Source organism: Labrys sp. F242, assembly GCF_057813875.1.
The window spans coordinates 2,258,167-2,371,083 of the sequence record NZ_JBVASG010000001.1 but is presented as its reverse complement, the minus strand read 5'-3'; the positions used below and the strand labels follow the sequence as shown (position 1 = coordinate 2,371,083).

The window sequence follows — 112,917 nt, the reverse complement described above, 5'->3', positions numbered from 1 at the left end:
ATGGAACGCTCTATACGGCGCTCTATCGGCCGCAGGATGCCTCGGTCGAACTGGTCTGGCCCGGCGTGATCTGGCACCAATCCTGCGCGGAGTTCCGGGAGGAGGCGCGCTTCATCCGGTTCAACGACGGCGATTCCGGTGGGTTTGCACCGACCTTCAAGCAGGGGACGGTAAGCTGACCGGCCCGCGTCGCTACAGATAAGAAGAAAGACGAACCTGGCGCGATAATAGATTGATAATACGGAATAAAGCTCCGTTGGGAGGGCGCGATGAGGGTTGTCGTTCTGGGAGGGGGTGTCGTGGGCACCGCTGCGGCCTGGTATCTGGCCAGGGATGGCCATGAGGTCACGCTGATCGAGCGGCATGACGACGTCGCCTGCGGTACCAGCCAGAGCAATGCCGGGCTGGTCTCGCCCGGCGATTCCACCGCCTGGGCGTCGCCGGCGGCGCTGGCGACCTTCATCAAGTCCCTCTACAAGCCCGACATGGGCATCAAGGTTCGCTTCAGCCTCGATCCGAATTTCCTGGCCTGGACCTGGCGCTTCCTGCTGCAATGCACGCAGGCTCGCGCCAATGCCAATACCGAGGTGAAGCTCAGGCTGGCCTTCTATGCGCGCGAATGCATCAATGCGCTGCAGGAAGAGACGGGCCTCAGCTACGACGACAAGCGCAAGGGCATCCTCTATTTCTACCGCTCCCAGCAGAGCCTGGAGGCCGGCGCCAAGCATATGGGCTATATCGCCGAGCGTGGACTGAAGATCGAGGTGGTCGACCGCGAGCGCCTGGTCGCGCTGGAGCCGGGGCTCGCCGCCGTCAAGCATCAGATCGCCGGCGGTGTCTATTCGCCGATGGACCAGACAGGCGATTCCTGCCTGTTCACCCGCCGCCTTGCCGAGCTCGCCCGCGAGCGCCACGGCGCGCAATTCCGCTTCAAGACCACTGTGACTGGCCTCGATGTCGAAGGCGACAGGGTGAAGGCCGTGCTGACCGATCAGGGACCGGTCGCCTGCGATGCCGTGGTGGTGTCGCTCGGGCCCGAGAGCTCGCTGCTCGCCCGCAAGATCGGCATCGACGTGCCCGTCTATCCGGTGAAGGGCTATACCGCCACCATCCCGGTCGACGACGACAAGGGCCCGACCATGGGTGGGGTCGACGAGGACAGGCTGATCGCCTATTCGCGCCTCGGCAGCCGGCTGCGCATCGCCTCCACGGCCGAATTCGCCGGCTATGACCGCACCTATAAGCCGGCTGATTTCGCCACCATGTTCAGGACGGCGCATGACCTCTTCCCCGGCGCGGTCGACGAGAGCAAGGCCGTACTCTGGGCCGGGCTGCGTCCGATGATGCCGGGCTCGGTGCCGGTGCATGGCCGGGCACGCTACGCCAATCTCTATCTCGACACCGGCCATGGCCATGTCGGCTGGACCATGGCCTGCGGCTCGGGAAAACTCACCGCCGACCTCGTCGCCGGGCGCCGCCCGGAGATCGACACGACAGGCCTGCTTTACCGGAACTGACACCATGCCGGATCCTCAGATTTCGATCGATCTCGCCCGGATCGAACATAATGCCCGTACCATCGTGGAGACTTGCGCCGGATCGGGCATCACGCCTTTCGGCGTGACCAAGGGCACCTGCGGCATGCCCCAGGTGGCGCGGGCGATGCTGCGTGGCGGCGTTGCCGGTATCGCCGAGTCGCGTTTCGAGAACATCCGCCGGCTGCGCGATGCCGGCATCGATTGCCCGATCATGCTGCTGCGCAGCCCGCCATCCTCGCGGGTCGAGGAACTGGTGCGGACGGTCGACATCAGCCTGCAGTCCGAGCTTCAGTTGATGCGCGAGATTTCGCGCGTGGCCGAGCGGCTGGGGCGCGTGCATGACGTCATCCTGATGGTGGACCTCGGCGATCTCCGGGAAGGGATCTGGCCGAGCGACCTGATTCCGACCGTGGAGGCGGTGATGGAACTGCCCGGCGTGCGGATTGCCGGCGTCGGCACCAATCTCACCTGTTTCGGCGCCATCATTCCCACCAAGGAGAATCTCGATCAACTGGTTGCCCATGCCTACAAGGTGGAAAGCGTCACCGGCCGCCATCTCGACTGGGTCTCGGGCGGCAATTCCTCCTCGCTGCCTTTGCTGCTGGCGGGCGGCATGCCGGCGGGCGTCAACAATCTCAGGATCGGCGAGGCCATTCTGCAAGGTGGCCGTGACACCTTCCTGGAGCAGCCTTGGGAGGCACTGGACCGCGACGCCTTCCAACTCACCGGCGAACTGCTCGAGGTGAAGGTGAAGCCCTCCATGCCGATCGGCAAATCCGGCATCGACGCCTTCGGCAATGTGCCTATCTTCATCGACGAGGGCGACCGCCTCCGGGGTATCGCCAATATCGGGCGGGAGGATGTCATCGCCGAGGGCCTGATGCCGACCCGTCCGGGCGTGCGCGTGCTGGGTGCTTCCAGCGACCATCTGGTGCTCGACCTCACCGACGCCGATCCACCGCTTGCGGTAGGGGAGGATGTCAGTTTCCGGCTGAACTATGGGGCGCTGCTGACGGTGATGACGTCGGAATATGTGGAGAAGGTTCCGATGCGGGACGTGATGGAAAAGGGCCTGAGCCGGAGCTATGCGATCGAGACGGATGAGGTCGGGCGTGCGCTGCTGGCCAGCCATCATGTCGCAGAACGCATCGAACGTCTGGGCTTCGAGCCGGCGGGGGCGGAGGCGTCGGTTGTGCTGTCTACCGGCGCCCGGCGCGCCGATATCATGTCCTTCATCGAGACGGCGGGGCGACGCCACGATGCGCTGGGACTGATCTGGATCGACTCCGAAGCAGCGATGATGCCCGATGACGGCGAGGGAGCACCCGCGGAGAATGCCGTGCTCGGCTGCCTGCTCGCTCGCCTGCCACCCCATATCGCAGCGGAGAATGTTGTTCTGCTCGGCTTGCGCGATGCCGATCCAGTTGAGGTCGAAGCCCTGAAGGCCTCGCGCATGCGTGTTTATACCATGGCCGAGATCGACGCGGTGGGACTGCGCCATGCCATGCGCGAGGCAATCGCCATCGCCTGCGCCGGCACGCGCGGCTTCCATCTTTGCTATTCGCCGACCGCCACCGACATGTCGGATTGGAGCGGCGGCATCGGCGGCATCACCGTGCGCGAGACCCATTCGGCCATGGAGATGGCGGCGCTGAGCGGCAGGCTGCGCTCCCTCAGCGTTGCCGGCATCGATGCGCAATTGCCGGCCACTATCGGCACCGAATGCGCCAATTTCATCCTCTCCGCCTTCGGCAAGACCATCTTGTGAGATCGGCGGAGGAGATTCGCACCTATCCTTCATCCCAACAGGAGTGTTCCATGATCAAGCGTCTGCATCCCGGCAAGCGGTTCTGCGAAGCCGTCATCGTCAATGGCATCATCACCACTGCCGGCATCACCGGCCGCGACGAGGCGGCCGATACCGTCGGACAGACCCGCGACATCCTCGCCCAGATCGACGCGTTGCTGGCCGAGGCCGGCACCTCCAAGTCCAAGCTGATCAGCGCCAGCATCTGGCTGCGTGACATCGCCCATTTCGACCAGATGAACGAGGTCTGGGACCAGTGGGTCGACAAGGACAATCTGCCGGTGCGCGCCACGGTGGAGGCGCGCCTGGCCGCTCCGGAACTGCTGGTCGAGATCCAGGTCAGCGCTGTGGTTTGAGACGAATTCGATGCTTGGGTGAGGGAGGCTTTCTCCCCTCACCATAGCGGCCTTGTCGGTATGCGATCGGTCACAGCCCGACCGGCAGGGAACGGAACGCCTTGATTTCCTTGAGCACGAAGGTCGTCTGCATTTCCTTGATGCGGGGCAGGCGGCGCACGGTGGCCATGGCGAATTGGGCATAGGCGTCGAGGTCCGCTGCTACGACCTGCAGCAGGAAGTCGGCATCGCCGGCGATCGAATAGCAGGCTACGACCTCCTCAAGCCGCAGGACCTCGTCGGAGAACGCTTCGGCTTCCGCCTCGCTGTGACTGTCGATCTTCACGCGGATGAAGGCGAGCACGCCGAGCCCTAGCCTGCGGCGGTCCAGTACGGCCTTGTAGCCCTGGATGATGCCATCCTCCTCCAGTTTTCGCACGCGCCGCCAGCAGGGCGAGGTCGAAAGCCCGACCTTGTCGGCCAGGTCCTGATTGGTGAGACGCCCGTCCTCCTGCAAGGCGGTCAGGATTCGCGTATCGGCGGGTTCGAAGCCAGGACGAGGCATGTTCTACCTTCTGAAGTGATAAATTGGGTATGACCTACCAAATTTATCGCAAATAGAGAATAAAAAGGCAAAATTGACCGGTGAGACTGCGCTATCCCTGCCTCTTCGACATCAGCGAGGAGACATCCGTGAGCGACGACATCCGCCTGGCCATCATCGTCAACCCCGCTCTGCCGATTGGCTTGGTTGCCAATACGGTCGGCGCCGTCTGCGTCGGGCTCGGTGCCCGGATGCCGGCGCTGGGGGCGACCCAGCTTGCCGATCGACAGGCACGGCGCATCGACGTCAGCGCCAACCGGCCCGTTCCGGTGCTGCAGGCAGACGGCGAAACCATCCGTGCGATCATGCTCAAGGCTCTGCCGGCGATCGAAGAACGGGCGGTGGTACCGTTTCCGGCCTTTGCCCGCAGCCTCCATGTTTTTGCCGATTATGGTACGTCCATGCCGGAGCGCGATCTCGCCGAGGAGGAGGTCGACGGCCTCGGGCTTGCCGGCCCTTCGAAATGGATCCGCTCGCTTACCGGATCGTTGAAACTCCTGCGCTGAACCGGAATATCGTCCTATGCCGTCCGATCGATGGCGGGAACCGGGGGTGACTCCGCGCGTTTTCCCTGTAACCTGCCTGCCTGCGACACCACATCTGGGATGTGAGCATTCGAATCCTTGACTCTTTGCGTCATAGTTTGAAAAGAAAGAGGCGTAAATAGACTAGGCGCCATGTCGTTGGGCAGGAGGCGCCGTTCGGATGCCTCGAAAATCGGCATTCGGCTCGGGAGGCGGGCGCCGGACCGAAACCGGCCATCATCCACAAAAGCGTTTTGCGATTTGGCTGAAGTGCCAAGGCGTCGAAACAAAGGGCGAGAGCAAGGCGGCGTTTCCGCTTAGACGTACTTTGCTCCAGGGGTCATGATTGCCTTTCGGCTGAACCGGATGGCGCCATGATCGGCAAGGTGAAAGGGCTTTTCCGATGGAATGGGCTGGGAGAGAAAGCAACACGGCTGCGGAGCCGTCATACGCGCGCACCTATTATCGCTGGGCTCGGTTCTACGATCTGTTTTTTGATTGGCCGTTCCATCCCGGGCGGCTGGCCGCGGCGCGGGCAGTCGCCCAAGCTGCAGGCAACAATGGTGAGGTGCTGGTAGCGGGGGTCGGAACCGGGCTCGAGCTTGTCCTGATGCCAAGCAATCTACGTATCGTGGGCATCGATCTCGCCCGGCCGATGCTCGACATTGCCCGCGAACGGGTCAAGCGCAAGAGCCTCGACCAGGTCAAGGCTCTGCGGGTGATGGATGCGCAAGCCCTGGAATTCCAGGAAGGGCGCTTCGACGTGGTGCTGGCCCCCTATCTTCTCAGCGTCGCTCCTTCACCTCACGCGGTACTTGACGAGATGTGGCGCGTGACCAGGCCGGGTGGCGAAATGATCATCCTCAACCATTTCTCCGCCGAGGATGGCTGGCGTGTGCGGGGAGAGAAGGCGCTTATCGGTGCAGGCGGCTGGCTCGGCTGGCGGCCCTATTTTCCCTATGCCGTGATGGCGGAGTGGCTGGCGGGAAAACCCCAGGCCGAACTGATCGAGCGGCGTGAGGTGGCGCCTGCGCGCTTGTTCACGGTGCTGCGCATCCGCAAGCCGGGCTGAGTAAAGTCGGGCTGGCCAAGCCAGCCTGATATTGCGATCGTGGCGGCCGGGCGCGTAGACTGGCCGTCCTGCTGCGGAGTGTTGCCATGACCGTCGCCGTTTCGATCCAGAACACGCAATTGGAGCGCCCCTGCGAACCGATCCTGCTGCGTGAAGACAAAGCGGGGGTGACGACGCTCACTCTCAACCGGCCGCAGCAATTCAACGCCCTCTCCGATGGCATGCTGGAGGCGTTGCAGCAGGCTCTCGACGCGATTGCCGGGGACAGGACAGTGCGCTGCGTGGTGCTGGCGGCGAATGGCAAGGCCTTCTGTGCCGGACACGATCTGCGTCAGATGCACGCCAATCGCCGGCTCGATTATTATCAGGCGTTGTTCGCCCAATGCAGCCGGGTGATGCAGGCGATCCAGGCGCTGCCCGTGCCGGTGATCGCGCGGGTGCATGGCATCGCCACAGCGGCAGGGTGTCAATTGGTGGCGAGTTGCGACCTCGCTATCGCCTCGCAGGCAGCGCGATTTGCAGTTTCGGGCATCAATGTAGGGCTGTTCTGTTCCACGCCGGCGGTGGCATTGTCGCGCAACATCTCGACCAAGCGCGCCTTCGACATGCTGGTCACAGGTCGCTTCATCGATGCCGAGACGGCAGCGGATTGGGGCCTGATTAACCAGGCGGTGCCGGACGCCGAGCTCGATGCCGCTGTAGCAGCCAAGACGGTCGAGATCCTGGCCAAGAGCCCGGTGGCGGTGCGCTACGGCAAGCAGATGTTCTACCGCCAGCGTCAGATGGCGCTCGGTGAGGCCTACGCCTTTGCTGGCGAGGTGATGGCACAAAACATGATGGAAGAGGATGCCGGCGAGGGTGTCGAGGCCTTCCTGGAGAAGCGCCCTGCGCGTTGGGGTGTCTAAGCTGGCTGGGTCGGCTCAGTGGCTGACCGACTTCGACATCAGGTTGATGATCAACACGCCGGCGAGGATCAGGCCGATGCCGACGATGGCCGGCAGGTCGAGCGATTGGTGGAAGACGACGAGGCCGACAAGCGAGATCAGGACGATGCCGATTCCGCTCCACAGCGCATACGCGATGCCGACCGGCATGGTGCGCAGCGTGTAGGAGAGAAAATAGAAGGCCGCCATGTAGCACAGCCCCATCATCACCGTCGGCCACAGCCGGGTGAACTGCTCCGAGGCCTTGAGGAACGAGGTGGCGATGATCTCGAAGACCACGGCGATCACCAGGGCAGCATAGGTCGTGACGGCTGGGCTCAACGGAAGGTCCTCGGAAAGGCGCTTTGCCGCCGCTGCGTTGGAGAGCGCTGGGCAGGCGCGCGAACCTGCGATAGCCAAGACCTCATCTTGTGTAAAGGATATGCCTCGTCGGCGAGGCGCACTGCGACCATGCGCCCGAGGGCGATGCGCGTCTTCCGTTCCAACGCGCCCGATCCTCAGGCAGCGGAGCAGGAAACCTTTAAAACAGCAACGGCGCGCGAATTGCTTCGCGCGCCGGCCGGTTCTTGGCGGATGCCGGGAGCACCGAAGCGCTCACCTCTCATCCGGGGATGATCCAGGCTTTAGCAGCCGGAACGTCAAGCGGCGGACGCCGCCTTGGCTGAACCAGTGCAAATTCCCAGGACCTTCGTAAAGTTAGACACTGGATCACCTCCTTTCGTTGGTTGCGAACATCTCCAAGATGGCGGTAGAGGGTGCGGTTGTAAAGTCCTTGGGAGCAAAGTCAGCAAAATCGGCCTGAAATGCCCCTAATCGGGCTCAAAACGCAAAATATCGCCCGGTTGGCAGTCGAGATACTCGCAAATCCTCTCCAGCGTATCGAATCGGATGCCCTTGACCTTGCCCTGTTTGAGCAAGGAGAGATTCGCTTCCGTGATACCGACATGTTCGGCGAGATCCTTCGATTTCACGTTGCGCTCTGCCAGCATGACGTTGAGACGGACGCGGATGGGCATGGGTGGGTACTCAGACGAACTGGGCGTTTTCATCCGCAATCGCGGCCGCCTCCGACAAGATCCAGGCGATCACCATCACCAGCGCAGCGAAGACGATCTCGATCAGCATGCTCGAATCGAGGCTGATCGCCAGAGTGCGTGCGCCCGGCAAACCGTTCCAGCTCAAGATGACCGACAAGGCCGCACCACAAAAGGGTCTTGCAGCCGCAGAAACCAGGAGTGCGAGCGCCAGGCCGCGCAGGCCCTGGATCGCATCGGCTTCGAAGAGGGAGCCGGTCGAAAAGGACCTGAAGGTGCGGCGCGCCTGCATCAGGCCCCAGACCAGTGCGCCGAGCGGCGCCATCGAAACCATGCAGGCGAGGATACGCGTAGCAAGGCTGAGATCGCCGTATCCCGGCGCGGCGAGGCGCGCATCGGCGAGCAGCCGTTCCGAGGGCATGACCGCCCAATAGAGCAGCATGAGGCCGACGAGGACGATCGCAAGGATCGCGCAGAATGGAGCCATGTAGCGGCCGATCACCCGAATGCGCCTGGTTCGCTCCATCCTTGAAATGGCATGGGTGGTAGACATCTTGATCTCCTAAAACATACTGCATAATAGAAATAAATTATCGTTTTACAATAATATTTTTTTATGAAATGAAATCCCTGACTTCACTGTTCATGGGAAATCGGATCATGTCCACCATTCGAATTCGCGGCGTCGGCCTGACTATCGCTTGCCTCTGCTCGCATCTGTCCTCGCCTGCCCAGGCGGCTCCCTCGACCACGCGAGGGCAAATTTCGGTCGCGCAGGTGGTGCAGATGCTCGAGGAGGCTCCGCGCAATGCCATCGCCCATCAAGTGCTGACCGCCTATCTTGCCGGCGTGGGCGAGAGCGCCGGCGTCCTTGTCGGTCTTGCGGCTGGGAAGGCGGCCTGCAAGACAGGCCTGAAGCTTGATGACCGAACTGTCAGGCAGGCGCTTGCCCCGGTTGCGGCCGATGCTGCAAATGCGGCGCAGATACCCGCGACGCCGGTGATCTTGCGCGACATGCTGACCCGGGCGGGTTGCCGGCTGGAATGATCCCGTCACGCCTGAAGTGACCACATCAGGAAAATCGCCGGTTTTGGGTGACCTGGCCTTAAAAGGGCTCACACTTCCAAGCGTGTTCGATAGATGAATTACTACTTGCAGAATCCTGAAATTGCGTCGTTTTTTGAAAGATAGTGGAGATATTCCGGTGCCGCCTGATGCCAAGTTCGAAGAAGGATGGGGCGGGTTGGATCGCTAGCCTTGGCCGCGTGTTACGGAGGAGAGAAGGGGTGACCGGGACATTTGTTGTCTATGGAGCGGCAGGCTCAGGATCGGTTCCGATCGAGGCGGCCCTTAGCCTTCTTGAATTGCCTTATCGCGTGGAGGAATGCGCTCCATGGGAGGGGGGACAGGAAGCGAGCAAGCTCGTTGGCATCAATCCCATGTTGCAGGTTCCGGCATTGGCACTGCCTACGGGTGACGTGATCAGCGAGAGCGCTGCGATCCTGATCTGGTTGGCCGATACCTATCCTCACGGACGGCTCGTGCCGGCGTTGACCGAGGCTGCGCGCCCGGCATTCCTGCGCTGGATGACCTATGTATCTTCGGCCATTTACGCCCTTTATTGGATTACCGATAATCCTTCTCGTATCATCGAAGGAGCGGAGCATCACGCGGCCGTCAAAACCCGCTTGTTCGATCGCATCGCTCACTGCTGGGAATTGATGGAGATGCAATTGCGGCCGGGGCGCTATCTCCTCGGCGAGGATTTGTCGGTTCTCGATCTCTATGTGGCCACGGCCTCGCGATGGTCGCCCGGGCGACGGCGCTTCTATGAGGTTGCGCCCGGTCTGGCGGAGACGATACGCCGGGTGGATGCCGATCCTCGGCTGACGGCCATCTGGGCCGAACGCTTCCCATTTACGCAAGGCTGGGAGCGTTAGGGCGCAAAGCGAGTTCAAGATGACCAGATCGGCTTTGCCAGTTTCGCGATTGCGACTGCCTATAGCTCGTCCTATGGCAAAACGCGGGCATCAAGGACGATCTTCTCGATGAAGGGCCATTTGCCGTCACGGGCTTCGAGCCGATCGTTCAGTTCAGGGGGCCTGCCGGAATGTAACTTCACTCCCTATATCTGAAGCGCGCCGGCACGGTTTCCCGCTGCGGGGCGCATCTGGGAATTCAGCAGGCAGACATTTCGCATGAAGAAGATCGGTTTTCTTTCGTTCGGGCACTGGACACCATCAACTCAATCGCAAACGCGATCTGCCGGCGATACGCTGCTGCAGTCGATCGATCTGGCCGTTGCGGCGGAGGAGCTGGGTGCGGATGGCGCCTATTTTCGCGTCCATCACTTCGCGCGTCAGCTTGCCTCGCCTTTTCCCTTGCTGGCGGCCGTGGGAGCCAGGACCAGTCGCATCGAGATCGGCACCGCCGTGATCGATATGCGGTACGAGAATCCGCTCTACATGGTCGAGGATGCGGGGTCCGCCGATCTCATCTCGAAGGGCCGCCTGCAGCTCGGCATCAGCCGTGGCTCGCCCGAGCAGGTGATCGATGGCTGGCGCCACTTCGGCTATCAGCCGGCGGAAGGCAAGAGCGATGCCGATATGGGGCGCCAGCACGCGGAGGTTTTCCTGAACCTGCTGCGCGGCGAAGGGTTCGCCCAGCCCAATCCGCGGCCGATGTTTCCCAATCCGCCGGGCTTGCTGCGCCTCGAGCCGCATGCCGAGGGCTTGCGAGAACGGATCTGGTGGGGGGCCTCATCGGATGCAACCGCGATCTGGGCCGCCAGGCTCGGCATGAACCTGCAAAGTTCGACCCTGAAGAACGACGAGACCGGCGAGGCCTTCCATATTCAGCAGGCCAAGCAGATCCGCGCCTATCGTGCGGCGTGGAAGGATGCCGGCCATGCGCGTGAGCCCCGGGTCTCCGTCAGCCGCAGCATCTTCGCGCTGATGAATGATGAGGACCGCATGTATTTCGGGCGGGGAGGCGATGGGGAGGACCAGATCGGCTTCATCGACGAGCGCACGCGCGCGATCTTCGGACGCAGCTATGCCGCCGAGCCCGAAGCGCTCATCGAGCAGCTCAGGCAGGATGAGGCGATCTCCGAGGCCGATACCTTGCTCCTCACCGTCCCCAACCAGCTCGGCGTCGCCTACAACGCCCACGTCATCGAGACGATCTTGACCGAGATCGCGCCCGCGCTCGGTTGGCGGTGAGCAAGGCAATCTGCAGCTACAGGCACCGCAATCGGGGCGATGGCCTCAAAAAAAGATGCGCCCGCCAAACATGTTTGGCGGGCGCATCATTCGAATTTTCCAAGGCTTTGAAATCACGCCATTTTCGTCAACGGCGATGGATGTTCAATGGCATCCATCGCACCTTGGAGTACTCTCCATCCACCTTCAGCTGCAGCCGGTGGTGCCGCCGCAGGTGTCGCATTTCAGGCACGTGCCGTTGCGCACCAGCGTGAAGTTGGCGCATTCGGGGCAAGCTTCGCCTTCATAGCCGCGCAGCCTGGCTTCCTTGCGGCGCTCGGAGGCCGGCTTGACCGCGGGAGCGGCCGGGGCTTCCCAGGCGAGAGCGTCGAGGGCGGGCTCCTCCTTCAGCGCCGTGGCGCCGACGGTGTGCGCACCAAGACCGTGCGCACCCGGGCCGGCGACCACGCCGCGGCTGAGGCCGGTATTCACGGCACTGGACAGGGCCGTGATGGCGCCGCGAGCATCGTTTGATACCGGGGCGAGCGTGTTCGACGCCGCGGTGGCACCGCCGGGCATCACCACGAAGCGCTCGGTCTTGGAGCGCACCAGGCCGCGCGAAACAGGCACGGTCACTGGCTGGGCCGGCGCCTTGCTCTCTCCGTCACCACGGCCAAGCGTGGCATGGCCATCCTCATCAGGCACGACATGGGCGAGGTCGTAGCGGCCGACATAGGAGATGGCGAGCTCGCGGAACACATAGTCCAGGATGGAAGTGGCGTTCTTGATCGAGTCGTTGCCCTGCACAAAGCCAGAGGGCTCGAAACGCGTGAAGGTGAAGGCCTCGACATATTCCTCCAGCGGCACGCCATATTGCAGGCCGAGCGAGATCGCGATGGCGAAATTGTTCATCATCGCTCGGAAGGAAGCGCCTTCCTTGTGCATGTCGATGAAGATCTCGCCGAGGCGGCCATCGTCATACTCGCCGGTGCGCAGATAGATCTTGTGGCCGCCCACCACCGCCTTCTGGGTGTAGCCCTTGCGGCGGTCGGGCATCTTCTCGCGCTCGCGCGCCACTTCCACCCGCTCGATAATACGCTCGACGATCTTCTCGGCGACTTGGGCCGCACGGGCGGGCACCGAGCGCTCGAGATGCTCTTCCACCGCGTCGGCTTCGTCCTCGTCGGCCAGAAGCTGCGAGTTGAGCGGCTGGGAGAGCTTGGAGCCGTCGCGATAGAGGGCGTTTGCCTTCAGCGCCAGGCGCCAGGACAGCATGTAGGAAGCCTTGCAGTCCTCCACCGTGGCGTCGTTGGGCATGTTGATGGTCTTGGAGATTGCGCCCGAGATGAAGGGCTGCGCCGCCGCCATCATGCGGATGTGGCTTTCCACCGAGAGGAAGCGCTTGCCCAAGCGTCCGCAGGGATTGGCGCAATCGAATACCGGCAGATGCTCGGCCTTCAGATGCGGCGCGCCTTCGAGGGTCATGGCGCCGCAGACATGGATGTTGGCCTTCTCGATATCAGCCTTGGCGAAGCCAAGGTGAGCGAGGAGGTCGAAGGAAGGCTCGTTGAGCTTTTCGGCCGGCACGCCGAGCGTACCGGTGATGAAGTCCTCGCCGAGTGTCCACTTGTTGAAGACGAACTTGATGTCGAAGGCCGAAGCTAGGGACTTCTCGAGCAGAGCGAGCTTCTCCTCGGTGAAGCCCTTGGAGGCCAGCGAGGTGTGGTTGATCGCGGGCGCCTGGCGCAGCGAGGCATGGCCGACGGCATGGGCCTCGATCTCGGCGATGTCGGCTTCCGAATAACCCAGCGTCCGCAGGGCCTCGGGCACGGCGCGGTTGATGATCTTGAAGTAGCCGCCGCCGGCGAGCTTCTTGAACTTCACCAGGGCGAAATCAGGCTCGATGCCAGTGGTGTCGCAATCCATCACCAGGCCGATCGTGCCGGTGGGCGCGATCACGGTCGCCTGGGCGTTGCGGTAGCCATGGGCCTCGCCCAGCGCCAGGGCGTTGTTCCAGGCGGCCTTCGCATGCTCGACGATGGCCTTGCCGTTGTCGCCGAGGGCTGCGAGAGAAGCGAGATCGAGCGCGACCGGTGCGGTGGCCAGCGCCTCATAGCCCGTTGCCTCGCCATGGGCGGCACGGCGATGGTTGCGAATGACGCGCAGCATGGATTCGCGGTTCGGCTCGAAGCCCGGGAAGGGGCCGAGCTCCCTGGCCATCTCGGCCGAGGTCGCATAGGCGACGCCGGTCATGATTGCCGAAAAGGCGCCGCCGAGCGCGCGGCCGGCATCGGAGTCGTAGGGGATGCCCGAGGTCATCAAGAGGCCGCCGATATTGGCATAGCCCAGGCCCAGCGTGCGGTAGCGATAGGACAGCTCCGCGATCGCCTTGGAGGGGAACTGCGCCATCATCACGGAGATTTCGAGCACGATCGTCCACAGACGGACGGCATGCTCGTAGGAGGCCAGGTTGAAGCTGCCGTCTTTCTCACGGAACTGCAGCAGGTTCAGCGAGGCGAGGTTGCAGGCCGTGTCGTCGAGGAACATGTATTCCGAGCACGGATTGGATGCGCGGATCGGCCCCGAGACCGGGCAGGTGTGCCAGTCATTGATGGTGGTGTGGAACTGGATGCCCGGATCGGCGGAAGCCCAGGCGGCGTGGCCGATCTTCTCCCAGAGGTCACGGGCCTTCAGTGTCTTCATGGTCTTGCCGGTGATGCGGGCCTTCAGCTCCCAATCGCTGTCCTTTTCGACCGCGTTGAGGAAGGCGTCGTCCACACGCACGGAATTGTTCGAATTCTGGCCGGCGACGGTGAGATAAGCCTCCGAGTCCCAATCGGTGTCATAGGTGTCGAAGGAGATATCCTTGTAGCCCTGCTTGGCGAACTGGATGACGCGCTTGACCAGATTGTCGGCGACGAGGTTGCGGCGGGCCGCCTTGATTTCGCGCTTGAGGGCCGGGTTGCGCTCCGGATCGAAGCAATCCTCGCCCGGGCCTTCGCATTGCACGCAGGCGCGCATCACAGCCTTGAGGTGGCGCTGCACGATCTTGGAGCCGGTGACGAGGGCGGCAACCTTCTGCTCTTCCTTCACCTTCCAGTCGATATAGGTCTCGATATCGGGATGATCGGCATCGACAACCACCATCTTGGCGGCTCTGCGGGTGGTACCGCCCGACTTGATGGCGCCGGCGGCGCGGTCGCCGATCTTGAGGAAGGACATCAGGCCGGAGGAACGGCCGCCGCCCGAAAGCCTTTCGCCCTCGCTGCGCAGGGCCGAGAAGTTGGAGCCGGTGCCCGAGCCATATTTGAACAGGCGCGCCTCGCGCACCCACAGATCCATGATGCCGCCCTCGTTGACGAGGTCGTCGGCAACCGACTGGATGAAGCAGGCATGCGGCTGGGGATGCTCGTAAGCCGAGGACGAGGAGGTCAGCTTGCCGGTCTTGTAGTCGACATAGAAATGGCCCTGGCCGGGGCCATCGATGCCATAGGCCCAGTGCAGGCCGGTGTTGAACCATTGCGGCGAATTGGGCGCGACCATCTGCATGGCGAGCATGTAGCGGTGCTCGTCGAAGAAGGCTTGCGCATCGTCTTCGCTGTCGAAATAGCCGCCCTTCCAGCCCCAATAGGTCCAGGTGCCGGCCAGGCGATCGAAGACCTGGCGCGAATCAGTCTCACCGACAAAACGCTCGGCCTCGGGGAGGGCGGCCAGAGCCTTCTTGTCGGGAATGGTGCGCCAGAGCCAGGACGGAACGGCGTTCTCTTCCACCTTCTTTGTACGGGCGGGCACCCCCGCCTTGCGGAAATATTTCTGCGCCAGGATGTCGGCGGCGACCTGGCTCCAGGCCTCCGGAACGGCGATGCCTTCCAGCCGGAAGACGATCGAGCCATCCGGATTCCGGATCTCGCTCGTCGCGGTCCGGAACGCGATGGACGCGTAGGGGGACTGCCCCTTCTTGGTGTAAAGCCGATCAATCCGCATTGCGTTCTGCCCCGAAAATTAGACGCAAAAATTCGCGCCGTGCCAGCGTTACGGCTCGGTTCGAAATCTGCCTGACATCCTGTTTACTTGTCGGTGAGTGCATGGCCCTGCCAACGTTCGAATGCCGGGCTCGTGCCCCGCAATCCCGCAAGGTTACCCCCGCCGCCGACGTTTCCGACTATGACTCAATAGGTATGACTCGACGGGGGTGGCGTCAAGATTTAGTGCCGGCAAAATGAGTGACTATCTACATATGGTAGAGGCTGTGGAAAACGGGGACAAGCTTGAGCCGGCAGCCTCAAGGCTCCGGAATCTCTGGCGAAATCGCCGCCTTCACCCTGTCTTTGAATTGCCATGTTCCGGTCATGTTTCATTTACCATCCCGGTGGATGACCCAAAATGGCACACAAGCCTTTGTGGAGAGATCGCCGAAGTCCTGCCGTAAGGGCAAGCGCGGGAGGTCGTTGGCGGACGAATCGAGGCCGGGGTGATTCCCTCACCCCTTTTCGAGCGACGAATCGTCCCCGTCCCCGCCCTGGGTGATCAGGCGGGCGCCGCGTTGATTGCGGGTGTGGATCCATAACCAGCTCAGGGCGACGCTGAGGCGAGAGCGTACGCTGATCAGGAAATAGATGTGGGCGATGCCCCAGATCCACCAGGCGAGCGAGCCGCGCAGCTTGATCCAGCCGAAATCGATCACCGCGCGCTTCTTGCCAATCTGCGCCAGGCTGCCCTGATGCTTATAGCGGAAAGGAGGCGGGGCAGGATCGCCCGCCAGCCGGGCCCGAATCACCTGGGCGACATAAACGCCGGCTTGCTTGGCGGCCGGCGCAATGCCGGGTACGGGCTTGCCGTCCGGGCCGGTGAGGCTGACGGTATCCCCAATGGCGAAGATCTCGGGATGACCCGGCACAGTCAGGTCCGGCTCGACGATGATTCGACCGTTCCGGTCCGCCGGGACAGCGAGCCATTCGGCAGCCGGGGATGCGCGCACGCCCGCGGCCCAGACGATGGTGCGTGCTGGCAGGAGCTTGCCGCCATAGACGACGCCCTCGGCGGTGCATGCGGTGACCGCGGCGCCGAGAACCACCTCGACACCAAGGCTTTCGAGCGACTGCTTGGTGTAATCGGAGAGGTCGTCGGGGTAGCCTGCGAGCACGCGGGGCCCAGCCTCCACGAGCACCACTCGTGCCTTGTGCGTGTCGATACGGCGAAAATCCGGAGCCAGGGTGTCGCGCGCCAGTTCGGCGATGGTGCCGGCGAGCTCTACGCCGGTTGGTCCAGCGCCAACGATCACGAAAGTGAGCAAAGCGTCCTGCACCTTGGGATCGGTCTCGCGTTCCGCCTTTTCGAAGGCAATGAGAATGCGCCGGCGAATGGTGGTGGCGTCCTCGATCGCTTTCAGGCCGGGGGCGTGAGGCTCCCATTCGTCATGACCGAAATAGGCGTGGCGCGCGCCCGTCGCCAGAATCAGCGTGTCATAGGCAAGCATCGCGTCGTCCTTCAGGCACACTTGCCGCGCCGGCGCGTCGATGCCGCCGACTTCACCGAGCAGCGTGGTCACCTCCGGCCGGCCGCGCATGAGATGGCGAATCGGCCAGGCAATCTCGGAGGTGGCCAGCGAGGCGGTGGCAACCTGATAGAGCAGGGGCTGGAAGATATGGTGATTGCGCCGATCCACCAGCGTGATCTCGACGGGTGCCCTCTTGAGGTGATGGATAGCTTCCAGGCCCCCGAAACCTGCCCCGACGACCACGATACGGTGGGGTTCGCCCGCCATGTCCCATTCTCCTGCCTACAGTCCGGCGTCGCGGCCCGTATGCGCGCCCGACAATTTCCGCCGTTCAGCCAGGGAACCTTGTAGCATTCCCGCACCGCAAGCAGAGTCGGAAAGAACGGAAGATGAGCCTCATCGCCAAAGCCCATCAGCTTCATGACGAGGAGCTGGCACTCCTGCACCGGTTGCGCCAGTCGCGACGCGTCCGACGAGGAGGAGATCAGGCGGCGATGTCCTTCGGCGCCCGCGTTGCCGATGCGGTCGCCGCCACCATGGGAAGCTGGCCTTTCATCATCGTGCAATCGGCCGTGCTGGCGGCCTGGGTGGTGCTCAACGTCATCGCCTTCGTCCAGCATTGGGATCCCTATCCCTTCATCCTGCTCAATCTGGCGCTGTCGTTCCAGGCGGCTTATGCCGCCCCCTTCATCATGATGAGCCAGAACCGGCAGGCCACCATCGACCGTGCTGCCGCCACCCATGACTATGACGTCAACACCAAGGCGGAACTGGAGATCGAGCTGTTGCATGAGAAGATAGACTTCCTGCGTGAGACTCAAGTCGTGGAGTTGATGCAACTGGTCAAAAGGCTGGAGGAGAAACTCGACGCCGCCGACCGCGCGCCACCGGCCTGAAGCAGCCGAGGAAGAGGAGTCTTCGGCGCCTTGCGCGCCGATCCGCGCCGGTCCATGGTCCGGCCTTCTTCAATGCTCCCGAGTCTGTCATGCCCCGTTCCATCATCATCGACACCGATCCCGGCCAGGACGATGCCCTGGCGCTGTTGCTGGCGCTGGGAAGTCCCGAGATCGAGGTGCTGGGCATCACCACCGTGGCCGGCAATGTGCCGTTGGCCTTGACGAGCCGAAATGCGCGCGTGGTCTGCGAGCTGGCGGGGCGGTCCGACATCACCGTGTGCGCCGGCGCGGACCGGCCGCTGCTGCGACCGCTCGTCACCGCCGAGCATGTGCATGGCAAGACCGGCCTCGACGGCGCGGATCTGCCGGAGCCGGCCATGCCGCTCAGCCCGCGCCATGGCGTCGATTTCATCGTCGAGACCCTGATGACGCGCCCCTCCGGCACCATCACGCTTTGCCCGCTTGGCCCCCTCACCAACATCGCCCTGGCGTTGATGCGCGAGCCGCGCATCGCCCCGCGCATCAAGGAGATCGTGCTGATGGGCGGGGGCTGCTTCGAGGGCGGCAACATGACGCCGGCGGCCGAGTTCAACATCTTCGTTGATCCCCATGCGGCCAAAGCGGTTTTCGCCGCCGGTGTTCCGATCACCATGGCCCCGCTCGACGTGACCCACAAGGCGCTCACCACCCGCCCGCGCGTCGACAGGATCCGGGCGATCGGGTCCAAAGTTTCGGATGCGGCGGTGGGTTGGCTCGATTTCTTCGAGCGCTTCGACGTGCAGAAATACGGTTCGGAGGGCGGGCCTCTGCACGATCCCTGCGTGATCGCCTGGCTGATCAAGCCTGAGCTCTTCACCGGCCGTTCCTGCAATGTCGAGATCGAGACGGAATCCGACCTTACCCAGGGCATGACGGTGATCGACTGGTGGGGCGTGACCGACCGTCCGAAAAACGCCTTTGTCCTCGGCGGCATCGATGCCGACGGCTATTTCGAGCTGATTGCGCAGGCGATCGCGCGGCTCTGATACTTCGCCGGTGGCCTTCGGGTCAGACGGATGCGGAGTTAGGATGGTAGATTCGAGCAGAACAAGGTTCTGCTGCCACGCGTCTTGCTCTAGAAATCGCCCGTAAGGTGGAGCGGAATGGTGGACATCCCCTTCATGCTTGGCCATAAGACTTGCAACGGAATACGAAACGGCAGCCCTCGATGAAAACGCTCCTGCAGATCTTCACGTGGTGGAACGGCTCCACGATCGGAACCCGCTTCTGGACCTCGCGTAAGGGCGAGCGCGTGGGCGAGGACGAGTTCGGCAACGTCTACTACCGCACCAAGGGCGGTGCCGTGGATCCGACCATTGGCGTGCAGCGCCGCTGGGTGCAGTATAATGGCTATGCCGAGGCCACGGCGATTCCGCCGGGCTGGTGGGGCTGGATGCACCATCAGATCGATACCCCTCCGAGCGAGACCGAATACAAGCCGCGCGATTGGCAAAAGCCACATCGCCCCAACCAGACCGGTACGGTGAACGCCTATCACCCCAAGGGCTCGATGCTCTCTCACGGCCATCGCCAGGCGGCGACCGGCGATTACCAGGCCTGGTCGCCGGGGGACTGACGCATCGGTATAGCCGGCTGCGGCGGTGCCCGTGGCCGTCTTTTCGCCCCGAAGGGGCGCTATCGCTTTTCGACTCGTCCAGACACGGATCCCCTTTGCCTTTGCGTCCGCCTGCCTTCCTTTCTCTGACCGACCGGTCCCGGCGCCTTGCTGTTGCAAGTGCGGCTTGCCTCGGCGTGATTTTGGGCACCGGCGAAGCCCGGGCTGAACGCATCACCAACCCCACCGCGGTCTTCACCGGCCTCGACAAGATTTCCGGTGAAATCAGTACCTTCGAGGCGCCAGTTGGACAGACGGTGAAGTTCGGGGCGCTCAGCGTGACCCCACGCGTATGCTACAGCCGTTCGGCCAGCGAGGATCCGCAAACCACCAGCTTCGTTGAGATCGACGAGCTCACGCTCAGCAAGAAGGTCGATCGCCTGTTCAATGGCTGGATGTTCGCTGCCAGCCCGGGCCTCAATGGCGTCGAGCATCCCGTCTATGACGTCTGGCTCAAGGACTGCAAGGGCGGCAAGACCAGCGATCCACCGCCGCCGCCCGTGGTGACGGCTCAGCCGGGCAGCAAGCCCGCGAAGGGCAAGAAGGGGCAGGCCGCATCGCCCGAGACGGTGGTACCGGACGCCGCTCCGCCGCCTGAGGCCGGCGACGGCAATACCGATTTCTTCGACCAGCCGGTGGATCCCAACGCGCCGCAGGATTGAGCGGGCGGCTTTTCACGGTCCATGCACAGCTTTGTTGATCGGCGTGATTGTCTGCCGTACGGGGATCGTGGATAGGGCGATGCCATGTCCTGATATCCCTGGAAATCCTGACATCACCGGAAATCCTGGCATCGCTGGAAGCGCGTCGATGTCCCGCAAGGTCGATCAACTGGTTCTCCTCGCCGATCTCGGCGGCACCTTCGTATTCGCGCTCGAAGGGGCGTTGGCCGGCGTGGTGGCCGGGTTCGATCCGGTCGGGGTGCTGGTGCTGGCCTTCCTGACGGCGCTCGGCGGTGGAGTGATGCGCGACGTCTTGATCGGAGCCCGCCCGGTGGCTGCGGTGGCCGACTGGCGCTATACGGTGGCCGTGCTCAGTGCCGCTTTCGTCACCTGGGTGTTCCACGCTTGGGTCAAAGCCATCCCGATCCACGTGTTGATCGCGTTCGATGCCTGTGGCCTGGCTCTGTTTGTGGTGGCCGGTACCTTCAAGGCGCTGGATTTCAAGATTCATCCTCTGGTGGCGATTTTCCTCGGCACGGTCAGCGGCGTCGGGGGCGGTGTGATGCGCGACGTGCTGCTGAACAGGGTGCCGCATATTCTGCAGACCGACATCTATGCGACAGCCGGCATGGCCGGCGCTATCGTGATAACACTCAGCCGCGGGCGAAATTGGCGCCGGCGCTATGTCGCTGTGGCGGCGGCTATCCTCTGCGTCAGCCTGCGCATGATCGCGGTCGCCTATAATTGGCAGCTCCCGACAAGCCCCTTTTGACCGGCAGGCTCAATCGGCCAGTACGGCCAGAATTTCAGCGCCGCTCCTGGCCTCTTCCTTTGGCCAGGCGAGAAAATCACCGTCCTCGGCGAGAGCGTCATCCAACAGTTGATGATAGAGGGAGCGCGGCAGTTCGATGGCGCCGAGGCTGGTCAGGTGGTCGGTGACGAACTGGGTGTCGAGCAGCTGGTAGCCGCCATGGCGCAATCTTGCCACCAGATGAGCCAAGGCGACTTTCGAGGCGTCGCTCTCGCGATGGAACATGCTTTCGCCGAAAAAGGCGCCCCCAAGGTCGACACCGTAGAGGCCACCAACCAGCTGGCCGCCGCGATAGGCCTCGACCGTGTGGCAATGCCCCAGCCGGAACAATTCGCCATAGAGCCGACGGATCGAGGCGTTGATCCAAGTGGTGCGACGCCCCGGCGCGGATTGCGCGCAGCCATCGATCACCGCCTCGAAATCGCGATCCACCACGATCTCGAAACGGTCGGAACGGATGGTGCGGGCGAGGCGATGGGAGATGATCAGGCCATCGAGCGGAACGACGCCGCGAAACTCCGGCTCGACCCAATAGAGGCCTGGATCATCGACGCTCTCGGCCATCGGGAAGATGCCGCAGGCATAGGCCTTGAGCAGGACCTGCGGCGTGATCTCCAGATTGATCTCAGCGCCCGACATGGCGGAAAAGCCTAGACGCTGTCGCTCATGCCGCCGGCCTCGAGGAACTTCTCGAGCCAGTGAATGTCGTAGAGGCCGTTCTGGATGTCCGCGTTGCGCACCAGGGTGCGGAACAGGGGCAGGGTGGTCTCCACGCCATCGACCACGAATTCGTCGATAGCCCGGCGCAGACGCATCAGGCACTCGGTGCGCGTGCGGCCGTGCACGATGAGCTTGCCGATCAGCGAATCATAATAGGGCGGGATCTTGTAGCCTTGATAGACCGCCGAATCGACGCGTACGCCGAGCCCGCCCGGCGGATGGAAATAGCTGATCGTGCCAGGGGAAGGCCGGAAGGTCGCGGCATTCTCGGCATTGATGCGGCACTCGATGGCATGGCCTTCGATCTGCACGTCCGACTGCTTGATCGACAGCGGCGAACCGGCGGCGATCTTGATCTGCTCGTTGACGAGATCGATGCCGGTAATCATCTCGGTCACCGGATGTTCCACCTGGATGCGCGTGTTCATTTCGATGAAATAGAACTCGCCATTCTCATAGAGGAACTCGATGGTGCCGGCGCCGACATAGCCGAGTTCGATCATCGCCTTGGCGACGATATCGCCGATCTTGCTGCGCTGGGCGGCATTGAGAGCTGGGGAGGGGCCTTCCTCCCATACCTTTTGGTGTCGGCGCTGCAGCGAACAGTCGCGCTCGCCCAGATGAATGGCATGGCCCTGGCCATCGCCGAGCACCTGCAATTCGATGTGGCGGGGCTTTTGCAGGTATTTCTCGAGATAGACCGCGTCGTCGCCAAACGCTGCCAGAGCTTCGGCGCGGGCGGTGGCGAGAGCGTCGGACAAATCCTCGGCCGTCAACGCGACCTTCATGCCGCGGCCACCGCCACCGGCGGCTGCCTTGACCAGCACGGGATAGCCGATCTCGGCGGCGATGCGGGCCGCGTCGACGTCATTGGTGACGCCACCATCCGAGCCGGGAACGCAGGGGATGCCGAGGCGTTTGGCGGTGCGCTTGGCCTCGATCTTGTCGCCCATCATGCGGATATGCTCGGCCTTGGGGCCGATGAAGGCGATGTTGTGCTGATCGAGTATATCGGCGAAGCGGGCGTTTTCCGACAGGAAGCCGTAGCCCGGATGCACTGCTTCAGCGCCGGTAATCTCACAGGCGGCAATCAGAGCGGGGATGTTGAGATAGCTCTCGCGTGCCGGCGGGGGTCCAATGCAGACGCTTTCGTCCGCCAGCTTGACATGCATGGCATCGGCGTCGGCGGTGGAATGGACGGCCACCGTCTTGATGCCGAGTTCCTTGCAGGCGCGCAGCACGCGCAGGGCGATCTCGCCGCGGTTCGCGATCAGGATCTTGTCAAACATTCCCGTCACTCGATGATCATCAGCGGCTGGCCGTATTCGACCGGCTGCTTGTCTTCGATGAACAAGGTGGTCACCGTTCCAGAACGCGGCGCGATGATGTCGTTGAAGGTCTTCATGGCTTCCACGATCAGTACGCGATCGCCCTGGTTGACCTTGCTGCCGATCTCCACGAAGGCCTTGGCGCCCGGTGCGGCGCCGAGAAAGGCGGTACCCACCATCGGCGATTTCAGCACGCCGGGATGATTGGCCGGGTCGGCGGCGGCCGGCACTGCGGCGACGACGGCGGCCGGTGCGGCAACGCTCACCGCTGGCGCGCCCACCGGCACGGTGGCCGTGACGTTGATCTGCCGCGCCACCCGGATACGCAGGTCAGCCTGCTGCACCTCGATTTCGGTAAGATCCGTCTCCGTGAGGAGATTGGCGAGTTCCCGGATAATCTCGGGATCAATCCCCGATTTGGTTCGCGACATCGTCATGCCTTGCGTTTCCGCGGGGCCGAGGCCCCGTCATTCATTGAGCCGATACGCTCGAAGCCAGTGCTTCGAGGGCAAGTTCATAGCCCTTGGGGCCAAATCCGCAGATCACGCCCTTGGCGGCCGGCGAGACCCAGGAGTGGTGCCGGAAGCTTTCGCGCGCGAACACGTTGGATAGATGCAGTTCGATTACCGGCAGGCTAACAGCCTTGATCGCATCGTGCAGAGCGATCGAGGTGTGGGTGAGCGCGCCGGGATTGATGATCAATCCGACTGCTCCCTTGTGATAAGCCTCGTGCACCCAGTCGAGCAGCACGCCCTCGTGGTTGGTCTGCCGGAATTCGACGGTCAGGCCCAATTGTTCCGCGCGCGCCCGGGCCAACGTCTCGATACCGCCGAGGTCGAGCGTGCCGTAGACGGACGTTTCACGCACACCCAGCATATTGAGATTGGGGCCATTCAGAATGTAGACGAGCGCCATGCTTGCCAATCGGACCATAAATTGAAAGCCCGAAGCGTGCTGCAACGGGCCTTTTGCTGCGAACGCTCCTTATAGGGCGCTCGATCCAGGAAGGCAAAGCCGGCGGTGAAAAACCGCCTGCTTTGCACGCAGAAGGTTCTGTCCGGCTCAGCCGCAGGCGGTCTGGCCGCATTTGCGCAGCGAATCGATCTTGGATTTCAAGGCGTCGTAGCCGACTGCGCCGGGCGTGATCTCGCTGCCGAGCACATAGGAGGGCGTGCCGTTGATGCCCAGTGCTTCGCCGAGGCGCATGGTGCTGGCGAGCCCCTGCAGCAAGGCCGGATCCTTCATGTCGGCCTGCAGCTTGGTCATGTCGACACCGGAGTCCTCCGCCACCTGCAGCGCCCGATCCTTGCCGACGGCGCCGCGGGTGGTCAGCAGGGTCTGATGAAACTGCATGAACTTGTCACCCTGCAACTGCTTCTTGACGGCGAGGGCAACCACGGCGGCTTCCTTGGAGCCTTCGCTCAGGATCGGGTAATCGCGCAGCACCACCTTGAGCTTCTTGTCGGTATCGAGCAGCTTGACCATGTCGGCGAGGCCGCGCTTGCAGTAGCCGCAATTGTAGTCGAAGAATTCGACCAGCGTGACATCGCCCTGAGGGTTGCCCAGTACGGCGTTCTGCGACCCGTTGAGGATGGTATCCATGCTGTCGGAGAGCAGCTTCTTCTGGCGCTCGGACGCCGCCGCTTCCTGTTTGGCCTGCATGGCGTTGATGGCGTCGACGATGACCTCGGGATGCTCCATCAGGTAATTCTTGACGATCGCCTCGACCGCCGGCTTGTCCAGCGGTTCGGCAGCGAAGACGGGCTGGCCGGATGCCAGCAAGCCAACGCCGAGTGCAACCCCGGCCATCAGACGCTTCAACGACATTTACTTCTCCAAAAGGCAGAAATTCATACGGTGTGGATAGGTCCAGGCCCGTAACGGATCAATGAATCGCGGCTCCAGGACGTGCGATCTCACACAATCGTGTTCGATCAAAGGCGTTTGCTACGGCTTTTGCCCGTTGCCGGGCACGGCAGGTTTCGCAAAGACGCATCGAAACAAGGAGCCGGAGCAAAGCGCATTTTAACAAAAACGTCCTTTGCTCTTAAGAATCCTTGTCCTTCAACTTGTTGAGCGCGGCGAAGGGAGAGAGGCCCGCTTCGTCTTCGTCGCCCTCGAAGGCCGCACCCGGCTTGCGCGGATAGGGATCGAGCGCCAAGGCAAGGAACTCGCAGACGATGGCACCCAGATCGATGGTGTCGCCGGACAGCAGGTCCGGCGGATCCTCGGCATCCGGGTTGTGCAATTCGGCCAGATCGAATTCGGCATTGGGATCCTGCCCATCCGGTGAGAAGCGGACATCGACGGGAGCCTCGACCTCACTCTCGAACGGCTCGGCCGTGACGACACAGATCTGTGTCAGGCGGGCACGAATGGTGCCATCGACCGCCAGCCCATCCTTGCGGAAGGGTGTGACATGAAGCTTGGCCGTGAGGGCGGCGACATCAGGAACACCGAGCTGCCGCGCGATGGCCCGGCGCTCGTCCTCGTTCGTCTCGATGACGAAGTGGCGGCCGGTGGGCGGAACCTCGCGCAGGTGGACCGGACGCGAGAAGTGGGGCGTTTCATTGGTCATGCGCTCTCACCTAGGGCTGGGGTGGGGAAGGGCAGGGAATTGCTGGCAAGATTCGCCAGCGATGCATCGGCAAGGGCATTGGAGGCGCGCCGGACATAGCCGGCGAGAGCCCGCGCCTGAGGCAGTCTCGCCTCGTCGCGTGCATAGACGTTGCGCAGAAGGACCTGGGTGAGTTCTTCGTCATCGGGCTTGTGCAAGGCATTGCCATAGGAAGACGAGCATCCCGTATAGATGTCGGCGATCTTGCGCATCTTCTTGGGCACGGTGAGATCGCCCACGCCCATTTCCCGCATGGCGCGGTCGAGCTCGGCGAAAAAGCGGTCGCATACGCCCTGGGCGATCTCACGGATATCACCTTGCTCGTCATTGAGCCGGTGCATGAGCAGGAACAGATGCAGCAGCATCATGTCCATGCGCCCTTCCACCGTGTCGGGGACGCGTCCTTCGAGGAACAGTGCGGGATCGCGGCTCTGCGCCAGGATCTGGTCGTAGAGGCGGGCAATCTGCGCCTCGCGCGCTCTATTGCGAAACAGGCCGAACATGAGCTCCTTCACCAGCAGGGATATTCGACAGGGGTTCCGGGGGCGGGACCATGCCCGCGGCCCGGCGACGATCCGGTCGAAGACCGCACTCTATAGCGGACGCTCCATATAAGTGGATGCTCCCTGAGCGCCAAGGTTGAATTTCGTGCGCGAGCGGGTTACGCCAGAGCCCACGCGACGATGTGGCGAACGAGCCTGTGTGCCCGATGGAGGCCAAAGTGAGTATAGTTGTGTTGCCCCCCCGTTTCCGGTCTCCCGTGCTGGCGGCCGCTGTCGTCATCTCGCTGGCTGGGCTGCTGCAAAGCTGCGGCTCGATCGGCGAGACCAATGTGCACGGTATCGTGGTGACCGAGAGCACCTTGTCGGCGATCAAGCCCGGCACGACCCAGGCCCAGGTGCTGGAAGCGCTCGGCACGCCCTCCACCCAGTCCACCCTCGACGGCCAGGCCTGGTACTATGTGTCTCAGACCACCTCGCGGCCGGTGGCCTTCCTGTCGCCGCACCTGGTCGACCGCAATGTGCTGGCCGTCTACTTCGCCAATGGCCGGGTGTCGCGCGTCGCCAATTACGGTCTGAAGGACGGCGTGGTGTTCGATTCGATCACCCGTACGACGCCGACGGCCGGTGGCGATCTCAACTTCGTCACGCAGCTCGCGCGCGGCATGACCGCAGGCATCCCGGGCTTCGGCCGATAGGCTCAGCGCCAGAGCGAAGAAGCGTCTCCGTGTGAGGCGCTTTTTTTGCGATCGGGGATGATTCGATCAGATCGCGAGAGAAACTCTTATGCCGGCCTATCTGGAGTCCTCGGCTTCGGCGCGAAGACGACCTTGAGATAGCTCCAGAAATTGAGGCTCATCGACAGCGCGATAGCAACCGCCACGGCGAGCACCGGCCATCGTGCAAAGGGCCCGCCGAGGGTGACCAGCGCCATGAAAGCGCCGAGATTGACCAGGGCCGCCAGCACGCTGGCGGATAAATAGCGCAGGAACTCGGACACGATGTCGGAGCCGGCCCGGTCGCCGAAGGCAAGCGAGCGGTTGATCAGCCAGGTCACCACCATGGCGCAGGCAAAGGAGACCAGGCGCGCCAGACGGGCATCGAAGCCGAGATTGACCAGGGCGGTCAGAATGCCGGCATCGAAGGCGAAACCGACGAAGCCGGCCAAGGCAAAGCAGCATAGCCGCCAGCGCAAGGACCTCTCGGAAGAGGGGCTAGCGGACGGGGGCATAGCGTAAATAATGCAGGCGCTTGAGTTCCCTGCGTCCGCGCGTGACCGTGTCGAGGATCATGCCGGAAAAGAAAGCGATGATGGCCGACAGCATCAGACCGGTGGCGAGCACAGCCGTCGGCAAGCGCGGCACCGAGCCGAATTCAAGATATTCCAGGACCACCGGTGTGGCGATGGCGAGCGACAATAGAGCAAGCAGGCCCGCGACCCAGCTGAAGAACAGCAGCGGCCGTTCTTCCTTCACCAGTTTGGCAATGAGTTTAAGAATGCGCATACCGTCCTGCACGGTACGCAGCTTGCTCTGCGAGCCCACCGGACGCTCCCGATAGAAGGTTTCGATCTCGCCGAGCGGAAGCGACATTTCGAGGGCGTGCACGAGCAATTCGGTCTCGATCTCGAAGCCGGTCGAAAGGGCCGGAAACGTCTTGACGAAGCGCCGGGACATCGCCTTGTACCCCGACAGCATGTCACGCGAAGACGAGCCGAAGAAGCGGGTGACAAGGCCGGTAAGCATCCGGTTGCCGAAGCGATGTCCGGGGCGGTAGGCCATCTCGCCATCAGCCACCCGTACGCCGTTGACGAGATCGAGGGGACCGGCGCGCAAGGCCTCGACGAGGGCCGGAGCACTGGCGGGATCATAGGTATTGTCGCCGTCGACGATGATGTAGATGTCCGCCTCGATATCCGCGAACATGCGGCGGATCACATGTCCCTTGCCCTGACGAGCCTCATGGCGCACGACGGCACCGGCTTCTTTCGCCAGGAGCGCGGTGTCGTCGGAGGAATTGTTGTCATAGACATAGATGACGGCCGAGGGCAGCTGCGCGTGGAAGCCTTGTATGACGGCCTGGATTGCCACTGCCTCATTGTAGCAGGGCACCAATATCGCGATCTCTGGCTTCGCACCGTCCATCGTCCTTTTCGGTCCTTCGCCTGCCTTGCCGGTTCCGTCCTTATAGCCGCAAGCGGGGGCAGGGTGCCAACCGCCCTGCGTCATGGTTAAGGCCATTCCGGCGTGCCGGTGCGGAGGAAAGGCAAGGTGTCCACTGCTCCCGGGTGCGATTTTTGATCTGCGTGAATGCTGTTCCAGCGAAAAGTCAGAGGATTGTGTGACAGGAAAGTGAATTGAAGCGTAGTGAATTCGCAAGAGCAGGATCAGACATGTGCTGCGGAATTGCAGCCTTGATGTTCTGCTTGGAAGATTTCGGCTGGATTGGCGCTATATTGTTATTGGCGTTTCAGAAAGGCGACACAGATGCAAAAATGCGCATTTTGTCGCAGCTTTGTCTTGACCGCTCGATTTCAATGAGGCAGCCTGTCGCCATCGATTTTCGGCCGAACGACTTGGCCTCGCGTCACGGCACTCGCTGGATGCGTGCAGACAAGCTCTCACCAAAATTCGACACTCGCTGGGTCCGCTTCGCTGCGGGCTTTGGCTCTCACTACGTTGAAGGAATAGCTCACGATGAGCACAGGTACCGTAAAGTGGTTCAACGCCCAGAAGGGCTTCGGTTTCATTCAGCCCGATGATGGCTCCAAGGACGTGTTCGTCCACATCAGTGCGGTTGAGCGGGCCGGCCTTTATGAGCTGCGCGAAGGCCAGAAGATCAGCTATGAACTGGTCCAGGATCGGCGTTCGGGCAAGTTGGCCGCTGATCAGCTCCAGGCGGCAGCCTAAACGAACCGCAGAGTCTTTCGGTATACCGTCAGATTTTCAGGAAAAGCCGGCGCGCCAGCAGCCGGCTTTTCTTTTGTTTGCGATGCAGCAGCATGTGTGCGCTGCAAAATAGCGTCAAGCTTTGGTACTCGATGACGATTTAAACTTGAAGGATAGTAGGAACAAGCGCAGAATTCATGCGTTGAAATGAAGGGCTGGGTCCCTCATGGCCGGATCGGGAACCGGCTGATGGAGGTTCGTCATGGATCTGAGTGAAATGATCACGGGTTTTCTGGTTGTCCTGGTGATCGCTATTTTGATTATCGATACGGTGATTGATTGGCGTTCGCCGGCTATGGCTGCGAAGCAGACGAGACAGGTGGCTGCTCCCGGCAAACACAGCCTCGATCCGAAGATCGCCTGCGACATCGTTTGGTGCTGAACACACACGCACTGTGATGCGGTCACCGCGGCACGAGCCGTCTGATGAGCGTAGAGGCCCTGTGTTGCGCAGTCTTTCTGATAGCTACAGCGGCATAGCCACATAGGGGCAGCATTACGCCTGCGCGATTTGCAGATGGCTGACTGGCGGGATCTTGCCGCTGGTGTCATGCGTATGTGCCAAAGCATAGCTCGATGCGGGGGTCGAAGCAGAATTCCGTGTCGCCATTGTCGTTTTTTCCGATCGGCATGCTCTGAAAGTGCGATTTGCTTTGGCGGTGATCTCTCAATCCTCGGGCTTGCGAAGCGCTTTGTCATCCAAGGGGGGGAGAGCACGCCAGCCGGGGAGGGGGCGCTCACCAAGGCCCCGCGCGTAACCGCGCGACACGCTGGCAGCCAGCGCCGCAATCTCACCCTCCCGCGCGGCGAGTTCGGCCCTCAGATGATCGATCATGACAAGCAGGGCGCGAACCGTCGCGCCTGCATCGCCACCGCAAGCAGCGATCGCCTCCTCGACCTCGAGCGGTACAACCTCGTCAGCCCGACGCAGGGTAGACTTCGGCCCTGTCAGAGGCTCGGTCATGGCTTGCCAGACAGGCTGAGGGGATTGCCCGCCGCCTCCAGCAGGCTTGCCAGACGGTCGAGTTCGTCGTCGAGCCTGACATTGCGGCGAATCGCCCGTCGCAATGCCGTTATGGCATTGCCGTCGGTCCGCTTCAGTTCGCGGCTGACGATCCAGTCGATCGGGACACCCTGGGCGTCGCCATCCACTCTTTCGTGAAGGTCTTCGTCCTCGAGCCGATCGGATTGGCGCTTCAATTCTGCGATCAGCCTGTCCCGATTGATCAGCGAAGTCTGGGCCTGCAGGGCGTAACGGTAGAGCGCCAGCAGGGCCGCGCCGCTGCCGCCTGCCTTATCGACCAATCGGGCGATTTCCGCGACTTCTTCCGGCCGGGCAGCGGGCATGTGCGTGCCATCGAAATAACCGTCGAGCATGTCGATTACCTTCGGTTGAGGGCAGGACCCTATGCCGCACACATGTGCTTGTCCAGCATTTTGTTCTCTTTTTGTTCTATATCAAATCCATGATCGAAAACAGACACGGATAAACCGCACCATACTCAAACCTCGAAGGAATCCATCAGAATATAGGTGCCCGGCTGGCGCTGATGGGCATCGATCTGGGGCACCAGCCGCTTGAAATGCTCAGTACGGCAATGGGCGTCGAGGGCTGCGCGATCGAGCCATGCCTCGACGAAGACGAAATGGCCGGGGTCCTTCTGGTTGATGAAAAGGTCATAGGCGATGCAATGCTGTTCCTGGCGCGTCTTGGCGACCAGTTCCCTGTAGAGCGGAAGCACCGTATCGACGTGGTCGGGCTTGATGAAGTCCTGGCAATGACTTTTAACATCGGGAACCTGACGGCATCGGCTGCGTTTGCCGATATTGGCTCGGACCGTGCCAAGCCTACGCCTCTTCGCTTCACGCGAAGAAGGGCTGATATATTCGAAATGTTCAGAAAAATGGTCGGAGCGAGAGGATTCGAACCTCCGACCCCTAGTCCCCCAGACTAGTGCGCTAACCGGGCTGCGCTACGCTCCGACGCTCATTGAGCGTGGGCTGAATAGGGTTTTTCGCTCTGATGCGCAAGCCCCGATTTCAGTTTCTCGTCATATGAGAGACGCGAAATGCACAGGCCTGGTAGGTGGGCGCGCACCACACCAGAAATATGAGGAAGAATTCGAAGCTGCCTATGAATGCTCAGGCCACCGCCATACACTGGAAGACGGGGTCGCCGCTGGCGCGGAACGAACGCTTCCCGCGCTGCGTTTATATCGCGCTGGATTCGCTCGAGGAGCGTGTGATGAGACAATGGGTTATTGCCGCTTATGCAGCAGCCATGGGCTTTGCTTCGGCAGGCCTTACTGCTGCGCCTGCTTCCGCCATGCCGGTGGTGCCTGCGGCTAGCGTAGAAGATCCACTACTGCAAACCGTGGCGGATGGATGCCCGCGCAATTATTATCGCAGCTATGGACGCTGTGTGCCCAACAGCCGCGGCTATCGGGGACCGCGTTACGGCGATGGATATGCCGAAGCACCGAGATATTATGTGCGTCCCTATCATTATGACAGTCCGGGCTACTTCGATGGGCCGGGCTATTACGACGGCCCACGCTATTGGGCCGTTCCGCGCCGAAGCTGCCCGCCCGGCACGTATCCGGGTCTGTACGGTCGCTGCGTGTCGGATTGGTGATCTTGGCTCGACAGCCTATCTGACCGAAATCATCCGCAAATGGCTTCGCTGGCATAAGGGCATAAGCGGGTTTTGAAGCGGACGTCCCCGGTGGCTCTAAAAAAACCGGCAAGGATGGACCTTGCCGGGCTTGGTGAGACGGGTGAAGTCTCGTGCGATTTCAATAGGCAGGGTGGCAATAGCCGCCGCGCGGACCCAGACGCGTGCCGGGCGGGCAGGCCCGTCCGTAGCCGCTGCGATTGGCCGGCACCGGGCCGCGGCGATAAGCAGGGGTATCCGGGACGAAGCGACCGGGACGGTAGGCGGGGGCGGGGCGCTGGTTGGGCACGCAACGGCCCCAGCGATTGGGTACGAAGCCACGGCCGCAGCCATAGGCGATGGTCTCGACGAGGCTGGAATCCGCGCCGATGCCGGGAGTGGCGGGCATGGCCGAGGCACCGGTCGAAAGGCCGGCAAAGCCCATCGTGGCCAGAGCGGCCGCGAGAATCAGTTTTTTCATGGAGAACTCCTGTCGTTCAAACACCCGGCGGGCGCGAATCTGCGGTCCACCATGGAAGGAGGGTGGCAAATCTTTCCTTAACGGAAGCTGTACCGCGGAGACGGGTGCCGTTCAGCTTGGGCGGTCGCGCCTTGCCTCGGACATGGCCTGGCCGAACAGGATGATGCAGGGGCCGTCGAGCTGGTTGGCGGCAAAGACGCCGGCCATTTCGCCGATCGCGGTATGGAAACGGCGCTCGCGCACATGGGTGGCGTATTCCACGATGATGGCCGGCGTATCCGCTGCCATGCCGGCCTCGAGCAGGCGCGTGGCGACTTCGGCGACGACCAGCTTGCCCATATAGATGGCAGTGGTGGCGGCGGGATCGGCAAGCGCCTTCCAATCGAGATCATCCGGCAGCTTGCCGTTCTTGGCATGGGCGGTGATGTATTGCAGGCGCCTCGCGTGGTCGCGGTGGGTAAGGGAGACTTCCAGGCTCGCGGCGGCTCCGGAAGCGGCAGTGATGCCGGGAATGACCTCGACGGCAATGCCGGCGGCACGGCAGGCGGCGATTTCCTCGCCGGCCCGCCCAAACACCAGGGGATCGCCGCCTTTCAGCCGCACCACGCGCTTGCCGTCCCTGGCCAGAGAAACCATCAGAGCGTTGATGTCGTCCTGCTTGCAGGACGGGCGATGGCCGCGTTTGCCGGTGATAATGCGCTCGGCCTCGCGGCGGGCGAAATCGAGCACTTCCTGGGAAACGAGATCGTCATGCAGGATGACATCCGCCGATTGCAGGGCGCGCACGGCCTTCAAGGTCAGCAGCTCCGGATCCCCCGGACCCGCGCCCACCAAGGCGACGCTGCCGTGTGCCGGGGTTTTTTCCTGCTGCTCGATTGTGGCGAGGAGGTCGGCGCGTTCGGCCTCGCCCGGCACGCGCTCCGGATGGCGGAAGGCGGCATGGACGAAACGCTCCCAGATCGCCCGGCGCGCCTGCAGGGAAAGGTTGTGCGCCTGCACCAGGGGACGCCAGTTGCGGGCAGCCTCCGCCCATTTCTGGAAACCGGTCGGCAGCAACATCTCGATTCGGCTGCGGATCGCCTGCGCAAAGACGGGGACGGCCCCGTCGGTCGAGATGCCCACCACCAGTGGCGAACGGTTGACCACTGCACCAAACTGAAAATCACAGAAGGCCGGTCGGTCGACGATATTCACGGGCGTACCGGCCCGGCGCGCGGCGGCGGCGAGATGGGCGGCCTGCTCGTCGTCCTCGACATCGGCGACGACCAGGGCAATGCCGTCGAGATCGGCCTCGTGCCAGGAGCGGGCGAGGTGGCGGACACTCACATCCTCGCGGGCGCATAATTGCGCCAGAGCGTCGTTCGCGTCGGGCGCGGCGACGCGAACTTCGGCGCCGGTCGACGCCAGCAGCTCGGCCTTCCACAGGGCGGCCTGGCTCGCGCCGATGACCAGGACGGGTTTGCCGGTCAGGCGATAGAAGACCGGCAAGACCGCCAGCGGCGCGATCCGCGCGGGTTGCGAGACAGGGCTACGGCTCATCGATCACAGGCTCAACGTGCTCAATACAGTCTGGGGAGGCGCTGATAACTGCCGGCCTTCGCCTCAGTTCTGCCGCACGTCACACAGCCGGCAAAGGCTAAAGTAAATCGATCAGGCAGACAATGCGAAGCTAAGCAAAGTTTCCCGATGCCGCCCATTCGTGGGCAAAATCGGGAAACTTTGCAAGCGTTTGATATTCTGCAGATTGCTCCTGCCCGAGCCACGGTCTCAGGCAGGAGGAATCTGCTTTGGGAAAAATCCGATTCCACCCGGCGATGCTGTCGCCATTGCGACGGAGCTTCCGCCGATCCGACATTGTCATGTGGTTGTCACGATGCGTCCGCATGATGCAACATGCCGTTACGCCAACACGCATTAAAAAAGGCGAGGCTCTTGCGAGCCTCGCCTTATTCTAGACCTCGTCCTAACCCATCTTCCTGAGACTTCCTTCACGCATCTTTGTGCTGTTTGAAGTGTCAGGACGGCTGCTCGACAACGGTTTGTTCACCGGCGGCGCCTGCGGGCTTCCTCCCAAGACTTGGACCCTGACTTCCTTCTACTCATTGCTGAGTTCGGATGCCCTGTCGTTGACGGGACGGACGCTAGACGAAGTTTTTTTGCTTGTCACGTCTTTGTGCAGCGATCGGCACAAAATTAATATCTTTGCTTAAAATTTGTGCGCGTCGTTTTACCAGGCTGCGCCGTTCGTGGGCAGTTGATGAACGAACAGGTAGCATCGCACTCATCGTGTTGTGCGCGCAAATTGCCAAATAATGGCGGTTTTGCTGGTCTTACCCTTGTGTTTTTACGAGGGATCGGGTCAAGCTGCCATGAGCTGGCGATCGGAAGCGATTTGCCGGACAGGCGTGTCTACGGTCTCGATCGGCGCGTCCTTTCATCTTGAATCGCGATTTTGCCACATGTCTTACCCGGCGCAGCAGAGGTCGCCGGCTGCTTGGAGAAGGTTTGTCCTATGCGTTTGAGCCGTTATTTCCTGCCTATTCTGCGCGAGACGCCGAAGGAAGCAGAAATTGTTTCCCATCGTCTGATGCTGCGCACGGGCATGATCCGTCAGGAAGCGGCCGGAATCTACGCATTGCTGCCACTCGGCCTGCGTGTGGTGAACAAGATCAACGCGATCATTCGCGAAGAGCAGAATCGTGCCGGCGCCATCGAATTGCTGATGCCGACCATTCAATCCGCCGATCTGTGGCGCGAAAGCGGGCGCTATGACGATTATGGCAAGGAGATGCTGCGCATTCGGGACCGCCAGGAGCGCGAGATGCTCTATGGGCCGACCAATGAGGAGATGATCACCGAGATCTTCCGTGCCTATGTGCGCAGCTATAAGGACCTGCCGCTCAACCTCTACCATATCCAGTGGAAGTTCAGGGACGAGATCCGCCCCCGTTTCGGCCTGATGCGCGGGCGCGAATTCCTGATGAAGGATGCCTATTCCTTCGATCTCGACCAGGCCAGTGCGCAGCATTCCTACAACAAGATGTTCGTGGCCTATCTGCGCACTTTCGCGCGGCTCGGCCTGACTGCGATTCCGATGGTGGCCGATACCGGCCCGATCGGTGGCAATCTTAGCCATGAATTCATCATCCTGGCCTCGACGGGCGAGAGCGAAGTGTTCTGCCATCGCGACTATCTGTCGATGGCACCGCCCTCGGCGGGCACGGATTTCGACGACAAGGCCGGGCTGCAGGCGATCGTCGATCAATGGACTTCGCTCTATGCGGCGACCGAGGAGAAGCACGACAAGCCTGCCTTCGACGCCCTGCCGGCCGACAAGCAGGTCTCCGCGCGCGGCATCGAGGTCGGGCATATCTTCTATTTCGGCACGAAATATTCCGCGCCGATGAAGGCCGTCGTCGCAGGTCCCGACGGTTCCCTCATTCCCGTGCATGGCGGTTCCTACGGCATCGGGCCCACCCGCGTCGCCGGCGCGGCCATCGAGGCGAGCCATGACGAGGCTGGTATCATATGGCCGGAGGCGATCGCGCCGTTCAAGGTCGGCCTGATCAATCTCAAACCGGGCGACAGCGCGGTGGATGCTGCCTGCGGCGATCTCTATCTTCAGCTCGGCGCCAAGGGGGTCGACGTCTTGCTCGACGACACCGATGAAAGGCCCGGCGGCAAATTTGCCAAGATGGATCTGATCGGCCTGCCCTGGCAGATTATCGTCGGTCCCAAGAGCCTGGCGGAGGGCAAGGTCGAGGTGAAGAACCGCCGCACCGGCGAACGCCAATTGCTGACCCCCTCGGACGCGCTCGTCCTGGTGGGCTGAGCCGGGTTCGCTGCGGCCGGCAGGCTGACCTCATCGACGCCGCGCGTGCCAGAGGCACTCGCGGCGTTTTTGTTGTTTATCAAGAAATTTTTGTATTCATTTGAATTGTAACGACTAATCTCAATGGGATCTTCGTCATTGCGCAAGAGGCGCCTCGATTAGAGCGTCAAAAAGCCGTGGCAAAGCTGGGCATCGCTGAATTTTTGCCGTGCAAACGCCGCGATTCTCGCAGAGTAAGAGGCCTCGCGCCCCACCTGGAATGCCATGAACGCGTCTGCTTCAGCCACGACATCGTCGGAACCGACCGGAACGCCGCCTTTCTCCGCCTTCGAGTGGATGGTGGCCCTGCGCTATCTGATGCCGCATCGCAAGGGCGGAGTGGCTTCTCTGATTGCCGTTCTGTCCTTTTTGAGCTTCCTCATCGGCGTCGCCGCTCTCATCATCGTGATGTCGGTGATGAACGGCTTTCGTGTCGAACTGCAATCCAAGATCCTCGGATTCAACGGGCATATCGTCGTCTCTCCCTATGAGACGCCGCTGACTGACTATGATGCGGTTACCAGCCGCCTCGCCAAGGTGCCCGGCGTGACCCTGGCTGTTCCCTTCGTGGAAGGACAGGTACTGGTGTCGTCGCCCTTCTCGGCGAGCGGCGCCCTGGTGCGCGGCATGAAGCTCGAGGATCTCAAGCGCTTGCCGGGGCTTGCCAACAATATCAAGGACGGCACGCTGGACAATTTCGACCAGGGGCAGGGCGTGGTGATCGGCGCCAGGCTCGCATCCTCGCTCGGCCTGCAGATCGGCGACGGCATTACCCTGATCTCTCCCAAGGGAGACCAGACAGCCTTCGGTACCACGCCGCGCATGAAGGTCTATCCGGTCGTCGCCACCTTCGAGGTCGGCATGTCCGATATCGACAGTGGCTTCGTGATCATGCCGCTGCAGGAATCGCAGGCCTATTTCAACCGGGACGGGGATGCCACGGCGATCGAGGTTTATATCGAGAACCCCGACCGCGTGCAGTCCGAGAGCGAGGCGATCAAGACGGCAGCGGGACGTCCGGTTTCCCTTGTCGACTGGCGCCAGCGCAATTCAGCCTTCTTTACGGCCCTGCAGGTCGAGCGCAACGTGATGTTCATGATCCTGTTGATTCTGGTGATCATGGCGGCGCTCGGGGTCGTCTCCAGCATGGTCATGCTGGTGCAGTCCAAGCAGACCGACATCGCCATCATGCGCACCATGGGCGCGACGCGTGGCGCGATGCTGCGCATCTTCTTCATCACCGGCATGGCGATCGGCCTGCTCGGCACGATAGTCGGCCTGCTGCTGGGCCTGCTGGTATGTCGTTACATCGAGAACATCCAGGAATTCATCTCCTGGCTGTCAAACACGCAGCTCTTTGCCTCCGAGATCTATTTCCTCTCGCGCCTGCCGGCCAAGACCGATCCGACGGAAGTGACCGTGGTGGTCGTCACCACTTTGATCCTGTGCTTCCTGGCAACGCTCTATCCCGCCTGGCGGGCCGCCAAGCTCGACCCGGTCGAAGCGTTGAGGGGAGGCTAAGCCGATGAGCATGTCGGGTGAAATTCCAGCCCTCGAGCTACGGGCAGTCGAACGGAGCTACCAGCAGGGCCCCACGGAACTGCGCATCCTGCGCGGCGTGGACCTCGTGGTGATGCCGGGGCAGTCGGTAGCGCTGATCGCTCCCTCGGGGGCCGGCAAATCGACCCTGCTCCACATCGCCGGCCTGCTCGAGAGGCCGGATGGCGGAGATGTGTTGATCTCCGGCGATTCCACAGCCGACCTGAACGATACCGGACGCACGCGCCTGCGCCGCAATTCGATCGGCTTCGTCTACCAGTTCCACCATCTCCAGCCGGAGTTTTCGGCATTGGAGAATGTGATTCTGCCGCAGATGATCCGGGGCCTGTCACGCCGCGAGGCGCGACAGCGTGGCGAAGAATTGCTGACCTTCCTTGGCCTCGGTCAGCGCTTCGGCCACCGGCCCAACGAGTTGTCGGGCGGCGAGCAGCAACGTGTCGCCATTGCCCGTGCGGTCGCCAATGCCCCGCATCTCATCCTGGCCGACGAACCGACGGGCAATCTCGACCCCGGTACGGCGGATCATGTCTTCGGCACGCTGACGGCGCTGGTGCGTGCGTCCGGTCTGGCGGCCCTGATCGCGACCCACAATCTCGATCTGGCGGCGCGCATGGACCGCCGCGTCACCCTGCGCGATGGTCATATCGTCGAGCTCAACTGACAATTGTGACGGTGAACGCCCGATTGTGAACGGCGCTTCTCACTATGGTAAACGCCGGAATCGATCGGCCCCGACAAGCAGGGGCGTGCCGCATAACATCTTGAATAATATCGAGAAAATTCCGTTGAGATGATGCGGGCGCGAGTGCTGATGGCTCGCGTCAGGGGAACATAAGCGCGACATAAGATGGCGGTTCGGCGACGATGCGCTTGACTCGGAACAAAACGTGAACAAGATGTCTCTATCGAAGAGAGGAGAACATTATGTTTGCTCGTTTCACGGAAGATTTCGCCGCCATCGCCTCGATGAGCCTGTTCCTCGTCATGCTCGCCATGTGGACGAGCTTCCTGAGCGGCGTTTAAGCCAGATTTGTCCACACTTGTCCACAGGCTCTCAACAAGGGGCAGTGGCGAAGATGTGACGCTGATGTGGCCATCCGTGGCTGGGGTAGAAAGTCAGCTATGGTGCCCGGCCGGATTGCCATAAACCATAGGGGAAGGCAGGCAGCGAGTCGCGCTGCCGGCCAGAGCAAAGCGGAGGTGTCATGGCGGAGGGGAAGGCGAACGGTCCGGGCTTCGTCCATTTGAATGTCCGCTCGGCCTATTCCTTGCTCGAGGGGGCGATGAAGGTCCCCAAGCTTGCCGATCTCGCCAAGGCCGACGGCATGCCGGCCCTGGCGTTGACGGACACCAACAATCTGTTCGGGGCGCTGGAGTTTTCCGAAAAGCTCGCCGGTAGCGGCATCCAGCCGATCATGGGCATCTCGCTGGCGATCAATTTCGCCGACCGCGAGGATGCCTCGGACCGGCGGCCTTTGCACCAGCGGCGTTTGCCGCGCATGATTCTGCTGGCTCAGAGCGAAGTGGGATATGGCCATCTGATGGCGCTGTCTTCCCATTGCTACATGGATCCTGCCAACGGCGAGGAGGCGCATGTTTCTATCGGGCGCCTGGCCGAGTTCCAGGAGGGCCTGATTGCACTGACGGGCGGCCCCTCCGGTCCACTGGACATGGCTCTGCGCGAGGGGCTTGACGATCTCGCGAGGATCCGGCTGCAGCGCCTGCTGGCGATGTTCGCCGATCGTCTCTATGTCGAAGTGCAGCGCCATGACAGCGCGGAAGAGCAACAGGTCGAGGCTCCGCTTCTGGAACTCGCCTATGCGACCGACGTGCCGCTGGTGGCGACCAACGAGGTCTATTTCGCCGCGCGGGCCGACAGCGAACCGCATGATGCGCTGATGGCAATCGCCGAAGGTCGCATCCTGGCCGAGACGGATCGGCGGCGAATGACGCCGAACCATTACTTCAAGAGCCGGGCAGAAATGGTATCCTTGTTCAAGGATCTTCCAGAGGCTATTGAAAATACTATTGAAATTGCCAAGCGTTGTGCCTTTCGCGTGCGTACGAGAAAGCCGATCCTGCCGCGTTTCTCCACGGGTCTTGACGAGACGGGCGCCCCCGTCGACGAGGCCGTCGAATTGCGTCGCCAGGCCGAGGAAGGCCTCAAGGCCAGGCTGGCCGCGCATGGGCCGGCTCCTGGCCACACCGAAGACAGCTACGCCAAGCGGCTGGAATTCGAGCTTTCTATCATCGAGCGCATGAAATTCCCCGGCTACTTCCTGATCGTGGCTGATTTCATCAAGCACGCCAAGGGGAAGGGAATCCCAGTCGGGCCGGGGCGTGGATCGGGTGCAGGCTCCCTGGTTGCCTACGCTCTCACCATCACCGATCTCGATCCGCTGCGCTTCAGCCTGCTGTTCGAGCGCTTCCTCAATCCCGAACGTATCTCGATGCCGGACTTCGACATCGACTTCTGCCAGGAGCGGCGTGACGAGGTCATCCGCTATGTGCAGGAGAAATATGGAGAGGATCGGGTCGCGCAGATCATCACCTTCGGCTCCCTGCAGGCGCGCGGCGTGCTGCGCGACGTCGGGCGTACGCTGGAGATGGGATATGGCCAGGTCGACAAGCTGTGCAAGCTGGTGCCGCAGAACCCGGCCAATCCGGTAACGCTGGCCAAGGCGATCGAGGACGAGCCGAAGCTGCGCGAATCCGCCAAGGACGATCCTACCGTCGAGCGCCTGCTCAGCATCGCCCAGAAGCTGGAGGGGCTCTATCGTCACGCCTCGACCCATGCCGCCGGCGTGGTGATCGGGGATCGTCCGCTGGTGGAGCTGGTGCCGCTCTATCACGATCCGAAGACCTCGATGCCGATGCCGGCCACCCAGTTCAACATGAAATGGGTGGAGCAGGCGGGCCTGGTGAAGTTCGACTTCCTCGGCCTCAAGACGCTCACCGTGCTGCAGCGCGCCTTGATGTTCCTCAAGCAGCGCGGCATCGATCTCGATCTTGCAGGCCTGCCTCTCGATGACAGGAAGAGCTATGAAATGCTCGGCCGTGGCGAGACGGTGGGTGTGTTCCAGGTGGAAAGCGCGGGCATGCGCAAGGCGCTGCTCGACATGAACGCCGACCGTTTCGAGGATATTATCGCGCTGGTAGCCCTCTACCGCCCGGGCCCGATGGCCAATATTCCGGTCTACAACGCCCGTAAGAAGGGGCTTGAAGAGCCGGACTACATGCTCGACCAGCTCAAGCCGGCCCTGGAAGAGACCTATGGCGTCATCATCTACCAGGAACAGGTGATGCAGATCGCGCAGATCCTCTCCGGCTATACGCTGGGCGAGGCCGACATGCTGCGCCGCGCCATGGGCAAGAAGATCAAGGCGGAGATGGATGCCCAGCGTGTGCGCTTCGTCAAAGGCGCCGTCGAGGGGGGGACTCAGAAGGCCAAGGCGGACGAGATCTTCGATTATCTCGCCAAGTTCGCCGATTACGGCTTCAACAAGAGCCACGCGGCCGCCTATGCGCTGGTCTCCTACCAGACCGCCTATCTCAAGGCGAATTATCCGGTCGAGTTCATGGCGGCGTCGATGTCGCTGGATATGTCGAACACCGACAAGCTCGCCGAATTCCGCCTGGAAGCGCGTCGGCTCGGCATCAAGGTCGAGGCGCCCTCCATCAACCGCTCGGGGCCTGACTTCGAGGTCCATGACGGCTCGATCCGCTATGCTCTCGGTGCAGTCAAGGGCGTCGGCCTGGCGGCGATGGAGCGCCTGGTCGAGATCCGCGGTGACCAGCCCTTCTTCGACCTCGGCGACTTCGCGCGGCGTATCGATCCCAAGGCCATCAACAAGCGCATTCTCGAAAACCTGGCGGCGGCGGGAGCCTTCGACGAATTCGACCGTGATCGGGCGCGCATCACCGCCTCCATCGATGCCATCATGGCGCAGGCGCAGCGCGCCCATGCCGAGAAGAGTGATGGACAAGCCGACATGTTCGGCTCCGCTTCGACGCCCGAGCCACTGAAAGGTACTGTTGTCGAGCCGTGGGAACCCGCCGACCGTCTACAACGCGAGTTCGACGCGATCGGCTTTTTCCTTTCAGGCCATCCGCTCGATGCCTACGTCACCGCCTTGGAGCGCCTGCAGGTGCCGTCCTGGGCACAATTCACCCAGAAAGTGAAGCAGGGGGCCACGGCAGGGCGCCTGGCGGCGACCGTGCTGTCACGTTCCGAGCGCAAGACCCGAACCGGCTCCAAGATGGGCGTGATCATGCTCTCCGACGCCTCGGGCCAGTTCGAGGCCGTGATCTTCTCGGAAGGCCTGGCGCAATATCGTGACTTGTTCGAGCCGGGCACGGCCGTGCTGGTCGGCGTGCAGGCCGCTCATGAAGGAGACGATGTACGCATTCGCATCGTGACGGCCGAAAAACTCGACAACGCCACCGCCAAGACCCAACGCGGCATCAAGGTTTTCCTGCAAGGCGAGCTGGCCCTTGAATCGGTCGCCAAGCGGTTGGGCCAGCGCGGGGAGGGGGAGGTCTTCCTGATCCTGCAGCTGGATGGCGGCATGCGGGAGGTCGAGTTGAAGTTGCCCGGCAAATTCCTGGTGACCCCGCAGATCGCCGGTGCGATCAAGGCGATCCCGGGTGTAGCGACCGTCATGCAGATGTGATGCGGGGAAGCGGCGTGTGAGCGAAGTAGGGCGCATATGGTGTGCCGGTCTTGAAGGCCGTGATGCGGATTTCAGCTTGTGCGCTGGACGAAGGGAGCGAGGCGTGTGCCTTTTCAGCATTTGTCCTTGCCTAATCGCCCACATCCCCTTATAGAGCGCGCCATTCCACACGCGGACGAAGCGGCCCTGCCGCTCCGGTGCCGTGTTTTGTTTCGTCCGCTATGGCGCGGCGAGGCAGGCACGGTAGATGTCCGCGGAGGCCTTATCAAACCGGAGTTACAACTCTATGGCACTGCCAGATTTTTCCATGCGCCAGCTGCTCGAAGCTGGAGCCCATTTCGGCCATCAGTCGCACCGCTGGAACCCCAAGATGGGGCCCTATCTCTTCGGCGTGCGCAACGGCATCCACATCATCGACCTCGCCCAGACGGTTCCTGCGTTCCATCGCGCTCTGCAGGCGGTGTCGGACACGGTCGCCCGTGGCGGTCGCGTGCTGTTCGTCGGCACCAAGCGCCAGGCTCAGGACGCGGTTGCCGATGCGGCCCGCCGTTCGGCCCAGTATTATGTCAATTCGCGTTGGCTCGGCGGCACGCTGACCAACTGGAAGACCATCTCCAACTCGATCCAGCGTCTGCGCAAGCTCGACGAGCTGCTCTCCGGTGGCGCCCAGCAGGGCTACACCAAGAAGGAGCGCCTCGACCTCACCCGTGAGCGCGACAAGCTCGAGCGCGCCCTCGGCGGTATCAAGGACATGGGCGGTACCCCCGACCTGATCTTCATCATCGATACCAACAAGGAAGACATCGCGATCAAGGAAGCCCGCCGCCTCAACATCCCGGTGGCCGCCGTCCTCGATTCGAATTCCGATCCGGATGGCATTACCTTCCCGATTCCGGCCAATGACGACGCTGGCCGCGCTCTGTCGCTCTATTGCGATCTCGTCGCCCGTGCCGCTCTCGACGGCATCTCCCGCGCCCATGGCGACATGGGTCTCGACATCGGCGCCGAAGAAGCGCCGCTGGTCGAGGAACTGCCGGTTGCCGACGAAGCCGCTTCGGGTGAGCTTTTCGAGCTCCTGTCCGCTCCGCGCGGCGCGCCCGACGATCTGACCAAGCTGACCGGCGTCGGCCCGCAGCTCGAGAAGAAGCTCAACGAGGGTGGTCTGTGGCACTATTGGCAGGTCGCCGCCATGACCCCGGCCGACGTTGCCAAGGTCGATGCCGAGCTCAAGCTCAACGGTCGTATCGATCGTGACGGCTGGGTGGAACTGGCCCGCAATCTGGTCGCCGGCGCCTGACACGGTCTGAAGGCTGCAATTTCGTTGCAGCCTCCCTATCTATCCCTGAACACGGCCCGGTTGCTCGCCTTCCAATTGTGATGTTGGAGTGGTAAGCGCCGGGCCGCTTCCCATCACCGGACCTGTTCCGGTTTCCCAAAGAGGTATCCTGCAATGTCGAACATTACCGCCGCCATGGTGAAAGAGCTGCGCGAACAGACCGGCGCGGGCATGATGGATTGCAAGGCAGCGCTCACCGAGACCGCCGGCGATCTGGAAGCCGCCGTTGACTGGCTGCGCAAGAAGGGCCTGTCGAAGGCCGCCAAGAAGGCTGGTCGTGTCGCTGCCGAAGGGCTTGTCGCCCTGCTGGTCGAAGGCAACCAGGGCGTTGCCGTGGAAGTCAATTCCGAAACCGACTTCGTGGCCCGTAACCCCGAGTTCCAGGATCTGGTCGGCGGTATCGCCGAAGTGGCTCTGAAGACCGGCGAGGACGTCGAGGCCCTCAAGGCGGCTGCCTTCCCGGGCGGCGGCACGGTCGAGGAGAAGATCTCCGCCACGGTCGCCAAGATCGGCGAGAACATGTCGCTTCGCCGTGCCAAGATCGTCTCGGTCGGGCAGGGCGCCCTGGCGACCTATATCCACAACCCGGTCGTTGCCAACAAGGGCCGCATCGGCGTGATTGTCGCGCTGGAGTCCGCTGGCAATACCGAGAAGCTCGCCGAACTCGGCCGTCAGATTGCCATGCACGTCGCGTCTTCGAACCCGGTCGCAGTCGATGCCGCCGGCGTCGATGCCGCGATTGTCGAGCGTGAGAAGACCATTCTCGCCGAAAAGTATCGCGAGCAGGGCAAGCCGGAAGCTGCGATCGCCAAGATCGTCGAGAGCGGCATCAAGACCTATTTCAAGGAAGTAACCCTGCTCGAGCAGCCCTTCATCTTCGATCCCTCCAAGTCGGTCGGCCAGGCCATCAAGGAGAGCGAAGGTGCTGCCGGCGGCCCGATCAAGGTGGCTGGCTTCATCCGCTACGCTCTGGGTGAGGGCATCGAGAAGCAGGAAAGCGATTTCGCAGCCGAAGTTGCCGCTCAGGCTGGTCACGCCGCCTGATCTTCTATTCCAACGACCCTTGGCCGCACTTCGGCCATGTGGATGATCGAGATCGACAACAGGCGGCTTAGAGCCGCCTGTTGTATAAGTGGCCAGCGAATCGGAGAGCAGTCATGGCGGTACTTCCCTATAAACGCGTCCTGGTGAAGCTTTCCGGTGAGGCATTGATGGGAGGCGAGGCCTTCGGCATCGATCGCGGCACGGTGCGCCGGATAGCCGAGGACGTCATCGAAGCGGTCAAGCTGGGTGTGGAAGTCGGCGTGGTCGTGGGCGGCGGCAATATCTTCCGCGGCTCGCAGATCGCCGGTATGGGCTTGTCGCGGCCTGCGGCCGACTCGATGGGCATGCTCGCCACCGTAATGAACGTCATCGCGCTCGAGGCCCAACTCGCTTCCCTCGGCCAATCCGCTCGCGCCATGTCCGGCGTCGCCATGCCGTCGGTGGTCGAAACCTATACGCGCCAGCAGGCGATGGAGCATCTGGCCAAGGACCGTGTCGTGCTGCTGGCGGGCGGCACCGGCAATCCCTTCTTCACCACCGACACCGGCGGTGCACTGCGTGCGGCGGAGCTGGAATGCAACGTCCTGATGAAGGGTACGCAGGTCGACGGCATCTATTCCGCCGATCCCAAGAAGGATCCCGCTGCTACCCGCTATGATCACATCACCCATGACGAGGTCATCCGCAAAGACCTCAAGATCATGGATACGGCGGCGTTTGCGCTTGCCCGCGAGGCGCGCTTGCCGATAATTGTCTTTTCGATTCAACAACCCGGATCCCTGGCAGCCGTGCTGCGCGGGGAGGGGCGTTGCACTCTGGTCACTCCCTGACCACTTCCGTCAAAGAAATTCGAGGGCAGGAACATGGCTGCGTCATTCGATATCGCCGAGGTCAAGCGTCGCATGGAAGGCGCGCTCAATGCGCTGAAACATGAACTGGGTGGTCTGCGCACCGGCCGGGCCTCTTCCTCACTGCTCGAACCGGTGCATGTCGATGCCTATGGCGCCAGCATGCAGCTGTCGCAGGTCGCCACCATTTCGGTGCCCGAACCGCGCCTGCTTAGCGTGCAGGTCTGGGACCGTGGCATGGTCGGCGCCGTCGAGAAGGCGATCATGAACTCCAATCTTGGACTCAATCCGCAGACCGAGGGACAGGTGATCCGGCTGCGCATTCCCGAGATGACGCAGGATCGCCGTAAGGAACTGGTCAAGGTCGCGCATAAATATACCGAGTCGGCGCGCGTGGCGGTTCGGCATGTCCGCCGTGACGGCCTGGACATTCTGAAGAAGACGGAAAAAGACGGTACGATTGGTGAAGACGAAGAAAAGCGTCTGGCCGATCAGGTGCAGAAGGCGACTGATGCGATGATCGCCGAAATCGATAAGACCCTCCTCTCCAAGGAGAAGGAAATCATGCAGGTGTGACGGAAGAGGGGTGCAGATTATCCGCAAGGACTATTTTACTCCCCCTATTCGACACCAATTATCCACTGTCTATCCGATGATCGTTCGATAGAATTCGTGCCAGCCGGTTCGGCGGAGAAGCTTCGAGGCACCAATGTTTGGCAGGGACGAAATCGACGACGCAACTGTGGCGACCCCGCCGGCTCATGTCGCCATCATCATGGATGGTAATGGCCGCTGGGCCTCCAAGCGCCTGATGCCCCGTTTCGAGGGGCATCGCCGGGGCGTGGAGGCGCTCAGGCGTACCGTCCGCGCCGCTGCTGAGCTGGGCATCCGTTACCTGACGCTCTATTCCTTCTCGTCGGAGAACTGGTCGAGGCCCCGGACTGAAGTCGACTATCTCATGGGGCTGGTGAAGCGCTTTGTGCGCAACGATCTGGCCGACCTGCATGCCAACAATGTCCGGGTTCGTATCATCGGCGAGCGAGAAGGGCTCGACGCCGAACTTGCCGAGCTCCTGATCGAGGTCGAGAATCTCACGGCCGCCAATACCGGATTGACCCTCGTCGTGGCGTTCAACTACGGCGCCCGGCAGGAGATTGTTGCGGCAGCCAGGCGCTTGGCGGAGAAGGTTGCGGAAGGGCTGCTCAAGCCCGCAGACATTACGGCCGAAGCCATCGGCGCCAATCTGCACACGCATGATATTCCGGATCCAGATCTGGTCATCCGGACCTCAGGAGAACAAAGGCTCTCCAATTTCCTGCTCTGGCAGGCGGCCTATGCGGAGTTGGTTTTCATTCCCTTGCTCTGGCCGGATTTCGACCGCCGGGCCCTGGAAGCGGCGCTGGCCGAGTATCACGCGCGCGACCGTCGTTTCGGGGGGCTTGGCGAGACCGATCCTCCCCGTCAGGCCAATTCCGGCTAGGGCGGTATCGTCGACGTGCCTGTGGGGGAAGATGTGACAGCAGTTTTGTGTCGGGGAACAGCGGCTTGCCGGCTGCGGGGGGCGGTGCCATCCGTCCGCGGTCTCTGACATGGCAGGCGCATCCAAGGCCAACTGGTCCGATCTTTCCATCCGCATCGCCTCAGCCCTGGTGATGGCCGGGCTGGCGCTGGTCACGGCCTGGTGGGGAGGCCCTCTTTTCGTACTGTTCTGGTTCCTCGCCGCTGCTGCCGTTCTTTGCGAATGGCTGTTTCTGATCGCCGCCGGTCGACGCGATTGGCTGGTCGTTGTGCTCGGTGTCGGCCTGCTCGCCGTGTCCACGCTGTTCGCCCTGAGCGGGCAAGCCGGAACCGCTCTGTTGACCGTCGTCGGGGGCGCGGCGGTGATGGGCGGCCTGGCGTGGGGACGAGGTCTGGCGCAGCCGCTGCTGGCCGCTGTCGCCATACCCTATGCGGCCTGCGTGGTCTTGCCGGTTACTCTTTTGAGGCTCGACGAGCCCCATGGTATGCGCGCCATTTTCGTGCTGTTTGCCATTGTCTGGGGCTCGGATGTACTGGCCTATTTCACTGGTCGGACCCTGGGTGGTCCCAAGCTCTGGCCGAGGGTAAGCCCGAAGAAGACCTGGTCTGGCTTCATCGGCGGCACCGTGTTTGCTGCGGCGGCGGCCGGCCTTGTCGGCGGCTCCGTTGTTCTTGTTCCCATAGGGGCCGCGCTGGCGGCGATCTCTCAAGGTGGTGATCTCCTTGAATCCGCCTTGAAGCGCCGCTTTGATGCCAAGGACGCGAGCCAGCTGATACCCGGCCATGGCGGCGTCATGGACAGGCTCGACGGCTTTCTGGCGGCGGCGCTGGCTGCTTTGCTGATCGGGCTTGCGCATGCTGGCCTGCATCCGGCCCAGGGCTTCATTGTGTGGTAGTGCCGAAAGGCTAGGCAGAGTTTCCCGACGAGACCCAAGAGTGAGCCTCGCCGGGAAACTCTGCAAATTGGTTTGCTATCTTGCCAGTTCCTCCTGACCGTGCCTGTGGCCCCATCATGAGGAACCTGAGTAGGCCGGTGTGGCTTGGCTTTTGGCGCGTGAGAGGAATGGATGATGGGTTTTTTGGATAGTTTCGGTCTCGGTGCTCTCGGCTTCGTGCCGTTCATCGTGATCATTTCCATCCTGATCTTCTTTCACGAGCTTGGGCATTTCCTTGTCGGGCGCTGGTGCGGCGTGAAAGTCGTGACCTTCTCGATCGGCTTCGGGCCGGAATTGTTCGGCTATGACGACCGGCACGGGACCCATTGGCGTATCGCAGCAATCCCCCTCGGCGGTTATGTGCGCTTCTTCGGCGATGCCAATGCCGCTTCTCTGCCCGATGAAGAGCGCAACCAGCTGATGACGCCGGAGGAGCGTGCGGTCAGCCTGTTCCACAAACCGGTCTGGCAGCGCATCGCCATCGTGGCGGCCGGCCCTCTGGCCAATTTCATCCTGGCCGCTTTTGTCTTCGCGGCTGCATTCTCGATTTATGGTTACCCGAATTCTGACGCCATTATCGGGCCGATCAAGGCTGACGGACCGGCGGCCAAGGCGGGACTGCGCAAGGGCGACAGGATCGTCGAGGTCAACGGCACCAAAGTCACCCTGTTCGACCAGCTTCCGGAACTGATTTCGGCTGTGCCCGGGCGCCCCGTGAACCTCACCATCGAGCGTGGACAGGAGAGCTTCGACGTCAGCGTCACCCCTGAAACGCGTACGTTCTCCACGCCCGATGGCAAGACCATTTCGCGGGCCATCATCGGCATCGGCCCCGGCGGCATGTCGCGTCTCGACCCTGTTTCGGCGCTGTGGCAAGGCACCAAGGAAACCGGACAAGGTATTGGTGCATCAGCGAAATTTATCTACGACCTCTTTGCCGGACGTGGCGATCCCAAGCAGGTGACCGGCATTGTCGGCATTGCGGTCGTATCCAAGACGATTACCGAAACCATCGGGCTCGCCGGTCTGATCCTGCTCACGGCTGGTCTGTCGATTTCCGTCGGCTTCATCAATCTGTTGCCGATTCCGGTTCTAGATGGCGGACATCTGGTCTTTTACGCCATCGAGGCGATCCGGGGCAGGCCAGTGGGAGCCCGTGCGCAGGAACTGTCCTTCGGCATCGGGCTCATGTTGATAATTACAATCACTGTTTTGGTGTTGGGCCATGATCTGTCACAGCAATTATCGGGCGGTTGAGAGGGCGTGGCGGATTCGCAACGGTCTCCCAAAAAAGGACGGACGGTGGCCGGGGGTCGGTTTGCATGTGTCCGGAAACCCTGTAGAAGCATTTCCAATGAGAGCAATGCGGGCTGGTGAGGTTTGGCATTGAACTCGACTTGGTTTGGTAAAAAGAGTGGGATTTAGACCCGATGGCAACAGCAATGTACAAGTTGAAGCTGGGCGTTGCCCTCGCGGCTGTCGCGGTTCCGTCGTTGTTCGGGGCCTTCGTGGCATCTCCTTTGGTGGGCACGGCTGAAGCCGCTCCGAGGAAGCATGTTGCGTCGCGCTCGGCACCGATCGTCAACCGCATCGTGTTCGAGAAGAACAAGAAGGTCACAGCGGACCAGCTGTCTTCCATCATGGAGACCAAGCCCGGCAGCCAGGTGAACCAGGCCACCCTCAATGCGGACATCGATCGCATGCGTGAGGCCTACAACCGGACCGGCCGCTCGACGGTGCAGATTACCTATCGCGAAGTCCAGTTGCCGAACAATCGCGTCGACCTCGTCTTCACGGTGGCTGAGGGCTCGAAGGTCGGCATCGACTCGATCAACTTCGTCGGTAACAACAATTTCTCTGCCTGGCGCCTGAAGCGCCAGATGGCCACGATCGAGAGCGGCTATCTCGGCTGGCTGCGCACCACCGACACTTATGATCCGGATCGCCTCGCCGGTGACGAAGAGCGCCTGCGCCAGTTCTATGTGAACCACGGCTATCCTGATTTCCGCGTCGTCTCGATCGTGCCGTCGCTGAACGAGAAGCAGGACGCCTATGTCCTCACCGTCACGGTCGACGAGGGGCAGTACTACAAGTTCGGCCCCTCGCAGGTCGAATCCACCATTTCCGACGTCAACCCCGCCGACCTCAATGGCGATGTCCAGTCGTGGAACAACTGGACCTATCGTGGCGAGGACGTGGACAAGACCGTCGAGGACATGACGATCAAGCTGGCTGGTTCCGGCCACCCCTTCGCTCAGGTCCGCCCGCGCGCCGTTCGTGACGCCGGCGGCAACATCATCAGCGTCAACTATGTCGTGGAAGAGGGCGCGAAGGTCTATATCGAGCGCATCAACATCCGCGGCAACACCCGCACGCGTGACTATGTGATCCGCCGCGAGTTCGACGTTGGTGAAGGCGACCCCTACAACAAAGCGCTGATCGAACGGGCGACCCGCCGCCTGCGCAACCTTGGCTACTTCAAGAACATTCGCGTCACCAACGAGCCGGGCTCGGAGCCCGATCGCGTGATCGTCAATGTCGAGGTCGAAGATCAGTCGACCGGCGAATTCTCGCTGGGCGGCGGCTACTCCACCTCGGACGGCTTCCTTGGCGAAGTCTCGCTCACCGAGCGCAACTTCCTGGGCCGTGGCCAGTATGTGAAGGCTTCGGTACAGTACGGCCAGCGCACGCAGGGCTACAGCCTGTCCTTCACCGAGCCCTATTTCCTGGGGCAGCGCATCGCCGCCGGCTTCGACCTGTTCTCGAAGACCACGGATGACAGCGACTACAGCTACTACAAGGACCAGACCACCGGCGGCACTCTGCGCGCAGCCTTCCCGATCACCGAGAACTTCACGGTCGGCGTCAACTACACGATCTATTCGGAGAAGGTGACGATCCCGGATGGTCGATATTGGGATGGTGACTTTACGAACGGTGAGGCATCCTGGGCCATCAAGGAACTCCGAGACGAGGGACGTCGCCTTGTCTCGATGATTGGCTATACCCTCACTTACAACACGCTCGATGATCTCAAGCAGCCGAGTTCGGGTATCTATGTCCAGTTCAAACAGGACATTGCCGGCTTGGGCGGCGATGCCAAGTTCATCAAGCAGTCGATCGATGGTCGCTACTACTATTCGCTGACCGACGACCTCACCGTGATGGTTCGCGGACAGGGCGGCTATATGCGCGGCTTCGGAGACAAGGACAATCTGGCGATCGTCGACCAGTTCAGCCCTGGCCCCGATCTGGTGCGTGGTTTTGCTCCGGGCGGCATTGGTGCGCGCGACATCGCTGGCGGTTCCAAGGGCAATGGTCTGGGTGGTACGACTTATTTCGGCGGTACGGTAGAACTGCAGTTCCCGATCTTCGGCTTGCCACGTGAGGTGGGTCTGCGGGGTGCTGTGTTCGCAGATGCCGGAACTCTCTATGGCTATGGTGGCAAGAATTTCGCTATCGCGCATCCTGGAGAGTTCGATCTCGTCGACAGCCACAAGATCCGCTCTTCCGTCGGCGCCAGCTTGCTGTGGGCTTCGCCTCTGGGACCGCTGCGCTTCGACTACGCTTACGTCCTGACCAAGGACAAGCATGACGACACGCAGGCTTTCCGCTTCGGCACGATCGTCAACTATTGATGATCTGACCTGGGGTTTGTGCCGGCCGGTCCCTTCGGGGCCGGCCGGTTTTTTGTTCGCAAAGCGGTATCCTTCGCATGCCGCAATGAACGGAAATACTCGGTGTTTTGCATTGCATCCCCTTCATCGTGTAAGGGCTAGAGCGTTTTACGATTTGACGGAGTCAACCAGAGCCGCAGCGACGCTCATGCCAATCCGTTGGATTGGTTTGGAAACTAGGAGCTGGAGCGAACAAGCGTTCGGACATGAACCTGATTTGCTCTGGGGATGAACGATCAGGCCGGTAACGCTTTTGCAAAGGGACTGGTCTATTCATAATGAAAAAGATCACCGGTTTCGGAGCAGCCACTCGAAGCCGGATTTGGGGGCTGACCGTAGCGTGGAGTTGATGACGGATCCGGTATTCTTTCACGCGCGCAACCACCTCACCGTTGCCGACATCGTCGAACTCACCGGCGCTGAACCGGCGGCCGGCCTGTCGCTGGACTTGACGGTGGAACGCGTGGCGCCGCTCGATCATGCCGGGGAGGGCGATCTGAGCTTCCTCGAGAATCCGCATTATCTGCCGATGCTGGAAACGTCGAAGGCGGCGGTGATTCTGATCTCGCCCAAATTCACCGATCGCGCCCCGAAGAATGCGCCCTTGCTGGTGGCGCGCGAGCCCTATCGTGCCTTTGCCCAGATCGGCATGGCGTTGTTCCCGGATGCGGCACGCCCACAATCCTTTTTCGGAGCCAAGGGCATTTCGCCGGGTGCCGTCGTGCACCCCGAAGCGAGGCTCGAGATCGGTGTGACCGTCGATCCGGGCGCCGTCATCGGGCCGCGGGCGGAAATCGGGGCAGGGACCATCGTCGGCGCCAACGCGGTGATCGGATCGGATGTTCGGATCGGCCGCGACTGCTCGATCAGCCCGAATGCGGTGATCCAGCATTCCCTGATCGGTAATCGTGTCATCATCCATGCCGGTGCCTGTCTTGGCCAGGATGGTTTCGGTTTTTCGATGGGGCCGCGCGGCCACCTCAAAGTGCCGCAGGTCGGTCGCGTCGTGGTGCAGGATGATGTCGAGATCGGCGCTTGCACCACCATCGATCGTGGTGCCAATCGTGACACCATCATCGGCGAGGGCACCAAGATCGATAATCAGGTGCAGATTGCCCACAACGTCATGGTCGGGCGGCACTGCGTGCTGGTGGCGAAGGTCGGGATCTCCGGTTCGACCGTCCTGGAGGATTTCGTGGTGATGGGGGGTGCCTCCGCCACGGTTGGCCATATCCGCATCGGCATGGGCGCCCAGATCGCCGGCGCCGCCAACGTCAAGGACGACGTGCCGCCGGGCGCGCGCATGGGCGGTACGCCTGCCCAGCCATTGGGGGACTATGCGCGCGAACTGGCCCTGCTCAAGAGGCTGGTCAAGAATTCGCGGGTTCGATCGGGGCAAGGTACGGACGAGGGATCCGCTCCCTAAAGCGTCTTGCGATTCCGTGTGTCTATCGGGAATCGCAAAGACGCATCGAAACAAGGAGTTAGAGCAAAAAGCGTTTTCGTTGAAACGCGCTTTGCTCTAGGGAGCGATATGGAGTTTGGTTTAAGCGCTCTGGCTGAAGGCCGGGCAGGTTCAGGAAATGAGACCTATATGAGTGAAGCAACCCCTGGAACGCTGGAAACCGCAGATATCGGCAAGCTCTTGACCCTGCTGCCGCATCGCTATCCCTTCCTGCTCGTAGACCGCATCGTCGAGATCGATGGCGACAATTCCGCCGTCGGCATCAAGAACGTCACCTTCAACGAACCGCATTTTACCGGCCACTTCCCCGGGCAACCGGTGATGCCAGGCGTGCTGGTGATTGAAGCGATGGCGCAGACGGCCGGCGCGATCTGCGTACTCAGCAGCGAGGGCAAGGCCAAGCCCAAGGTCGTCTATTTCATGACAATCGACGAATGCCGTTTCCGTAAGCCGGTCACGCCGGGCGATCAGATGCGTCTGCACCTGACTAAACTGAAGAACCGCCGCAATATGTGGTGGTACAAGGGAGAGGCCAAGGTTGATGGTGTCACGGTCGCCGAGGCTATCGTCTCCGCCATGCTGGTCACCGAATAATGGCGGAGGGGGCTCGCCAGATCATCCATCCGTCCGCGGTCGTCGAAGCGGGAGCAAAACTGGGCGAAGGCGTCAGCATCGGCCCTTTCTGCGTTGTTGGAGCCGAGGCAACTTTGGCTGACGGCGTCACATTGCATTCGCATGTCGTCGTCGCCGGACGTACCAGCATCGGCGCGCGCAGCAAGGTGTTCCCCTTTGCCTCGCTGGGTCATCAGCCACAGGACCTCAAATATGCTGGTGAGCCCTCGGACCTCACCATCGGCAGTGATTGCCTGATCCGGGAGGGGGTAACGATGAATCCCGGCACGAGCGGTGGCGGCATGCACACCATTGTCGGTGATCGCTGTGCCTTTCTCGCCAATTCCCATGTCGGGCACGATTGCAAGCTCGGCAACAACATCATCCTCTCCAACGGTGTCTTATTGGCCGGCCATGTCTCGGTTGGCGACTATGCCATTCTGGGCGGAGCCGCTGCGGTAATCCAGTTCGCGCGTGTCGGGGCGCATGCCTTCGTTGGCGGCCTGTCCGGGCTCGAGAACGACCTGATCCCCTTCGGCATGGCCCTGGGTGATCGCGCCAGCCTGGCAGGCCTCAACATCATCGGCCTGAAGCGCCGCGGCTTCGGGCGGGAACAGATCCATGCCTTGCGTCATGCCTATCGCATGCTGTTTGCCTCCGCTGGGACCTTGAAGGAACGCGTGGAAAGGGTCGCCGAGACCTTCGCCGATCAGGCCGCGGTGATGGAGATCGTCGATTTCGTGAGAGCCGGCGGTGAGCGTGCTTTGGTAACGCCGCGCGATGCGTCGGCGCGAGATCTCGCAGGCAGCGAGGCGTGAGCACGCCGCCTGCTGCCGGAACGGTCTCAGCCATGCCTGCCTTGGCGGTTGTCGCCGGGGCGGGGCGTTTGCCGGCCGAGATTGCAGCGGAGGCGGCAGAGCGGGGCGAAGCTGTCGTGATCCTGCCCTTGAAGGGCTTTGCGGATGCCGATTTTGCTGGTTACGCCCAATATCCGGTCAGCCTGATCGACCCGAAAGGGGTTCTGCAGGAGTTGGCCCGGGCCGGTGCAGGCCGAGTGATCCTGGCGGGTGCCGTGCATCGCCCGGGGCTCGGCATGGTGCGGTCCGGCATCCAGGCCGTACGGCATCTCGAAGAGATCCGTAACGTGCTCGAGGGCGGGGACGACAATCTCCTCCGGGGCGTCATCGTCTTTCTGGAAAAGCACGGCTATGCGGTCGTCGGCGTTCGTGATGTGGCGCCGTCGCTTATGGCGCCCAGGGGGACGCTCGGCCATCTGTCGCCCAGCGCGGCGGAGCTCGAAGGGATCGCCATCGGCCGGCGCGCTCTTGCCGCCATGGGGCCGAGCGACATTGGCCAGGGCGTTGTAGTCGCACAAAGGCGCGTACTGGCCGTCGAAGCCGCCGAGGGCACGGATAACATGATCCGGCGAGTTGCCGTTTTGCGCCGGCTTGGCCTATTTGGCCGCTTGTCGCGCCATGGCCGCCCGCCCATCGCCGAGCAGGATGGCGGTGTGCTGGTGAAGGCGGCCAAGCCGGGACAGGATTTCAGGGCCGACCTTCCGAGCATCGGCCCGCGCACGGTGCGCCTCGCCAAGAAGGCCGGACTTGCTGGTATCGCCATCGAGGCCGGCAATGTTCTCGTGCTGGAGCGGGATGCGACGATTGCAGCAGCCGATGCCGCCAATCTATTCCTTGTCGGGGTGTGATGATGATGGATCGGCCTTTGAAGATCGCCATCGTCGTGGGCGAACATTCCGGCGATCAGCTCGGCTTCAAGCTGATGCAGGCCTTGCGCGCGCAGGCGGGTGCGCCCGTGGTGTTCAAGGGCACGGCTGGGCCCGCCATGACGCGCGAGGGCATGGAGAGCCTGTTTCCGCTCGACGACATTGCGGTGATGGGATTTGCTGCCGTGATCGGACGCTTCCCCACGATCTATCGGCGCGCTTGGCAAGTGATCGACTCCATCGTTGCCGATCCGCCCGATGGCCTGGTGATCATCGACAGTCCGGATTTTACCCATGCCGTCGCCAAGCGCGTGCGCCGGCGCCTGCCGCATCTGCCTATCATCAACTATGTCTCCCCCAGCGTCTGGGCCTGGCGCCCGGGCCGGGCGGTGTCGATGCGGGCCTATGTCGACCACGTGCTCGCTTTGCTGCCCTTCGAACCCGAGGCCTATCGTCGGTTGAACGGCCCCCCTTGTTCCTATGTCGGCCATCCTTTGATGGAGCGCCTGCATGAATTGCGCCCCAATGCCGAGGAGGAGACGATCCGGCAGGGGGACCGACCGCTGGTGCTGGTGCTCCCCGGCAGCCGTTCGAGCGAAGTGGGGCTCCTGACGGAAGATTTCGGCCGAACGATCGAGCTCCTATCCACCAGGATCGGGCCCTTCGATGCCGCGCTGCCAACGGTGCCGCGCCATGCCGAGCGTCTGCGGCAGGCGACCGCCGGCTGGGCGCCGAATCCCCTGATCATCACCGATCCCGACGAGAAATACGCGGCCTTCCGCCGGGCGAGAGCGGCACTGGCAGCATCGGGCACGGTGACGCTCGAACTGGCTTTGGCGCAGGTGCCGATGATCGGAACCTATCGCTTTCCGGCCTGGGAGGCCTTCCTGGCCCGTCGCCTGGTCAAGGGACGTTTTTTCCTGTTGCCCAATCTGATTCTCGATCGACAGGCTGTGCCCGAACTCTTCCAGGAAGAGGTCGTACCGGACCGTCTGGCCGATCTCATGGCCGGATTGCTGGGGAATACCGATGAACGGCGCTCGCAGATGCACGCCTTCGATGAGATCGATCAACGCATGCAGGTGGTGGGGGAGTCCCCGTCGCAGCGAGCGGCCCGCATCGTGCTGGAAACCATTGCCGGCAAGGCGGGTTGAGGGTCTCAAGCGCTCGTGCCGCAAATAGCAGGGGCTGGAAACGAGAAGGGCGGATCCGAGGATCCGCCCTTTGTTATCTTAGCGGCGCTGGGCCGGTGAAACGTAGTCGCGGCGGGCTGCGCCGGTATAGAGCTGGCGCGGGCGGCCGATCTTCTGGGAAGGATCTTCGATCATTTCCTTCCACTGTGCGATCCAGCCGACGGTACGGGCCAGGGCGAACAGCACGGTGAACATCGAGGTCGGGAAGCCCATCGCCTTGAGCGTGATGCCCGAATAGAAGTCAATGTTCGGATAGAGCTTCTTTTCGACGAAATACTCGTCGTGCAGAGCGATGCGCTCGAGTTCCAGCGCAACCTCGAGCAACGGGTCGTCCTTGTGGCCGAGCTCGTTCAGCACCTCGTGGGTGGTACGCTGCATGATCTTGGCGCGCGGATCGTAGTTCTTGTAGACGCGGTGGCCGAAGCCCATCAGGCGGAAGGGATCATTCTTGTCCTTGGCCTTGGCGATATATTGCGGGATACGATCGACCGTGCCGATTTCCTGCAACATCTTGAGCGCAGCTTCATTGGCGCCGCCATGGGCCGGGCCCCAGAGGCAGGCGATGCCGGCGGCGATGCAGGCAAACGGATTGGCGCCCGAGGAGCCCGCGAGGCGGACCGTCGAGGTCGACGCGTTCTGCTCGTGATCGGCATGCAGGATGAAGATGCGATCGAGCGCGCGGGCCAGGATCGGATTGGGCTTGTATTCCTCGCAAGGGACCGAGAAACACATGCGCAGGAAGTTGGACGGATAGTCCAGATTGTTCTGCGGATACACGAAGGGCTGGCCGATGGTGTATTTGTAGGCCATCGCAGCCAGGGTCGGCATCTTGGCGATCAGTCGCATCGACGAGATCATGCGCTGATGCGGGTCGGAGATGTCGGTGGAGTCGTGATAGAAGGCCGAAAGGGCGCCGACCGAGGCGACCATCACGGCCATCGGATGGGCGTCACGGCGGAAGCCCTGGAAGAAGCGAGCCATCTGCTCATGCACCATGGTGTGGCGCGTGACGCGATAGTCGAAGTCCGCCTTCTGGGCAGCCGTCGGCAGTTCGCCATAGAGCAGGAGATAGCAGGTCTCGAGGAAGTCGCCATGCTCGGCGAGTTGCTCGATCGGGTAGCCGCGATAGAGCAGCACGCCCTCATCGCCATCAATATAGGTGATCTGGGATTCACAGCTCGCCGTCGAGGTGAAGCCTGGATCGTAGGTAAACATGCCCGTGTGCTTATAAAGGGGCGCAATATCAACAACCGTCGGACCAACGGAGCCGGCCTTGGTTGGCAATTCGATTGCCTTGTCACCAATAGTCAGAGTCGCCGTGTTACCGCTCATGCAATCCTCCTTGTACGGAAATACGCGGTCACGCCTTGGCCAGAAAGGAGCCCCCCGGCTCAAGTAAGGCCTACGTATCGCCGATCCGTCGGTGTTGGGTAGACCATTTGCTGCAATGCCGCAAGAAAGACGAAGAAGTGAACTGTCGGTTCGGCGACTGCTTAGGCGGCGGCACGCCAGGGTAGGGCCGATTGCCCCACTTTGACGCGAAAGCTTTCTAAATCTTTCGCGTCAAAGCTGCGAAAAATACACCTATTGCGCGAAACCCGATGTCCGGGAAACACAATCATGCGGCGCTTGGCCTCAGCCGGCCTGATCCTTCAGCCGGGCCAGGCTTTCCTCGCGGCCGAGGACGGCCAGCACGTCGAAGACCGGCGGCGAGGTGGTACGGCCGGTGAGCGCAGCGCGCAACGGCTGGGCCAACGAGCCGAGCTTGGCGCCGGTTTCCTCGGCTGCGGCCCGCACCGTCGCCTCGGTCGCACTGGCGCTCCACTCGCCCAAGGCTTCGAAGCGCGGCAACAGCATGGCGAGGGTCGCCCGCGCTTCTTCGTTCAGCATGGCCTTGGCCTTGTCATCCAAGGGCAGGGGACGCGAGACGAACAGGAAATTGGCGCCATCCAGCAATTCCACCAAAGTCTTGGCGCGTTCCTTAAGGCCGGGCATGGCGGCCAGCAACTGAGAGCGCTTGGCACCATTGCCGTCGGCGAACTGGGCAGCGAGGGCAGGGCCACCGGGAATATGGGGGAGCAACTGGTCGATGGCGGCGAGCAATTCCTCATCCGTGGAGTTGCGCATATAGATGCCATTGAGGTTTTCGAGCTTCTTGAAATCGAAGCGCGCGGCCGATTTGCCGATGGCGCCGGTATCGAAATGCTCGATCATCTCCTTGGTGGTGAACACTTCCTGGTCGCCATGGCTCCAGGATAGGCGCACGAGGTAATTGCGCATGGCCGCCGGCAGGTAGCCCATGGCGCGATAGGCGTCGACGCCCAGCGCGCCGTGACGTTTGGAGAGCTTGGCACCGTCGGAGCCGTGGATGAGCGGGATATGGGCCATATGCGGCACTTCCCAGCCCATGGCTTCGTAGATCTGCTTCTGGCGGGCGGCATTGGTGAGATGATCATCGCCACGGATGATATGCGTGATGCCCATGTCATGGTCATCGACCACCACGGCCAGCATATAGGTCGGCGTGCCGTCCGAGCGCAGCAGCACCAGGTCGTCAAGGTCCTTATTGGCCCAGCGCACGGTGCCCTGCACGTCGTCCTGGATGACGGTCTCGCCCTCGATCGGCGCACGCAGGCGGATCACCGGCTTGACGTCCTTGGGGGCTGTCGCCGGGTCGCGGTCGCGCCAGCGGCCGTCATAGCGCGGCGGGCGCCCTTCCTTGCGGGCGAGCTCGCGCATCTCCTCCAACTCCTGCTGGGTGGCGTAGCAATAATACGCCTTGCCCTGGGCGAGCATGGATTCGGCAACTTCGCGGTGGCGGGCAGCGCGGGCAAACTGGAAGATCGGGTCTCCGTCCCAATCGAGGCCAAGCCAGGCCAGGCCATCCAGGATGGCGGCAATGGCGGCATCGGTCGAGCGCTCGCGATCGGTGTCCTCGATGCGCAGCAGCATCTTACCGCCCTTGGCCCTGGCGTAGAGCCAGTTGAACAAGGCCGTGCGGCCGCCGCCGATATGGAGGAAGCCGGTGGGGGAGGGAGCAAAGCGGGTGATGACAGGAGTGGACATCGAAGTTGGCAATTCCAAAAGGCAGGGGAAGCGAAGCCAGAGCGCGGGAGCATGGAGGCGGAAGTATTGAGGCCCTTGGCTAACCCGGATCACATCAATAAGCTTGGGGCTTTAGCACAGGGTTTCATTGGGCGGTAGCGGCGGGGGCGCCTTTGCCTGAGAATGATCGAGGCCGCGCGCGGGTTGGTGTCCTCGGTGGAAGGCCGGGACAGCTGGGATCGGCGTTGCCCGGCGGCATGCTGTTCGGGCAGGGGCTGCAAAGGCTGGTGTCCTGGCTGGCGACCGGTCTTGCGGCGGAGATGGCGGCCTTCGAGCTTGCTCTCGTCGTTCCGGTCTTTCTGGGCCTGGGTGTCATCGCTTATTTTGCCGCACCGGAAGAGCCTGGTCTTGTCGTTCCCGCATTCCTTACTGTAGGGACGGCCTGCCTTGCCTATGGCTTGCGGGGGCGTTGGTGGTTGCATGTCGGCCTGATCAGCCTGACGGCGGTGGGAGCGGGCTTTTGCTCTGCCAAGCTGCGTACGATGAGCGTCGCCGCACCACAGCTTTCGCGTTCGATGGCGGGAACCGTTACCGGCCTCGTCCTTTCGGTAGAGCCGCGCCTGGGTGGCAGTGCGCGCATCGTCATCAGGCCGGTCTCGGTGGAGAAGCTGGAGCCTGCTGCGATGCCGGCCCGCATCCGACTTACGGTCCGTAAGGGCAGCGAAATCCGGGCTGGCGACAGCATCAGCCTCAAGGCAGTCATGAGACCGCCTCCGCCTCCTGCCTTGCCCGGCGGTTACGACTTCGCACGCGATGCCTTCTTCGATGGCATTGGCGGCGTTGGTTTTGCAGCGGGCAAGATTGCACCTGCGGCCAGCCCCGTCGAGGCGAGCTGGGCGGAAGCTTTCAATATCTGGATCGATCGCCAGCGCAACGATCTGACCCGACGGATCGTCGAGACGATACAAGGCGAGAATGGCGCCATCGCGGCTTCGCAGGTCACCGGCAAACGCGGCCAGATTCCCGGCGACGCCAATGAGGCCTTGCGCGCTTCCGGGCTCTATCATGTCGTTTCGATCTCGGGTCTCCATATGGCGCTATTTGCGGGCGGCCTGTTCGGCCTCATCCGCGCTGTCCTGGCGTTGTCGCGCCGGATCGTGCTCTATCGGGGCACCAAGGAACTCGCCGCGCTGCTCTCGCTGCTGCCGGCCGCTGCCTATACACTGTTTTCCGGCGCCGAGGTCGCGACGGTCCGCTCCTTCCTGATGACGGCCATCGTGCTGCTGGCCGTGGCGCTGGGACGCAATGCCATTACCCGCCGCAACGTCGCCCTGGCCGCGAGCTTCGTGCTGCTGACCACGCCGGAGCAGCTCCTGGGGCCGAGCTTCCAGATGTCCTTCGCCGCGGTGGCGATGCTGGTGATCGCACATGAGCAATGGAGCCGGCGGAAGCGAGAGAAATCTGCAATGGCGTGGGAAAGGGCCATCGGTGGCGCTGTGACCTTGGTACTTGCCATGATGCTGACCACGATCGTCGCCTCGCTCGCCACGGCGCCATTCTCAGCCTTTCATTTCCATCGTATCACGCTGCAGTCGCTGGCCTCGAACCTTGTCGCGACGCCGATCGTCTCCTTCCTGATCATGCCGCTCGCCATGCTGGCCGTGGTCGCCGAGCCGTTTGGCTATGGCGCTCCATTTTGGCAGGCGATGGGCTGGGCTGTCGGGTTGTTCATGCAGGTGGCTCGTTCGGTTGCGACCTGGCCTGGCTCCGATCTCGTGCTGCCGCAGTTCTCCGCCGCGGCGCTCGGATTGTTCGCTCTGACGCTGGTCCTGCTGACCATTCTGCGCACGCGTCTTGCTCTGCTGGCCCTATTGCCCTTGGGCGGGGGCATTGCCCTGGCCGCGACAGCGCCGCTGCCAGTAGCTCTGTTCGGCGCAAACGGCTACGCGGCCCTCGTTCGCAAGGGCGATCAACTGACCGTGCTGGCGCAGCGATCCGATGCTTTTACGGTTCAGCAATGGCTGCTGGCCATGGGCGATCGGCGCAAGCCGGAGGATCCAACCCTCGCGGCACAGCGCCTATGTGACAGAGAAGGGTGTTCCGCGCCCATCGAAGGAGGCGGGATCTTCATGCTCGACAAGACCAGTAACGCCGCCGAGGAGGACTGTGGACGCGTCAGCGTCCTGGCGGGACCGGTTCCGATCGGTGCTCGCTGTGCCACCGCTGGAGTTGTGATGGACCGGGAATTGATTCGCGCGGTCGGCTCGATAGCACTTTATGTAGAGCCGTCTGCGAGCGGCGATATCAGCCCGCGCTGGCGTCTCGTCATGGCCCGCCATCCCCAAGCGTCCCGTCCATGGGTACCGAGCCGGGTGATTGTGCCGCCGAAGCCTCTGCCCCAGGCGGCAGTACAAGTCCCAGCGACGGATAGGCCTATGGACAGCGTCACCGCCGAAACCGATAACTGACGCGAGATTCTCACCAGAAAGGACGGACCATGAAAATCAGCGCCCGCAACCAGATCAAGGGCACGATCAAGAGCGTGACGAAGGGGCAGACTACCTCCCATATCCAGCTCGAGGTCAATGGTACCATCATCACCGCTTCGATCACCAATGAGGCCGTCGATGATCTCCAGCTCAAGCCCGGCCAGAACGCCTATGCCGTGATCAAGGCCTCCGACGTCATGATCGCGGTCGACTGATCGGCGCTGTCAGCCAGGCCGGGTCTTCGGACAGATGGTAGTTCGAAGACACCCGGAGGCTACCCGACCATCAAGCGGATTTGCCTGCGAACTCCAGACCTTCTTCAGGCGATCCGCAAGCCTAGCTCGGCTAGCAATTGGCCGGCCTGGTTTTTCGAGATCGTGGCGCCCTTGAAATAACGGGCGTCACCAAGCTTCAAGCCGCCGAGATCGGCACTGCGTAGATCCGCTCCTTCAAAACGGGCATCGACCAGATTGGCATCGCGCAGGCTGCACTCTTCGAAGATGACATCGCGGAAATCGCATTGGCGCAGATCGGCCTGGGTGAAGTCGAGGCGGCGTAGCGTGGACTTGCGAAAGGAAAAGGCCGGCAGTTTCGCCGACATAAGCAAGACCTCCTCGAAAACGAGCCCGAATGCGGCGATTTCCGAGAGATCCGCGCCTGTCAGTTTGCAGCCGGTAAAAACCGTCGAGGCCGCTTTGGCGCGTCGAAAGCTGGCATTGCTGTAGTCACCCGTACGGAATGCAGCATCTTCGAGGTCGGTACCACGGAAATCGGCACCGCCCGCCTTGCAATTGCGCCATAGTGTATTCGCGAGCTTGGCGCCGACCAGCTTGGCATTTTTGAGAATGCAACGCTCGAACGACCAGTGGGACAGGTCGAGACGCGAAAGATCGCATTCCTCCAGTTCACAATCGACAAGGCAATACGGCGCGCGCTCCTTGAGCAACCGCTCGACGTCACGGCGTTCCAAAGCGTGGCCGCTGACTGTATGAAGGCCAGTCATTGCAAGCGAACCAAATTCGCATGCTCTCAATATCGGCGGAACAGGCCCACCAATTTACCCTGGATCTGTACCCTGTCCGGGCCAAAAATACGGGTTTCGTAAGCCGGATTGGCCGCCTCCAGCGCAATGGAGGCGCCGCGCTTGCGCAAGCGCTTCAGCGTGGCTTCCTCATCGTCGATCAGGGCTACCACGATATCGCCGGTATCGGCATGGTCCTGGCGGCGGATCAGCACGGTGTCATTGTCGAAGATACCAGCCTCGATCATTGAATCACCGCGCACCTCCAGGGCGAAATGATCACCTGAGGACAGCATTTCCGGCGTAACGCTGATGGTGTGGCTCTTGGTCTGGATGGCGGAGACCGGCGTACCGGCGGCGATGCGTCCCATCACCGGGACCAGAACCGGCCGGCCGACATCCTCGTCCATTTCCGGCCTGACGGGGCGGACCTTGCCGAGATTGCCCTCGATCACGTTGGGGCGGAAGCCCCGCTGCGAAGAGGCCAGCGACAGGCCGCCTGGCACGGCGGATTCGGGCAGGCGTACCACTTCGAGCGCGCGCGCCCGGTTTGGCAGGCGCCGGATGAAGCCGCGCTCCTCCAGAGCCATGATCAGGCGGTGGATGCCGGACTTGGAGCGCAGGTCCAGCGCCTCCTTCATTTCATCGAAGGAGGGGGGCACGCCCTGTTCCTTCAGGCGCTCATGAATGAACCGAAGCAATTCGTGTTGTTTCTTGGTCAGCATGGCTTTCCCGTCGTGGCGGCCGCGAATCACGGTGAAGGTGTAAACAAAACAAGAACAGTGCTACATGTTCCTACTGTGTTCTGCAACTGTGAAGTTCAGGTTAAGGGTAGCGTCAATAGCCGGCCGCACGAAGATCGATGATCTCGCAGATATCGCCTGGTTTTGCTTCCGGCGCAAAGGGCGGCCGGACAACCAGACAGTCGGCATGCTGCATCACACTCACCAGCGACGAATCCTGCAGCGCCAGCGGTTCTACCTTGAGGATGTCTGACGTATCGTCAAGCACGAAGCGGGCACGGATATAGTCTTCACGAACGTCGTTGGCTGGCCAGGCGTTGGCGAAGACGGCCTTGCGGCGGGACAGACCCGCATCGGCCCGCCCCAGCAACGTACGCAACAGGGGTACCAGGAAGAGGACGCCGCAGACCACCGAGGATACCGGATTGCCGGGCAGGCCGAGGATATGCATTGAGCCAAGCCGCCCGTGCAGCAGGGGCTTGCCCGGGCGCATGGCGATCTTCCAGAAGCCGAGCTGCATGCCTTCGCGGGTGAGCGCGGTCTGGATCAGATCGTGATCGCCGACCGAAGCACCGCCGATGGTGACGAGCACATCCGCCTTCTCGGTACGAGCCCGCCGAATGGCCGCTTCCAGGGCCGGGAAGTCGTCGCTGGCGATGCCGAGGTCGAGTACTTCGCCCCCCTCGGCCTCGACCAGTGCCCGAATGGCGAAATTGTTGGAGGCGACGATCTGATTCTCGCCGATGGCTTGACCGGGCAGTACCAATTCATCGCCGGTCGCGAGAATAGCGACTTTGGGGCGGCGGCGGACCGGCAGGGCAGGATGATTCATGGCCGCGGCAAGCGCTATGTCGCGGGGACCGATGACGGTGCCTGATGTCAAAGCCTCCCGTCCTTCGGCAAAGTCCAGGCCACGGGCCCGGATATGCTGGCCGAGCCTGGCCGCCGCCTCCACGATGACGCGATTGCCCTCGCGGCTCGTGTGCTCCTGGATCACCACTGTGTCGGCGCCATCCGGCACGGGCGCACCCGTGAAGATGCGAACGGCCTGGTTTTCGCCAACTCGTCCGGCATAGCCGTGCCCCGCCGCCGATTCTCCGATCAATTCGAGGCTAGCACCTTCCTTGGCATCTGCCGCTCGCACCGCATAGCCGTCCATGGCCGAGGCGTTGAAGCCGGGCTGGGTCCTCAGCGCCGTGATGGCGGAAGCGAGAACACGTCCGCGCGTGGCATGCAGCGATATTGTTTCGGTTGGAAGCGGGGCTACCCCGGCAACCACCTTGGCCAGCGCGTCCGCGACGGGAAGCAGGCTCATCGATTTTCCTCCGCATGCCAATCGCCGGATTTGCCGCCGGATTTCTCCACGAGCCTGATCGCCTCGATGCGCATGCCCCGATCGACGGCCTTGACCATGTCATAGATGGTCAGGCAGGCCACGGAGACTGCGGTAAGCGCTTCCATCTCCACGCCGGTCTGGCCGGCAACCTTGGCCGTCGCCCGCACGGTCAGACCCGGCAGAGCGGTATCGGGCTCGATTTCGACGGCAACCTTACTGAGAAGCAGCGGATGGCAAAGTGGAATCAGCTCATGCGTCTTCTTGGCTGCCATGATGCCGGCGATGCGGGCCGTGGCGCGGACATCGCCTTTCTTGGCATCGCCGGACAACACGAGGTCGAGCGTTTCACGCTGCATCACCACGCGCCCTTCAGCGATCGCGGTGCGGCTGGTCACGGCCTTTTGCGAGACGTCGACCATATTCGCCTCGCCGGAGGCGTCGAGATGGGTGAGGCCGCGATTCGTGCGCTGCTGGCTCATGCCGCGCCGCCCAGGGCCAGCAAGGCGCGGGTGGCGGCGGTGACGTCGGCCTGGCGCATCAGGCTTTCGCCGACCAGGAAGGTGTTGACTCCGACCCGCTGCAGGCGGCCGACGTCGGCTGGCGAGAAGATGCCACTCTCACCGACGAGCAGGCGGTCGCTCGGCACTAGCGGCGCCAGAGTCTCCGTGGTTTCCAGGCGGGTGACGAAGTCGTTGAGATCGCGATTGTTGATGCCGATCATGCCGACATCGAGCATGAGAGAGCGCTCAAGTTCGTCGTGGTTGTGGATTTCGCACAGAACGTCGAGTGACCAGTCCTTGGCCGCTGCGATCAGGGCCCGCGCTTCGGCATCGGTGACGCTGGCCATGATCACCAGAATGCAATCGGCGCCCCAGGCTCTGGCTTCCACCACCTGATAGGGATCGTAGAGGAAGTCCTTGCGCAGGGCAGGCAGCGATACCGCTGTGCGCGCTGCGGTAAGAAAGTCGGGTCGTCCCTGGAAGGAGGGCTCGTCGGTCAGCACGGAAAGACAGGCAGCGCCGCCGGCCTCATAGGCGCGGGCGAGCGCCGGAGGGTCGAAATCGGCGCGGATCAAGCCCTTGGAGGGGCTGGCCTTCTTGATCTCGGCAATCAGGGCGGTGTGGCCGGCGTCGAGCTTGGCCTGTAGAGCCCTCTGGAAGCCGCGTACGGGACCGGCCTGCTCTGCCAGCTTGATCAGTTCAGGCAACGGGCATGCCGCCTTCGCCGCCTCGATCTCGCGACGTTTATAGGCTTCGATCTTTTGCAGAATGGTGGCCATGGCACTCACGCGTTTGAAACTTCAACCAAACGGTTGAGTGTTGCTAGGGCCTTGCCCTTGTCGACGGATTCGCGGGCGAGGGCTACGCCATCCCCAAGGGTCGGCACCCGCCCCGCCACGAGCAGGGCAGCACCGGCATTCAAGAGGGCGATGTCGCGGTAGGGCGTCTTCTCGCCTTCGAGTACGGCCCGCAACGCCACCGCGTTGTGGGCAGCATCGCCGCCCTTGAGATCATCGGGTGCTGCCACGCGCAGGCCGACTTCCTCCGGCGTGATGACGCCATGGCTGATCTGGCCGTTCTCCAGCGAGACGATCTCGGTGGGCCCGGTTGTGGTGATCTCGTCGAGCCCGTCGCTGCCATGTACGGCGATGATGCGCGTGGAACCCAGCGTCTTGAGCACTTCCACCATGGGCTGCAGCCACTGGCGGGCATAGACGCCGAGCAGCTGCCGCTTGACGCCGGCGGGATTGGAGAGCGGCCCCAGCAGATTGAAGATCGTCCGCGTGCCGAGTTCGACGCGGGTGGGGCCGACATGCCTCATGGCGCCGTGATGAGCGGGGGCGAACATGAATCCGACGCCGGCCAGGCTGATGCAGCGCGCAATATCTTCCGGCCTCAGCTCGATATTGACCCCAAGCGCTGTCAATACGTCGGCGGCGCCGGATTTGGAGGAGAGGGCGCGATTGCCATGCTTGGCGACCTTCACGCCCGCGCCTGCGACGATCAGGGAGGCGGCAGTCGAGACGTTGTAGGAACCGGAGGCATCTCCGCCCGTGCCGACGATATCGACGGCGTCCTCGGGGGCTTCCACCGTCAGCATCTTGGCGCGCATGGCGGTGACGGCGCCGGCCATCTCGTCAGGCGTTTCCCCGCGTACTCTCAGCGCCATCAGGAAGCCGCCGATCTGAGAGGGGGTGGCCTGGCCGGACAAGAGCAGGTCGAAGGCTTCAGCCGCCTCTTCCCGGGAGAGCGAACCGGCGGCGGCCTTGCCGATATAGGGCTTGAAACCGTCCATCATGCATGCTCGCTTTCTTGAGCTCTATTCTTGGCGTTCCATTCCGCCGCCAGCTCCAGGAAGTTCTGGAGGATGCGGTGGCCATGATCGGACATGATCGATTCCGGATGGAACTGAACGCCATGCAGCGGCGCACTCTTGTGCTGCAGGCCCATGATGACGCCGTCGTCGGTCTCAGCGGTGATTTCGAGATCCGTTGGCAGGGTGTCGCGCTTGACCACCAGCGAGTGATAGCGCGTGCCCATGAAGGGGCCGTTCAAGCCCCGGAAAACGCCGCGGCCACGATGGTCGATCGAGGAGATCTTGCCATGCATGGGGATGGCGAGGCGCACGATGTCGCCGCCGAAGACCTGGCCGATCGCCTGATGGCCGAGGCAGACGCCGAAAAGCGGGATGCGGTCCCTGGCTTTCTCGATCAAATCGCAGCAGATGCCGGCCTCGGTGGGCGTACAGGGGCCGGGCGAGAGCACGATCGCATCGGGCGCCGCGGCGATGACCTCGTCGACGCTGACCTTGTCGTTGCGATGAACCGTGACGGTGCAACCCAGCTGGCCGAGATAATGCCAGAGGTTCCAGGTGAAGCTGTCATAATTGTCGATCAGCGTCACGGTCATGGAACGGTCTGTCGTCACGGCTCTTGCCTCCTTTGAAGCCATCACGACTAGGCGTGCGGAGGCAGCGGGTCAAGCGCTTCGGTTTTAGGAAGTTCCGGGAGTAGGCGGAGCCGCCATCAGGCGTCGGCGTATGCCGTGTTTCTTGCCATAGGCGCAGGCAAAGATCTCCAGCAGGACGAAGAGCGCGAGATTTCGGCCCACGATGGGCTCGAAATAGTCCGAGGCCAAGGTCATGCGAGAAGCGATCATCTGCACGGTGTTCCCGAACAGTTCCAACCTCTCCAAACCATAGGGCAAGAGTGCGCCCAGGCCCGCGAAGACGGCCATGTAGATAAGTGAGGCGAGCGAGGAGATCAGCCAGATGCCGAAACCGTAGTCGGCATAGGGTGCCGAGCGCTCGCTCTCGAACAGCCAATGGAAGAAGAAGATGCCATAGGCAGCGCCCAGGGCAGGCAGGGCGATCGCCAGCATCAGGGCGACGGCCTGCATGCCGCCCGGATAGAGGTAGAGATAGAAATCGGCGAACAGCACGACATAGGCGGCCCCGAAGGTCAGCAGGGCCGATCGCCGGGCACCGGGCCATTTAGCCATGGATGCCGTCCACCTGCCTTACTGTCCCCGCCCGGGCTGGCCGGCGAAGCGGACAGCTTCTTCGGCGGCGCGGAACAGGGCCTTGGCCTTGTTGACGCATTCGGCGTACTCGCTGGTCGGCACGCTGTCATAGACGATGCCGGCGCCGGACTGGACGTGCATGGCACCGTCCTTGACCAGGGCGGTGCGCAGCACGATGCAGGTATCCATCTGGCCGTCGGCGCCGAAATAGCCGATGGCGCCGGCATAGAGGCCGCGCTTGTCCCTTTCGAGTTCGTCGATGATCTGCATGGCGCGGACCTTGGGCGCGCCCGAAACCGTGCCGGCCGGAAAGCCTGCTGCGAGCGCATCGAGCGCGTCATGACCCGGCCCGATACTGCCTTCGACGTTGGAGACGATGTGCATCACATGGCTGTAGCGCTCGATGAAGAAGCGATCGGTCACGCTCACGCTGCCGATCGCCGAGACATGGCCGACGTCGTTTCGCCCGAGATCGAGCAGCATGAGATGTTCGGCCAGTTCCTTGGGATCGTTGAGCAGCGATTCGGCCAGCGCATCGTCCTCGGCCTTGGTCTTGCCCCGTGGGCGCGTGCCGGCGATGGGGCGGACCGTGACCTTGCCCTCGCGCAGCCGGACCAGGATTTCCGGGCTGGAACAGACCACGGAAAAGCCCTCGAGCTGGAGGTAGACCAGGAACGGGGCTGGGTTGATGCGGCGCAGGGCGCGATAGAGCGAGAAGGGCGGCAGCTGGAACGGGGCGCTGAAGCGCTGTGACAGCACGACCTGGAAGATGTCGCCGGCCTTGATGTACTCCTTGGCGCGGGCGACCATGGCTAGGTAATCCGCTTCGGCGGTGTTGGAGACCTGCTGGGCGTGGAGGGCGTCGAGATCGACGGTCTCGGCCAGCTTGGGCGTCGGGCGATCCAAGCCGTCGACGATGGTCATCAGCCGCTGTTCGGCACGCAAATAGGCCTGCTTGGCCGAGACATCCGCCTGCGGGCGAACCGGCGTCACGGCGGTGATGGCATCGCGCACCGCATCGAACACCACCATCACCGTAGGGCGCATCAAAATGGCGTCGGGAACCCCGATGGGATCCGGCTTGGCGGCGGGAAGCTCTTCCACCAGCCGCACCATGTCGTAGCCGAGATAGCCGAACAGGCCGGCCGCCATCGGCGGCGCGCCCTCAGGCAGCTCGATGCGGCTTTCCGCGATCAGGGCCCGCAGCGTCTCGAGGGGATGGCCATCCAACGCCTCGAAGGTCTGGTCCGGCAAATGGCGGTTGATCGAGGCCTTGCCGTTCTCGCAACGCCAGATCAGGTCAGGCTCCAGTCCGATCATGGAATAGCGCCCGCGCGTGGCGCCGCCTTCCACCGATTCCAGCAGGAAGGCGTTGGGCTTATCGCCCGCCAGCTTCATGAAGGCGGAAACCGGCGTCTCCAGATCGCCCACCAGCGTAAGCGTCAGGATCTGCGCCTTGCCGGCCGAGTAGGCGGCCGAGAAGGCCTCGAAGGAAGGTTCGAGAAGCATGGTATCGACTCAGAGGCTGCCGGTGCCGACAATACGGTCGACATTGGTCTGGTTGATGGTCACGCCGAGCTCACCTTCGACCTTCTTGACATATTCCGTCATCAGATCCTGGCCGATGCCGGCTGCAAGCTGCTTGGACAGAGTCTCGGTCTGCGGAGCCTTGGCATCGAGCTCGGGGATCACATTGTCCTCGACGTGGAAGATGATGCGATCGGTTCCGTTGGCGGCGAGCGCCGTACCAAAGCCCTTGAGCGGGGTGGCGAACACGGCAGTGACGACTGCCGGAGGCACGGGCTGGTTCTGGCCGTTGCGGGTGAGATCCCAAGCCGGCATGACCTGCAGGTTCAGGCCCTTAGCGAGGTCTTCGAGCGGCTTGCCGCCCCGCAACTGGGTCACGAGTTCGTCGGCCTTCTCCTTGAGCTTGGCGACTTTCTGATCCGCGGTCCAGGCAGTAATTACCTCGTTCTTGGCTTCGTCGAGCGTGCGGTCGCGAGCCGGAACGACGGTGTCGAGCGAGAACCACATCAGGCCTTCGTCGCGGCCGTCGACGGCTTCGGGATCGGAACCGGGTTCGGCGGTGAAGAGAGCGGGAAGGACCTGGGCGGCGAGCGGCACGGCAACCGGCTTGCCCTCGGCGTCGCGACCCTGCGTATCGACTGCGGGCAGCGTGACGGCCTTCAGCTTGAGCTTGCTGGCGATATCCTTGAGCGGGGCGCCGCCCATGCGCTCGTCCTCGATGGAATCACGCAGATTCTTGGCGGCTTCCGATGCGCGTTGGCGTTCCAGTTCCCCACGCAGGACGGTCTTGGCGTCGACGATCTTGGTAACCTTGACGATGACGTTGGCGAGGCTGCCCTGCACGGCGTCGGATGTGGCGCCTTCCTTCAGGGCGAAGGCTGCGTCGGCGATCTTCTGGTCGCCGAGCTGGCGCTTGGACACCGTGCCCAAATCGATGTCTTCGGGCTTGAGCTTGCGCTCAGTGACAAGGCCTTCGAAGGTGATCTGGCCCGAGGCGATTCGGGTGGCGGCGGCCTTGGCCTCATCCAGCGAGGGGAAGGCGATCTGCTCGACCGTGCGCTGCTCCAATGCTGCCGAGCCTGCCTTGTCCTTGTCGACGGCGGCCTGAACATCGGCATCGGTGACGGTGGCCCGGCCGGTCAACTCTGCCGGCGTCACGAGTATATAGCTCAGGCTGCGCAGTTCCTTGGTGCGGAATGCACCCTTGTTCTCGTCGTAATAGGTCTGCAGCGCGGTGCCGTCGGGCGGAGCGATGTCGCCCACGCTGCTCTGCGGCAGCACGACATAGGACGTATTGCGCTTTTCCTGTTCGTAGCGCGCCGCGGCCTGCAGGAGTGCCTGGGGAACGGGGCCACCGGCCGCCAGGCCCTGGTCGATCTGGCCGCGGACATAGACCTCGTGCTGGCGAGCGAAGAATATCGCTTCGTTCATGCCGTTGGTCTCGAGCATCTGACGGAAGGCGTTGGCGTCGAAGGCGGGCGGCTTGCCCGGCACGGAGACCTGGAAATCGGGGTCGTTCATCACGGTCTGAACCATGGCTTGGGGGTCGAGGCCGAGCCCAAGCCTGGCTGCCTGCACATCCATGGCCTTTTCCGAAATCAGGCCATTGAGCACCTGCTTGTCGATGCCGAAGGTGCGGGCGAGGTCGGGGGTGACTGCCTTGCCGGTGGCGCGGGTGATCTGCACGGTCCGCGCGCGATAGGCTTCGCTGTAGGTGTTGGCGGAAATCGAGGAACCGCCGACCGTAGCAACGTCGGAATTGCTGCCCCCCTGCAGCCAGCCTTCAACACCCCATAAGGCAAAGCTGCCGCTCAGGAGGAACATGAGCCCCGCCGTGATGATCTTGGCGGGTCCCTTGGTCATAACATCGCGGAATGAGCTCAGCATCGGTGTCTTGGTTCCATCAAGGCAAAAGGATTCTCCAGGCTCGTCTCGGAGAGCCCGGGAAACCCCGCATCGTTTCTACTCTTGTTCGAGCCCGCATGAACGGTCCCGGAAGGGGTGGCGCACGAAAAGCGGCGCATCATAGGGACGAGCACGTGGCGTCGCAATGGCGCGGCTGTGGGTTTCTTGCGGTGCCCACGCCTTGCTCCACCGGGATGAGGTTGCTAAGCACGCCAAGCAGAGTTTCTGGCAGAGTTTCTGGGCAAGGCCCGCGGATGGCCCTTGCCCAGAAACTCTGCAAATGTTTGATGCCTTGCGGCTTCCTCCCGATCGAACCACAGGTCCGATCGGGAGGAAGCCGCTCAGGTGAAGTCGGCGCATCGGGTGCGAGTTAATGAGCAAACCCGGCGCCAGCCCCGACAGGCGACAGGATTTTCGAGCCCGCCCCGCCGAGCAGCCTCGGCAATCCAGGGTGGTCTCAAATTTGAGACTGCCCTGTTTGACAGAAAGAGGATCAGCAAGATGACAGTAAACCGGCCGCGCCCGCTCGTCGCTGGCAATTGGAAGATGAACGGTCTCACCAAGGGGGTCACCGAGCTCGATGCCATTGCGACGGGCGTCGCAGCCGGAGAGGCCGGCGGTGCCGAGGTGCTGGTCTGTCCGCCCTTCACGCTGATTTCCCGCTTTGCGGCGCAGGCCGCGGGCCAGCATATCAAGATCGGGGCGCAGGACTGCCACGCCAAGGCCTCGGGTGCTCATACGGGCGACATCTCTGCCGAGATGCTGAAGGATGCCGGGGCGAGCTATGTCATCGTCGGTCATTCCGAGCGTCGCACCGATCACGGCGAGACGGACGCGACTGTCAAGGCCAAGGCCGAGGCGGCGCTGCGTGCCGGTCTTGTCGCCATCGTCTGTATCGGCGAGACCCGAGTGGAACGCGAATCGGGCAAGACCCTGGATGTCGTCGGGAGCCAGCTTGCGGGATCCCTGCCTGATGATGCCAACGCAGCCAATACCGTGATCGCCTACGAGCCCGTCTGGGCAATTGGCACCGGCCTGACGCCGACGGTAGCGGACGTGAAGCAGGTTCATGATTTCATCCGTGCCCGTCTGGTGAAGGCGCTCGGCGAAGAGGGCAATGGCGTGCGCGTGCTCTATGGCGGCTCGGTCAAGCCCAGCAATGCGGCCGAGCTGATGGGCGTCGACAATGTCGATGGTGCGCTGGTGGGCGGCGCTTCGCTCAAGGCCGAGGACTTTCTCGGCATCGCTTCCGCCTATCGTCGATGACCATGCGTATCCGCAAGGCGGAGGGAGAGCGGGATCTGAGTTTCATGCTCGGTCTCGGCCAGCGCCTTGCGGCGGTCATCGAAACCGAATTGCATGAGCAGGCCGAAATCCAGTCATTTCAGGATGCCTTTTCCGCCGCCAATCTCAGGGATCCCGCGGCGGGGAGTCTGAGCCTGATTGCCGAGGACGTCGTCGGCGTCGGCCTCGGTTTCCTGCATGCCTTGCCGGGGGCAGATGGCATAACCGGCCAGAAGATCGGCTATGTGGCGCTTCTGGCCGTCACCGATGCGGCCGAGGGCACGGGGGTGGCGAGGCAGTTGCTCACCGCCGCGGAGGACTGGGCGCGGGAGCAAGGCTATGCCGCCCTGTCCCTCGACGTCTTTGCCAGCAATCATCGTGGCCGGAATTTCTATGAAAAGAACGGCTTCGCCGCCGAAACATTGAGACTGGTCAAGAAGCTGTAGGCCGCGTGCGGGAAGCAGGCGCTCCAGCCGACGGCAATCGAATCTACCCGTCCGATGAAAGCTGCCTTGCGGACGGCGTACGATTGTGGGTCACAGACCTATTCTCAGCCGTAGCCTCGTGACGAGGGGGCGGGTTGAGGGGACCGCGTCGACCGAGCGGCGGAAAATCCGGCATTCGATGCGGGCTCGCGATTGGCTGCCGCTGCTCAGACTGCTCGAACTTCGGCAAGCCGCTTGACTGCATAATCGTCGTCCCAGCAGACGGCAGCCTCCCATGCGGCCGACGCTTGCGCGGCGATGTCATGAGCGCCGCCATCGAGGCCGGCGGCGTTGTGGGGCAGCGCTAGGTCAAGGTCGGGCACATCGACATGCGCCTCGTCCCAGTCGATCAATGCGACCCGATCCGCGGTCATGCGGATGTTGCCAGGGTTACTGGGATTGCCGTGGACGATGCATGTCTGACGTCCGATAAGCCGCGCCCACGCAACTCGGCATCGAGCAACGCCCTCAGGCGGCATCGCGCTGAGATTGATCTTGGTCCCGGTTTCGGCGTTGAGAAGATCGGTCGACGATCGCCAGCCCGGGCGCTGCGGCCAACCCCGCGTCAGGCGATGCAGCCGACGAAGCGTCTCGGCCACGCGACGCCAATCGGCCTCCGTTTCGGGCGGCCCGCCCTCCACATATGTCATCACCACCAGACCGTCCGCGAACAGCCTGCCGTCCGTCGTCGGAATCGGCATTGGCACGGTCAGACCTTCGCGGTCGAGATGCTGGAGGAGGTTGGTCTCCCAGGCGAGATCGGCATCGCTCCTGGCACCGAGACGACCAACCGCGAGGTGCCCGTGGACACGCACACTCCAAACGTCGTTGGCAACTCCGCCAGCGAGCGGTTCGATGCGAGCAGCATCTTCACCCCACTGGCCGAGTGCTTCCCATCCCATTGGCAACATCATCCACCAACCCGATTGGTGCTTGATTCCAGCTTGAGCGCAAACTTCATCCCACTTCCGCGTCAGCGCAAGGCGGCTTGCGTCGGAGGGGGCGATTGGATCAGCGGGCAGGCTGGCGTTTTACCCGCGTCACCATCTGCGTCGGGTTGATGAAGCGAAGGGCGATGACCAGCCAGACCAGCGTGCTCAGCATGTAGATGACGGCCATGGCATCCACCGATTGCGGTGCCCTGACACCGGACGCCGTCACGGCGGCATAGAGCGAGACGACCAGCGTCTGGCTGTCCGAGCCCGCGATCAGGAAGGTCAGCTCGAACATGGCGATGGTACGCACCAGCACCAGCAGCAGGGCTGCAAGAGCTCCGGGCAGCAGCAGCGGGATCAGGACGTGCCGGAATACCGAGCCGGTGCGTGCCCCGAAGACCCGTGCCGCCGCCTCCAGGCGCGGATCGATCTGCTCGACGAAGGGAATCATCACCAGGATGACGAAGGGCAAAGCGGGCACCAGATTGGCGATGATGACGCCGGCCAGCGTACTGCCGAGCCCAGCCTTGTAGAGAACCGTCGTCAACGGAATGCCATAGGTAACGGGCGGTACCAGCAGCGGCAGCAGGAACAGCAAAGTCACCAGCTTCTTGCCCGGAAAATCCCGCCGCGCCAGGGCGTAAGCCGCCGGAATGCCGATCGCGGCCGAGAGCAGCACCACGCCGAACACAACCTGGAACGTCACAAGGAGCACGCCGCCGAGTTGGAACTCCTCCCAGGCCGAATCGTACCAGCGCGCAGTCCAGCCCTGCGGCAGCCAGGTTCCCAGCCAGCGCGTCGAGAAGGAACTGACGACAACCGCCGCGATGACGGCGAGGAGGTTGATCACAAAGAAGATGGTCAGCGCCCATACGGCCGTGGACCACAGGCGTTCTGAAAGCGGGCGGGAAATCCGGCGAACCATGGTCGTCTCCTCCCTAACCCTTGCCGCCGCCGGCCGGCCCGCGATAGGCGAGGGAGCGAAGGCCGAGCACGATGGCGATGACGACCAGCAGGATCGCGCCCATGATCATGGCGATCGCCGAGGCCATCGAATAATCATAGAGCTCGGTGGCGGCCTGGTAGGCTGGAATGGTGATGACGCGGGTGGGACCTGCCGGTGCGCCGAGCATCACGGCCGAGGGATAGACCGAGAAAGCCTGCACGAAGCTCAGGCAGAAGGTCACGGCGAGACCTGGCAGCAGCAGCGGCAGAAAGATGTAGCGAAAACGCGCGGCCGGCCTGGCGCCCAACGTTGCCGCCGCATTCTCCAGGGCCGGATCGATGCCGGTGACATAGGAGAGCGTCAGGAGGAAGGTGAACGGGAAGCCGGTGATCACCAGCGACAGGAACACCCCCCAGTAGTTGTGGACGAGCTTGACCGGGCCGACCCCCACAAGGGTGAGCGCCCGGTTGAACCAGCCTTGCGGCCCGAGATAGTTGAGCAGGCCCTCGGCTACCAGCACCGTGCCGAGTGTGATGGGCAGTACCAGGATGGTGGTGAGCAGGCGCTGATTGTCGAGAAGGCGGACGCGGAAAGCCACCGGTATGGCGGCGAGCAGGTTGAACAGTGTGGCCGGTACTGCGATCCACAGGGTGGTGGCGATCGTGCCGTAGAGTGCGGGGTCGCTGAAGAAGGCGATGTAATTGCCGAAGGTCGAGCCATCCTTGGGCTGGAACGACAGCCAGAGTCCGTAGAAGAACGGGTAGATGAACAGGGCCAGCAGGAACAGCACGGCCGGCAGAACGAGCAGGGTGACGCCATCGATACCGCGCGCGGCGAGGCGCGTCTTCAAACTGACGGCAGGCGGCATGTTCATCGCGCCACCTCGTTGAAGACCAGTACGCGCGCCGGATCCGCGCTCAGATGCACCTTGTCGCCCGGCTGCATGCGCTGCCGCGCCCTGAAGAAGAGCTCGTTGCCGGCAGGGCCCCGGGCTGCGCCGAAGAAGGCGTGGCCGCGATATTCGCAGATGTCGACGATGGCGGGGAAACCTCGTTCACCGGCCGTCAGGTCGTCGGGGCGAATCGCGGCGACCGCCCTTGGCCCGTTCAGCGCTTCACGGGGGACGCCGTCGATGCGCTCGCCGGCGATTTCCAGCGTAACGCCGTCGTCGGACGAGGCGATGATCGTGCCCGGCAGGCGGTTGCGGAATCCCATGAATTCGGCGACGTCCAGGGTCGCCGGGCGCTGATAGAGATCCTCGGGCGTGCCGATCTGGCGGATCTCGCCATCGCGCAGGACGATGATGCGGTCGGCAAGGGAAAGCGCCTCGTCCTGGTCATGGGTGACATAGAGGGTGATCGAGCCGAGCCCGGCATGGATGCGGCGGATCTCCTGGCGCATCTCAAGGCGGAGCTTGGCGTCGAGATTGGATAGGGGCTCATCCATCAACACGAGTGGCGGTTCCACCGCGATGGCGCGGGCGATGGCAACCCGCTGCTGCTGCCCGCCTGACAATTGGCCGGGCAACTTGGCGGCCTGGTCGGTGAGCCTGACCGTCGCCAATGCGGTGCCGATGCGCGCCGAGGCTTCATCCCGCGGCACGCTGCGCATGCGCAGGCCGAAGCCGACATTGTCCCTAACGCTCATATGAGGAAACAGGGCGTAGTTCTGGAACACCATGCCGAAACCGCGGTCTTCCGGACCGAGCGTGTCGATCCGCCGGTCGTCGAGCCAGATCGAGCCACGCGTGGTGGACAGCAGGCCGGCGATGCAGTTGAGGGCTGTCGACTTGCCGCAACCCGAGGGACCGAGCAGGGCGATGAACTCGCCCCGCTGAACCGTGAAGGACAGATCCTTCAAGGCGTTCATGGCGCCGAAGTCGCGCCCGACCTGGTCGAGCCTCAGATGGCTGAAGCTGTTGAGTGGTGACATCGAACCTGCCGCTTTACCGCGAATGCCGGAAAGGGAGGCCGCCACCCGGTGGGGAACGGTCTCCCGACGATACCCAAAAGTGGGCGTCATTTGGTCTTGGCGGCGCCGATCTGCTTGTCCCACATGTTGAATGCCACCACCATCTTGGCGGGCTCCAGCGGCAGTTCGGTGGGAATTTCGGCGATCAGCTTCTCATATTCCGGACGGCCGAATTCGCCGATGGCAGCCTGGCTATCCTCCGGTGCCATGGCGAGGGTGACGTTCTTGACCGCCGGTCCCGGATAGAAATAGCCCTGGTCGTAGGTATAGGCCTGCTGCTCAGGCGTCAGCATGAAGCTGATCAGGTCGAGCAGCACCGCGACCTTCTCGGGGGCGAGCCCCTTGGGAATGCAGGCGTAATGGGCGTCGGTGACCCAGTGAAAGCCTTTCAGCGTCGAGATCGCGGCGCTCTTGGGCACCACGCCGAGCACGCGCGGATTGATGTCCCAGCCAGTGGTGGAGACGGTCATATCGCGCGAGCCCTCGCCGAACTCCTTCATCGTCGCGCCCGTGCCGGTGGGATAATATTCGACGGTCTCGCCCAACTCCTTCAGATAGGCCCAGGTTTTCTCCCAGCCATTGACGGGGTCCTTCGGATCCTTGTCGCCGAGAATATAGGGAAGCCCCATCAGGAAAGTGCGTCCCGGGCCCGAATTGGCTGGCCGAGCGTAAATGAAGCGGTTCGGATTGGCCTTGGCATAGGCGAGCAGTTCTTCGGCCGTGGTTGGCGGCTTGGCAACGCGCTCGGGTGCATATTCGATCAATGGCCCGGAGGGATAGTAGGAAACGATGACGCCGGCGCCATTTGCCAGCCCCTGCATCCGGGCGGCCGGCGCGAGCAGGATGTCGTCGAGCTTGGGCAACGCCGAGGCGAGATCGGGCAGTAGCGGCACCCAGATCTTCTGATCCAGGCCGGCGGATAGCGCGTCCGTGCCGGTGAGAACGAGATCGATGTCGACCCGGCCAGCATCCTGCTGGGCCTTGAGCTTGCCGGGGAGGTCCGGTGCCGGTGCCTTGGTGAAGCTGATCTTCGATACCAGTTCCGGCTTGGCCTTGGCGTAGTTCTGGATGGCCTTCTGGGTGAGGGCGAGGTTGCCGGCAACATCGACGACATTGAGCGTGACAGGCGATTTCGGCAGGGCGGAGGTCTGCGCCCTGGCGCTCGCAAGGCCGAGCGTTGCGAAACCAATGCCGGCGCCGAGCGCCTGGCGGCGGGTTATCCGAGCAGTCATGACATCCTCCCGTTTTATTATCAGCGGCGCGTCTTGCCGCGTGTGGCGTTCCCCGTCCGTATCGTGTGGCCGTCTTCCGCGGCATCCATCAGAAAATAGGCTTCGACATTGGCGATGTGAGCCTGCATGGCCCGGCGCGCCTTGTCGCCATCACCTGCGGCGATGGCATCGCGGATGGCTTGGTGGTCGGCCATATTGGTCCGCAGCTTGGTGGAGTTGTTGGTCAGTTCGCCCAGTCTGTCGAAGATGCGCCCGCGCATGTCCCCCCACAGGAGCTCCATCGTGCGGGTGAGCACCGGATTGCCGGTTGCCTCCGCGAGGCCCAAATGGAAGGCGCGATCGGCCTCGAAGGAGTCTTCGCCCTTGAGATATTCCTGCCGGTACCAGGCCAGGGCTTGATCGAGGTGCTCGATATCTCCGTCCCCAGCCGCTGCAGCGGCGGTGGCTGCAATCTCGCCTTCTATGATACGGCGAGCGGCGAGGAGGTCGAAGGCGCTCGGGCCGGCGTCACCGAGTTCCCCGGAGCGGGACGAGTTGCTGCAAACATAGCTGCCCGTGCCGGTCTTCACTTCAACGAAGCCAGAGATCTCCAGGGCGATCATCGCCTCGCGTACGACAGGCCGGCTGACGCCCAGTTTCCTGGCCAGATCCCGCTCCGCGGGCAGGCGCGTGCCAGGCGGCAATTCGCCCGAGCGGATGAGCCCGACGACCTGCTCGGCAATCTGCTGAAACAATCTCTGCGACGCCACGGCCTGAAACGGCATGGTTCTGTCTCGCCGGTCATTCTGCTCGCTTCGAGCCTATCACCGACAGCTCAACATTCAAGTGGCTAGGTGGCCTGACCACACGACCCGAAAGCGGATATTATCCGGCCCCATGCAGGGAGGCCCTATGCCGCCAGGCTCGAAACGGGATCGATGCCGAGTTGCCGCCTGAGTTCGACCCAGCCCTTGGGCGTGACCTGAACCGCCCGCGACTCCTTGGCTCGGCGCAGCCATCCCAGGCTGCACATCACGCTCAGCAGGTTGACGCCGAGAGGGCCGGCGAGATGATGGCTTCGTTCGGTCCAGTCGAGACATTGACGGGCGAGCCCACGTGGGGTGGGTTTCAGAGCGTCGACATCGAGGCCTATCGACCTGAACCAGGCGGCCCCATTGGCCGTGACGTGAAACTGCTTGTCGGCGGCAGCGACAAGGTAGCCGTGCTCGACCAGGCCCTGAGTCACGGCGACGCCGACCTGTCCCGCCAGATGGTCGTAGCAGCACCGGCAGTAGCGCAATTCGCGCGCCTTGCCGCTGATCGCCTTGCGCCGGACCGGCTGCTCCGGTCCGAGCAGGGAAAGGTGCTCCAGTGCTTCGGCGACGTGGCTGCCCGCCAGACGATAATAGCGGTGACGCCCCTCCGTCTCGACGGCAACGAGGCCACCCGACAGCAATTTGGCCAGGTGCGAACTTGCGGTCTGAGGCGCAATCCGTGCGGCATAGGCCAGTTCACCGGCCGGCAAAGCGCGGCCGTCGAGCAGGGCGGTCAGCATCAGCGCGCGAGCAGGATCGGCGATCAGCGACGCAGTGGCGGCAAAATCCGGGATTTCTGGCATGGTATCCTCGTTCTGGCGTGATTATGCACCAATCCGCCACGGCATGCTTCGATGCCGACCGAAACATCCGGCGGCCGATAGACAGCTTCTAGACCTTGGAGTCCGGTCTGGCGGCGCGCGCGGTATCGATGCTGCTGCGCGAGCGGGCCATGAGTTCGCGCAGCCAGCGATGGGCCGGGGCATGATGCGAGCGCTCGTGCCACAATTGATAGAAGGTCATCGCCGGGAAACGGATCGGCGAGGTGCGGATCGCCAGGGGGAGGAAAGCCGTGAAATACCGTGCGAAATGGCGGCTGGTCGTGAAGATGAGATCGGATTCGAGCAGCAGATAGGGCGCCATGCCGAAATAGGACAACGCCACCGTCCGCTCGCGGACAAGCCGCAGGCGGCTCAGATGGGTTTCGACCAGGCCGCGATGGGCGACTGAGTAGGACACCGGCACGATATGGGCCGCGGAGAGATAGTCGGCCTGGGTGATCGGGCCATGTGCCAGGCGATGCTGGGCGCCCATGACACAGACGACCTCGTCTTCCAGCAGCACCGAGCGGCGCAAATAATTGGGCGGCGATGGCCAGTTGCCGATCACGGTATCGATCTCCCCCTTGGCCAGGGCACTTTCGAAGTCGAAATCGGGGCCCAGCGCCCGGATGACGAGGCGTACATTCGGCGCCTCGCGCCGGGCGGCCGCGATGACATCGCCCAGAAAGATGGGCGCCAGGTAGTCGGGGGAAGCGATCGTGAAGCTGTGATTGCTCGCCGATATGTCGAAGGGTGCAGTGTCCTCCGCCAGGGCTTCGGCATCCATCAAGAGGGCCTGGATGCGGGGCAGGATCGTCAGGGCACGGTCCGTCGGCACCATCCCGCCGCGCCCGCGCATCAGCAGTTGATCGCCGAAATGCTCCCGCAACCGACCCAGGGCGAGGCTGACCGCGGGCTGCGACATCTCCAGGCGCACGGCCGTGCGCGAGACGCTGCGCTCGCTCATCAGGATGCAGAAGACGCGAAGCAGACTGAGATCCACCAGTGCATCTTTCTTCATTCATCCTCTCCCCTGTTCAGGGTGGGCGTCAGAGGTCCGCCTCATCGATGCTGACCCCTTATTATTCGATTTTCCTAATATTGATCATTCATCTCATCAAATTGACCTAATATGTGTCAAGGCGCATCCTTTTGCTCACGGGAATTCAGCGATCCCGCCGGAGAACAACGACAAATCCCGTGGAGCGGTGCCTTGATCGATCTGACGAGCTTGAATACGGCCAGCCGCGAGGCATTTATCGCCCGGCTGGGGCCGGTCTTCGAGAATTCCCGCTGGGTGGCGGAAGCCGTTTGGCAGCGCAGGCCGTTCGACAGCGTGGATAGCCTGCATGCTGCGATGATGGCCGTCGTCCGCGGCCAGGATGAGGCGAGCCTTGCGGCCTTCCTGAACGCCCATCCCGATCTTGCCGGTCGCGAGGCCAAGCAGGGGACGATGACGGCCGAGTCGGTGGAAGAGCAGGGAACGGCCGGGCTTGATCGGCTTTCTGCCTCTGAAGTCGCGGCCATGGATGAACTGAACGGTAAATATCGCGCACGTCATGGCTTCCCGTTCATCATATGTGTGCGTCACTACACCAAGCTCGGCATCTTCGCGGAATTCCGCCACCGGCTCCTGCGCCGCAGCGACGAGGAGCGCCGCGAGGCCCTGCGCCAGATCGCGTTCATCAGCCGCTACCGGCTGGATGCCTTGCTCCATCACGAGGCCAGGCAGGCCGTGGCGCCTGCGGCCTGACGATCAGACTTCACCCTGCACCGCAGGTGCCGGGTGACAAGCGGTTCCGTCCCTGGACGAACCCGACAAGCGCACCGCTACCGGCATGAAGGCGGCTTGCGCAATGACGCAGACGGCGGGTTGCATCTCTCCGTTGCGAGGCCGGTCAATGAAAAAGACATAAGGGAGAAAACCATGACCGCAAATGCGATGACCGAGCCGGGAGGAGCACTCACGGATACGGCTGCTCCGCAACTGGAAGCGCTCTACAAGAAAGTGACCTGGCGCCTGCTGCCTTTCCTGATGTTCCTATGGGTGCTGGCATGGATCGACCGGGTCAATGTCGGTTTTGCCAAGCTGACCATGCTCCAGGACCTGCAGTTCAGCGAAACGGTCTACGGCCTGGGCGCCGGCGTGTTCTTCCTGGGCTACTTCTTCTTCGAAGTTCCGAGCAACATGCTGCTCGAACGGATCGGCGCCAAGAGAACCCTCGCCCGCATCACCATCGGCTGGGGCATCATCTGCATCCTGATGATGTTCGTCACCACGCCCTGGCAGTTCTACACGCTACGATTCCTGCTCGGCGTGTTCGAGGCCGGCTTCTATCCCGGCGTCATTCTCTACCTCACCTACTGGTTCCCATCCCTGCGCCGCGCCAAGGCCTTTGGCCTGTTCATGTCGGCCTCGGCATTGGCGGGCGTCGTGGGCGGGCCGATGGCGGGCACCATCATGACCCAGCTCGGTGGCGCGAATGGTTGGGCGGGCTGGCAGTGGGTGTTCCTGCTGGAAGGCATCCCCTCGGTCCTGGCGGGCCTTGCCACCCTCTATTATCTGACCGACAAGCCCGACCATGCCCATTGGCTGACAGCGGATGAACGCGGGCTGCTGCTCAGCGATCTCGAGCGCGACCGCAAGGCGCTCGGCCATCGCGAGCACAATGTGCTGCAATCATTGAAAAACCCGATCGTGTGGAAGTTCATCGCCATCTTCTTCTGCATCATCATGGCCAATTCCGCGCTGACCTTCTTCGGTCCCACCATCGTACGGGAGGTCGGCTTCACCAGTCCGGCCACGGTGGGCTGGATCATGGCGGCGATCTATGCCTGCGGAGCCGTCGGCATGATCTCCAACGGCATCCATTCCGACCGTGCCAATGAAGTGCGCTATCACTGCGGCCTGGCCGCTCTGGCCGGAGCGATCGGCCTCACCATCCTCGGTTTCGCCGTACCCGGCAGCGCGCCGCTTGCCCTAGGGGCGCTCGCCCTGGCGGTGGTCGGCACCATGTCGGCGATCCCGGTGTTCTGGCAGATGCCGAACCATTTCCTGGTCGGCTCGGCGGCCGCCGTCGGCATCGCCCTGATCAACTCGGTTGCCAATCTCGCAGGCTTCGGCGCGCCCTATCTGATGGGCTATCTCAGGGATGCCGGCGCCATGTCGACGGGCCTTTGGATCGTCGCCGCCGTGGAGGCCACCACCTTCCTTCTGATCGTCAAATTCGTCGTCTCCTTCGAGCGACGGGCGAAGCCGGCCTGACGCAACCATATCCGCAAACGAACAAAAGGGCGGCCCGCCGGGTCGCTCTTTCTCGTTACGACACCTCCGGCGAGAACATCCCGCCTGGGTTCACTTGCGTCTGGCCTGAGGTTTCAGCTCGATGAATTCGACCGAGCCATTCTTGAATTTTCGTGCAGCTCCTTCGCAGACACCTGCACCATATTGTCGTAGGGTCGAGGTGAATTCCTCATTACCAGTGACATTGGCAAGGGGGCGATTGCGCAGCGCCACCATCGCCCGCTCGAATTTGTCCCTCTTACTGGGGCGGATCTGAAATTGGGCAGGGCAGTCACGCACCACCTTGAAGGAGAATGCGGCCGCCCCGATTTCCTCGCAGCTGAAACCACCGAAGCAGTCCATGGCCCGCGCTTGCGGGGCATGAAATGTCAGAACCGAAACGCCAGCAGCAACGGCGATGACAAATTGCTTCAAGGTGCGAGACCCCAGCTAGAGGAAAAGCTTCATTTGAAATGCTTGGATAGTTTCAGCGCCTGGCCCTGATAGTTCGAATTGAGGCCGGAGCCGTATAGGATCTGAGGGCGTTCGAGCATGCGCTCATAGATCAGGCGCCCGACGATCTGGCCGTCCTCGACGATGAAGGGCACCTCGCGCGAGCGCACTTCCAGCACGGCCCGGGCCGCCTCCATGCCATCGGGCGAATAGCCGAAGCCGGGATCGAAGAAGCCGGCATAATGCACGCGGAACTCGCCCACGAGCGGGTCGAACGGCACCATTTCGGCCGCGAATTCCGGTGGCACATGCACGGCTTCCTTGGACGCCAGGATGTAGAACTCGTCCGGGTCGAGGATCATGTCGTTCTTGCCGCGATGAGGGATGGGCTCCCAGAAATCGAGCAGATCGCAGGCCGCCCGCTTGTCGACATCAACAACGGCGGTGTGGCGCTTGGCGCGGTAGCCGACGATACCGTCGCCGAAGCCGGTGAGATCGACGGAGACGGCGACACCGCCGGCGATGTCCGGGTCGGGCGACGAAACCAGGCCCATGCGGCGCTGCAATTCGCGCAAGGAGGCATCGTCGATGCGGGCTTCGCCACGGCGGAAGCGGATCTGGCTCAGGCGCGATCCCGTCCGCACCAGCACCGGGAAGGTGCGCGGTCCGATTTCAGCATAGAGCGGCCCGTCATAACCCGCCTCGACCTGGTCGAAGGCGCGGGCATGGTCGGTGATGACACGGGTGAAGACGTCGAGGCGACCGGTCGAGCTCTTGGGATTGGTGGAAGCGAGAACGCCATCCGGCATTTGCAGGCTTTCGAGCAGGGGCACGATGTAGACGCAGCCCGTCTCCAGCACGGCACCCCTGGTCAGGTCGATCTCATGCAAGGCGAGGTCCCTGATGCGCTCGGCCACGGTGTTGCGCGGCCCCGGCAGGAAGCTCGCCCGCATGCGGTAGGCCTTGGCGCCGAGGCGCAGATCGAGACTGGCGGGCTGAATCTGATCCGAAGCCAGAGGTTGTTCGATGCGGACGGCTCCCGTCTCGACCAGGCCAGCAATCGCCTGGGAGGGCAGGATGCCAAAAGTGTGCAGAAGGCCTGGGGGATGCGGGATGTTCGGGGAGGGCATGGCTCTCGCTTTTTTCTGCCAGCTTATTGCGGTTCCTGGTCTTGCTAGACGAAACCATCCATTGACGCCATCCGGGAGTAGGGCTACTCAACAGTCTTCGTCGTGGTGGATTTGGGCCGGCCGGCTTGCAGCCACGTAAAACAACTCGCTAAAGGGCCGTGGGAAAGAGCGCTGGCGCTCGACTTGCGGCTATCGGGATTGCCGCAGATGACCAAACCTTTGACTTCAGCACCTTCCACCCGGGAATTGCGCCCGGCCACCCGGCTCGTGCATGCCGGCACGCTGCGCTCGCAATATGCGGAGACGTCGGAGGCGCTGTTCCTCACCCAGGGATTTGTCTACGAGAGTGCCGAACAGGCGGAGGCCCGCTTCAAGGGCGAGGATGTCGGCTTCATCTATAGCCGCTTTTCCAATCCCACCGTGGCGATGTTCGAGCAGCGCATGGCGGAACTGGAGGGAGCCGAGGCAGCTCGCGCCACCGCCTCGGGCATGGCCGCCGTCACCGCGACCCTGATCGGCCAGCTCAAGACCGGCGACCACGTCGTCGCCGCCAAGGCGCTGTTCGGCTCATGCCGCTATGTCATCGAGGAACTGCTGCCGCGCTTCGGCGTCACCTCCACCCTGGTCGACGGCACCGAGCTTGCCCAATGGCAGGCGGCGGTGCGGCCGGAGACGAAGGTGTTCTTCCTTGAAAGCCCGACCAATCCCACGCTCGAGATTCTCGACATCGCCGCCATAGCCAAGATCGCCAAGAGCGCCGGCGCCACGCTGGTGGTGGATAATGTCTTCGCGACGCCGCTGCTGCAGAGCCCGCTCGAACTCGGTGCCGATTGCGTGGTCTATTCGGCCACCAAGCATATTGACGGGCAGGGCCGCTGTCTGGCCGGCGTGATCCTGGCATCCGAGAAGTTCATCAACGACCATATCCAAACCTATTTGCGCCAGACCGGTCCCTCGATCTCGCCTTTCAATGCCTGGGTGATGCTCAAGGGCCTGGAGACTCTGGAACTCAGGGTCGAACGCCAGATCGCCAATGCGGTAAAGGTTGCCGATGCCCTGGGGAACCACAAGGCAGTCGAGCGCGTGATCTATCCCTTCCGCGACGATCATCCGCAGGTGGAACTCGCACGCCGCCAGATGAAGGCGGGCGGCACGCTGGTGACCTTCGAGGTGAAGGGCGGCAAGAGCGCGGCGTTCAAGGTTGCCAATGCGCTGAAGATCACCCGCATCTCCAACAATCTCGGCGACACCAAGAGCCTGATCACCCATCCTTCGACCACCACCCATCAGCGCTTCGAGGAAGACGCGCGCCTGGGCATGGGTATCCGCCAGGGCATGCTGCGCTTCTCGGCCGGCATCGAGAGCTCCGATGACCTGATCGCCGATTTCACGCAGGCGCTCGACAAGGCACTGTAATCGGGAGGCTGGTCCTCGGACCAGCCAGGAAATACCGCGCTCCCTGGAGGAGTCCGGGCTGGTCTGAAGACCGGCCCCCGAATTGAACTTTGGCGCGGTCGCCCCAAAGCGTTATCATGCTGGTACTTAAACCGGCATGGGTGCGGGCAGAGCGATGGGGATCTTCGCGACGCTGAAAGCCATGGTCGAGCGGGACGGCCGCGCCGTACTCGTCACCATCATGGACGCGCGTGGCTCGAGCCCGCGCGAGGCGGGCACGCGCATGGCCGTGCGGGCGGACGGGGCTTTTTCCGGCACGGTCGGGGGCGGTACCCTGGAATGGCAGGTGCTGGCGGAAGCTCAGGCTCTCCTCTCCGCCGGGGAGGGTCGCCGTCTACGTTCCATGGACAAGGCTCTGGGCCCTGATCTCGGCCAGTGCTGTGGTGGCCGGGTCGGCCTGATGCTGGAACGCCTGGAACGAGACGATCTCGTCTGGCTGAGCGAACTTGCGGCGCCATCGGTCAATAGGGGACATGTCCTCATCGGTATGCCGCAGGACCGGGGCGGTTTCATGCGTCGCCCGGCTACGGATGCCGAGGCGCAAGGGCTGCCCGCGGAAGCGGCCAGCCGTTTTCTGCCGGATGGGCGCCTGCTCGAAAGACTGGAGCCCGCCAACCCTTCTCTCTATCTGTTCGGAGCCGGCCATGTCGGTAGGGCGTTGATCCTGGCGTTGGCGCCTCTGCCGATCGATGTGGTCTGGTGCGATGCTCGGCCCGATGCCTTCCCGAGCCACGTGCCTCAGAATGTCGTGCTCCGCCGCGATGCGGAGCCCGGGCGGATCCTGGCCGGCGCGCCCGATCGTGCACGCATCGTCGTCATGACGCATAGCCATGCGCTCGATCTTGCCATCGTTTCGACGGCCTTGGCAGCGGACCGCTTTGCCTATGTCGGTGTGATCGGCTCCCAGACCAAGCGAGCCCGCTTCCTCTCGCAATTGCGGCAAGCGGGCCTGACAGAGCGCCTGATCGAGGGCATGATCTGCCCGATCGGGGTGCCCGGCATCGAGGGCAAGGAGCCGGCAGTCATAGCGGCTTCCGTCGTGGCCCAGATCTTGCAGTTACCCCGTCAGGCCGGCAGCCAGATGCCGGTCCTGAAAGACGGCCGGCGGCAGGCCTAGAGCAAAGCGCGTTCACGCTTGAACGCGTGTTTGCCCTAGCGTCTCTGCTTCGATGCGTCTTTGCGATTCTTGGTGATTCCACTCAATCGCAAAACGCTTCGGTCCTGGTACGTCGCTGAGTTGGGGAAAAGCTGCGTCACCATGCCTGAACTCTTCGCATCTGCTCTATTTGCGCCTATGGATTGGGCACGTCCATGAATGTGGCAGCAATGGCAGACGCTCACACGCCCCTGATCGAAGCGAGGGGTATCGTCAAGATCTTCGGTGCGCTGAGAGCGAATGACGGTATCGATCTCAAGATCATGCCGCATGAAATTCACGCCTTGTTGGGCGAGAACGGCGCCGGCAAGTCGACCTTCGTCAAGATTCTCTATGGCCTGCTGCAGCCGAACGAGGGACAGCTCTACTGGCAAGGCGAGCCGATCCAGCTGCCGCGCCCGGCTGCTGCCCGTGCGATGGGCATCGGCATGGTGTTCCAGCATTTCTCGTTGTTCGACAATCTCAGCGTGGCCGAGAATGTCGCCCTGGCGCAGCCGCCGGGTACGAAACTGCGGGATGTCGAGGAGGGCATCGCGGCAGTATCAGCCGCCTATGGGCTGCCGCTCGAGCCGCGCCGGCCGGTGCATACGCTCTCGGTGGGGGAGAGACAGCGCATCGAGATCGTGCGCTGTCTGATGCAGAATCCCAAGCTCCTCATTCTCGATGAGCCGACCTCGGTGCTGACACCGCAGGAGGCCGACCAGCTCTTCCTCACCCTTGAACGCATCACCGGCGAGGGCAGGGCGGTGCTCTATATCTCCCACCGGCTGGAAGAGGTGAAGCGCCTATGCCAAACGGCGACCGTGCTGCGTCATGGCAAGCTGGTGGCGACCTGCGATCCGCGCCGGGAAACTGCCGCCAGTCTTGCTCGCATGATGGTGGGCGCTGACGTCGCCATGGTCGAGCATGGTCGCCTGGCCAATCGGGACGGGCCCGTACGTCTCGCGCTGAAGGGGTTGAATCTACCGGCCGAAGACCTGCATGGCACCGCGCTGAAGGATCTCACGCTGAATGCCCGGGGCGGCGAGATTCTCGCCATTGCCGGCGTGGCGGGCAATGGCCAGAGCGAACTCTTCGCGGCCATCTCCGGCGAGCGGACGGTGGAGCCCGAGGCCGTGGCCGTCGACGGCAAGCCGGTGGGGGGGCTTGGCGTCACCGAGCGTCGGCGATTGCGTGCCGCCTTCGTGCCGGAGGAGCGGCTCGGCCATGCGGCGGCGCCGCGCATGACCCTATCGCAGAATGCGCTGCTGACTGGCCATGCCGCCAGCGGGCTGGTGTCATACGGTATGGTCGACATGCGCAAGGCTTCGGCCGAGGCAGTCAGGATTTCCGGCACGTTCGATGTGCGCAAGGGCAAGCCGGATCCCGAGGCCGGCTCGCTTTCCGGCGGCAATCTGCAGAAATTCGTGGTCGGCCGCGAGATGCTGCGCGAGCCCGGCGTGCTGGTGGTGAACCAGCCGACCTGGGGCGTGGATGCCGGTGCCGCCGCCCTGATCCGGCAGGCCCTGATCGATCTGTCGCGGCGCGGTGCGGCGGTGGTGGTGATCAGCCAGGATCTCGACGAAATCTTCGAGGTCGCCGACCATATCGCGGTCATCCATCATGGCCGGCTGTCAGCGCCGGAGCCCGTATCGACCATGACCCTCGAGCGGATTGGGCTGCTGATGGGGGGCGCCGATCATGCGGCTTGAACTCGAAAAGCGGGCCGAACGCTCTGTGGCGATGGCCCTGGTTTCGCCGCTCATCGCCATCCTGCTTACGGTGGTCTCGGCCGCCATCATCTTTGCGCTCTACGGCAAGGCGCCCGGCGAAGCGCTTTATGTCTATTTCATCAAGCCGCTAACCGGCCTGCGTACCGCTCAGGAACTGGTGGTGCGCGCCACCCCCTTGGTGATCATCGCCGTCGGCCTGTCGCTCTGCTACATCTCCAACAACTGGAATATCGGCGCGGAAGGCCAGTACATCATCGGCGCAACGGTGGGCGGGGGCGTCGCCCTGTTGTTCCAGGGCCAGACGCCCTTTTATGCCGTGCCGCTCATCCTCATCGGCGGCTTCGTCGGCGGTGCGCTCTGGGGCCTGATTCCGGCGATCCTGAAGACGCGCTTCAACACCAACGAAATCCTGACCAGCCTGATGCTGGTCTATATCGCGGACAAGATCCTCGATTATTGCGTGCGCGGTCCCTGGCGCGATCCGGCCGGGTTGAATTTCCCGCTGACCGCCAATTTCGACAATACGCTGCCGGCCCTGTTCAGGCGCAGCCCGATCCATCTCGATTCCATCTTCGCGCTGGTGGTGGTGGCCGCCGCGGCCGTGCTGCTGTGGCGCGGCCTCAAAGGGTTCGAGATCCGCCTTCTAGGGCAGGCACCACGCGCGGCCCTGTTCGCGGGTTTTTCGCCCCGGCGCATGACCTTGTTCGTCTTTGCCGTATCGGGTGGCCTTGCCGGCCTGGCCGGCATCAGCGTGGCCGACGGGACGATGGGATTGCTGCAACTTCCCTTTGCCAGCGGCTATGGCTTTACCGCCATCATCGTCGCCTTTCTCGGTCGGCTCAATCCGGTGGGCATCCTGTTATCAGGCCTGTTGCTGGCGCTGTCCTATCTCGGTGGCGAAGCGGCCCAGATCTCGCTCAAGGTGCCCATCGGCATCACCAGCGTCATCCAGGGCCTCCTGCTGTTCTACGTGCTCGCCTGCGACACGCTCATCCTCTACCGCATTCGCATCGTGCGCGGCGCAGTCAAGGTGGCCTGATGAATCTCACAGAAGCGATCATCCTCACCATCATCACCTCCTCGACGCCCTTCGTGCTGGCCGGCATCGGCGAACTCGTGGTGGAGCGCTCCGGCGTGCTCAATCTCGGGGTCGAGGGCATGATGATCATGGGCACGGTCTCAGGCTTTGCCATCGCCTACATGACCGGCAGCGCGCTGCTCGGCTTTCTTGCGGCGGTCCTGGCGGGGATGGTCTTCGCGGCGCTCTTTGCCTTTATGACCCTGGGGCTCGCCGCCAACCAGGTCGCCTCCGGCCTTGCTCTGACCATTCTCGGCCTCGGCCTGTCCGATCTCCTCGGCACCAGCTTCGTCGGGCTCAACCGGGCCAAGATCCCGTCGCTCGACATTCCCGGCCTGACCGATATCCCGGTGATCGGGCCTCTCCTCTTCGGCCAGGATGCCCTGGTCTATCTGTCGATCGTGCTGGTTGCCGCTGTCTGGTGGTTCCTTTATCGCAGCCGCAGCGGCCTGATCCTGCGGGCCGTCGGTGAAAACCATGTTTCGGCACATGCGCTGGGCTATCCCGTCAGGCTGATCCGCTTCGGGGCCGTGCTGTTCGGCGGGGCCTGCGCGGGCCTCGGCGGGGCCTATCTTTCCTTGGCCGACACGCCTTTCTGGGGCACGGGCATGACGGCCGGCCGCGGCTGGATCGCGCTGGCCCTGGTGGTCTTCGCGTCCTGGCGGCCCGGGCGGCTGTTGCTGGGCGCCTATTTCTTCGGGGCCATCTGGATCGGCAATCTGCACATGCAGGCGCTGGGCGGTTCGCTGCCGCATTGGCTGGTCTGGCCGCCGCAATTTTGGACGGGCCTGCCCTATCTTGCCACGGTGATCGTCCTGGTGATGATCTCTGCCGGCAAGGGGCGGCGCGGTGTGGCGCCAGCTTCGCTGGGCACTGCTTTTGTGCCTGATCGATAATTTTCGTTGGGCGCCGGGCATGGGCCGTGGCCCGGCGTTTCGATCCGTACGGCCCGCCATGAGGGGAAACTCTATGAAAAAAACGATATTGGCAGCCCTGGCCGTTTGCGGCCTCATGGCCGGTGCCGGGGTGACCTCGGCTAGCGCCGAGGAGAAGCTCAAGGTGGGCTTCATCTATGTCGGTCCGGTCGGCGATTTCGGCTGGTCCTACCAGCATGATGTCGGACGCAAGGCGCTGGTCAAGGCGCTCGGCGACAAGGTCGAAACCACCTATGTCGAGAGCGTACAGGAAGGCCCCGATGCCCAGCGCGCCATCGAGAACCTTGCCGATTCCGGTCACAAGCTGATCTTCACCACCTCCTTCGGCTTCATGGATCCCACCATCAAGGCCGCCAAGAACTTTCCGGACGTGAAGTTCGAGCACGCCACCGGCTTCAAGCGGGCCGAGAATGTCTCGACCTATGCCGGGCGCTTCTATGAAGGGCGCTATGTGGAGGGCGTGATCGCCGCCAAGATGTCGAAGAGCGGCATTGTCGGCTATGTCGCACCGTTCCCGATTCCCGAAGTGATCTCGGGCATCAATTCCTTCATGCGTGGCGCCCAGTCCGTACGCCCGGACATGAAGATCAAGATCGTCTGGACCTCGAGCTGGTATGATCCCGGCAAGGAAGCCGACGCTTCCAAGGCGCTGATCGCCCAGGGCGCCGACATCCTGGCGACCCATACCGACAGTCCCGCCGCCACCCAGGCCGCGGCCGAGAAGGGTATCAACTCCTTCGGCCAAGACTCCGACATGATCGCCTTCGGTCCGAAGACCCAGCTCACCGCGATCATCAACCACTGGGACGACTATTACATCGAGCGCGCCAAGGCCGTACTGGACGGGACCTGGAAGTCTGAGGATACCTGGGAAGGGCTCGACAAGGGCATGGTCAAGATGGCGCCCTACACCAACATGCCCGACGATGTGAAGAAGCTGGCGGAGGAGACCGAGGCGGGCCTCAAATCCGGCAAGATCCACCCCTTCACCTGCCCTGTCGCGAACCAGACGGGCGAGACGGTGGAATGCAAGGGCGGCGACAAGCTCGATGCCTCGCAGATCCTCGGCATGAACTGGTACGTCAAGGGCATCGACGACAAGTTCCCGAACTGATTGGCCCGCCGCGCATGCAGGCTCTACACTTGCTCGCGCATAGCGGCCCACGACCTCTCCGGTCCCCCCAACAAAAGGGGACCGGAGCGGCGTTTTCTGTTAGGGACGGGCTAACCTTTCGGAATGCCCTCCTGACGAGACCGTACCACCCCATGCCATTTGACCATGCCAGGCTCGATGCCATCCCCTATCCCGTGTTCTTCCTGCCGACAGGGGAGGCGACGAGATGATCGAACGAGCAATGGCGTTGGGCCGCGAGGCCGAGAGCATGATCCGCGCGCTTGCCACGATCAGTGCCGAGGAAGGACGCCTGACGCGTCTCTATCTCACACCCGAGCATCGGCAGGCGGCGGATCTGGTGGGCCGCTGGATGACGGAAGCCGGATTGGAGGTCAGCGAGGACGCGCTCGGCACGGTGCGAGGCCGGTTGGCACCGTCTTCGGGAACGCGCAATGCCGTGCAGCGGCTGCTGATCGGCTCGCATATCGACACCGTGATTGATGCCGGCGCCTATGACGGCACGTTCGGCGTCATCGCTGGTATCCTGGCGACACGCGAGATCCTCCGCAAACATGGCGCCATGCCCTTCGGTATCGATGTCCTCGCCTTCGGTGACGAAGAGGGCTCCCGTTTTGCGACGACGTTGCTCGGCTCCGAGGCCGTCGCAGGGCACTTCGATCCGGCGGTTTTGCAGATCGAATCCAACGATGGCGTCAAGCTGGTGGATGCCTTGCGACTCTATGGCAAAGATCCGGACGCCATTCCCTCGGCCGCCTATGAGCCCGGCGAGGCGGCGGCTTATGTCGAGGTTCATATCGAGCAGGGCCCGGTGTTGGAAGAGGCCGGCGAGGGGCTCGGTGTCGTGACAGCTATCGCCAGCCAGATACGCTATTCAGTGACGGTAGTGGGCGAAGCCGGCCATGCCGGCACGGTACCGATGACATTGAGGCGGGACGCCTTCTCGGCCTGCGCCGAAATGGCGCTTGCGCTCGAAAACCTCGCCAGAAGCCATGCCGATGATTTCATGGTCGGCACCATCGGCAAGTTGAGCCTGTCGCCCGGCGCCTCCAACGTCATTCCCGCCCGCATCGTCTTTACAGTCGATCTGCGCTCGCAGAGTGACGCCAGGCGCGTCGAGGCGATGAACGTCCTGCGCAAGGAGTTCCTCGCCATCGCCGAACGGCGCGGCGTCTCGGTCTGGATCGAGCAGACCCATGAAGCCAAGGCGGAGCCCTGCGATCCTTCCCTGCAGGCCGGATTTGCCGCAGCGATCATCGCCCAGGGCAGCAAGGCGATCCACCTGCCGTCGGGGGCCGGGCATGACGCCCAGTCGCTGGCCGCCCTCTGTCCGATCGGCATGCTGTTCGTGCGTTGCCGCGGCGGCGTCAGCCATAACCCTGCGGAATTCACCTCGATTCGCGACATGGGTCTGGCGGTGACGGCCCTGATCGATTTCATCGAGAAGTTCGATCCAGCGAAAGCAGCCGCGGGCTGAGAAGGAAGCGTCCTTCTTTCTCAAATCACGGCCGATCATGCTGCGAGCCGTCGCGCGGTCGGGTTGGCCGACCACCGTCGGGGAACTCTCTGGATCGTCTGAATGCGCCGATATTCCTTCCAAGATGAGGAGGTTTGTCGCCTCTGCCTCAGATTATCTATATATACTGATCTCCTGCCCGAATAGAATGATGCGAACTTTCCAGAGTTTGATCGCACGGACGGGAGGAGCGCAGCGATTGCAGGCACAGATCGGCATGCCCTGGGGCGGAAGCCGCAATTGTCATTTTGCCACTCTCCGCTTTGCCGTTTCGATGGTGTAGAAGCGCTCCCCTGAGGAGGGGACTTTGCAGGACAATTCAAGCAACGCGGCCGCAGCGTCGACATCGCAGACGGGCCTCGCCCTGGTCATGCTCACATGCTCGATGGTTTCGGTGCAGCTCGGCGCGGCTCTGGCTCATCCCACCATGGCCGCCTACGGTCCTTTCGCCACCACCTGGGGGCGGCTGGCCTGGGCAGCGATCATCCTCGGCATCATCGTGCGGCCGGATCTGCGCCGCTATCACCGCCGGGATATTCTGGCTGCGTTGGCGCTGGGCGCGGTTATCGCGATGATGACGCTCTTCTTCTTCGTAGCAATCACCCGTGTGCCGCTGGGCCTGGTGGTTGCGATCGAGTTCCTGGGGCCGCTAGGCGTCGCGGCCCTCGGCTTTGCCCGCAGTTGGCGGCTGATCTGGCTGGTGCTGGCCTTTGGCGGCGTGCTCCTGCTGGTGCGAAACCAGGCGGGCTGGAGCGTCGACATGCTCGGCTTCCTGTTCGCGCTTGCCGCCGGGACCGGGTGGGCCGCCTATATTCTTTTGAGCAAGCGGATCGGCAAATCCTTCAAGGGGCTGGAGGGGTTGGCGATCTCCTTCGCCGCGGCAGCCCTGATATCGACCCCCTTCGGCCTGTACGAAACCGGTTTTGCTCTTCCCGGCGGCCTCGCCCTGCAGACGGTCGGCCTGGCCGTCCTGACGCCGCTCTTGCCCTATGCCCTCGAAATGATGGCCTTGAGGCGCCTGTCTTCGGCGACCTTCGGAATCTTGATGAGTGCCGAGCCCGGTATCGGTGCGCTTGCCGGCTATTTCGTCCTGCATGAGCCGCTCAGCCTGCAGCAGATGGGCGGCATCGTGCTGGTGATGATCGCCAGCGCGGGCGCTGTCATCAGCGCGCGGGAGTAGGGGCAGATTGCTGGAGGCCCGCGAAACGCGCGAGGAAGGCGCGAAGCCGCTCGTTCGGCTGTTCGCTGAAGACGAGCGCGGGTGGGGCATCGATCACGATCTTGCCCTGATCGGTGAAAACAACTCTGTCGGCGACCTCCCGGGCGAATGCCATCTCATGGGTCACGAGGATCATGGTGCGCCCCTCGGCTGCCAGCTCGCGGACGACGCCGAGGACCTCGCCGACGAGTTCGGGATCGAGGGCGGAGGTGATCTCGTCGAGCAGCAACACCTTGGGTTCCATCGCCACCGCGCGGGCAATGCCGACGCGTTGCTGCTGCCCGCCGGAAAGCTGTCCCGGCATCGCATCGATCTTTGCGGACAGGCCGACGCGGCCGAGCCATTTCTCGGCGATGCTCCGGGCCTCGGCCTTGCCCTTGCCGCGCGACTTGATCAGGCCCAGCATGATGTTCTGGGCCGCCGTCAGATGCGGAAACAGGTTGAACTGCTGGAACACCATAGCTGCATCGACGCGTATATGGGCGAGTTCCCGCTCGCTACGCCGCCGCCGCTTGCCATTCGCTTCGCTGAAGCCGACTTCGACCCCGTCGATGCGGACGGAGCCCCCGTCATATTCCTCCAGGAAGTTGATGCAGCGCAGCAGGGTGGTCTTGCCGCTGCCGGAGGGGCCGATTATGGCGATGACCTGGCCCTTCTCGACGGAGAGATCGACGCCTTTCAGCACCTGCAGGGCCCCGAAGGATTTGGTGAGATTGGCAATCTCGATCACTGGCTGCGTTGCGGCATTTGACATGGCGGTTCTTCCGATCAGACGAAGCGCTTTTCGAGCCGGCGGCTCAGGGCAGAGAGCGGGAAGTTGATGGCGAAATACATCAGCGCGCCCAGCACATAGAGAGGCAGGGCGACATGGGTACGGCCGATCACCTGCTGCAGCGAGAGCAGGAGATCGACGATGCCGAGCAGCGATACGAGCGAGGAGCCCTTCACCGTATCGACCATGCTGTTGATGAAAGGCGGCAGGAAGCGTCGGACAGCCTGGGGAGCAAGGACATAGAAGAAGCGATCGAAGAGGCCGAGGCCGATCGACTGGGCTGCCTCCGTCTGCCCTTTCGGAATGGCCTGAAAGGCGCCACGTGTGATTTCGACGATCTGGGCCGACTTGAAGGCGGTGAGCGCCACGATCGCCGCCAGCAGACTGGGCAGATTGATGCGCAACGCCGGCAGGCCATAATAGATGAAATAGAGCAGGACCAGGATCGGGACGCCGCGAACGAAATCCGCATAGAGCCGGATCGGCAGTCGTGCCCAGGCCGGCCCGAAGACCAGTGCGCAGCCGAGCGGAATGCCGATCAGCAGCGAAATCACGACCACGGCCGCGGACACGAAGAGCGTGGTCCACAGGCCGCCGAGCAGGAAGGGGAGTGCCTCGAACATCGTGGACATGGTGTCACCGGTTGATGGCATAGCGCCGCTCGGCCAGCCTCAGCAGCAGGAGGATGGCGTAGCTGGTCACCAGATAGATGGGGGTCGCGAGCAGATAGACCTCGACGGTGCGGAACGTCTGTGTCTCGATCCAGCGCATGCCATAGGCGAGCTCGGGCACGGCGATGGCGGAGGCGATCGAGGTGTCCTTGAACAAGGAGACATAGGTGTTCGAAAGCGAAGGCAGGGCGATGCGCAGCGCCGTCGGCAGGCGAATGTGCCAGAGCACGCCGAAAGGTGTCAGGCCGATGCTCTTGCCCGCCTCGATCAGCCCTTTCGGCACGGCCTCCAGGCCTGCTCGCAGCACCTCGACGAGATAGGCGCCCGAATAGACGGCGAGCGTGGCCACGAAGGAGGTCGTCGCCCCATATTGCAGGTCGATGGCGCTGGGGATGCCGTAAAAGACCAGATAGACCAGCAGCAGCAGCGGCACGTTGCGGACGAACTCGACATAGCCCCGGATCAGGGGGCGAGCCCAGCGCGGCCCGTCGAGCTGGACCAAGGCGAGGACCAGCCCAATGAGCATGCCGATTGCGATGGTCGCGGCCGCCAGTTCGATGCTCAGCAGCAGCCCTTCGAAGAGCCTGGCTGAATAGCGCCAGACGATGGCGAAGTTGAAATGATAATTCATCATGCCGAAGATCCAGCCATCACGCGCGACGGAGCCCTGGCATCGCCGGCCGGGATTGGCACCGAGGTGCGCCGGCGATGCTGTCGGGAATTTGCGGGAGGAGCTGGAGCCTAGAAGGTCGGCAGGCCGGGTTTGCGGGCCGGCGGGGTCAGGCCGAAATAGTCCTTCAGCGCCGCGTCATAGATCTCATTCTGGTGGCCATGGATCGCCACGCCAAAGGTGGTGTCGACGAAACGGATCCAGTCAGGGTCACCCTGGCGCACGGCGGCGCCATACAATTGGGCGTTCCAGGACTTGCCCGCGTCGAAATATTTGTCCGGATTGCGCTTGGCGAGCCACCAGACGTTGGAAAGGTCGACTGCGGCGGCGTCGACCCGCTTGGAATCCAGGGCGAGAACAACGTTGGGCTGGCTGTCGAGCTGCATCACGGTAGCCTCGGGCAGCACCTTCTTGACCGTTTCTTCGGCATCGACATTCTGCAGGATGGAGATGCGCGCCGCGGAACCGGCCTTGAGCAGGTCGTCGAAGGTCTTCTTGTCGCTGTCAGGTCGGGTGAGGAAGGCAACACCCTCGACATAATAGGGGCGGGAATAGGCGACGAGCTGGGCCCGGGCCGGTGAAATCGTCATGAACTGGATGACGACATCGACCTTGCCGGTGGTGATATTGGGGACACGCTGGGCGGCATCCTGGCGGACGAATTCGATCTTGCTGGCATCATCGAACAGGCCTTTGGCCAAAATCTTGGCCATGGCGATGTCCATGCCTGCCAACTCGCCCTTTTCGTCCTCGAAATGCCAGGGCGCATTGGTGGAGCCGGTGCCGACGATGAGGTGGCCCCGATCAAGTATGGTGCGGAGCAGGCTGTCGGACGAGGCCTGGGCGGCTGCCTGCCGGGCGGAGCCAACGACGCTTGCCAGGGCCAGGCCACCGAGCAGGCCGCCCTTGACCAGATTCCGTCTGGTTTCGGCGAAGTCTTCCATAGTGCTGTACTCCCCGTTGTCTGGATGCTGTATTACATTATTATGTTATATTAGGCATAGTTATGGTATTAACGGTATCCGGGGGTGTCAAGATGGATGTCGGCCTGTGGCAGTGAGACGTCTCGGTTTCGGCGGAAGGGGAGCAATACAAAAAGCCCTGCACCGAGGCGGTGCAGGGCGGATTGCTGACCTGTTGCTGGAATGGCGGGGGACGTTTCAGGGCTTGGGCGCCGGCTTTTTCTGGCCGTCGAGCGCACTCAGGATCTGCCAGGCGGCCTTGACCCGATCCGGTATGGGATAGTTCTTGTTGGCTAGGATCGCGATGCCGATGCCCTTGGCCGGCACATAGGCGACATAGCCACCGAAGCCGTTGGTGGAGCCCGTCTTGTTGAACAGCATGTCGCGCCGCGCTGGCTGTGGCGATACGAGTTTGTGCGCCTCGTGCGGTTCGAAGGCCATCTTGGCTGAATTTCCGGCAAGCAGGCGCTCGAGCGTCGTCGGATAGCTATACATTTCCCATCCGAGGCCTTGCTGCATCACGCCTATCTTGTAGTAGCCTGCCTGCGTCGCGGCGATGGCACTCTGGAGCGTTTGGTCCAGCCGGGACCTATTCATATTGGCGTCGACGAAGCGGATGAGGTCTGTCGCGGTCGTCTTGATGCCATAGGCCTCTGAATCCATGGGGCCAGGCGACACCCGGACGGACCGGCCATCCTTGGTATAGCCGAGCGCATAGTCCGCCATCCGTTCCGGCGGCACCCGGACATAGGTATTGGAGAGGCCGAGCAGGTGCAGGATTTCTCCCTGCATGAGATCATCGAAAGGCTTGCCCATGGCCTGGGCGGCAAGATAGCCGAACAGGCCGATGCTTGGATTGGAATAGAGCCTGTGGGTGCCGGGCGGGAAGGCCGGACGCCATGCCTTGTAGTAGGCGATCATCTTGGTATCGTCGGTGATCTCGTCCGGAAACTGCAGGGGCAGCCCACCGGCCGTGTAGGTGGCAAGCTCGAGCAGGCTGACGCCTTCGAGGCTGCTGCCGACGAGTGCCGGCAATCTCTGGCCCGCCTTGTCCGACAGCGACAGGTCGCCACGCGCCACGCCATAGGCGCCAAGCGTGGCCGTGAAGGTCTTGCTGATCGAGCCCATCTCGAAAAGCGTATTGTCGGTGACCTTCTGCCCGCTCTCCTTCGAGGCAAGGCCGTAATTGAAGACGAATTGCTTGCCGCCGGCTGTGACGGAGATGGCCATGCCGGGGATTTTCTCCCGCTCCATCAACGGCTTGATGGCGGCGTCGACGATTTGTTCGAGATGGCTCTGTTCGAGCGGTGTCTGGGCCGAGACCGGCTGGGCGGCAAGCATGGAGACTGCAAGCGCGGATGCGGCAATCATCCGCCTGCGCAACGTCAACGAGTTCATTCCCAACTCCATTTTTCGGGGATGTGTCCTGAGGAGGCCTGAGCCGCCAGCACTTTTATATGCTGTCGACCGCTGCCTGCTGGGACTCCGGATAGGAGCAAATCCGGCTGCCGCCAAACGATGAATATTTGGATTTGGTATGAGAAAATCTTGGCCTTGAAACATGGCAATGCTTGCCGCGGCACTCCAATTGGCTGCGGGATATAAGTTTACCTTTTGGGATTGAGATGAGAAGCCGGGAGTCCCATGCCTCTGGAAATGCTGGGACCCCATCGACTCCGATTGGTGCCAGACGGTGACGATTTCAGCCGGCTTGAATCAGGCTTTCAGGCTAAGTGCATGCTCGCTCTTCGGCGACCGGTTTTGCAAAAGCAATGATGCCATCTCGGCAGCGCCAGGGCTTGCCATCTGCTGTTGTCAGACTGCGATGCCGTGCAGGTCGTAGGCGTCCGAGCGCTCGATCTTCACCGTGACGATGTCGCCGACGCGCAGCGGGCGGCGGCTGGCGACGTAGACGGCGCCGTCGATCTCCGGCGCGTCGGCCATGGAACGTCCCTTGGCGACGGTCGGTCCGGTCTCGTCGATGATGACGGGCAGGCGCTTGCCGACCTTGTTCTTCAGCTTGCGGATCGAGATCTGCTGCTGGGTTTCCATGAAGCGGCGATGGCGCTGCTTCTTCACCTCGTCCGGCACCGGCATCAGGCCGAGGTCATTGGCGGTGGCGCCGGCCACGGGCTCATATTCGAAGCAGCCGACACGATCGAGCTGGGCTTCGCGCAGCCAGTCGAGCAGCAGTTCGAAATCTTCGTCCGTCTCGCCGGGGAAGCCGACGATGAAGGTCGATCGCAGGGTGATGTCGGGGCAGATCTCGCGCCATTTATGGATGCGCTCCAGCACCTTCTCCTGGTTGCCGGGGCGACGCATCGCCTTCAGCACTGTGGGGGAGGCATGCTGGAAGGGGATGTCGAGATAGGGCAGGATCTTGCGTTCCGCCATCAGCGGGATGACGTCGTCGACATGCGGGTAGGGGTAGACATAGTGCATGCGCACCCAGACCCCGAGTTCGCCGAGAGCCTTCGATAGATCGAGGAACTTCGCCTTGAGCGGCTCGCCCTGCCAGGTGCTTTCGGCATAGCGGATGTCGACGCCATAGGCGGAGGTGTCCTGACTGATCACCAGCAATTCCTTGACGCCGGCCTTCACCAGCTTCTCGGCCTCGCGCATCACGTCGGCGGCTGGGCGGGAGACAAGATCGCCACGCAGCTTGGGGATGATGCAGAAGCTGCAGCGATTGTTGCAGCCTTCGGAAATCTTCAGATAGGCGTAGTGGCGCGGCGTGAGCTTGAGGCCCTGCGGCGGCACCAGATCCGTGAACGGATCATGGGCAGGGGGAGCCGCTCTGTGCACCGCTTCGACCACCGTCTCATATTGCTGCGGGCCGGTGACGGCGAAAACGTTGGGGAATTTTTCCAGGATCGGATCGGGTTCGGCGCCCATGCAGCCGGTGACGATCACCTTGCCGTTCTCGGCCATGGCATCGCCGATGGCGCCAAGGGATTCCGCCTTGGCTGAATCGAGGAAGCCGCAGGTGTTGACGATGACGAGGTCGGCGCCCTTGTGGTTGCGGGTGATGCCGTAGCCCTCGGCCCGGAGCTGGGTGAGGATGCGCTCGGAATCGACCAGGGCCTTGGGGCAACCCAGCGAGACATAGGAGACCGTCGGGGCCGTCTTGCCGTCCGCCGTCTCTTGCGCTGCTTCGATCACCGCCATGTCCGCTGTCCATCCTGTCCGTGAAACGCGTTCCTTTGCGCCAAGACGGGCCGGAATGCAATTGCGGAGTGGGCATGGCTGACCAACGGCCGATCATTTGGCGCCTCGGTCTCCCGGCCGACAGCAAGGCACGGCCGTACGAGAGGGAGCGATCGGAGGGCCGATCTTCGGTTCGCCCACTTGAATCGCAAGGCCGGCTCCCGGGACGATCTGGGGATCGGCCCTTCAAAACGAATGGTCCGACTTTCTCCTTGACAACCCAACCAACTTTGAAAAATAGTCAGATGTCAGACCAATTTTAGATCGCCATCCGGAAACCCGATTTGCGCTCGCCGTCAGTCCAGGGACTTGCTCCGCTGCCATCCGCCGATCGGGCGGATGATGTGATGCGTGCGATCGGCCATTTCATCGCCACCTCCGGCATCAAGCCGGGCGAGCGCCTGCCGACCGAACGGCAGCTGATGCAGACCCTGGCGGTCGGCCGTTCCACGGTACGGGAAGTCATCCGCAAGCTGCAGGCCTTGGGTGTGGTTGAGTCCCGTAAGGGCAGCGGCACCTATCTCAAACGGGCGTTCTCGGCCGACGCCATCCATATGCCCCTGGTGATCGATGCCGCCCTGCTGCGCGACCGCTTGCTGCAGACATTGGAGGTTCGGCGCGGGCTCGAAACCGAGGTGAGTGCGCTCGCTGCCCTCCGGGCGACGCCCGAGGACCTCGCCGTCATCGAGACCAAGCTCGACATCATGGAGGGGGTGCATCTGGAGAAGGGTACCTCCGGCCCCGAAGACCTCGCCTTCCATCTCGCCATCTATGATGCCAGCCACAATCCTTTGTTCGGCCAGCTCTTGGAGCGCATGCGGGAGGCTTTCGAGAGCTTCTTCGACGAGCCGTTCGATCGGCCGGATTTTGCCCGTCGCTCTTTTCGTTTTCATCGCGAGCTCTTCGACGCCATCGTCCGGCGCGATCCGGAGACGGCCCGTTTGAAGACGCTCGCCATTCTCGAAATTGTCGAAGAAGACATCAAGGACATGTCCAAATGACTGACCATCGGATGACCGAGGCCCAGATGAAGGAGGCCCAGATGACGGAGGTTTGGGCCGACTTCGACTATGCCAGCCTCGTCGTCGCCCATGACGATACTCACGCCTTCGAGGCCGTGGTGCCGCCTATCGTGCAGACTTCGCTGTTCACTTTTTCCAGCTTCGAGGAGATGGCGGCGACCTATCGCGGCGAGCAGGTGCGCCCGGTCTATTCGCGCGTCGGCAATCCGACCACGCGGCTGTTCGAGCAGAAGATCGCCGAGCTGGAGCGCACAGACGATGCCATCGGTTTTGCCAGCGGCATGGGTGCGATTTCCTCCAGCGTGCTGGCCTTTCTCGAGCCGGGCGACCGCATTGTCTGCGTGCGCCATGTCTATCCCGATGCCTATCGCCTGTTCGAAACTCTGCTGAAGCGCTGGAAGGTCGAAACGGTCTATGTCGATGGCCGTGACGCCGATGCGGTGGCGGCGGCGCTGCCGGGTGCCAAGCTGCTCTATTTGGAGAGCCCGAACAGCTGGATGATGGAGACGCAGGACATTCCCGCCCTCACGACCCTGGCGCGCAACCATGGGGTGATCAGCATCATCGACAACAGCTGGGCTTCGCCGGTATTTCAGCAGCCGGTACGCCTCGGCGTCGACCTCGTCGTGCATTCGGCTTCCAAATATATCGGTGGCCATTCGGACGTGGTTGCCGGGGTCGTGGCAGGGCGCAAGGAACTCGTCGAGATCATCCGGCGCACCATCACGCCCTATCTCGGCGCCAAGCTGGCCCCGTTCGAGGCCTGGCTGCTGCTTCGCGGTCTGCGCACGCTGCCGACGCGCATGAAGGCGCACGAGGCGGCGGGGCTGGCCGTGGCGCGCAAGCTTGGCGAGTTGCCCGAAGTGGTAGCGGTCCATCATCCAGGCCTCGGCAACAGCCTGCCACCGGGATTGAGTGGTACTTCGGGCCTGTTTTCCTTCGAATTCGACGACAGTGTCGACATTCCCGCCTTCTGCAACGCCCTGCGCCTGTTCAAGATCGGCGTGAGCTGGGGCGGGCATGAAAGCCTGGTGGTGCCGGCGCTGGTCGGACGCGGCCAGAATGCCGGCCCCAATTCGGCCGTTGATTTCGGTGTGCCCGAACGCATGGTGCGGCTGCATGTCGGCCTTGAGGGCGTGGATGCGCTCTGGGGCGATATCACCCAGGCGCTATCAGCTGCGAAGAGATAGGGCGAGCCCGGACGCAATCCGTCGGAAGGTGTCCGGGACGACCTTGGAAGTGAAGCGCAATAACAAGAGAGGGGAGTCTCAATGTTCAAGAAACTACTGCTGGCCGCCACGGCCTCGCTAGCGCTGGCTCTGCCAGCCTGGGCGGATACCACGCTCAAGCTGACGGAGGTGATCACCAGCCCCGAGCGCACGGAGACGCTCAAGCAGATCGTCAAGACCTTCGAGGATGCCAATCCCGGCGTGAAGGTCGAGATCACCTCGCTGCCCTGGGGCCAGGCCTTCGAGAAGTTCGCCACCATGGTTTCGGCGGGCGACACGCCGGATGTGGTCGAGATGCCGGATCGCTGGATCTCGCTCTATGCCAATAACGGCATGCTGGAGAACCTCGAGCCCTATCTGGCCAAGTGGGACCACACCAAGGACCTCAACGACAAGACGCTCCAGATGGGGCGCTACATCAACAACACCGCCTATGGATTGCCCTACGGCTTCTATCTGCGCGCGATGTTCTACAACAAGAAGCTGTTCAAGCAGGCCGGCATCGACAACCCGCCCAAGACGATGGACGAGTTCGTCGAGAGCGCCAAGAAGATCTCCGCCATTCCCGGCAAGTTCGGATACTGCCTGCGCGGCGGCCCCGGCGGCCTCAATGGCTGGATGATGATGGGCGCCACCGCGGCCGGCAACGACACCTTCTTCAAGGCGGACGGCACTTCCACCATGGCCGACCCCGCTTGGGTGAAAGGCCTCAGCGTGTTCGTCGATCTCTACAAGAACGGCTACGTTCCCAAGGACAGTGTGAACTGGGGCTTCAACGAGATCGTCACCGGCTTCTACTCCGGTACCTGCGCCATGCTTGACCAGGATCCGGATGCCCTGATCGCCGTGGCCGACAAGATGAGCAAGGACGATTACGACGTCGCTCCCATGCCCAAGGGAGCGGGCGGCAAGAGCTTCCCGACCCTGGGCTATGCCTCCTGGTCGATGTTCGCGGCTTCGGAGAACAAGGATCTGGCCTGGAAGCTGATCGCGGCTTTGGACAGCCCGGAAGGCAACATCGCCTGGAACAAGCGCACCGGTGCCCTGCCGATCTACAAGGCGGCGGAGCAGGATCCCTTCTATGCCGACCCTAAGTTCAAGGGCTGGTTCGAGGAACTGCGTGACCCCAATGTCGTGCCCCTGGTCATGCCGTTCCATCTGGAAGAGTGGGCCTTCTTCGACAGCTCCATCGCGTTGAAGACCACGCAGCAGGCCCTGCTCGGCCAGCTCGCGCCGGATCAGCTTGCCAGTCAGTGGGCCGAATATCTCACCAAGGCTCAGCAGGCCTACCTGGCGAAGAAGAAGTAATCGTTTCGTAGGCTCTGCGCGCGTCATCCTTCTCCCCTTGCGAGACCTGGCACTTCCTCCGGAAGTGCCTTGGGTGGCACGAATTGCCGGATGAGGGGAGAGATGCGACCTCTCCAGGGGCTCGCCGGAACCCCTCATCCGCCAACCATCCCCCGGCCCACTCCAAGTGGAGTGGACGATAACCGCAAGGGGAGAAGGGATGGTTGGGCGCGCCGGCTGTCTTCTCGGTCCCCAGCCCGTTCCCGATCGGATCATCATGGCTCTGGCAGATATCCCCGTCCAATCCAGCCGGCGCAGTCGAAGCGCCCGGCTGGCGTTCGAACCCTGGCTCTATGCCACTCCTTCGATCATTCTGATCGTGGCGATCATGCTGGTGCCTCTGGCAATCGGCATGTCCTACGCGTTTCGCGATATCCAGCTGCTGAAACCATTCGGGGGCGGCTATGTCGGCCTTGAGCATTTCCGCACATTGTGGGGCGACCTGAACTTCTGGAACGCCCTGTCCAATACCGTGCTGTGGACCGTGATTTCCGTCGCGCTGCAGTTCGTGCTCGGACTCATCCTGGCCTTGCTGCTGAACCGGCCCTTCCCGGGACGCGGCGCGGTACAGGCCCTGGTGTTCCTGCCCTGGGCCGTGCCGAGCTTCCTGTCCGGCCTCAATTGGGCCTGGATGTTCAATCCCATTGTCGGGCCCTTGCCGCATTGGCTGTCGGGACTGGGTGTGATGGCAGCACCCGACAATATTCTGTCCAGCCCTACCCATGCCATCTGGGGACCGATCGTCGCCAATGTCTGGTGGGGCTTTCCGTTCTTCGCCATCACCCTGCTGGCCGCCCTGCAGTCCATTCCGCAGGACATCTATGAGGCGGCCGAGATCGACGGGGCCGGACCGCTCAAGCGCTTCACCTCGATCACCATCCCGTTCCTGGCGCCGACGATCGCCATCACGGTGCTGCTGCGCGCCGTCTGGATCGCCAATTCAGCCGATCTCATCGTGGTGATGACCGGAGGCGGGCCGGCGGATTCGACGCAGATCGTCGCCAGCTACATCTACACCCAAGCCTATAAGCGCCTCGATTTCGGCTATGCCTCGGCGATCTCGCTGGTACTGCTCGTGCTGTTGCTTGCCTATGCCGCCACGCTGATCGCGCTCAGGCAAATGCTGATCCGGAGGGGATGATCATGCGCCGCTCCACACGTCGTTCCATCTACTGGGTCCTGCACTACACGCTGATCGGCCTGTTCCTGGCCTTCGCGCTGTTTCCGCTGTTCTGGCTGTTCAAAGTCTCGGTGACGCCCAATGACCTGCTCTACAGCGAAGGGGTCAAGCTGTGGCCCTCACGCTTCAGCTTCGATCATTATGCCTCGGTGATCCGCCACACGGATTTTCCGCTGTTCTTCCGCAACAGCGTGATCATTTCGGCCTTGACGGCCCTGTTTACCACGATCGTGGCGGCCGGTGCCGGCTACAGCTTTTCGCGCTTCGTCTACAAGGGAAAGTTCTGGCTGGTCGGACTGATGCTGATCACCCAGATGTTCCCGCTGGTGATGACCATCGCGCCGATCTTCAAGCTGTTTCAGCCGCTCGGGCTCAACAACAGCCTGACGGGCCTGGTCATCATCTACACCGCCTATAATGTGCCGTTCGCCGCCTTCTTGATGCAGTCCTTCTTCGACGGCATTCCGAAGGATCTGGAAGAGGCGGCGATGATCGACGGCGCCACCCGCTTCGGGGCGCTGCGCCAGATCATCCTGCCCCTGACCATGCCCGGCATCGCCGCCACCCTCGGCTTCGTCTTCACCGCAGCCTGGAGCGAACTGCTTTTCGCGCTGATGCTCAACACCAAGGACAATGTCATCACCTTCCCGGTGGGCCTGCTCAACTTCGTGTCGAAGTTCGCGGTGGATTTCGGGCAGATGATGGCGGCCGGCGTGCTCGCGCTCATCCCCGTCTGCATCTTCTTCTTCCTGATCCAGCGTTATCTGGTCCAGGGCCTCACCGCTGGCGCGGTGAAGGGCTGAAAGGTTTATTCCGATGGCCAATATCGAAGTGAAAGCCGTCCGCAAGAATTACGGCGCGCTGCCCATCCTCAAGGGCATCGACCTCTCCATCGCCTCTGGCGAGTTCGTGGTGCTCGTCGGCCCGTCCGGCTGCGGCAAGTCGACCTTGCTGCGCCTCATTGCCGGGCTGGAAGATACCACCCAGGGGCAGATCCTCATCGACGGCGCCATGGTGAACGACCTGCCGCCGAAGGATCGCGACATCGCCATGGTGTTCCAGTCCTATGCGCTCTATCCGCATATGAGCGTGCGCGACAATATGAGCTATGCGCTCAAACTGCGGAAGAAAGCGGCCGATTTCATCTCGGATGCTGTGACCAAGGCAGGTGCCAAGCTCGGCCTGGAAGCTCTGCAGGAGCGCACGCCGCGGCAGTTGTCGGGCGGGCAGCGCCAGCGCGTTGCCATGGGGCGCGCCATCGTGCGCAATCCCAAGGCCTTCCTGTTCGACGAGCCGCTGTCCAATCTCGATGCGCGGCTGCGCGAGCAGATGCGGTTCGAGATCCGCAAACTGCACCGCGATCTCGGGGCAACCTCGGTCTATGTCACCCATGACCAGATCGAGGCGATGACCATGGCCGATCGCATCGTCGCCATGCAGGGCGGCGTGATCCAGCAGGTTGGCGCACCGCTCGAACTCTATGACGATCCCGCCAATATGTTCGTGGCCGGGTTCATCGGCTCGCCGGCCATGAACTTTCTCGATGCGCAGGCACAGCCGGGCGAAGGAGGCACGGCCTTGCGGGTCGGCGATACGGTTCTTGCCGTCCTGCCGGGCCAGCGCCTGCCCGCCAAGGTCGTCGTGGGCATTCGCCCCGAGCGCGCGGTGCTGTCGACGGCGGGTAACGTGCCGGCCCGCGTCGATCTGGTGGAGCCGACAGGGCTCGGCACGGTGGCGCACCTGGAGATCGGCGGACAGGGGGTGAAGCTCTTCACGACCGAGCGTCCCGCCTTGACGGTAGGCGAGATCGTGAAGCTGGCCATCGCTCCCGGCGATCTCAGGCTGTTCGACCCTGCCAGCGGGGAGCGCATCAGGCTTACCTGATGCGATCCGCGCCTGCCAGTGGCAGATGCGTGGAGCTTTTGTCGGACAAGGGCTGGCCAAGCCGGCATTGCCCGTGACAAAAGAAGAGCTGAATTCCTTTCAGGCTCGCATGACGCTTTCCCATAGCCGGGGGCTGCATGCCTTTTCTTTTGTGAGATTTGATGTCCCGCATTGCAACGAGCAGCGAGGCCGTGCAGGAGCCCGCCGCCTCCGCCTGGGTCACTCTGTTGATCGCTGCGGCTTGCGGCCTCATCGCCGCGAATATCTACTATGCCCAGCCGCTCGTCGGCTTGATCAGCGCCGATCTCGGCATGTCGCCAGGCGCGGCTGGGTTGATCGTGACGATGACGCAGATCGGCTACGGCGCCGGGCTGCTGTTCCTGGTGCCGCTCGGCGATCTGATCGAGAATCGCAAGCTCATCCTCTGGGTGATGGGGCTGGCGGTGATCGCGTTGGCAGGGGCCATGCTGGCCCGCGACAGCCTGCAATTCCTGGTCTCGGCCTTGCTGATCGGGCTCGGATCGGTGGCCGTGCAGATCCTCGTCCCCTTTGCCGCCCATCTCGCACCCGAGGCGCGGCGGGGCAGGGTGGTCGGCAATGTGATGAGCGGGCTGATGGTCGGCATCATGCTGGCCCGTCCGGTATCGAGCCTGATCACCTATTTCAGCTCCTGGCACATGGTGTTCCTGGTCTCCATCGTCGCCATGCTGGTGCTGGGCGCAGTGCTGGCCCGGGCCTTGCCCAAGCGCCAGCCGCCGCCGGCTCCGTCCTATGGCCGTCTTCTCCTCTCGATGGCGACCTTGATGCGCGCCACGCCGATCCTGCGCAGGCGTGCTCTCTATCAAGCCTGCATGTTCGGCGCCTTCAGCGTGTTTTGGACCTGCACCCCGCTGCTGCTGGCGAGCCCCGTCTTTGGCATGACGCAGTCGGGCATTGCCTTGTTCGCGCTGGCCGGGGCGGCAGGCGCGGTGGCAGCCCCGCTCGCCGGGCGTGTCGCCGATCGCGGCTGGGTCCGTCCAGCCTCGGCCTTCGCCATGACGCTCGGCGCCCTCAGCTTCCTGCTCACCCATTTGGCCGAGCCGGGATCGAGCCTGTCGCTCGGCCTACTGGTCACCGCCGCGATCGTGCTCGACTTCGGCGTTTCGGCCAATGTCGTGCTTGGCCAACGCCTGATCTACAATCTGGGTGCGGAATATCGCAGCCGCCTCAACGGCGTCTATATGGCGACGTTCTTCGTGGGCGGTGCGCTCGGCTCGGCGCTGGGGGGCTGGGCCTTTGCCCATGGCGGCTGGGCGGCGGTCTCCTGGCTGGGCTTTGCCCTGCCGGTCCTCGCCCTTATCTATTTTTCGACGGAAAACAGGGCCTTGTACGGCCCCGCAAACAGGACCTGACATGAGCGTGACGATCTACGGTATCAAGACCTGCGACACCATGAAGAAGGCACGCAGCTGGCTCGACGCGCATGGCAAGGCCCATGGCTTTCACGATTACCGGGCCGAAGGGATCGACCGCAAGCGCCTCGAGGCCTGGGCGGACAAGGTCGGCTGGGAAACACTCCTGAACAAGTCGAGCACCACGTTCCGCGCCTTGCCCGAGGCCGACAGGCAGAGTATCGACCGGGCCAAGGCGATCGCATTGATGCTGGCCGAACCGACCATGATCAAGCGCCCGGTCCTCGACCTCGGCGGTGGCAAGCTGCTGGTCGGCTTCAAGCCCGACAGCTACGCCGCCGCCCTGGCCTGATGGGACAGGGCGGTGGTGCTAACCTGGCGGACAAGAGCGCTTATGCCGGTGTGCCGATCTCCAGATCGGCATTCTGGGTAGCAATATGTCTGTCGAAAAGATGCCGATCTGGAGATCGGCACACCAATTCTGATGCCTTCGATTGGCGCTTGTGAACAGGCGGCGATGAGGACCTGGCCTACCGCTCGATCAAGGTGGTGAAGCCGCCAAAGATCATGCGCTTTCCGTCGAAGGGCGCGTTCGCCATGCTGCCCTCCAGCCGGGGATCGGCCATCACCTTGGCCATGATGGCGTCACGCTCCTCGCGCGAGCGGTAGGTCACCCAGGAGAACACCACGATCTCATCCTCCTTGGCCTGGACGGCGCGCGGAAAGGACGTGACCTCGCCATAAGGCACGTCGTCGGCAACGCATTCGACATAGCTGAGTGCGCCATGTTCCATCCAGACCTGGCCGCCGAGACGGGCCATTTCCTCATAGGCCTTGAGGTTCTGCTTGGGCACGGCGACAACGAAACCGTCGACATAGGTCATTTCAGCTTCCTCCTGTTTCGATCTCCCGAAGGACGTTCGGCATCCGGCCAAGCCGACAGCCCTGGCGAAATTTTGTTGTCTGCGGGGCTGGCCAGCGTCAGGATCGCTTTTGAAAACGCTTGATCAGCCTCTCGCGTTTCAGGCGCGACAGACGCTGGATCCAGAAAATGCCGTCGAGCTGGTCGATTTCGTGCTGCAGGCAGACGGCGAGCAATCCATCGGCTTCCTCGGTCTCCTCCGCCCCTTCGAGGGTCTGGAAGGCGACACGCACCCGGGCGGGACGTTCGACCGTCTCGGTCGCACCGGGCATTGAGACGCTGCCTTCGACATGCTCCCGTTTATCGTGCGATGACCAGACGACGCGCGGATTGACATAGATCCGCACTCGTTTCTCATCGGGCAGCTCGATCACCGTCAGTCTTTCGAGAATGCCCAGATGCGGGGCCGTAATGCCGATGCCGGGCGCGGCGCGCATGGTGTCGAGCAGATCCTCGGCCAGGGCGGCAAGCCTGGGCCCGAATTCGGTCACGGGATTTGCCGCCTGGCGCAAGCATGGATCGGGAAAACGCAGAATCGGTTGGACAGGCATGGCGGGAAGTTAGCTCACCTCATCATGCACATCACGCTCGGCGACGCTTGGGCTTGGGGGGTGCCGCCTCCTCGCCATGGGAAAGATCCTCCAGGATCGGGCAGTTGGGCCGGTTGTCGCCGTGGCAATTATGGACGAGATGGCGCAGGGTTTTCGCCATACCCTCGATCTCGCGCGCCTTGCGTTCGAGCTCGATGATATGAGCTGCGGCGATGCTCTTGACATCGGAGCTCGCACGGCTGCGATCGCTCCACAAAGCGAGCAAGGTTTCCATCTGCTCGACGGAAAAGCCGAGATCGCGGCTGCGGCGAATGAAACGCAGTGTGTGAATATCGCTGTCACCATAGACGCGATAGCCGGCTTCCGTGCGGGCTACGTTCGGTACGAGCCCGATAGATTCATAATAGCGGATCATCTTGGCCGAGACGCCGGAGGCGGCGGATGCTTCACCGATATTCATGACGGTTCTTCCTGTTCGTCCTTCACGCGAAGACCTCATCACGACCTTCGAATCTTGATGAGCTTTCTTCGATATTCCCTTGAATTAGCTTGATGAAGTCAATGCCTGTACACCTGTCGCTTGTGCTGGTGCAGTCTCGGGCTGGAAGCCCTTGAGCCTGAGCGCATTGGTCACCACGAAGACGCTTGAAAGCGCCATGGCGCCGGCTGCCAGCATCGGCGAGAGCAAGGTGCCGTTGACGGCATAGAGAGCGCCGCCAGCGATGGGGATCAACGCGATGTTGTACGCGAAGGCCCAGAACAGGTTCTGGCCGATATTGCGCATGGTCGCCCGTGACAGGCCTATGGCCCTGACGACTCCATTGGGATCGCCGGCCATCAGCACCACCGCCGCGCTCTCGATGGCGACGTCGGTGCCCGTGCCGATGGCGATGCCGACATCGGCGGTGGCGAGCGCCGGCGCATCGTTGATGCCGTCGCCGACGAAGGCGATCTTGCGCCCTCCGGCCGCCAGCCGCTGCACGGTCTGGGCCTTGCCGTCCGGCAGGACTTCGGCCTCGACGGTTTCGATCCCGAGCCTTGCCGCAATCGCCTGTGCCGTCCGCCGGGCGTCGCCCGTCACCATCGCAACCTGGAGACCGAGTGCCTTGAGGGCCGCGACGGCGGCCTTGGCCGTCGGCTTGATCGGATCCGCGACGGCGATGACCGCTGCGATCTTGCCGTCGACGGCTGCAAAGAGCGGCGTTTTGGCCTGTTCGCCGAGGGCTTCCGCCCGAGACGACAGAGCCGTGGCATCGATGCCCTGTTCTGTCATCCAGTGGGCCGAGCCGATCGAGATCTTCCGGCCATCGACGAGGGCGGAGGCGCCGCGCCCCGGGATCGCCTCGAAATCGGTGGCCGAGGGAATGTCGAGGTTACGCTCGCGGGCCGCCTTGACGATGGCGGTGGCGAGCGGATGCTCCGAACGCGCTTCCACCGAGGCCAGCAGAGCGAGAACCTCATTCTCCGAAAAGCCGGGGGCGGTTTCGATATCTGTGACCGCAGGCTCGCCCTGGGTGAGGGTTCCCGTCTTGTCGAAGGCGACGATCTCGACATCACGCAGGCTCTGCAGGGCATCGCCGCGACGGAAGAGCACGCCGAGTTCGGCCGCACGGCCTGTCGCCACCATGATCGAGGTGGGGGTAGCCAAGCCCATGGCACAGGGGCAGGCGATGATCAACACGGCAACCGCATTGACGAGAGCGAA

Annotated in this window: 108 protein-coding genes, 1 tRNA gene, 2 pseudogenes and 1 riboswitch (2 of these 112 cut by a window edge); of the genes and pseudogenes, 58 read left to right on the top strand and 53 right to left on the bottom strand. The window is 62.7% G+C overall.

Annotation, left to right across the window (positions count from 1 at the left end):
* The 4 genes from ACZYTC_RS11195 to ACZYTC_RS11180 all read left to right on the top strand — a co-directional run.
* On the top strand, positions 1–179 hold the end of the coding sequence (locus ACZYTC_RS11195; protein WP_441772526.1) for a C45 family autoproteolytic acyltransferase/hydrolase. The gene continues 838 nt to the left of window position 1, outside the view; the window shows 179 of its 1,017 coding nt (coding positions 839–1,017); its start codon lies beyond the left edge, outside the window; its stop codon occupies positions 177–179.
* Positions 180–269: 90 nt separating this feature from the next.
* On the top strand, positions 270–1,517 hold the full coding sequence (locus ACZYTC_RS11190) for a D-amino acid dehydrogenase (protein ID WP_441772525.1): 1,248 nt from the start codon (positions 270–272) through the stop codon (positions 1,515–1,517).
* Positions 1,518–1,521: 4 nt separating this feature from the next.
* Positions 1,522–3,306: an alanine racemase gene (locus tag ACZYTC_RS11185; RefSeq protein ID WP_441772524.1), complete on the top strand. Its 1,785-nt coding sequence runs from the start codon at positions 1,522–1,524 to the stop codon at positions 3,304–3,306.
* A gap of 50 nt (positions 3,307–3,356) precedes the next feature.
* Positions 3,357–3,701 carry a RidA family protein gene (locus tag ACZYTC_RS11180; protein ID WP_149251187.1) on the top strand — a complete coding sequence of 115 codons (345 nt, stop codon included), beginning with the start codon at positions 3,357–3,359 and terminating at the stop codon, positions 3,699–3,701.
* Positions 3,702–3,771: 70 nt separating this feature from the next.
* Here ACZYTC_RS11180 and ACZYTC_RS11175 read toward each other — a convergent pair whose 3' ends face one another.
* Positions 3,772–4,245: an Lrp/AsnC family transcriptional regulator gene (locus ACZYTC_RS11175; RefSeq protein ID WP_434956009.1), complete on the bottom strand. Its 474-nt coding sequence runs from the start codon at positions 4,243–4,245 to the stop codon at positions 3,772–3,774.
* 128 nt (positions 4,246–4,373) lie between these two features.
* Here ACZYTC_RS11175 and ACZYTC_RS11170 point away from each other — a divergent pair, with 128 nt between their 5' ends.
* The 3 genes from ACZYTC_RS11170 to ACZYTC_RS11160 all read left to right on the top strand — a co-directional run bounded on the left by ACZYTC_RS11170 (position 4,374) and on the right by ACZYTC_RS11160 (position 6,785).
* Entirely contained in the window at positions 4,374–4,790 is a 417-nt protein-coding gene (locus ACZYTC_RS11170) for a DUF2000 domain-containing protein (RefSeq protein ID WP_441772523.1), read from the top strand.
* Between the two features lie 421 nt (positions 4,791–5,211).
* Positions 5,212–5,880: a class I SAM-dependent methyltransferase gene (locus ACZYTC_RS11165; protein WP_434956011.1), complete on the top strand. Its 669-nt coding sequence runs from the start codon at positions 5,212–5,214 to the stop codon at positions 5,878–5,880.
* A gap of 86 nt (positions 5,881–5,966) precedes the next feature.
* The gene (locus tag ACZYTC_RS11160; protein ID WP_488989610.1) at positions 5,967–6,785 is read left to right on the top strand and encodes an enoyl-CoA hydratase; all 819 of its coding nucleotides are present in this window, start codon (positions 5,967–5,969) and stop codon (positions 6,783–6,785) included.
* A 15-nt stretch (positions 6,786–6,800) separates the two neighbouring features.
* Here ACZYTC_RS11160 and ACZYTC_RS11155 read toward each other — a convergent pair whose 3' ends face one another.
* The 3 genes from ACZYTC_RS11155 to ACZYTC_RS11145 all read right to left on the bottom strand — a co-directional run bounded on the left by ACZYTC_RS11155 (position 6,801) and on the right by ACZYTC_RS11145 (position 8,411).
* A complete protein-coding gene (locus ACZYTC_RS11155) occupies positions 6,801–7,223 on the bottom strand; it encodes a DMT family transporter (protein WP_488989609.1) in 423 nt (140 codons plus the stop codon).
* Between the two features lie 410 nt (positions 7,224–7,633).
* Positions 7,634–7,840: a helix-turn-helix domain-containing protein gene (locus ACZYTC_RS11150; RefSeq protein ID WP_434956014.1), complete on the bottom strand. Its 207-nt coding sequence runs from the start codon at positions 7,838–7,840 to the stop codon at positions 7,634–7,636.
* A gap of 10 nt (positions 7,841–7,850) precedes the next feature.
* A complete protein-coding gene (locus tag ACZYTC_RS11145) occupies positions 7,851–8,411 on the bottom strand; it encodes a DUF2975 domain-containing protein (protein ID WP_488989608.1) in 561 nt (186 codons plus the stop codon).
* A gap of 107 nt (positions 8,412–8,518) precedes the next feature.
* Here ACZYTC_RS11145 and ACZYTC_RS11140 point away from each other — a divergent pair, with 107 nt between their 5' ends.
* From ACZYTC_RS11140 to ACZYTC_RS11130, 3 genes are all read left to right on the top strand, one after another.
* A complete protein-coding gene (locus ACZYTC_RS11140; protein WP_441772520.1) occupies positions 8,519–8,905 on the top strand; it encodes a chlorophyllide reductase in 387 nt (128 codons plus the stop codon).
* A gap of 239 nt (positions 8,906–9,144) precedes the next feature.
* Positions 9,145–9,798 carry a glutathione S-transferase family protein gene (locus ACZYTC_RS11135; protein ID WP_488989607.1) on the top strand — a complete coding sequence of 218 codons (654 nt, stop codon included), beginning with the start codon at positions 9,145–9,147 and terminating at the stop codon, positions 9,796–9,798.
* Positions 9,799–10,056: 258 nt separating this feature from the next.
* The gene (locus ACZYTC_RS11130) at positions 10,057–11,079 is read left to right on the top strand and encodes an LLM class flavin-dependent oxidoreductase (protein ID WP_441772518.1); all 1,023 of its coding nucleotides are present in this window, start codon (positions 10,057–10,059) and stop codon (positions 11,077–11,079) included.
* Positions 11,080–11,265: 186 nt separating this feature from the next.
* Here the strand turns inward: ACZYTC_RS11130 and ACZYTC_RS11125 are convergent, their stop codons facing one another.
* Positions 11,266–15,042, bottom strand: coding sequence for a vitamin B12-dependent ribonucleotide reductase (locus tag ACZYTC_RS11125; RefSeq protein ID WP_441772517.1), 3,777 nt, complete (start codon positions 15,040–15,042; stop codon positions 11,266–11,268).
* 496 nt (positions 15,043–15,538) lie between these two features.
* Positions 15,539–16,822, bottom strand: a complete 1,284-nt coding sequence (locus ACZYTC_RS11120; protein WP_488989606.1) for an NAD(P)/FAD-dependent oxidoreductase — start codon at positions 16,820–16,822, stop codon at positions 15,539–15,541.
* Between the two features lie 122 nt (positions 16,823–16,944).
* Between ACZYTC_RS11120 and ACZYTC_RS11115 the strand changes: the two genes are divergently transcribed.
* The 5 genes and pseudogenes from ACZYTC_RS11115 (at position 16,945) to ACZYTC_RS11095 (ending at position 20,539) form a co-directional block, all read left to right on the top strand.
* Positions 16,945–17,451, top strand: coding sequence for a DUF1003 domain-containing protein (locus ACZYTC_RS11115; protein WP_434956021.1), 507 nt, complete (start codon positions 16,945–16,947; stop codon positions 17,449–17,451).
* An 89-nt stretch (positions 17,452–17,540) separates the two neighbouring features.
* Positions 17,541–18,476 carry a nucleoside hydrolase gene (locus tag ACZYTC_RS11110; protein ID WP_488989605.1) on the top strand — a complete coding sequence of 312 codons (936 nt, stop codon included), beginning with the start codon at positions 17,541–17,543 and terminating at the stop codon, positions 18,474–18,476.
* Between the two features lie 182 nt (positions 18,477–18,658).
* Positions 18,659–19,066 carry an NADH:ubiquinone oxidoreductase subunit NDUFA12 gene (locus ACZYTC_RS11105; protein WP_434956023.1) on the top strand — a complete coding sequence of 136 codons (408 nt, stop codon included), beginning with the start codon at positions 18,659–18,661 and terminating at the stop codon, positions 19,064–19,066.
* 95 nt (positions 19,067–19,161) lie between these two features.
* Positions 19,162–19,602: pseudogene (locus ACZYTC_RS11100) on the top strand (DUF2155 domain-containing protein); the annotation flags it as partial.
* 313 nt (positions 19,603–19,915) lie between these two features.
* Positions 19,916–20,539, top strand: coding sequence for a trimeric intracellular cation channel family protein (locus tag ACZYTC_RS11095; RefSeq protein WP_434956024.1), 624 nt, complete (start codon positions 19,916–19,918; stop codon positions 20,537–20,539).
* Positions 20,540–20,548: 9 nt separating this feature from the next.
* Here ACZYTC_RS11095 and aat read toward each other — a convergent pair whose 3' ends face one another.
* The 7 genes from aat to ACZYTC_RS11060 all read right to left on the bottom strand — a co-directional run bounded on the left by aat (position 20,549) and on the right by ACZYTC_RS11060 (position 25,746).
* Positions 20,549–21,217 (bottom strand): leucyl/phenylalanyl-tRNA--protein transferase, encoded by a 669-nt coding sequence (aat, locus tag ACZYTC_RS11090; RefSeq protein ID WP_434956025.1) that lies wholly within the window; start codon positions 21,215–21,217, stop codon positions 20,549–20,551.
* An 11-nt stretch (positions 21,218–21,228) separates the two neighbouring features.
* Complete coding sequence (gene accC, locus ACZYTC_RS11085) at positions 21,229–22,587, bottom strand: acetyl-CoA carboxylase biotin carboxylase subunit (RefSeq protein ID WP_434956026.1); 1,359 nt, start codon at positions 22,585–22,587, stop codon at positions 21,229–21,231.
* 5 nt (positions 22,588–22,592) lie between these two features.
* Positions 22,593–23,057: an acetyl-CoA carboxylase biotin carboxyl carrier protein gene (gene accB / locus ACZYTC_RS11080; protein ID WP_434959625.1), complete on the bottom strand. Its 465-nt coding sequence runs from the start codon at positions 23,055–23,057 to the stop codon at positions 22,593–22,595.
* Positions 23,058–23,097: 40 nt separating this feature from the next.
* Positions 23,098–23,541 (bottom strand): type II 3-dehydroquinate dehydratase, encoded by a 444-nt coding sequence (gene aroQ, locus ACZYTC_RS11075; RefSeq protein WP_434956027.1) that lies wholly within the window; start codon positions 23,539–23,541, stop codon positions 23,098–23,100.
* 147 nt (positions 23,542–23,688) lie between these two features.
* A complete protein-coding gene (locus tag ACZYTC_RS11070) occupies positions 23,689–24,453 on the bottom strand; it encodes a DsbA family protein (RefSeq protein ID WP_454813643.1) in 765 nt (254 codons plus the stop codon).
* 220 nt (positions 24,454–24,673) lie between these two features.
* Entirely contained in the window at positions 24,674–25,204 is a 531-nt protein-coding gene (locus ACZYTC_RS11065) for a YceD family protein (RefSeq protein WP_488989604.1), read from the bottom strand.
* Complete coding sequence (locus ACZYTC_RS11060; protein ID WP_488989603.1) at positions 25,201–25,746, bottom strand: ubiquinol-cytochrome C chaperone family protein; 546 nt, start codon at positions 25,744–25,746, stop codon at positions 25,201–25,203. Before ACZYTC_RS11060 ends, ACZYTC_RS11065 begins: the two co-directional genes overlap by 4 nt.
* Positions 25,747–25,964: 218 nt before the next feature.
* Here ACZYTC_RS11060 and ACZYTC_RS11055 point away from each other — a divergent pair, with 218 nt between their 5' ends.
* Positions 25,965–26,441, top strand: a complete 477-nt coding sequence (locus ACZYTC_RS11055) for an outer membrane protein assembly factor BamE (protein ID WP_434956031.1) — start codon at positions 25,965–25,967, stop codon at positions 26,439–26,441.
* Between the two features lie 86 nt (positions 26,442–26,527).
* Here ACZYTC_RS11055 and ACZYTC_RS11050 read toward each other — a convergent pair whose 3' ends face one another.
* Complete coding sequence (locus ACZYTC_RS11050) at positions 26,528–26,938, bottom strand: GtrA family protein (RefSeq protein WP_488989602.1); 411 nt, start codon at positions 26,936–26,938, stop codon at positions 26,528–26,530.
* A 19-nt stretch (positions 26,939–26,957) separates the two neighbouring features.
* A complete protein-coding gene (locus ACZYTC_RS11045) occupies positions 26,958–27,887 on the bottom strand; it encodes a glycosyltransferase family 2 protein (protein WP_488989601.1) in 930 nt (309 codons plus the stop codon).
* A 552-nt stretch (positions 27,888–28,439) separates the two neighbouring features.
* On the opposite strand from ACZYTC_RS11045, the gene ACZYTC_RS11040 reads away from it, so the two are divergent.
* The gene (locus ACZYTC_RS11040; RefSeq protein ID WP_434956034.1) at positions 28,440–28,652 is read left to right on the top strand and encodes a cold-shock protein; all 213 of its coding nucleotides are present in this window, start codon (positions 28,440–28,442) and stop codon (positions 28,650–28,652) included.
* A 241-nt stretch (positions 28,653–28,893) separates the two neighbouring features.
* Complete coding sequence (locus tag ACZYTC_RS11035; RefSeq protein WP_488989600.1) at positions 28,894–29,073, top strand: hypothetical protein; 180 nt, start codon at positions 28,894–28,896, stop codon at positions 29,071–29,073.
* 285 nt (positions 29,074–29,358) lie between these two features.
* Here the strand turns inward: ACZYTC_RS11035 and ACZYTC_RS11030 are convergent, their stop codons facing one another.
* From ACZYTC_RS11030 to ACZYTC_RS11015, 4 genes are all read right to left on the bottom strand, one after another.
* The gene (locus ACZYTC_RS11030; RefSeq protein ID WP_488989599.1) at positions 29,359–29,655 is read right to left on the bottom strand and encodes a hypothetical protein; all 297 of its coding nucleotides are present in this window, start codon (positions 29,653–29,655) and stop codon (positions 29,359–29,361) included.
* Positions 29,652–30,068, bottom strand: a complete 417-nt coding sequence (locus ACZYTC_RS11025; protein WP_488989598.1) for a hypothetical protein — start codon at positions 30,066–30,068, stop codon at positions 29,652–29,654. Before ACZYTC_RS11025 ends, ACZYTC_RS11030 begins: the two co-directional genes overlap by 4 nt.
* 125 nt (positions 30,069–30,193) lie before the next feature.
* Positions 30,194–30,457, bottom strand: a complete 264-nt coding sequence (locus ACZYTC_RS11020; protein WP_488989996.1) for a putative quinol monooxygenase — start codon at positions 30,455–30,457, stop codon at positions 30,194–30,196.
* Between the two features lie 139 nt (positions 30,458–30,596).
* A tRNA-Pro gene (locus ACZYTC_RS11015) sits at positions 30,597–30,674 on the bottom strand.
* Between the two features lie 262 nt (positions 30,675–30,936).
* Between ACZYTC_RS11015 and ACZYTC_RS11010 the strand changes: the two genes are divergently transcribed.
* On the top strand, positions 30,937–31,326 hold the full coding sequence (locus tag ACZYTC_RS11010; protein WP_488989597.1) for a hypothetical protein: 390 nt from the start codon (positions 30,937–30,939) through the stop codon (positions 31,324–31,326).
* Between the two features lie 160 nt (positions 31,327–31,486).
* On the opposite strand, the gene ACZYTC_RS11005 is transcribed toward ACZYTC_RS11010, so the two are convergent.
* Positions 31,487–31,825 (bottom strand): GCG_CRPN prefix-to-repeats domain-containing protein, encoded by a 339-nt coding sequence (locus ACZYTC_RS11005; RefSeq protein WP_454813653.1) that lies wholly within the window; start codon positions 31,823–31,825, stop codon positions 31,487–31,489.
* Between the two features lie 111 nt (positions 31,826–31,936).
* Positions 31,937–33,364, bottom strand: a complete 1,428-nt coding sequence (gene cysG / locus ACZYTC_RS11000) for a siroheme synthase CysG (protein WP_434956041.1) — start codon at positions 33,362–33,364, stop codon at positions 31,937–31,939.
* Positions 33,365–34,337: 973 nt separating this feature from the next.
* On the opposite strand from cysG, the gene proS reads away from it, so the two are divergent.
* The 17 genes from proS (at position 34,338) to lpxB (ending at position 56,241) form a co-directional block, all read left to right on the top strand.
* Positions 34,338–35,657 (top strand): proline--tRNA ligase, encoded by a 1,320-nt coding sequence (gene proS, locus ACZYTC_RS10995; protein ID WP_434956042.1) that lies wholly within the window; start codon positions 34,338–34,340, stop codon positions 35,655–35,657.
* A gap of 264 nt (positions 35,658–35,921) precedes the next feature.
* Positions 35,922–37,217: a lipoprotein-releasing ABC transporter permease subunit gene (locus tag ACZYTC_RS10990; RefSeq protein ID WP_434956043.1), complete on the top strand. Its 1,296-nt coding sequence runs from the start codon at positions 35,922–35,924 to the stop codon at positions 37,215–37,217.
* A 4-nt stretch (positions 37,218–37,221) separates the two neighbouring features.
* Complete coding sequence (locus ACZYTC_RS10985; protein WP_434956044.1) at positions 37,222–37,917, top strand: ABC transporter ATP-binding protein; 696 nt, start codon at positions 37,222–37,224, stop codon at positions 37,915–37,917.
* Positions 37,918–38,461: 544 nt separating this feature from the next.
* Complete coding sequence (dnaE, locus tag ACZYTC_RS10980; protein ID WP_441772504.1) at positions 38,462–41,929, top strand: DNA polymerase III subunit alpha; 3,468 nt, start codon at positions 38,462–38,464, stop codon at positions 41,927–41,929.
* A 286-nt stretch (positions 41,930–42,215) separates the two neighbouring features.
* A complete protein-coding gene (locus ACZYTC_RS10975; protein ID WP_434956045.1) occupies positions 42,216–43,226 on the top strand; it encodes a 30S ribosomal protein S2 in 1,011 nt (336 codons plus the stop codon).
* 153 nt (positions 43,227–43,379) lie between these two features.
* Entirely contained in the window at positions 43,380–44,309 is a 930-nt protein-coding gene (gene tsf, locus ACZYTC_RS10970) for a translation elongation factor Ts (RefSeq protein ID WP_434956046.1), read from the top strand.
* Between the two features lie 113 nt (positions 44,310–44,422).
* Complete coding sequence (gene pyrH, locus ACZYTC_RS10965) at positions 44,423–45,139, top strand: UMP kinase (RefSeq protein WP_434956047.1); 717 nt, start codon at positions 44,423–44,425, stop codon at positions 45,137–45,139.
* Between the two features lie 33 nt (positions 45,140–45,172).
* Positions 45,173–45,733 (top strand): ribosome recycling factor, encoded by a 561-nt coding sequence (gene frr, locus ACZYTC_RS10960; RefSeq protein ID WP_434956048.1) that lies wholly within the window; start codon positions 45,173–45,175, stop codon positions 45,731–45,733.
* Positions 45,734–45,866: 133 nt separating this feature from the next.
* A complete protein-coding gene (locus tag ACZYTC_RS10955) occupies positions 45,867–46,637 on the top strand; it encodes an isoprenyl transferase (RefSeq protein WP_434956049.1) in 771 nt (256 codons plus the stop codon).
* A 109-nt stretch (positions 46,638–46,746) separates the two neighbouring features.
* On the top strand, positions 46,747–47,571 hold the full coding sequence (locus tag ACZYTC_RS10950; protein ID WP_488989596.1) for a phosphatidate cytidylyltransferase: 825 nt from the start codon (positions 46,747–46,749) through the stop codon (positions 47,569–47,571).
* A gap of 171 nt (positions 47,572–47,742) precedes the next feature.
* Positions 47,743–48,867 (top strand): M50 family metallopeptidase, encoded by a 1,125-nt coding sequence (locus tag ACZYTC_RS10945; protein ID WP_441772502.1) that lies wholly within the window; start codon positions 47,743–47,745, stop codon positions 48,865–48,867.
* Positions 48,868–49,040: 173 nt separating this feature from the next.
* Entirely contained in the window at positions 49,041–51,248 is a 2,208-nt protein-coding gene (bamA, locus tag ACZYTC_RS10940) for an outer membrane protein assembly factor BamA (protein ID WP_488989595.1), read from the top strand.
* A gap of 388 nt (positions 51,249–51,636) precedes the next feature.
* Positions 51,637–52,713 carry a UDP-3-O-(3-hydroxymyristoyl)glucosamine N-acyltransferase gene (lpxD, locus tag ACZYTC_RS10935; protein WP_488989594.1) on the top strand — a complete coding sequence of 359 codons (1,077 nt, stop codon included), beginning with the start codon at positions 51,637–51,639 and terminating at the stop codon, positions 52,711–52,713.
* 168 nt (positions 52,714–52,881) lie between these two features.
* A complete protein-coding gene (fabZ, locus tag ACZYTC_RS10930) occupies positions 52,882–53,346 on the top strand; it encodes a 3-hydroxyacyl-ACP dehydratase FabZ (RefSeq protein WP_434956054.1) in 465 nt (154 codons plus the stop codon).
* Positions 53,346–54,182 carry an acyl-ACP--UDP-N-acetylglucosamine O-acyltransferase gene (gene lpxA / locus ACZYTC_RS10925; protein ID WP_488989593.1) on the top strand — a complete coding sequence of 279 codons (837 nt, stop codon included), beginning with the start codon at positions 53,346–53,348 and terminating at the stop codon, positions 54,180–54,182. Before fabZ ends, lpxA begins: the two co-directional genes overlap by 1 nt.
* The gene (locus ACZYTC_RS10920; protein ID WP_488989592.1) at positions 54,179–55,069 is read left to right on the top strand and encodes an LpxI family protein; all 891 of its coding nucleotides are present in this window, start codon (positions 54,179–54,181) and stop codon (positions 55,067–55,069) included. Before lpxA ends, ACZYTC_RS10920 begins: the two co-directional genes overlap by 4 nt.
* Entirely contained in the window at positions 55,069–56,241 is a 1,173-nt protein-coding gene (lpxB, locus tag ACZYTC_RS10915) for a lipid-A-disaccharide synthase (RefSeq protein WP_488989591.1), read from the top strand. Before ACZYTC_RS10920 ends, lpxB begins: the two co-directional genes overlap by 1 nt.
* 78 nt (positions 56,242–56,319) lie before the next feature.
* Here the strand turns inward: lpxB and gltA are convergent, their stop codons facing one another.
* A complete protein-coding gene (gene gltA / locus ACZYTC_RS10910; RefSeq protein ID WP_434956058.1) occupies positions 56,320–57,612 on the bottom strand; it encodes a citrate synthase in 1,293 nt (430 codons plus the stop codon).
* A gap of 303 nt (positions 57,613–57,915) precedes the next feature.
* Positions 57,916–59,346 (bottom strand): glutamate--tRNA ligase, encoded by a 1,431-nt coding sequence (gltX, locus tag ACZYTC_RS10905; protein WP_488989590.1) that lies wholly within the window; start codon positions 59,344–59,346, stop codon positions 57,916–57,918.
* Positions 59,347–59,570: 224 nt separating this feature from the next.
* On the opposite strand from gltX, the gene ACZYTC_RS10900 reads away from it, so the two are divergent.
* Positions 59,571–61,793 (top strand): ComEC/Rec2 family competence protein, encoded by a 2,223-nt coding sequence (locus tag ACZYTC_RS10900; protein ID WP_488989589.1) that lies wholly within the window; start codon positions 59,571–59,573, stop codon positions 61,791–61,793.
* A gap of 29 nt (positions 61,794–61,822) precedes the next feature.
* Positions 61,823–62,029: a TOBE domain-containing protein gene (locus tag ACZYTC_RS10895; protein ID WP_434956061.1), complete on the top strand. Its 207-nt coding sequence runs from the start codon at positions 61,823–61,825 to the stop codon at positions 62,027–62,029.
* A 104-nt stretch (positions 62,030–62,133) separates the two neighbouring features.
* Here ACZYTC_RS10895 and ACZYTC_RS10890 read toward each other — a convergent pair whose 3' ends face one another.
* The 10 genes from ACZYTC_RS10890 to ACZYTC_RS10845 all read right to left on the bottom strand — a co-directional run bounded on the left by ACZYTC_RS10890 (position 62,134) and on the right by ACZYTC_RS10845 (position 71,849).
* Positions 62,134–62,817 (bottom strand): pentapeptide repeat-containing protein, encoded by a 684-nt coding sequence (locus ACZYTC_RS10890; RefSeq protein WP_488989588.1) that lies wholly within the window; start codon positions 62,815–62,817, stop codon positions 62,134–62,136.
* A 26-nt stretch (positions 62,818–62,843) separates the two neighbouring features.
* A complete protein-coding gene (gene lexA / locus ACZYTC_RS10885) occupies positions 62,844–63,560 on the bottom strand; it encodes a transcriptional repressor LexA (protein ID WP_434956063.1) in 717 nt (238 codons plus the stop codon).
* Positions 63,561–63,672: 112 nt separating this feature from the next.
* Positions 63,673–64,893 (bottom strand): molybdopterin molybdotransferase MoeA, encoded by a 1,221-nt coding sequence (locus ACZYTC_RS10880; protein WP_488989587.1) that lies wholly within the window; start codon positions 64,891–64,893, stop codon positions 63,673–63,675.
* Positions 64,890–65,393 (bottom strand): cyclic pyranopterin monophosphate synthase MoaC, encoded by a 504-nt coding sequence (moaC, locus tag ACZYTC_RS10875; RefSeq protein WP_488989586.1) that lies wholly within the window; start codon positions 65,391–65,393, stop codon positions 64,890–64,892. Before moaC ends, ACZYTC_RS10880 begins: the two co-directional genes overlap by 4 nt.
* On the bottom strand, positions 65,390–66,193 hold the full coding sequence (gene trpC / locus ACZYTC_RS10870) for an indole-3-glycerol phosphate synthase TrpC (RefSeq protein ID WP_488989585.1): 804 nt from the start codon (positions 66,191–66,193) through the stop codon (positions 65,390–65,392). The genes moaC and trpC overlap by 4 nt, the downstream gene beginning before the upstream one ends.
* Before the next feature lie 5 nt (positions 66,194–66,198).
* On the bottom strand, positions 66,199–67,209 hold the full coding sequence (trpD, locus tag ACZYTC_RS10865; RefSeq protein WP_434959626.1) for an anthranilate phosphoribosyltransferase: 1,011 nt from the start codon (positions 67,207–67,209) through the stop codon (positions 66,199–66,201).
* The gene (locus ACZYTC_RS10860; RefSeq protein ID WP_434959627.1) at positions 67,209–67,823 is read right to left on the bottom strand and encodes an anthranilate synthase component II; all 615 of its coding nucleotides are present in this window, start codon (positions 67,821–67,823) and stop codon (positions 67,209–67,211) included. The genes trpD and ACZYTC_RS10860 overlap by 1 nt, the downstream gene beginning before the upstream one ends.
* A gap of 84 nt (positions 67,824–67,907) precedes the next feature.
* Positions 67,908–68,414 (bottom strand): hypothetical protein, encoded by a 507-nt coding sequence (locus tag ACZYTC_RS10855; protein ID WP_434956067.1) that lies wholly within the window; start codon positions 68,412–68,414, stop codon positions 67,908–67,910.
* Positions 68,415–68,432: 18 nt separating this feature from the next.
* Positions 68,433–69,944 (bottom strand): anthranilate synthase component I, encoded by a 1,512-nt coding sequence (trpE, locus tag ACZYTC_RS10850; protein ID WP_434956068.1) that lies wholly within the window; start codon positions 69,942–69,944, stop codon positions 68,433–68,435.
* 9 nt (positions 69,945–69,953) lie between these two features.
* A complete protein-coding gene (locus ACZYTC_RS10845) occupies positions 69,954–71,849 on the bottom strand; it encodes a peptidylprolyl isomerase (protein ID WP_441772491.1) in 1,896 nt (631 codons plus the stop codon).
* 519 nt (positions 71,850–72,368) lie between these two features.
* On the opposite strand from ACZYTC_RS10845, the gene tpiA reads away from it, so the two are divergent.
* Both tpiA and ACZYTC_RS10835 read left to right on the top strand, forming a co-directional pair.
* Complete coding sequence (tpiA, locus tag ACZYTC_RS10840; RefSeq protein ID WP_441772490.1) at positions 72,369–73,133, top strand: triose-phosphate isomerase; 765 nt, start codon at positions 72,369–72,371, stop codon at positions 73,131–73,133.
* A complete protein-coding gene (locus ACZYTC_RS10835) occupies positions 73,130–73,597 on the top strand; it encodes a GNAT family N-acetyltransferase (RefSeq protein WP_434956071.1) in 468 nt (155 codons plus the stop codon). Before tpiA ends, ACZYTC_RS10835 begins: the two co-directional genes overlap by 4 nt.
* A 206-nt stretch (positions 73,598–73,803) precedes the next feature.
* On the opposite strand, the gene ACZYTC_RS10830 is transcribed toward ACZYTC_RS10835, so the two are convergent.
* The 8 genes from ACZYTC_RS10830 to ACZYTC_RS10795 form a co-directional block, all read right to left on the bottom strand.
* Positions 73,804–74,538, bottom strand: a complete 735-nt coding sequence (locus tag ACZYTC_RS10830) for a phosphotransferase enzyme family protein (protein ID WP_488989584.1) — start codon at positions 74,536–74,538, stop codon at positions 73,804–73,806.
* 109 nt (positions 74,539–74,647) lie between these two features.
* Positions 74,648–75,496 (bottom strand): ABC transporter permease, encoded by an 849-nt coding sequence (locus ACZYTC_RS10825; protein WP_488989583.1) that lies wholly within the window; start codon positions 75,494–75,496, stop codon positions 74,648–74,650.
* A 13-nt stretch (positions 75,497–75,509) separates the two neighbouring features.
* A complete protein-coding gene (locus tag ACZYTC_RS10820; RefSeq protein WP_441772488.1) occupies positions 75,510–76,391 on the bottom strand; it encodes an ABC transporter permease in 882 nt (293 codons plus the stop codon).
* Complete coding sequence (locus ACZYTC_RS10815; RefSeq protein ID WP_488989582.1) at positions 76,388–77,449, bottom strand: ABC transporter ATP-binding protein; 1,062 nt, start codon at positions 77,447–77,449, stop codon at positions 76,388–76,390. Before ACZYTC_RS10815 ends, ACZYTC_RS10820 begins: the two co-directional genes overlap by 4 nt.
* Positions 77,450–77,535: 86 nt before the next feature.
* Entirely contained in the window at positions 77,536–78,720 is a 1,185-nt protein-coding gene (locus ACZYTC_RS10810; RefSeq protein WP_434956076.1) for an ABC transporter substrate-binding protein, read from the bottom strand.
* A 20-nt stretch (positions 78,721–78,740) separates the two neighbouring features.
* Positions 78,741–79,484, bottom strand: a complete 744-nt coding sequence (locus ACZYTC_RS10805) for a FadR/GntR family transcriptional regulator (protein ID WP_488989581.1) — start codon at positions 79,482–79,484, stop codon at positions 78,741–78,743.
* A 125-nt stretch (positions 79,485–79,609) separates the two neighbouring features.
* Entirely contained in the window at positions 79,610–80,317 is a 708-nt protein-coding gene (locus ACZYTC_RS10800) for an ArsR/SmtB family transcription factor (protein WP_488989580.1), read from the bottom strand.
* An 88-nt stretch (positions 80,318–80,405) separates the two neighbouring features.
* The gene (locus ACZYTC_RS10795; RefSeq protein ID WP_441772485.1) at positions 80,406–81,356 is read right to left on the bottom strand and encodes a LysR family transcriptional regulator; all 951 of its coding nucleotides are present in this window, start codon (positions 81,354–81,356) and stop codon (positions 80,406–80,408) included.
* A 192-nt stretch (positions 81,357–81,548) separates the two neighbouring features.
* Between ACZYTC_RS10795 and uraD the strand changes: the two genes are divergently transcribed.
* Entirely contained in the window at positions 81,549–82,088 is a 540-nt protein-coding gene (gene uraD, locus ACZYTC_RS10790) for a 2-oxo-4-hydroxy-4-carboxy-5-ureidoimidazoline decarboxylase (protein WP_488989579.1), read from the top strand.
* A gap of 174 nt (positions 82,089–82,262) precedes the next feature.
* The gene (locus ACZYTC_RS10785; protein WP_488989578.1) at positions 82,263–83,600 is read left to right on the top strand and encodes an MFS transporter; all 1,338 of its coding nucleotides are present in this window, start codon (positions 82,263–82,265) and stop codon (positions 83,598–83,600) included.
* A gap of 90 nt (positions 83,601–83,690) precedes the next feature.
* Here ACZYTC_RS10785 and ACZYTC_RS10780 read toward each other — a convergent pair whose 3' ends face one another.
* Entirely contained in the window at positions 83,691–84,053 is a 363-nt protein-coding gene (locus tag ACZYTC_RS10780) for a hypothetical protein (protein WP_488989577.1), read from the bottom strand.
* A gap of 29 nt (positions 84,054–84,082) precedes the next feature.
* On the bottom strand, positions 84,083–85,201 hold the full coding sequence (locus ACZYTC_RS10775) for a 2'-deoxycytidine 5'-triphosphate deaminase (RefSeq protein ID WP_488989576.1): 1,119 nt from the start codon (positions 85,199–85,201) through the stop codon (positions 84,083–84,085).
* Positions 85,202–85,293: 92 nt separating this feature from the next.
* Positions 85,294–85,373, top strand: a riboswitch (SAM riboswitch).
* A gap of 35 nt (positions 85,374–85,408) precedes the next feature.
* Between ACZYTC_RS10775 and ACZYTC_RS10770 the strand changes: the two genes are divergently transcribed.
* The 8 genes from ACZYTC_RS10770 to ACZYTC_RS10735 all read left to right on the top strand — a co-directional run bounded on the left by ACZYTC_RS10770 (position 85,409) and on the right by ACZYTC_RS10735 (position 95,365).
* Positions 85,409–86,617, top strand: coding sequence for an O-succinylhomoserine sulfhydrylase (locus ACZYTC_RS10770; protein ID WP_434956084.1), 1,209 nt, complete (start codon positions 85,409–85,411; stop codon positions 86,615–86,617).
* A gap of 154 nt (positions 86,618–86,771) precedes the next feature.
* Entirely contained in the window at positions 86,772–87,773 is a 1,002-nt protein-coding gene (xdhC, locus tag ACZYTC_RS10765; RefSeq protein ID WP_441772481.1) for a xanthine dehydrogenase accessory protein XdhC, read from the top strand.
* A gap of 209 nt (positions 87,774–87,982) precedes the next feature.
* Complete coding sequence (locus ACZYTC_RS10760) at positions 87,983–89,503, top strand: ABC transporter ATP-binding protein (RefSeq protein ID WP_441772480.1); 1,521 nt, start codon at positions 87,983–87,985, stop codon at positions 89,501–89,503.
* On the top strand, positions 89,493–90,563 hold the full coding sequence (locus ACZYTC_RS10755; protein ID WP_441772479.1) for an ABC transporter permease: 1,071 nt from the start codon (positions 89,493–89,495) through the stop codon (positions 90,561–90,563). Before ACZYTC_RS10760 ends, ACZYTC_RS10755 begins: the two co-directional genes overlap by 11 nt.
* Positions 90,563–91,498 carry an ABC transporter permease gene (locus tag ACZYTC_RS10750; protein WP_441772478.1) on the top strand — a complete coding sequence of 312 codons (936 nt, stop codon included), beginning with the start codon at positions 90,563–90,565 and terminating at the stop codon, positions 91,496–91,498. Before ACZYTC_RS10755 ends, ACZYTC_RS10750 begins: the two co-directional genes overlap by 1 nt.
* Positions 91,499–91,571: 73 nt before the next feature.
* Entirely contained in the window at positions 91,572–92,651 is a 1,080-nt protein-coding gene (locus ACZYTC_RS10745) for a BMP family ABC transporter substrate-binding protein (protein WP_434956089.1), read from the top strand.
* A gap of 226 nt (positions 92,652–92,877) precedes the next feature.
* A complete protein-coding gene (locus tag ACZYTC_RS10740; RefSeq protein ID WP_441772477.1) occupies positions 92,878–94,146 on the top strand; it encodes an allantoate amidohydrolase in 1,269 nt (422 codons plus the stop codon).
* A gap of 346 nt (positions 94,147–94,492) precedes the next feature.
* Entirely contained in the window at positions 94,493–95,365 is an 873-nt protein-coding gene (locus ACZYTC_RS10735) for an EamA family transporter (RefSeq protein WP_488989575.1), read from the top strand.
* Here ACZYTC_RS10735 and ACZYTC_RS10730 read toward each other — a convergent pair.
* From ACZYTC_RS10730 to rimO, 6 genes are all read right to left on the bottom strand, one after another.
* Positions 95,349–96,158 (bottom strand): amino acid ABC transporter ATP-binding protein, encoded by an 810-nt coding sequence (locus ACZYTC_RS10730; protein WP_488989574.1) that lies wholly within the window; start codon positions 96,156–96,158, stop codon positions 95,349–95,351. The two genes, ACZYTC_RS10735 and ACZYTC_RS10730, sit on opposite strands and share 17 nt — an antisense overlap.
* A 14-nt stretch (positions 96,159–96,172) precedes the next feature.
* Positions 96,173–96,808 carry an amino acid ABC transporter permease gene (locus ACZYTC_RS10725; RefSeq protein WP_441772474.1) on the bottom strand — a complete coding sequence of 212 codons (636 nt, stop codon included), beginning with the start codon at positions 96,806–96,808 and terminating at the stop codon, positions 96,173–96,175.
* A 4-nt stretch (positions 96,809–96,812) separates the two neighbouring features.
* On the bottom strand, positions 96,813–97,481 hold the full coding sequence (locus ACZYTC_RS10720) for an amino acid ABC transporter permease (protein ID WP_488989573.1): 669 nt from the start codon (positions 97,479–97,481) through the stop codon (positions 96,813–96,815).
* 107 nt (positions 97,482–97,588) lie between these two features.
* Positions 97,589–98,461, bottom strand: a complete 873-nt coding sequence (locus ACZYTC_RS10715; RefSeq protein ID WP_434956095.1) for a transporter substrate-binding domain-containing protein — start codon at positions 98,459–98,461, stop codon at positions 97,589–97,591.
* Positions 98,462–98,677: 216 nt separating this feature from the next.
* Complete coding sequence (ampC, locus tag ACZYTC_RS10710) at positions 98,678–99,877, bottom strand: class C beta-lactamase (RefSeq protein ID WP_488989572.1); 1,200 nt, start codon at positions 99,875–99,877, stop codon at positions 98,678–98,680.
* A 417-nt stretch (positions 99,878–100,294) separates the two neighbouring features.
* The gene (gene rimO, locus ACZYTC_RS10705) at positions 100,295–101,647 is read right to left on the bottom strand and encodes a 30S ribosomal protein S12 methylthiotransferase RimO (RefSeq protein WP_488989571.1); all 1,353 of its coding nucleotides are present in this window, start codon (positions 101,645–101,647) and stop codon (positions 100,295–100,297) included.
* 386 nt (positions 101,648–102,033) lie between these two features.
* Here rimO and ACZYTC_RS10700 point away from each other — a divergent pair, with 386 nt between their 5' ends.
* The 8 genes from ACZYTC_RS10700 to ACZYTC_RS10665 all read left to right on the top strand — a co-directional run bounded on the left by ACZYTC_RS10700 (position 102,034) and on the right by ACZYTC_RS10665 (position 110,091).
* Positions 102,034–102,687: a FadR/GntR family transcriptional regulator gene (locus tag ACZYTC_RS10700; protein WP_488989570.1), complete on the top strand. Its 654-nt coding sequence runs from the start codon at positions 102,034–102,036 to the stop codon at positions 102,685–102,687.
* A 41-nt stretch (positions 102,688–102,728) separates the two neighbouring features.
* Positions 102,729–103,898, top strand: coding sequence for a PLP-dependent transferase (locus ACZYTC_RS10695; protein WP_481274336.1), 1,170 nt, complete (start codon positions 102,729–102,731; stop codon positions 103,896–103,898).
* Between the two features lie 81 nt (positions 103,899–103,979).
* On the top strand, positions 103,980–105,245 hold the full coding sequence (locus tag ACZYTC_RS10690) for an ABC transporter substrate-binding protein (RefSeq protein WP_434956099.1): 1,266 nt from the start codon (positions 103,980–103,982) through the stop codon (positions 105,243–105,245).
* A gap of 256 nt (positions 105,246–105,501) precedes the next feature.
* Positions 105,502–106,425, top strand: coding sequence for a carbohydrate ABC transporter permease (locus ACZYTC_RS10685; RefSeq protein WP_434959629.1), 924 nt, complete (start codon positions 105,502–105,504; stop codon positions 106,423–106,425).
* Positions 106,426–106,427: 2 nt separating this feature from the next.
* The gene (locus ACZYTC_RS10680; RefSeq protein ID WP_441772469.1) at positions 106,428–107,267 is read left to right on the top strand and encodes a carbohydrate ABC transporter permease; all 840 of its coding nucleotides are present in this window, start codon (positions 106,428–106,430) and stop codon (positions 107,265–107,267) included.
* A gap of 13 nt (positions 107,268–107,280) precedes the next feature.
* The gene (locus tag ACZYTC_RS10675) at positions 107,281–108,348 is read left to right on the top strand and encodes an ABC transporter ATP-binding protein (protein ID WP_488989569.1); all 1,068 of its coding nucleotides are present in this window, start codon (positions 107,281–107,283) and stop codon (positions 108,346–108,348) included.
* Between the two features lie 161 nt (positions 108,349–108,509).
* Positions 108,510–109,739: an MFS transporter gene (locus tag ACZYTC_RS10670; protein ID WP_434956102.1), complete on the top strand. Its 1,230-nt coding sequence runs from the start codon at positions 108,510–108,512 to the stop codon at positions 109,737–109,739.
* Between the two features lies 1 nt (position 109,740).
* A complete protein-coding gene (locus tag ACZYTC_RS10665) occupies positions 109,741–110,091 on the top strand; it encodes an ArsC family reductase (RefSeq protein ID WP_441772466.1) in 351 nt (116 codons plus the stop codon).
* A gap of 178 nt (positions 110,092–110,269) precedes the next feature.
* On the opposite strand, the gene ACZYTC_RS10660 is transcribed toward ACZYTC_RS10665, so the two are convergent.
* The 4 genes and pseudogenes from ACZYTC_RS10660 to ACZYTC_RS10645 all read right to left on the bottom strand — a co-directional run.
* Positions 110,270–110,623: a DUF1428 domain-containing protein gene (locus tag ACZYTC_RS10660; protein WP_434956104.1), complete on the bottom strand. Its 354-nt coding sequence runs from the start codon at positions 110,621–110,623 to the stop codon at positions 110,270–110,272.
* A 97-nt stretch (positions 110,624–110,720) separates the two neighbouring features.
* Complete coding sequence (locus ACZYTC_RS10655) at positions 110,721–111,212, bottom strand: peptide deformylase (protein WP_441772465.1); 492 nt, start codon at positions 111,210–111,212, stop codon at positions 110,721–110,723.
* Positions 111,213–111,243: 31 nt separating this feature from the next.
* Positions 111,244–111,672 carry a Cu(I)-responsive transcriptional regulator gene (gene cueR / locus ACZYTC_RS10650; RefSeq protein WP_434956106.1) on the bottom strand — a complete coding sequence of 143 codons (429 nt, stop codon included), beginning with the start codon at positions 111,670–111,672 and terminating at the stop codon, positions 111,244–111,246.
* An 84-nt stretch (positions 111,673–111,756) separates the two neighbouring features.
* Positions 111,757–112,917, bottom strand: a pseudogene (locus ACZYTC_RS10645) (heavy metal translocating P-type ATPase) (its annotated part continues 1,113 nt past the right edge of the window); the annotation flags it as partial.

Excerpts from the sequence above, each read along its gene's own strand:
- ACZYTC_RS11190 (WP_441772525.1), top strand. The coding sequence starts at position 270 with ATGAGGGTTGTCGTTCTGGGAGGGGGTGTCGTGGGCACCGCTGCGGCC.
- ACZYTC_RS11185 (WP_441772524.1), top strand. The coding sequence starts at position 1,522 with ATGCCGGATCCTCAGATTTCGATCGATCTCGCCCGGATCGAACATAAT.
- ACZYTC_RS11180 (WP_149251187.1), top strand. The coding sequence starts at position 3,357 with ATGATCAAGCGTCTGCATCCCGGCAAGCGGTTCTGCGAAGCCGTCATC.
- ACZYTC_RS11175 (WP_434956009.1), bottom strand. The coding sequence starts at position 4,245 with ATGCCTCGTCCTGGCTTCGAACCCGCCGATACGCGAATCCTGACCGCC.
- ACZYTC_RS11165 (WP_434956011.1), top strand. The coding sequence starts at position 5,212 with ATGGAATGGGCTGGGAGAGAAAGCAACACGGCTGCGGAGCCGTCATAC.
- ACZYTC_RS11160 (WP_488989610.1), top strand. The coding sequence starts at position 5,967 with ATGACCGTCGCCGTTTCGATCCAGAACACGCAATTGGAGCGCCCCTGC.
- ACZYTC_RS11150 (WP_434956014.1), bottom strand. The coding sequence starts at position 7,840 with ATGCCCATCCGCGTCCGTCTCAACGTCATGCTGGCAGAGCGCAACGTG.
- ACZYTC_RS11145 (WP_488989608.1), bottom strand. The coding sequence starts at position 8,411 with ATGTCTACCACCCATGCCATTTCAAGGATGGAGCGAACCAGGCGCATT.
- ACZYTC_RS11140 (WP_441772520.1), top strand. The coding sequence starts at position 8,519 with ATGTCCACCATTCGAATTCGCGGCGTCGGCCTGACTATCGCTTGCCTC.
- ACZYTC_RS11130 (WP_441772518.1), top strand. The coding sequence starts at position 10,057 with ATGAAGAAGATCGGTTTTCTTTCGTTCGGGCACTGGACACCATCAACT.
- ACZYTC_RS11125 (WP_441772517.1), bottom strand. The coding sequence starts at position 15,042 with ATGCGGATTGATCGGCTTTACACCAAGAAGGGGCAGTCCCCCTACGCG.
- ACZYTC_RS11120 (WP_488989606.1), bottom strand. The coding sequence starts at position 16,822 with ATGGCGGGCGAACCCCACCGTATCGTGGTCGTCGGGGCAGGTTTCGGG.
- ACZYTC_RS11115 (WP_434956021.1), top strand. The coding sequence starts at position 16,945 with ATGAGCCTCATCGCCAAAGCCCATCAGCTTCATGACGAGGAGCTGGCA.
- ACZYTC_RS11110 (WP_488989605.1), top strand. The coding sequence starts at position 17,541 with ATGCCCCGTTCCATCATCATCGACACCGATCCCGGCCAGGACGATGCC.
- ACZYTC_RS11105 (WP_434956023.1), top strand. The coding sequence starts at position 18,659 with ATGAAAACGCTCCTGCAGATCTTCACGTGGTGGAACGGCTCCACGATC.
- ACZYTC_RS11095 (WP_434956024.1), top strand. The coding sequence starts at position 19,916 with ATGTCCCGCAAGGTCGATCAACTGGTTCTCCTCGCCGATCTCGGCGGC.
- aat (WP_434956025.1), bottom strand. The coding sequence starts at position 21,217 with ATGTCGGGCGCTGAGATCAATCTGGAGATCACGCCGCAGGTCCTGCTC.
- accC (WP_434956026.1), bottom strand. The coding sequence starts at position 22,587 with ATGTTTGACAAGATCCTGATCGCGAACCGCGGCGAGATCGCCCTGCGC.
- accB (WP_434959625.1), bottom strand. The coding sequence starts at position 23,057 with ATGTCGCGAACCAAATCGGGGATTGATCCCGAGATTATCCGGGAACTC.
- aroQ (WP_434956027.1), bottom strand. The coding sequence starts at position 23,541 with ATGGCGCTCGTCTACATTCTGAATGGCCCCAATCTCAATATGCTGGGT.
- ACZYTC_RS11070 (WP_454813643.1), bottom strand. The coding sequence starts at position 24,453 with ATGTCGTTGAAGCGTCTGATGGCCGGGGTTGCACTCGGCGTTGGCTTG.
- ACZYTC_RS11065 (WP_488989604.1), bottom strand. The coding sequence starts at position 25,204 with ATGACCAATGAAACGCCCCACTTCTCGCGTCCGGTCCACCTGCGCGAG.
- ACZYTC_RS11060 (WP_488989603.1), bottom strand. The coding sequence starts at position 25,746 with ATGTTCGGCCTGTTTCGCAATAGAGCGCGCGAGGCGCAGATTGCCCGC.
- ACZYTC_RS11045 (WP_488989601.1), bottom strand. The coding sequence starts at position 27,887 with ATGGACGGTGCGAAGCCAGAGATCGCGATATTGGTGCCCTGCTACAAT.
- ACZYTC_RS11040 (WP_434956034.1), top strand. The coding sequence starts at position 28,440 with ATGAGCACAGGTACCGTAAAGTGGTTCAACGCCCAGAAGGGCTTCGGT.
- ACZYTC_RS11035 (WP_488989600.1), top strand. The coding sequence starts at position 28,894 with ATGGATCTGAGTGAAATGATCACGGGTTTTCTGGTTGTCCTGGTGATC.
- ACZYTC_RS11030 (WP_488989599.1), bottom strand. The coding sequence starts at position 29,655 with ATGACCGAGCCTCTGACAGGGCCGAAGTCTACCCTGCGTCGGGCTGAC.
- ACZYTC_RS11025 (WP_488989598.1), bottom strand. The coding sequence starts at position 30,068 with ATGCTCGACGGTTATTTCGATGGCACGCACATGCCCGCTGCCCGGCCG.
- ACZYTC_RS11010 (WP_488989597.1), top strand. The coding sequence starts at position 30,937 with ATGAGACAATGGGTTATTGCCGCTTATGCAGCAGCCATGGGCTTTGCT.
- ACZYTC_RS11005 (WP_454813653.1), bottom strand. The coding sequence starts at position 31,825 with ATGAAAAAACTGATTCTCGCGGCCGCTCTGGCCACGATGGGCTTTGCC.
- cysG (WP_434956041.1), bottom strand. The coding sequence starts at position 33,364 with ATGAGCCGTAGCCCTGTCTCGCAACCCGCGCGGATCGCGCCGCTGGCG.
- proS (WP_434956042.1), top strand. The coding sequence starts at position 34,338 with ATGCGTTTGAGCCGTTATTTCCTGCCTATTCTGCGCGAGACGCCGAAG.
- ACZYTC_RS10990 (WP_434956043.1), top strand. The coding sequence starts at position 35,922 with ATGAACGCGTCTGCTTCAGCCACGACATCGTCGGAACCGACCGGAACG.
- ACZYTC_RS10985 (WP_434956044.1), top strand. The coding sequence starts at position 37,222 with ATGAGCATGTCGGGTGAAATTCCAGCCCTCGAGCTACGGGCAGTCGAA.
- dnaE (WP_441772504.1), top strand. The coding sequence starts at position 38,462 with ATGGCGGAGGGGAAGGCGAACGGTCCGGGCTTCGTCCATTTGAATGTC.
- ACZYTC_RS10975 (WP_434956045.1), top strand. The coding sequence starts at position 42,216 with ATGGCACTGCCAGATTTTTCCATGCGCCAGCTGCTCGAAGCTGGAGCC.
- tsf (WP_434956046.1), top strand. The coding sequence starts at position 43,380 with ATGTCGAACATTACCGCCGCCATGGTGAAAGAGCTGCGCGAACAGACC.
- pyrH (WP_434956047.1), top strand. The coding sequence starts at position 44,423 with ATGGCGGTACTTCCCTATAAACGCGTCCTGGTGAAGCTTTCCGGTGAG.
- frr (WP_434956048.1), top strand. The coding sequence starts at position 45,173 with ATGGCTGCGTCATTCGATATCGCCGAGGTCAAGCGTCGCATGGAAGGC.
- ACZYTC_RS10955 (WP_434956049.1), top strand. The coding sequence starts at position 45,867 with ATGTTTGGCAGGGACGAAATCGACGACGCAACTGTGGCGACCCCGCCG.
- ACZYTC_RS10950 (WP_488989596.1), top strand. The coding sequence starts at position 46,747 with ATGGCAGGCGCATCCAAGGCCAACTGGTCCGATCTTTCCATCCGCATC.
- ACZYTC_RS10945 (WP_441772502.1), top strand. The coding sequence starts at position 47,743 with ATGATGGGTTTTTTGGATAGTTTCGGTCTCGGTGCTCTCGGCTTCGTG.
- bamA (WP_488989595.1), top strand. The coding sequence starts at position 49,041 with ATGGCAACAGCAATGTACAAGTTGAAGCTGGGCGTTGCCCTCGCGGCT.
- lpxD (WP_488989594.1), top strand. The coding sequence starts at position 51,637 with ATGACGGATCCGGTATTCTTTCACGCGCGCAACCACCTCACCGTTGCC.
- fabZ (WP_434956054.1), top strand. The coding sequence starts at position 52,882 with ATGAGTGAAGCAACCCCTGGAACGCTGGAAACCGCAGATATCGGCAAG.
- lpxA (WP_488989593.1), top strand. The coding sequence starts at position 53,346 with ATGGCGGAGGGGGCTCGCCAGATCATCCATCCGTCCGCGGTCGTCGAA.
- lpxB (WP_488989591.1), top strand. The coding sequence starts at position 55,069 with ATGATGATGGATCGGCCTTTGAAGATCGCCATCGTCGTGGGCGAACAT.
- gltA (WP_434956058.1), bottom strand. The coding sequence starts at position 57,612 with ATGAGCGGTAACACGGCGACTCTGACTATTGGTGACAAGGCAATCGAA.
- gltX (WP_488989590.1), bottom strand. The coding sequence starts at position 59,346 with ATGTCCACTCCTGTCATCACCCGCTTTGCTCCCTCCCCCACCGGCTTC.
- ACZYTC_RS10895 (WP_434956061.1), top strand. The coding sequence starts at position 61,823 with ATGAAAATCAGCGCCCGCAACCAGATCAAGGGCACGATCAAGAGCGTG.
- ACZYTC_RS10890 (WP_488989588.1), bottom strand. The coding sequence starts at position 62,817 with ATGACTGGCCTTCATACAGTCAGCGGCCACGCTTTGGAACGCCGTGAC.
- lexA (WP_434956063.1), bottom strand. The coding sequence starts at position 63,560 with ATGCTGACCAAGAAACAACACGAATTGCTTCGGTTCATTCATGAGCGC.
- ACZYTC_RS10880 (WP_488989587.1), bottom strand. The coding sequence starts at position 64,893 with ATGAGCCTGCTTCCCGTCGCGGACGCGCTGGCCAAGGTGGTTGCCGGG.
- moaC (WP_488989586.1), bottom strand. The coding sequence starts at position 65,393 with ATGAGCCAGCAGCGCACGAATCGCGGCCTCACCCATCTCGACGCCTCC.
- trpC (WP_488989585.1), bottom strand. The coding sequence starts at position 66,193 with ATGGCCACCATTCTGCAAAAGATCGAAGCCTATAAACGTCGCGAGATC.
- trpD (WP_434959626.1), bottom strand. The coding sequence starts at position 67,209 with ATGGACGGTTTCAAGCCCTATATCGGCAAGGCCGCCGCCGGTTCGCTC.
- ACZYTC_RS10860 (WP_434959627.1), bottom strand. The coding sequence starts at position 67,823 with ATGACCGTGACGCTGATCGACAATTATGACAGCTTCACCTGGAACCTC.
- ACZYTC_RS10855 (WP_434956067.1), bottom strand. The coding sequence starts at position 68,414 with ATGGCTAAATGGCCCGGTGCCCGGCGATCGGCCCTGCTGACCTTCGGG.
- trpE (WP_434956068.1), bottom strand. The coding sequence starts at position 69,944 with ATGCTTCTCGAACCTTCCTTCGAGGCCTTCTCGGCCGCCTACTCGGCC.
- ACZYTC_RS10845 (WP_441772491.1), bottom strand. The coding sequence starts at position 71,849 with ATGCTGAGCTCATTCCGCGATGTTATGACCAAGGGACCCGCCAAGATC.
- tpiA (WP_441772490.1), top strand. The coding sequence starts at position 72,369 with ATGACAGTAAACCGGCCGCGCCCGCTCGTCGCTGGCAATTGGAAGATG.
- ACZYTC_RS10835 (WP_434956071.1), top strand. The coding sequence starts at position 73,130 with ATGACCATGCGTATCCGCAAGGCGGAGGGAGAGCGGGATCTGAGTTTC.
- ACZYTC_RS10830 (WP_488989584.1), bottom strand. The coding sequence starts at position 74,538 with ATGGGATGGGAAGCACTCGGCCAGTGGGGTGAAGATGCTGCTCGCATC.
- ACZYTC_RS10825 (WP_488989583.1), bottom strand. The coding sequence starts at position 75,496 with ATGGTTCGCCGGATTTCCCGCCCGCTTTCAGAACGCCTGTGGTCCACG.
- ACZYTC_RS10820 (WP_441772488.1), bottom strand. The coding sequence starts at position 76,391 with ATGAACATGCCGCCTGCCGTCAGTTTGAAGACGCGCCTCGCCGCGCGC.
- ACZYTC_RS10815 (WP_488989582.1), bottom strand. The coding sequence starts at position 77,449 with ATGTCACCACTCAACAGCTTCAGCCATCTGAGGCTCGACCAGGTCGGG.
- ACZYTC_RS10810 (WP_434956076.1), bottom strand. The coding sequence starts at position 78,720 with ATGACTGCTCGGATAACCCGCCGCCAGGCGCTCGGCGCCGGCATTGGT.
- ACZYTC_RS10805 (WP_488989581.1), bottom strand. The coding sequence starts at position 79,484 with ATGCCGTTTCAGGCCGTGGCGTCGCAGAGATTGTTTCAGCAGATTGCC.
- ACZYTC_RS10800 (WP_488989580.1), bottom strand. The coding sequence starts at position 80,317 with ATGCCAGAAATCCCGGATTTTGCCGCCACTGCGTCGCTGATCGCCGAT.
- ACZYTC_RS10795 (WP_441772485.1), bottom strand. The coding sequence starts at position 81,356 with ATGAAGAAAGATGCACTGGTGGATCTCAGTCTGCTTCGCGTCTTCTGC.
- ACZYTC_RS10785 (WP_488989578.1), top strand. The coding sequence starts at position 82,263 with ATGACCGCAAATGCGATGACCGAGCCGGGAGGAGCACTCACGGATACG.
- ACZYTC_RS10775 (WP_488989576.1), bottom strand. The coding sequence starts at position 85,201 with ATGCCCTCCCCGAACATCCCGCATCCCCCAGGCCTTCTGCACACTTTT.
- ACZYTC_RS10770 (WP_434956084.1), top strand. The coding sequence starts at position 85,409 with ATGACCAAACCTTTGACTTCAGCACCTTCCACCCGGGAATTGCGCCCG.
- xdhC (WP_441772481.1), top strand. The coding sequence starts at position 86,772 with ATGGGGATCTTCGCGACGCTGAAAGCCATGGTCGAGCGGGACGGCCGC.
- ACZYTC_RS10760 (WP_441772480.1), top strand. The coding sequence starts at position 87,983 with ATGGCAGACGCTCACACGCCCCTGATCGAAGCGAGGGGTATCGTCAAG.
- ACZYTC_RS10755 (WP_441772479.1), top strand. The coding sequence starts at position 89,493 with ATGCGGCTTGAACTCGAAAAGCGGGCCGAACGCTCTGTGGCGATGGCC.
- ACZYTC_RS10750 (WP_441772478.1), top strand. The coding sequence starts at position 90,563 with ATGAATCTCACAGAAGCGATCATCCTCACCATCATCACCTCCTCGACG.
- ACZYTC_RS10745 (WP_434956089.1), top strand. The coding sequence starts at position 91,572 with ATGAAAAAAACGATATTGGCAGCCCTGGCCGTTTGCGGCCTCATGGCC.
- ACZYTC_RS10740 (WP_441772477.1), top strand. The coding sequence starts at position 92,878 with ATGATCGAACGAGCAATGGCGTTGGGCCGCGAGGCCGAGAGCATGATC.
- ACZYTC_RS10730 (WP_488989574.1), bottom strand. The coding sequence starts at position 96,158 with ATGTCAAATGCCGCAACGCAGCCAGTGATCGAGATTGCCAATCTCACC.
- ACZYTC_RS10725 (WP_441772474.1), bottom strand. The coding sequence starts at position 96,808 with ATGTCCACGATGTTCGAGGCACTCCCCTTCCTGCTCGGCGGCCTGTGG.
- ACZYTC_RS10720 (WP_488989573.1), bottom strand. The coding sequence starts at position 97,481 with ATGATGAATTATCATTTCAACTTCGCCATCGTCTGGCGCTATTCAGCC.
- ACZYTC_RS10715 (WP_434956095.1), bottom strand. The coding sequence starts at position 98,461 with ATGGAAGACTTCGCCGAAACCAGACGGAATCTGGTCAAGGGCGGCCTG.
- ampC (WP_488989572.1), bottom strand. The coding sequence starts at position 99,877 with ATGAACTCGTTGACGTTGCGCAGGCGGATGATTGCCGCATCCGCGCTT.
- rimO (WP_488989571.1), bottom strand. The coding sequence starts at position 101,647 with ATGGCGGTGATCGAAGCAGCGCAAGAGACGGCGGACGGCAAGACGGCC.
- ACZYTC_RS10700 (WP_488989570.1), top strand. The coding sequence starts at position 102,034 with ATGCGTGCGATCGGCCATTTCATCGCCACCTCCGGCATCAAGCCGGGC.
- ACZYTC_RS10695 (WP_481274336.1), top strand. The coding sequence starts at position 102,729 with ATGACGGAGGTTTGGGCCGACTTCGACTATGCCAGCCTCGTCGTCGCC.
- ACZYTC_RS10690 (WP_434956099.1), top strand. The coding sequence starts at position 103,980 with ATGTTCAAGAAACTACTGCTGGCCGCCACGGCCTCGCTAGCGCTGGCT.
- ACZYTC_RS10685 (WP_434959629.1), top strand. The coding sequence starts at position 105,502 with ATGGCTCTGGCAGATATCCCCGTCCAATCCAGCCGGCGCAGTCGAAGC.
- ACZYTC_RS10680 (WP_441772469.1), top strand. The coding sequence starts at position 106,428 with ATGCGCCGCTCCACACGTCGTTCCATCTACTGGGTCCTGCACTACACG.
- ACZYTC_RS10675 (WP_488989569.1), top strand. The coding sequence starts at position 107,281 with ATGGCCAATATCGAAGTGAAAGCCGTCCGCAAGAATTACGGCGCGCTG.
- ACZYTC_RS10670 (WP_434956102.1), top strand. The coding sequence starts at position 108,510 with ATGTCCCGCATTGCAACGAGCAGCGAGGCCGTGCAGGAGCCCGCCGCC.
- ACZYTC_RS10665 (WP_441772466.1), top strand. The coding sequence starts at position 109,741 with ATGAGCGTGACGATCTACGGTATCAAGACCTGCGACACCATGAAGAAG.
- ACZYTC_RS10660 (WP_434956104.1), bottom strand. The coding sequence starts at position 110,623 with ATGACCTATGTCGACGGTTTCGTTGTCGCCGTGCCCAAGCAGAACCTC.
- ACZYTC_RS10655 (WP_441772465.1), bottom strand. The coding sequence starts at position 111,212 with ATGCCTGTCCAACCGATTCTGCGTTTTCCCGATCCATGCTTGCGCCAG.
- cueR (WP_434956106.1), bottom strand. The coding sequence starts at position 111,672 with ATGAATATCGGTGAAGCATCCGCCGCCTCCGGCGTCTCGGCCAAGATG.